This is a genomic window from Nocardioides daedukensis, from assembly GCF_013408415.1.
Taxonomy (GTDB): Bacteria; Actinomycetota; Actinomycetes; order Propionibacteriales; family Nocardioidaceae; genus Nocardioides; species Nocardioides daedukensis.
The window spans coordinates 3678149-3791531 of sequence record NZ_JACCAA010000001.1; the positions used below are offsets into that span (position 1 = coordinate 3678149).

Genomic DNA, 113383 nt, shown 5'->3' on the forward strand with positions numbered 1-113383 from the left:
TGCCGCTGACCGACGCCGAAGAACAAGCCGGCGATGACCTCGCGCCCGACGCAGACGACGCAGAATCAAACGACGCAGGTTCAGACAGCACAACCTGACGCCGACCCGGCAGTTGTTGACGCCCCCCGCGTCGTCGACCCGTCAGTTGTTGACGCCCTCGCGTCGTCGACCCGGCAGTTGTTGACGCCTGTCCGGGCCACCCGGAGGCAGTTGGCTGCGCGCGTTCGAGGCGGTTGTCCACAGGCCGGAGGTGACCCCCTTTCGCGGGCCCAGCCCACTGCCTACGGTCAGCGCATGCGTTCGAGAGGACAGTCCCCAGCACACGCCGAGGCAGTGTCGCGTCGGCTCGCACTCCTGAGCGCCGAACTGCAGGGCTATCGCGGCGCCCAGGCCAACGAGACCCCGACGAGGACACCCGGATCGGTCGACCCCGAGATCTCGGAGGAGGACGTCGATGACGACGGCGCGTGGGCGATGGGCGAGCTGGTGCCGTTCCCTCAGGAAGAGGCGCACACACGGATCCGTCGTACCGCCGAGCAACTGCCCGCCGAGACCCCCGCTGCAGTGGAGCACCGATTCGAGCTGCCGAGGGCGACTCCACCGGAGGAGAGCACTGGGGAGTCCACTGGGAACACCACGGGGCTGGCACCTCCGCCGCCGATCCCGCCGGCAGGTAGACACGCGGCCAGGCGCGGTGGCTGGTTGGATGCCTCGGCCTTCCGAGGCAGGGTCTCGCTCAACTCCTCACACGTCGCCGTGCTGGCCGTGATCGCCGCTGTCGCGATGGCGGTGACCACGTGGTGGGTGCTGCGAGATGACCCCGGGACACCGATCAAGACCACCAACGACGCACCCGCACTGGTCAGCGGTGCACCGGGTGAACCTGCTGCGTCCGGTGTGGTGGGACCCGACGGCGCCGCGGCGACGCCCGTCACCGAGCTGGTGGTCGACGTCTCGGGGAAGGTACGCCGACCCGGCATCGTGATTCTGCCTCCGGGCTCCCGCGTCGTGGATGCCATCAAGGCAGCCGGGGGCATCCGCAAGGGTGCCGACCTGACCGGGTTGAACCAGGCTCGCGCGTTGGTCGACGGGGAACAGGTGGTCGTGGGTGTCCCGCCGCCACCCGGCCAAGCCGCGTCGGCCGCACCCGCCCCCGGGCAACCGGGGTCCGGTGATCTGGTCAACCTCAACACCGCCACCGCGTCACAACTCGAGGAGCTCCCCGGCGTGGGCCCGGTGACCGCCCAGGCGATCGTGGGCTGGCGGGAGAGCAACGGCGGCTTCCGAGCGGTGGACCAACTCCTGGAGGTGGACGGAATCGGTGAGAAGACCCTCGCCCAGCTCGCTCCGCACGTCACTGTCTGATGCCGGCGCTCGACCTTCGGCTCCCGTCGGTCGAGATCCGGGACCTGCGGATGGCTGCCGCCGGAGCTGCGGCCTGGCTCGGCGGTCTCGGGGGACTGCTGGCACCCCGGGCAGCGTTGCTGGCGGGCGTGGTGGCCGGACTGCTGGCGCTGCTGGTTGCCGGTCGGCCGGGCCTGCGTCGCGCGATTGCAGCCTGGCTGCTCGTGGCGCTGGCTGTCGGCACCAGCGCTGTCCTGCGCGACATGTCGGTCGGGGGCGGGCCGGTCGCCACGCTCGCCCCGATGCGCTCCGCGGTCGACGCGCGGATCACCATCACCTCCGACCCTCGCGAGGTGTCCGGCCAGTTCTCGACCTCAGTGGTGATGCGAGCAGTGGTCACCCACCTGTCCGCGCACGGCACGTCGTACGCCGTTCACACCCCCGTGCTGGTGATCGCCGACGAGACCTGGAGCGGGACGAGGCTGGGGAGCAGCCTGCACCTGCGTGGCCGGCTCGCGAGTGCCGACGGTCATGACGTCGCGGCGGTGTTCACGCCGCTCAGCCCGCCGGTCAGGGTCGAGAAGCCCTCCGTCCTGTGGCGCGGATCGGGAGCGGTGCGTGCATCGATCCGTGGTGCGGTCAGCCACCGCCCGATGCCGGAGCGAGCCTTGGTGCCCGCTCTGGTCGACGGGGACGACACCTCCATGCCCGACGAGGTCGCCGAGGAGTTCCGGACCACGGGTCTCACCCACCTGTTGGCGGTGTCAGGCACCAATCTGACCCTGGTCGTCGGGTTCCTGTTGATCGTGGGGCGCTGGTGCGGCGTGCGCGGGCGGTGGCAGTACGTGCTCGGCGCACTCGGGATCATCGGCTTCATCCTCCTCGCGCGCACCGAGCCCAGTGTCGTCCGCGCCGCCGCGATGGGCACGGTCGCGTTGATCGGGATGGGCTCGAACGGGACCGGGCGGGGCATCCGGTGCCTCGGCGTGGCCGTCGTCGGCCTGCTGGTCTGGGATCCGTGGCTGTGTACGACGGTCGGGTTCGCGCTGTCCGTCCTGGCCACCTCCGGCATCCTGCTCCTCGGACCCGGGTGGTCACGAGCCCTGGCGAACTGGATGCCGATGCCGGTTGCCCAGGCGATCGCCGTACCGACCGCAGCGCAGTTGGCGTGCACGCCGATCGTGGCGGCGATCTCGGGGCAGGTGAGCCTGGTGGCGGTCGTCGCCAACCTCCTGGCTGCACCGCTGGTGGCGCCGGCCACCGTCCTCGGCCTCCTCGGCGGATTGATCGGCCTGGTCTGGATGCCGGCAGGACGACTGTGCGGTTGGGTCGCCTGTTGGTGCGCCTGGGGGATCATCACCGTCGCGGACCGCTGTGCCCGCTTGTCCCTGCCGGCGATCGACTGGGGGACGACCGTGGTTCCGGTCGCCCTGCTCACCGTGCTCTGTGTCGGGCTCGCGGTGACCCTCGGCCCGGTCTTCGCCCGCCGCTGGTCGGGCTTCTCGTGCTGTGTGGTGATGGTCCTGGTCGTGGTGGTGCCACTTCCCAGTCCGGGCTGGCCGCCTCGGGGTTGGGTGATGGCCGTCTGCGATGTCGGTCAAGGAGACGCAGTGGTTCTCAACGCCGGCGAGGGGCGAGGGGTCCTTGTCGATGCCGGCCCGGATCCTGCTCTCGTGGACAAGTGTCTGGCCCGTCTCGACGTGGAGGCCCTGCCGCTGATCGTGCTGACCCACTTCCACGCCGACCACGTCGACGGACTGCCCGGTGCGTTGGCTGGTCGCGACAGTGGGGAAGTGTTGGTCAGCGCCCTGCCTGAGCCGCCGCAGCGCTACCGGTCCGTCCTCGAGGCGACCCGGGGGAGAGTGCGCGTGCCCGCCCTGGGCGAGGTACGCCGGGTGGGTCAGGTGACCTTGCAGGTGGTCGGTCCGACTCCGGGCGTCGTGTTCCGCGGCGACCCGAACAACTCCTCGATCGTGCTGGTGGCCGAGGTGCACGGCATCCGGATCCTGCTCACCGGTGACGAGGAGCCCGAGGCGCAGGAAGCATTCGTGAAGGCCTGGCCGGGGCTGCGGATCGACGTACTCAAGATCCCTCACCACGGCAGCCGGCACCAGGACATGCGCCACCTGCTCTCCCTCGACGCCTCGGTGGCAATCGCCTCGCTTGGCGCCGACAACGACTACGGCCATCCGGCTCCCTCGACGATGGATCCCCTGGCGGAGTCGGGAGCCGCGACGTTCCGCACCGACAGGGACGGGGACGTCCTCGTGCTCCGCGACGGAGAAGGTATGAAGGTGCGGACCCGGGACTGACCCCGGCACAAGTTCCCCGCGCCCTTGCTGTCCGAGGCCTGTGGCAGGCTTGCCCGCGATGGCAGGCAAGGGAGCAGTAGACGTGTTGGGCAAGGTCACCTTGGTGACCGGTCCCGAGGAGTTCCTCAACGAGCGCACGGTGGTCGAGTCGAAGGCCGCGGTGAAGGCGATCGACGGGGAGGCCGAGTTCTCCGAAGCACAAGGTGGAGACCTGTCCCTGGCCACGCTCGGTGAGCTCGCCGCGCCCTCGCTCTTCTCGAGCACCAGGTGCATCGTGGTGCGCCAGTTGGAGAACCTCCCCGACGAGTCGATCGAAGGCCTGCTCGGCTATTGCAAGGACCCTGTCGAGGACGTGGCACTGATCCTCGTCCACAGCGGTGGCCAGAAGGGCTCGGGCGTGCTCAACAAGCTCCGCAAGCTCGCCCCGGTCACCGAGCACAAGTCGGCCGCGATCAAGGCCTCCGAGTTCCCGCGCTTCGTCAGTTCCGAGGTACGCCGGCACGGGTCGCGCGTTGATGACGAGGCAGCAGACTTCCTCGTGCAAGCGATCGGGCAGGACCTGCGCTCGCTGTCCGCAGCGGCACACCAGCTGGTCAATGACTTCCCGGGCGAATCGCTGAACACCGAGAAGGTCAAGCGCTACTTCGGCGGTCGTGCCGAGGCGAAGTCGTTCGCCGTGGCAGACAGCGCCTTCTTCGGCCGGCGGGCCAAGGCCATGGAGGAATTGCGCTGGGCCCTCGACGGCGGGACCGCGCCCGTGCTGATCACCTCGGCGTTCGCCGGGGGAGTGCGTGGCCTGGCCCGCTACGTCTCGGCCCCGCGGGGGATGCGAGAAGCAGACCTGGCGCGCGAAGTCGGCGTGCCGCCCTGGAAGCTGCGCACCCTGCGTGACCAGTCGCGTGCATGGAGCCCGACCGGGCTGGCCGAGGCGATCCGAGCGATCGCCCAGGCCGACGCGGACATCAAGGGCGCCGCACACGATGCGGCGTACACCCTGGAGAAGCTGGTGCTGACCGTCGCAGGCCTGCGCGACCAGCGCTGAGCGCGAGCGGCTCGGTAGGAGTCACCGGGTACCCGGTGAGTCTGCCGCTTCCCGGGCAAGATCTTGCCCGGGAAGTACCGGAGTCACCCGGTACCCGGTGACTCCTGCGCCGGATGCGACGGGTGAGGTTTGTCAGCCGGAACACGCACGAAATGCAAGAAGGCGCCGACCCCGAGGGGGTCGACGCCTGCTGCGTGAGGACTACCTCAGAGGGAGGCAGCCTTCTTGGCGATCGACGACTTGCGGTTCGCCGCCTGGTTCTTGTGGATGACACCCTTGGAGGCTGCCTGGTCCAGCTTGCGGTTCGCTTCGCGACCAGCGGCGACGGCGGCGTCCTTGTCGCCGGCCTCGGCGAGCTCACGGAACTTGCGCACAGCGGACTTCAGGCCGGTCTTGACGGCCTTGTTGCGCTCGTGCGCCGCCTCGTTCTGGCGGTTGCGCTTGATCTGGGACTTGATGTTCGCCACGTTGCTGCGCTTTCACTTGGTTCGGACTGGATTGGAGGTCTTCGGGTGGACGGTGGGTTGTCCACCGGGTGGGCCCGCGGGAATCTGCAGCCCTTGGCATGTCAGCGAAGAGGGCGCCAGACATGCAAGCGGAAACTCTATCAGCGCTCCCGGTGCACCCCAAATCCGTTCACTGACACCAGTGAACCCGCTGGTCGGACACTAAATCAAGGTGCGCCGACACGACCGGCTCGGGTTCACTGGCGCTATGCCCGAACTCGTGCCACCCACCACCCTCGTCATGGACTCGTTCCTCGAGGCAATGGACGAGTTCGTCGCCGAAGGCACCACTGACACGCAGACCGCCGGGTGGATCGAGCGGTTCGGCGACTCGTGGCAGACCCCGGCCGGATTCGAGGCGTTCGTGGCCGAGATCCGCGCACAGGAGGTGGACGAGATCGCCATCCCGGCGCACTGGGTGCTGACCTCGACCCGGTGGTGGATCGAGGGGGACACCTATCTCGGTCGGATCGCGCTGCGCCAGCGCCTGAACGAGAAGCTGGCCGATGTCGGCGGACACATCGGGTACGACGTACGCCCTTCGGCTCGGCGATGCGGGCACGCCAGTGGGATGCTTCGCGCCGTCCTTCCGCTCGCGCACAGCTTCGGGATCGACCCCGCCCTGGTCACCTGCGACGACGACAACGTCGCCTCGATCCGGGTGATCGAGGGTGCCGGGGGCGTCCTGGAGGACGTGCGCGGCATCAAGCGCCGATATTGGGTGCCGACGGCCTGACCCAGTCAGTTCGGTGCTTCGAGTCCTGCGTGGGAGAATGCGCCAACGACCCACGATCGACCCGCGATCGACGTACGACACGGTCAGTGAACTGTTCAAAAGCAAGTCCGAAAGGGCCACGTGAGCCTCAAGAACGCGCCGCAGCCTGGTCACACCGATCCCGCGATCATCAGGAACTTCTGCATCATCGCGCACATCGACCACGGCAAGTCGACCCTTGCCGACCGCATGCTGCAGTTGACCGGAGTCGTCGACGCCCGCGCTGCCCGAGCCCAATACCTCGACCGGATGGACATCGAGCGCGAGCGGGGCATCACGATCAAGTCGCAGGCCGTGCGGATGCCGTGGACGGTCACCGACGAGGCCGCGGTCGAGCACGACGTCGAGGCCGGCCCCGGGACCTACGTCCTGAACATGATCGACACCCCCGGCCACGTCGACTTCACCTACGAGGTCTCCCGCTCGCTTGAGGCGTGCGAAGCGGCGATCCTGCTCGTCGACGCCGCCCAGGGCATCGAGGCGCAGACCTTGGCCAACCTCTACCTCGCCATGGGCGCGGACCTCCAGATCATCCCGGTGCTGAACAAGATCGACCTGCCCAGCGCGAACGTCGAGAAGTACGCCGCCGAACTGGCCGGCCTGGTCGGCTGCGACCCCGCCGACGTGCTCAAGGTCAGCGCCAAGACCGGACTCGGTGTCGAGGCCCTGCTCAACGAGATCGTCAAGCAGGTCCCGCCGCCCATCGGCGCGGCCGACAAGCCGGCGCGGGCCCTGATCTTCGACTCGGTCTATGACACCTACCGCGGCGTGATCACCTATGTCCGGGTCATCGACGGCGAGCTCACCCACCGCGACCGGATCAAGATGATGTCGACCAACGCCACCCACGAGATGCTCGAGCTCGGCGTGATCAGCCCCGAGCAGGTCAAGGCCGGCAAGATCGGCGTCGGCGAGGTCGGCTACCTGATCACCGGGGTGAAGGACGTGCGCCAGTCGCGTGTCGGTGACACCGTCACCACCCAGCACAGCGGAGCCGTCGAGGCGCTCGGTGGCTACAAGCACCCGAACCCGATGGTCTATGCCGGGCTCTATCCCATCGACGGCGACCAGTTCGGCGACCTGCGCGAGGCCCTGGAGAAGCTCCAGCTCAACGACGCGGCACTGACCTATGAGCCGGAGACCTCCGGCGCCCTGGGCTTCGGCTTCCGGATCGGCTTCCTGGGCCTGCTGCACATGGAGATCACCCGGGACCGGCTCGAGCGCGAGTTCAACCTCGACCTCATCTCGACCGCGCCCAACGTGGTCTACGAGGTGACCATGGAGGACGGCTCGGAGCACGAGGTCACCAACCCGAGCGAGTTCCCCGAGGGCAAGATCTCCGAGGTGCGCGAGCCGATCGTCCGGGCCACGATCCTGAGCCCGTCCGACCACATCGGGGCGATCATGGAGCTGTGCCAGACCAAGCGCGGAGAGCTCAAGGGGATGGACTACCTCTCCGAGGACCGCGTCGAGATGCGTTACACGCTGCCGATGGGCGAGATCGTCTTCGACTTCTTCGACCAGCTGAAGTCGAAGACCAAGGGCTATGCCTCGCTCGACTACGAGCGCACCGGCGAGCAGGCGGCGGACCTGGTCAAGGTCGACATCCTGCTGCAGGGCGAGCCGGTCGATGCCTTCTCGGCGATCGTGCACCGGGAAGCGGCCTACTCCTATGGCCTGATGATGGCCGGCAAGCTCAAGGACCTGATCCCCAGGCAGCAGTTCGAGGTGCCGATCCAGGCCGCGATCGGGGCTCGGGTGATCGCCCGGGAGACGATCCGCGCGATCCGCAAGGACGTCCTGGCCAAGTGCTACGGCGGCGACATCTCCCGCAAGCGCAAGCTCCTGGAGAAGCAGAAGGAGGGCAAGAAGCGGATGAAGATGGTCGGCCGCGTCGAGGTCCCCCAAGAAGCATTCGTCGCCGCCCTCTCCACGACGCAGTCCGCCGAGAGCACGCCCAAGAAGTGAGGGTCGGCGCATGCCGGGAGTGAGCCTGCGCACCCGGGCGGTGTGCGCGTTCATGAAGCTCGCCATGCGCCGCTCCTTCCTCACCGAGGAGCTCGGCGAGCAGACGCTGCTCCAGCCGAAGACCTCCGCCAGCCCGCCCGCGTGGCTGGTCCGGCAGTACGCCGTCACTCGCCGCGAGGTGGGCGGCTTCGCGGTGTACCGCGTGCTGCCGCGCGCCGGCCGCGAGGTCAGTGGAACCACCGGACCCGTCGTCGTCTACCTGCACGGCGGCTCCTACGTGAAGCAGATCGCCAAGCAGCACTGGCGGCTGATCGCCGACCTGGTGGACGCGACCGGGTGCCCGGTCGACGCGCCGATCTATGGCCTCGCGCCGCAGCACGACCTCGGCGAGATGGTCGACTTCGTCCTGGCGGTTGTGCGCGGGCTCGACGGCGCGCAGGTGCGTCTGGCCGGGGACTCGGCCGGCGGCGGCCTCGCGCTGCTGGTCGCCCAACGACTCCGCGACGAGGGGGATTCGCCGGTCTCGTCGGTCACGGTGATGGCGCCCTGGCTGGACCTGGCGATGAACAACCCCGACATCGACCTGATCGAGCCGAACGACCCGTGGTTGGCCCGTCCGGCGATCCGCCCGATGGCCCGGGCAGTGGCCGGAGCCGTGCCCCTCGACGACCCGCGGGTCAGCCCGATCAGGGGCTCCTTGGCGGACCTGCCCCCGATCACCGTGATGGTCGGCACTCGCGACATGACCCTCGCCGACGTACGCCTGCTCCGAGCCCGCGTGCTGGCCGCAGGCGGCTCGATCGTCGTCCACGAGTCGCCCGGCTCACCGCACGTCCACCCACTGCTGCCCACTCCTGAAGGGCGCGCCGCGCGCCGGGTGTTCATCGACGCCGTGGTCGCAGGAGGCTGAGCGTGGCGCCGACAATCCCGCACGGCGTACTCCGGATGGCTGATCGCGGGCCGGACTGGGCGGCGTACGTCGAAGCCCTGCCTCGACGCATCAGTGAGCTGTGTGCCGAGTGGCAGCTCACCGAGGACGGTGCGCCGATGCATGGGTACTGCGCTCTGGTGCTACCGGTGCGCACGGCCGGTCGGCGCCCGGCGGTGCTCAAGGTGGCCTTCCCCGACGACGAGTCCGAGCACGAGCACCTGGCCCTCCAGCACTGGCACGGCACCGGGGCGGTCCAGCTGCTGCGGGCCGATCCGCACCGTCGCGCGATGCTCCTGGAGCGGCTGCACCGCGAGGACCTCACCGAGCTGTGGGACCTGGAGGCGTGCGAGGTCGTGGCCGGCCTCTATCGACAGCTCCATCTGCCGGCGCCGCCTCAGCTCTCCACGCTCTCCTCGCAGGTCGCCAGGTGGACCGCTCAGCTGGGCGAGCTGCCGCGCAACGCGCCGGTGCCGAGGCGTCTGGTGGAGCAGGCGGTTGCGCTCGGCCGGACGTTCGCCGTCGACCCGGACACGGACGGCACCCTGGTGCACACGGACCTGCACTACGCCAACGTGCTCGGCGCGGATCGCCAACCCTGGTTGGCGATCGACCCGAAGCCGCTCAGCGGCGACCCGCACTACGAGCTGGCGCCGATGCTGTGGAATCGCTTCGACGAGCTCGCCGGGGACGTGCGTGACGGGTTGCGTCGTCGCTTCCACACGATCATCGACGCGGCCGATCTCGACGAGGACCGGGCACGTGACTGGTTGGTGGTCCGGATGGTGCACAACGCGTCCTGGACCATCCGCGAGGCCGTGGTCGCAGACCGGGTGCTGACGGAGCAGGAACGCGCCTGGCTGACCACCTGCGTGACCGTCGCCAAGGCCGTCCAGGACTAGGCATCCGAGACCAGGCCTCAGCGCCGGGAGAACCAGCCCTTCTTCTTGCGGGGCTCCTGCGGCGCACCGGCGGAGTCGCCGGCAGGCACCAGATCGAGGATCGCAACGCCCTCGTCGACGAGGTCTTCGCCGGGAACGGCGCGGTACGTCGTGGCGCCCAGGACGATCTCGGCACCGGGCTCGAGTCGACGCTCCTGACGCAAGCAGGTCGCGACGGCCTCGGTGAGCATGGTGAACAGCTCCGCCGGCTCGCCGGGAACCCGGATCTGCAGCTCGTGGGTCCCGAGCACCCGGAGGCCTCGGGTGAAGGCGACGGCGTCGGGGGAGTCGCCACCGACCCGTAGCGCGTGGACACGGAACCAGGTGCGCTCGATCTGGTCCTCATAGAGGTCGTGCATGAACATCGCCTCGGTGGTGACCAAGGACTGCTCGGGCAACCAGATCGCATCGGCGCTGGTGTCCTCGAGGATGGTGCCGCAGATCTGGGAGAGCAGGGTGAGTGCGGGGCGGATGTCCCCCTCGACCACGGCAACCGAGGCGAATGCCTGCCCGTCGACGATGGACGACTCGACGCGGTCGCGCAGGGGGCTGGTGGCCAGGTCGCCGAACAGGGTCCGGTTCTGCATGGGAGTGTCCCAGAACCCGACCTGCAGTGCGGTGCCGTTGACCGTGATCACGTGGAGCTCCCCGTTGGGCAGGTCGGCAAGTGCGGCAGCGAGCGATTCCGCGACCGGGCTGAATGCGGCAGCGGCGCTGGTCGGGGCCGGCTGCCCGGGACCGAAGAAGAGGACGGCGCTGGGCAGGTGGAGCTCGGTCTCGTGTGTCATGGCGCACCCCTACCGCTGCGTGGAGTCGTCGAAACCTCCGGGAATCCGGCTGACAGTGCCCGGTGGATCTGGAAGGGTGGCTGCGTGACTGCTTCCGTGCTCCAGATCAGCGTCGGCCTACCTCGTGACGAGGCCTGGGCGGGCAACCTGAAGCGCACGGCCATCGACAAGCGAGCGGTCACCGATCCCGTCCGGGTACGCCGTACAGGCATCGACGGTGACCACGTCGCCGACACCGTGCACCACGGCGGGCCGGACAAGGCGGTCTATGCCTTCGCCCGCGAGGACCTGGACCGGTGGGAGGCCGAGCTCGGAGCGGTGATCCGCAACGGCCAGTTCGGCGAGAACCTCACCACCACCGGGATCGACGTGAATGCCGCGCTGGTGGGCGAGCGCTGGCGGATCGGCGAGGTGCTCCTGGAGGTGGCCGACGTGCGGATCCCGTGCAGCGTCTTCAAGAACTGGATGGGTCTAGGCGGCTATGACGACACGGCTTGGGTGAAGCGGTTCGCCCTGGACCAACGACCGGGGCCCTACTTCAGGGTGCTCGAGGAGGGGCTCTTCCGGGTGGGCGACGAGATCCGCGTGGAACACCGCCCCGACCATGCCATCACCGTCACGCACCTGTTCCGGGCGCTGACCACTGAGCGCCATCTCCAGCCCGCCCTGCTTCAGATCGACGGCTTGGCCGAGTCGCTGAGGACCAGGATCCAAGCCGGAAAGATGGGCTGAATCGCCCATTTTCTTGGACTGTCTGGCGAGATCGCGTGTACTGACGAGTAAGAGTGATCTAGGTTACTGGCATGCCGATCAATTACGACGCATCATTCATCGACACGATGCCCAAGAACGTTGCCGTCCAGTTCCTGGAGCGCGTCAACAAGTCAGGGCCCAAGGAGGCCTTCCGATTCCCGATCGGGGAGAACTGGGAGTCGGTGACCTGGAACCAGGTCGGTGACCGCGCCAGCGCCCTTGCCGCCGGCCTGATGGCCCTCGGCATCGAGCCCGAGCAGCGCGTCGGCATCGCCTCGACCACCCGCTACGAGTGGATCCTGGCCGACCTGGCAGTCACCCTCGCCGGTGCTGCGACGACCACCGTCTATCCGACCACCAACGCCGGCGACACGGCGTACATCCTGGGCGACTCCGAGTCGCGAGTGGTCTTCGCCGAGGACGACGGCCAGATCGCCAAGCTGGTCGAGCACCGCAACGAGCTTCCGCACCTGATGAAGATCGTCACCTTCGAGGGCAAGACCGATGGTGACTGGATCATCAGCCTGGACGACCTGGAGAAACTCGGCGCCGACTACCTGGCGCAGAACGCGAACGCCGTGGTGGAGCACGCCGAGGCGATCCGCGCCGACCAGCTCGCCACCCTGATCTACACCTCCGGCACCACCGGCCGCCCCAAGGGCGTGCGGCTGCTGCACCGGGCGTGGGTCTTCGAGGGAGAGGCGATCGCGAGCCAGAAGATCCTCGGGGAGGACGACCTCAACTTCTTGTGGCTGCCGATGGCGCACTCGTTCGGCAAGGTCCTGCTGTCCGCCCAAATGGCGTGTGGCTACGCCACCGCGATCGACGGCCGGATCGACAAGATCATCGACAACCTGGCCATCGTGAAGCCCACCTTCATGGGTGCCGCGCCCCGCATCTTCGAGAAGGCCTACAGCCGGATCGTCACCATGCAGGCGGCCGAGGGCGGCGTGAAGGAGAAGCTCTTCAACAAGGCCTTCGCCGTGGGCCTTGAGGTCGAGAAGCGCAAGCGTGAGGGCCAGTCGATCCCGCTCGGCCTCAAGCTGCAGCACGGACTCTTCGACAAGCTGGTCTTCAGCAAGGTGCGCGACCGCTTCGGTGGACGGGTCCGCTTCTTCATCTCGGGCTCCGCAGCCCTCAACCGCGAGATCGCCGAGTGGTTCAACGCTGCCGGCATCCTGATCCTCGAGGGCTACGGAATGACCGAGAACGCGGCCGGTGCCGCCGTGGGTCACCCCGACCACTTCAAGATCGGCAGCGTCGGTACGCCGTTCCCGGGCACCGAGCTCAAGATCGCCGAGGACGGTGAGGTCCTGGTGCGCGGCCCGCACGTCATGGAGGGCTATCACAACCTGCCCGAGCAGACCGCCGAGGCGCTGCAGGACGGCTGGCTGCACACCGGTGACATCGGTGAGCTCGATGCCGACGGCTTCCTCAGGATCACCGACCGCAAGAAGGACCTGTTCAAGACCTCCGGCGGCAAGTACATCGCGCCCTCGGCGATCGAGTCGCAGTTCAAGGCGATCTGCCCCTACGTCAGCCAGTTCCTCGTGGTCGGCGCCGAGCGCAACTACTGCGTCGCGCTGATCAGCCTCGACCCGGACCAGGTCACTGGCTGGGCAGAGGAGAACGGTATGGCCGGGAAGTCCTACACCGAGGTGGTCAACTCGCAGGGCGTCAAGGACATGATCGCGGGCTATGTCGACGAGCTGAACGGTCGACTCAACCGCTGGGAGACGATCAAGAAGCACGTCATCCTCGACAACGACCTCAGCATCGAGTCCGGCGAGCTGACCCCGTCGCTCAAGGTGAAGCGCAAGGTCGTCGAGGAGAACAACAAGTCGGTCATCGACTCGCTCTACACCTGATCTGGCCCCTGGGGACCTGAGCCCGCGAGGCTCGCGGTTTCCACAGCAGCAGATCACCCTCGAACGGGTGTCGACGCCAATGGCGTCGGCACCCGTTCGTGCTTCTCGGAACGTACGTCGCGACCCTCGACGTGCCCGGGTGACCCACCGGCTGGTTGGATGGCGCCATGCCCTCCGCACTCCCTCCCGGTGATCCGGCCCCAGCCGACGGGTCGTTGCCGGAGTCGGCGTTCGAGGGCATCGCTGAGCGCAAGTTCGGCGTATATGTGCACGTGCCGTTCTGCACGGTCCGGTGCGGCTACTGCGACTTCAACACCTACACCGCCACCGAGCTCGGTGAGGGCGTGACCCGAGCGACGTACGCCGAATCGGCGATCGCCGAGATCCGTCGCGCGCGAGCGGTGCTCGGTGACGTGGACCGCCGGGTCGACACCGTGTTCTTCGGAGGCGGAACGCCGACCCTCCTGCCGCCGGCGGACGTCTCGGCGATCCTGGCGGCGATCTCGGCCGAGTTCGGCCTGAGTGACGATGCCGAGGTGACCACCGAGGCGAACCCGGACAGCGTGGCGCTGTGGGACCTGGAGGCGCTGCGCGAGGGTGGCTTCAACCGGCTGTCCTTCGGGATGCAGTCGGCGGTGCCGCACGTGCTCCAGGTCCTCGACCGCACGCACGACCCGTTGCGGGTGCCGGCGGTGGTGGACTGGGCCCGCGAGGCGGGGTTCGAGCAGGTCAGCCTGGACCTGATCTATGGCACGCCGGGGGAGTCGATGCACGACTGGCAGACGTCCCTGGACGCCGCGCTGGCCTGCAACCCGGACCACGTGTCGGCGTACGCGCTGATCGTCGAGGACGGCACCGCGCTGGCCAGGCAGGTGCGCCGCGGCGAGGTCCCGATGACCGACGACGACGACCTGGCCGACAAATACCTGGCCGCCGATGCGGCGATGTCCGCAGCCGGTCTCGGCTGGTACGAGGTCTCCAACTGGGCCACCTCACGCGAGCAGCGCTGCGAGCACAACATGCTCTATTGGCAGGGCGACGACTGGTGGGGCGTCGGACCCGGAGCGCACTCGCACGTCGGTGGCACCCGGTGGTGGAACGTGAAGCACCCGGCTGCCTATGCGGGACGGCTGGCCCAGGGAGTGAGCCCGGCCCTGGCGCGTGAGGTCCTCGACGACGAGACCCGTCGGGTCGAACGGATCCTGCTCGAGGTGCGACTGCGCGATGGCCTGCCGCTGGACGTCCTCGACGGGGCAGCCCGCGGGATGCTGGCCGATCTCGTGGACCGAGGACTGGTCACGCTCGCGGACGACCGGATGGTCCTGACCACCCCGGGGCGACTGCTCGCCGACGCCGTGGTGCGCGACCTGGTCTGAGCGCGAACCTGCAGTTGTTGCGCGCCGAACCTGCAGTTGTGGTGCGCCGAACCGACAGTTGTGGTGCGTTCAACCTGCAGTTGTTGACGCAAGAAGTGCCGGTTCAAGCCGCAACAACTGCAGGTTCGTCAGTTGGTGACGAAGTCGATGAGCTCCTCGACCCGGCCGAGCAGCGCCGGATCGAGGTCCTGGAACCCGCGCACGCCGCCGAGGATGTGCTTCCAGGCCCGCGCGATGTCGGTCTGGTTGCGGTGCGGCCAGCCCAGCTGCTGGCAGACGCCGTGCTTCCACTCGATGTTGCGCGGGACGTCGGGCCACCTCTCGATGCCAAGCCGCGCAGGCTTGACCGCGGCCCAGATGTCGATGAACGGGTGGCCGACGATCAGCACGTGCTTGCCGACGGCCGAGTGCGCGATCGAGCTGGCGATGCGGCTCTCCTTGGACCCCTTGACCAGGTGGTCGACGAGCACGCCGACCTTGCGGTCGGGTCCGGGCTTGAAGTCGCGCAGGTGGTCGGAGAGGTCATCGACGCCGCCGAGGTATTCCACGACCACGCCCTCGATCCGCAGGTCGTCACCCCAGACCTTCTCGACGAGCTCGGCGTCGTGGCGGCCCTCGACGAAGATCCGGCTCGCCCGCGCAACCCGGGCCTTGGCGTCGTGCACGGCAATCGATCCCGACGCGGTGCGGGTGGGCTTCGCCGGAGTCTTCAGGCGGGTGGGCCGGGTGAGGATGACAGGCTTGCCCTCGAGCAGGAATCCCGGTCCGAGCGGGAAGGTACGTCGTTGGTTGCGGCGGTCCTCCAAGGTCACCGTGTCGATGTCCCGGTCGACGGCGACGACCTCGCCGCACCAGTCGGTGCTGACCTCCTCGAGCACCAGGCCGAGGTCGGCCTCCATCTCCACGGCGCGACCGTTCTTGGGGGCGGTCCAGTCGGTGCGGAGGACGTCGGATCCGTAGCGATCACGAGAAGCGGGGGAAGTCACCGGGCCAACGCTAGGAGGGCACCGGCCGGCTCACGTTCAGGCACGCCGACGGGGTGGTCGGGACCACCCGAACCGGTTGTTCGAAGCACCATCGCGATATATCGTCAATGTATCGCTTGAACAAACCGTGAAGGAGTCGGTCATGAACGGATGGCAAGGGCAGTGGCCCGGCGGCAACAATCCCTGGGGAAGCTGGAGCGGTGGACGAGGCCGCCCCGGTCCGCCCCCGTGGGTCAACGACCTGGTCCGAAGCTTCGGCGGCCCACCCAGTGGCGGGCCCCGACGCGGACCCAAGGCCCGACGTGGCGACGTACGTGCCGCCATCCTTTCCGTCCTCGCCGAGGAGGCGATGAACGGCTACCAGGTGATTCAGCAGATCGCCGAGCGCAGCGAAGGAGCCTGGAAGCCGAGCCCCGGCTCGGTCTACCCGACGATCCAGCAGCTCGAGGACGAGGGTCTGGTCGAGGGTCGCGACACCCAAGGACGCCGCCTGCTGCACCTCACCAATTCCGGGCAGGCGTACGTCGACTCGCACGCCGACGAGCTCGCAGCGACCTGGCGGGCGTTCCGTGAGACCGACGAGGAACGCGCCGCGGCCGGTGGGATCGGCGATCTGATGCCTGTCGTCGGCCAGGTGATGGGAGCCGTGTGGCAGGTGGTCACCGTCGGCACCGAGCAGCAGCGGGCCGAGGCCGCCGAGATCCTCGGTGAGACTCGACGACGTCTCTACGGACTGCTCGCCGAGGGCGACCCGAAGTGAGTCGTTGACCCCGCGCGGTCAGTTCAGATGAGCGGCAATCGCTTGGCGGTCCGAGGCAGGTGCGCATAGCCACGGCGTACGGCCTGATCCAGCAGGTGCTCGGGCCAGGGCCACTCACCCTCGGCCAGGGCCTGGCCCACCGGGATCCCGCGTCCGGCCAGGTCCCGGATGGTCTCCGCGACGACGCCGATCTGCCCGCGCTGCTCGTGCACGAAGTCGGAGTCGGAGACGCCGCCGTGGCCGGGGACCACGACCGTGTCGTCGGTCATCAGCGAGATCGCCAGGTCGAGCGCGGTGGGCCACTCCATCGGCCAGCAGTCCGGGCCGTAGGCCGGCGGGCCGGACTCCTCGACCAGATCGCCCAGTACGACGACGTCGGCGTCGGGCAGACGCACGATGACGTCGCCGTCGGTGTGGCCGCGCCCGGGGTGCAGGAGCTCGACCTGACGGTCCCCGAGGTCGATGACCTGCGCCGAGGAGAAGGTCCGGTCCGGCAGGAGCACCGGTGAGGCGTCGATCTCGGCCGCACGCTCCCGCCCACCCTCACTCCCGACGAACGCCGTCCTGGTGTCGCGGAAGGTGGCAAGCGCTGCGGCGGTCGCCTCGTGCGCGTGGATCGGGGTGCCCTCGAAGACCGCGTTGCCCAGGACGTGGTCGAAGTGCGCATGGGTGTTGACCACGCCGACGACCTGACCTGCCCCGAGGGCGCGGATCGAGTCGAGCATGGTGGCCATTGCCGCCGTCGAGGCGAGCGTGTCGACCACGACGAGCCCGCGCTCGCCGCCGATCACGGTGAGGTTCACGTCGATCAACTCATTACGTGCGACCCAGGTGCGGTCGGCGATCTCGGTCAGGACGGCGGGGGAGTCGGGCACGTGCTCAGGCTAGTGGGCGCAAGAACTGCAGGTTCAACGCGCAACAACTGCCGGGTCGACGCGCAACAAGTGCAGGTTCGGCGCGGGCATCGACAGGCGAGTAGGATTGGCACTCGCGACAACGGAGTGCCAGAGTCCAGGCTGGCGCACAACGACGGAAGGAGTCCGGAATGGTCGAGGACCGACGACTGGCCGTGCTCCGGGCGATCGTGGAGGACTACGTCTCCACCGAGGAGCCCGTCGGCTCGCGTGCCCTGGTCGAGCGGCACCAGCTCGGAGTCTCACCGGCCACGGTGCGCAACGACATGGCCGTCCTCGAGGACGAGGGACTGATCCACCAGCCACACACCAGTGCCGGCCGGGTCCCGACCGACAAGGGCTACCGACTCTTCGTGGACCGGCTCACCAAGGTGAAGCCGATGAGCGCCACCGAGCAGCGCGCGATCTCCAACTTCCTCCAAGGCGCGGTCGACCTCGACGACGTCGTCCAGCGCAGCGTTCGCCTGCTCGCCCAGCTCACCCGGCAAGTGGCGGTCGTGCAATATCCCACCCTCTCGCGCAGCACGGTGCGGCACATCGAGATCGTCGCCATGGCCGCGAACCGCCTGCTCGTGGTGCTGATCCTGAGCACCGGCAGGGTCGAGCAGCGACTCGTCGAGTGCGAGCGCGAGCTCACCGAGGACGAGCTCGTGAAGCTGCGGTCCTCGGTCAACCACGCCGCAACCGGCGAGATCATCGCCGAGGCGATCCGGGCCCTGGGCCGCGTCGGTGAGGAGACCGAGCCCGATCTCCGCGAGACAGCGCAGGCCGTTGCCGCCTCACTCGTCGAAGCGATGTCCGACCACCGCTCCGATGAGCGCGTGGCAGTCGGTGGCACCGCCAACCTGGCCCGGTTCGGCGAGGGCTTCGACACCGTCCGGCCACTGCTGGAGGCCTTGGAGGAGCACGTCATCCTGCTCAAGCTCCTCGGCGAGGTCGGCTCGGCAGGCGCCGTGACCGTCCGGATCGGCCACGAGGGCCCCTACCAAGAACTTGCCGCCACCAGCGTGGTGGCCACCGGCTACGGCCCCGAGGACCAGGCCATCGCCTCCCTCGGCATCGTCGGGCCGACCCGCATGGACTACCCCGGAACCATGGCAAGCGTGCGGGCCGTGGCCCGCTACGTGTCCCGGATCCTCGACGAGGCATGACCTCGCCCCACGAACGACCCAACCATCCAGAGCCCAGCGACAAGAAGGACTCATGAGCGACCTGTACGAACTCCTCGGTGTGCCCCGCGACGCGGAGGCGGATGCGATCAAGAAGGCCTACCGCAAGCTGGCCCGACAGCTGCACCCCGACGTCAACCCGGACCCGGAGACGCAGGAGCGCTTCAAAGAGGTCTCGATGGCCTACGAGGTGCTCAGTGACCCGCAGAAGCGTGCCGCCTATGACCGCGGCGGTGACCCCTTCGGCGGAGGAATGGGCGGCGCCGGCGGGTTCGGCCAAGGCGCCGGCTTCTCCTTCACCGACATCATGGACGCCTTCTTCGGCGGCCAGGGCGGTGGCGCAGGCGGCGGTGGCCGTGGCCCCCGTCCCCGCGTACGCCGCGGCCAGGACGCCCTGATCCGGCTCGAGGTCGAGCTGGCGGAGGCTGCCTTCGGCGTCACCCACGAGCTCAAGGTCGACACCGCGATCGTGTGCGACGCCTGCACCGGCAGCGGCGCTGCTCCCGGCAGCAAGCCGGTCACCTGCGAGACCTGTCGCGGCGCCGGTGAGGTCGCCCAGGTGCAGCGCTCGTTCCTCGGTGAGATCCGCACCCTGCGCCCGTGCGCTGCCTGCCGTGGGTTCGGCACGACCATCCCCGAGCCCTGCCGCGAGTGCTCGGGCGAGGGACGGGTGCGCTCGCGCCGCAACCTGACCGTCAAGATCCCCGCCGGCGTGGACGAGGGAACCCGCGTCCAGCTCAGCGGCCAGGGCGAGGTCGGCCCCGGTGGCGGTCCGGCCGGCGACCTGTTCGTCGAGATCCACGTGGCCCCGCACAAGACCTTCACCCGGCACGGCAACGACCTGCACTGCACGGTCTCGGTGCCGATGACGGCAGCCGCGCTGGGCACCACCCTGACCTTGCCGACCCTCGAGGGCGACCTCGTGGAGGACGGCACGGACTCCGACGTCGAGATCAGCTTCACCCTCGAGGTGAAGCCGGGCACCCAGTCGGGCACCGAGCAGGTCCTGCGTGCTCGCGGCGTGCCCGGCCTGCGCAACACCGGCCGCGGCGACCTGATCGTCACCACCGTGGTGGAGACTCCCGGTCGCCTCGACGCCCGCCAGGAGGAGCTGCTGCGCGAGCTGGCCGAGATCCGTGGCGAGCAGACACCCGACGGCAGCGTCCAGCCGACCCACAAGTCGGTCTTCGGGCGGTTGCGGGACGCCTTCCACTGATGTCGCTCCCGGTCCACCTGGTCCCGTCCCTGGCCAACGTCGCCGCAGGCTCGAGCGTCGAGATCACCGGTGACGAGGCCCATCACGCGGTGGCGGTGCGCCGGCTGAAGGTCGGCGAACGGGTGGTCCTCACCGACGGCGCCGGGAGCTCCGCGCCGGGTGAGGTGGTCTCGACCGGCAAGCGGGTCTTCACCGTGCGCATCGACGAGCTGGCGTACGCCGTACCCGCGACGCCCCACGTCACCGTGGTGCAGGCGCTGCCCAAGGGAGACCGGGGTGAGCTCGCCGTCGAGGTGCTGACCGAGATCGGGGTGCAGGTGATCGTGCCGTGGGCCGCGGCCCGCTCGGTGGCGGTCTGGCGCGGTGAGCGCGCGGCGAAGTCGCACGCGAAGTGGGCGTCCACGGCACGTGAGGCCGCCAAGCAGGCCAGGCGGAGTTGGTTTCCCGAGGTGAGTCCGCTGGCCGACACCGCCACCGTGCTCGACCTGCTCGCCGGTGTCGACCTGGCGCTGGTGCTGCACGAGGGTGCACAGACCCCGATGCGTTCGGTGGCCGTGCCCGAGTCGGGCCGCATCGCCCTGGTCGTCGGCCCCGAGGGCGGCGTGAGTGATGAGGAGCTGGATCTCTTCGACGCGGCAGGTGTGCGCGCGGTCCGACTGGGCACAGAGGTGCTGCGCACCTCCACCGCAGGCGTCGCCGCGGTGTCCGCGCTGTTGGCGCGCACCACTCGCTGGGGTTGAGCAACAGATCCGGGCGATCCCCGATGTGTGAACCGCCGCAGATCTGGAACGCTGGGGGTATGACGCAGATCAAGCGGCGGGTGCTCGGAGCAGTGCGTGGGGTGCTGCTCCGGATCCTTCCGAGCCCGGACATCGATCTCTCCCGGCTCGACCGGATCCCCGAGTCCCTGGGTTGGCCGCTGCGGCGCGACGGGTTCGACCCACAGCCCAGGCTCGCCGAGATCCGCGAGCAGGAGCCGGTCCACCACCTGACCTCGATGATGGGGATGAGCGTCTGGTTGGTCACCGGCGTCGACGAGGGCCGCACCGTCCTGCAGGACCCGTCCTACAGCACCGACATCCGTCCCTACGTCGGCAGCAAAGGTGCCGCGGACGGTGACATCGGCGGCCTCGGCTTCACCGACCCGCCGGACCACACCCGGCTGCGCAGGTTGATCACCCCCGAGTTCACGATGCGCCGGCTTGCCCGGATGCGCCCGATGGTCGAGCGGATCGTCGAGCAGCAGCTCGACGAGATCGCCGCCGCGGGCGAGGTCGTCGACCTGGTGCCGACCTTCGGCTTCCCGGTGCCGTTCCTGGTCATCTGCGAGCTGCTCGGCCTCCCGGACCACGACCGGCAGACGTTCATGGAGCTGGGCACCGCCCGCTTCGACGTCTCCCAGGGCGGCGTCGGATCCCTCGGTGCCATCTCCGAGTCGCGCGAGTTCCTCAAGGAGGCCACCCGCCGACAGCGCGCCGAGCCCGGCCCCGGCCTGATCGGCCAGATCATCCGCGAGCACGGCGACGAGATCAACGACTACGACCTGGCCGGCCTGGCCGACGGAGTCTTCAACGGCGGCATGGAGACCAGCGCCTCCATGCTCGCCATGGGCACCGCAGTCCTGCTCAACGACCGCAAGTCATGGGACCGGCTCCGCACCGAGCCGGAGCTGGTGGACCCCGTCGTCGAGGAGCTGCTCCGCTATCTCTCGGTGGTCCAGGTCGCCTTCCCGCGCTTCGCCCGCGAGGACGTGATGGTGGGCGACAAGCAGGTCCACAAGGGCGACGTCGTGCTGGTCTCGATCCCCGGCGTCAACCGCGATGGCGCGTTCGGCGACCGGCCCGAGGACTTCAACCCCGAGCGCGAGTCGTCCCGGTCGCACCTGGCCTTCGGCCACGGCCTGCACCGCTGTGTCGGCGCGGAGCTCGCCCGGATGGAGCTGCGGATCGCGTTCCCGGCGTTGTCGAAACGCTTCCCGGACATGCAGCTGGCCGTCGAGGACCCCGCGGATCACGGCTTCCGGGAGAGCTCGATCGTGTACGGCGTCGAGTCGGTGCCGGTGCGCCCCGGCCGGGAGGCCCGCGGCGGAATGCCCGCAGCAGGCGTCGGGTTCACTCGACCTTGATCGTGCGGGTGTCCTCGTCGGGGCCGCTGCCCTCGGTGCCGCCGGTGGGATCGTCGTTGTGGGCGCGGAACGTGTAGGTGCCCGGAGCCAGCGAGGACACGTCCACCTCGACCTTCCACGCGAACAACTTCTCCTGGGCCCAGCCGTCAGCGGTGCCGAAGCCGTCCGCGACGACCTTGCCGTCGGAGTCGACGACCTGCCAGCCGACCCACGCCTCGAAGCCGTTGTTGACCCCGGTGGCGGTGAACACGTCGTCGACGGTGATCCCCTCCCGCGGTGCGGTGATGTTCATCAGGGACAGGGTGTCGAGCACCGGTGCATTCGTCAGCGGCCCGGGGGCCGGGACGCCGAGCACCATGTCGGCAGGTTCGCCGTCGATCAGGACCCGGACCGGGTGGCGCCCCGCACCCACCGCGGCCTGGGCGGTGTAGACGAGGGACTGGACGGCCATCTCGGCGTCCTCGGGATCGAGCCCGCTGGGTCGCTCGCTCAGGGAGGTCTCGCCGCTCCTCAGCCGGACCGTGATCACCTCCTCGGAGATGTCACCGGCCTCGACCTCATCCACGCCAGTCCCGGACGGCCAGGGCTGGTCATAGTCGGGATCCATCGGCTGCCCGGCAACGGCCTCCTGGAGCGATCCTCGGAGCTTGGTGGTCGCACTCGTGCTGTTGATCTTGTGGAACTCGCGGAACAGTCGGGGCCCGCGCGCGGTGTCACCGACGTAGTAGACGGGGATCGCGCTGGTCACCGGAGCGCCGGTGTCGGTGCCGTCCGGGGTCGGGTCACTCGGTGACGGAGTGCTCGGGGAGGGGCCGGTGGACGAGCCATCGGTCGCCTGCACCGTCGGGCTGTTCGCCGGGTCCGGCCCCGAGGCGTCCTTCGCGGCAGGATTGCCCAGCACGGCCACCGCGGTGATCGTGGCCGCCGTGGCGACGACTGCCCCGGCCACGCCGTAGAGCCAGGGACGTCGACTGCTGAGCGACGTCACCTTGGTTGCGTTGCGGATCGCGTCCAGCCGGTCATCGGGTTCGACGTCGCTGACGGCATCGGCCATCAGTGAGCGAATCTGCTCGTGGCGGAGGGGTCCCTGCCCGCCGTCGGGGGTCTTGTGGGAGCTCATCGTTCCTCCTCCATGAATGTCGAGAGCTGCCTGCGCAGCGCTTCTGCGCCACGCGACGCGTGGCTCTTGACCGCACCCCGGCTGATGCCGATGGCTTCTGCGATCTGTGCTTCCGAGAGATCGAGGTAGTAACGCAGCACCATCACCTCGCGCTGGCGTGCCGACAACCCGGCCAGGGCATCGAGCACGGCCGTACGTCGTTCGCCGGCCAGGACACCGTGATCGGCACCCGGTTCGGTGATCCGGGTGCTGTCGGCCGCGGACGCGCCGGCCTCGCGCTCGATGTGGCGCTCGACGACCTTGCGGTGCCGGAGCACGGACCGGGAGCGATTGACCACCGCTTGGCGGAGATAGGCCAGGGCCTTGTCCGGCTCACGCAACCTGCGCCACCGTCCGTGCATGGCGACGAAGGCGTCCTGGACGACCTCCTCGGCCGTGCCCTGGTCACGGACCAGGAGCACCGAGAGCCGGACCAGCGAGCGCCAGTGGGCGGCGTACAGCTCCTCGACGGCTGCGTCCGCGTCGAGGCCACGCGCAGGGGCGTTCATCGCGCCTGCCGTCTGCTCGTCCACCACATGGGTCCTCACGCTAGTTGCACGCCGTGGGTCGGGTGGTGGTTTACACGCCGCGGGTGCGAGGTGGCGAGGGTGTCGTGACGCAGACGGCCGACCTATGCTCGGAACATGACTGCACCCACCCCTCCGGATGACTGCATCTTCTGCAAGATCGTGGCCGGGGAGATCCCGGCAACGATCGTCCACGCCAGCGACGACGCGGTGGCGTTCCGGGACCTCAATCCGCAGGCGCCCACCCACGTGCTGGTCATCCCGCGCAGCCACTATCCCGACGCCGCCTCCCTGGCCGCCCACGAGCCGGGCGCGCTGGCCGACCTGTTCGCCACCGCCAGCCAGGTGGCCGATCAGGAAGGGCTCGAAGGCGGCTACCGCGCCGTGTTCAACACCGGTGCGGCCGCACAGCAGACCGTCTTCCACGCACACCTGCACGTCCTGGGTGGCCGCGAGCTCACCTGGCCGCCCGGCTGAGTCGGGCCCCGGGCCGACAAACTCGGTGTGACCGGTGCCCGCCCGCGCCGTAGCATGGAGGCCTCATGACTGACTCTCCTTCCAGCTCCGGCTCGCGCACGCCGACCACGCGTCACACGGTGGTCGTGCCCGCGAGCATCAACATGGTCAGCCTGCTCGGGCCCAACGACGAACACCTCAACCGGATCGAGCAGGCCTTCGACGCCGACGTCCACGTGCGCGGCAACCAGATCACCTTTCATGGTGAGCCGGCCGAGATCGCGCTGGCCGAACGGCTCCTCGAAGAGCTGGTCACCCTGATCCGCACCGGCCAGGGGATCAGCGACGAGACCGTCGAGCGGATCGTCGGCATGCTTCGCACCGAGACCTCAGAGCGGCCCGCGGACGTGCTCTCGCTCAACATCCTCAGCAACCGCGGCCGCACCATCCGGCCCAAGACGCTGAACCAGAAGCGGTACGTCGACTCGATCGACAACCACACGATCACCTTCGGGATCGGTCCCGCCGGCACCGGCAAGACCTACCTGGCGATGGCCAAGGCCGTCCAGGCGCTGCAGGCCAAGGACGTCAGCCGGATCATCCTCACCCGCCCGGCGGTCGAGGCCGGCGAGCGGCTGGGCTACCTGCCCGGCACGCTGACCGAGAAGATCGACCCCTACCTGCGCCCGCTCTATGACGCGCTGCACGACATGCTGGACCCCGAGCTGATCCCCAAGCTGCTGGCCGCCGGGACGATCGAGGTCGCGCCACTGGCCTTCATGCGTGGGCGCTCGCTCAACGACGCGTTCATCATCCTCGACGAGGCCCAGAACACCTCTCCCGAGCAGATGAAGATGTTCCTGACCCGGCTCGGCTTCGGGTCCAAGATCGTGGTCACCGGTGACACCACGCAGGTCGACCTCCCCTCGGGCATCAAGTCCGGGCTCAGGGTGGTGGAGGGCATCCTCGACGACGTCCAGGACATCTCGTTCAACCGCCTGACCGCACACGACGTCGTACGCCACCGGCTGGTCGGCAAGATCGTGGCCGCCTATGACACCTATGACGCCAAGGGAGAGCGCCGGTGAGCATCGAGGTCCTCAACGAGTCCGGTCGCGAGCTCGACATGGCATCGCTGTCCGCGCTGAGCCGCTTCGTGATGGACGAGATGCGGGTGCACCCACTGGCCGAGCTCTGCATCAAGGCCGTCGACGAGGCGACCATCGCCGAGCTCAACGAGCGGTGGATGGACAAGCAGGGCCCCACCGACGTGCTCGCCTTCCCGATGGACGAGCTGCGTCCGGGCCTGGTCAACGAGGAGCCCGAGGAGGGAGTCCTGGGCGACCTCGTGCTCTGCCCCGACATCGCCGCGAAGCAGGCCGAGACCGCCGGGCACACCGCCGAGGCGGAGATCGAGCTGCTCACCGTGCACGGGATCCTGCACCTGCTCGGCTATGACCACGCCGAGCCGGACGAGCACAAGGAGATGTTCGGTCTCCAGGACCAGCTGCTCGCCGCGTGGCGGGCCCGGTGACTGGATCAGACCTGTGGCTGCTGGGCCCAGCGGCAGTGCTGGTCGTCCTGGCGGGGGTCTTCTCCGCCGTCGATGCCGCGCTGTCGTCCTTCTCCCGCGCCCGCGCCGAGGAGATCGTGGCCGAGGGCAAGGCGGGCAGCAAGAGGTTGCTGGCGATCCTCGACGACTCGCCGCGCTACCTCAACACCGCCCTGCTGCTGCGCCTGCTCTGCGAGGTCTCGGCGATCGTCCTGGTCGCGCGCCTGGTCAGTGAGAACCTCGACGGCTGGTGGCTGACGGTCGGGCTCTCGATCGGCATCATGCTGCTGGTCTCGTTCGTGGTGATCGGTGTCGGTCCCCGCACGATGGGCCGCCAGCACTCCGTGACCCTGCTGCTGATGGTCTCCGGCCCGCTCCAGGTGATCACGAAGTTCCTCGGGCCGATCCCGCAGATGCTGATCGTCCTCGGCAACGCGCTCACGCCCGGCAAGGGCTTCACCGACGGGCCGTTCTCCACCGAGACCGAGCTGCGTGAGCTGGTCGACATGGCCGAGGCGTCCAGCGTCATCGAGGACATCGAGCGCAAGATGATCCACTCCGTCTTCGAGCTCGGCGACACCACGGTGCGCGAGGTGATGGTGCCGCGCAACGACGTGCTCTACGTGGACCGGCACAAGAACCTGCGGCAGGCCCTGTCCCTGTTCCTGCGCAGTGGCTATTCGCGGATGCCGGTGGTGGGGGAGAACCTCGACGACATCGTGGGCTTCGCCTATCTCAAGGACGTCACCAAGCGCGTCTTCGACAACGCCGACGCCGAGACCACCGAGCGCATCGACCAGTGGATGCGACCGGTCCACTGGGTGCCGGACAGCAAGCCGGCAGACGACGTACTCTCCGAGATGCAGGCACGCCGCCAGCACATCGCCGTCGTGGTCGACGAATATGGCGGCACCGCCGGCATCGTCACCATCGAGGACGTGCTGGAGGAGATCGTCGGCGAGATCACCGACGAGTACGACGACGGCGAGATCGCCATCGAGGTCCTCGAGGACGGCACCACCCGGGTCTCCTCGCGCTACCCGGTCGACGACCTCGACGAGCTCTTCCCCGGACTGGTCTTCGTCGAGGAGGACGTGGACAGCGTCGGTGGCCTGCTGGCCAAGGAGCTCGGTCGGGTGCCGATCCCCGGCTCGTCGGTGGAGGTGCACGGGCTCCGGTTCGTCGCCGAGGAGCCCACCGGCCGTCGCAACCGGATCTCCACGGTGCTGATCAGCGCCGTGGAGCCACCCGCACGCCACGACCAGCCGACTGACTACGCTGATCCGCATGCCTGAAGCAGCCCTGTCCGCCGAGGACGCCAAGCTCGTCACCCTCGCCCGCTCCACCCGTGCGCGCACCCAAGCCTCGCAGGGCGCGGCCGTGCGCGACGAGAACGGCCGGACGTATGCCGCGGCCTCGATCGCGCTGGACTCGTTGCAGATCTCCGCGGTCGGGGTCTGCATCGCGATGGCGATCTCGTCGGGATCCACCGGCCTGGAAGCGGTCGTCGTGCTCGACGAGGCCGGTCGCACCACCCTCGACGAGCAGGACCGGGCTGCGATCATCGAGTTCGCCGGTTCCGGAGTGGTGGCCCATCTCGGCGACCCCCGGGGGCAGATCCTCTCCTCGGGCCAGAGCTGAATCGCGGGTCGGAGCTGAGCTCCTCGCGAGGAGCGAGTTCGTTCAATCTGCGGGTCCGCACTGAGTCGCCGGTCACAATTCGGTAGGTTGACGTGCGGCGGGGTGGAGGCCACCCTGCTCGTGCGCAGATGAACCCACCTGGGCAGCAATCGAATTCATTCGGGAGACCAGATGACCGAGACAACCAGCACACATGAGCGAAACCACGTGCGAGACGCGTGGGAGCTCATCGAGGTGATGGAGAGGATCGGTGCGTCGAAGTCCGCCGAGCTGTTCGCCCCCCGCTGGGAAGCGAGCCGGGTCAAGGGCGAGGAGTTCTATGCACCGGTCGCTTCCGGTGAGTGGTTCTCCACCGAGAACCGTGACATGTATGAGTCCCCGACGAACCGGACCCGGTTCGCGCGCACCGTGGACTTCCTGCGCCCGGGCGAACGGATCATGGAGATCGGCATCGGCAAGGGCTTCCTCGCCCTGATGGCGCTCAAGGCAGGCGAGATCGGCGCCTACCGCGGCATCGAGCTGGTGCCGTCCAACGTCACCGCCACGAACAAGACCCTGGCTGCCAACGGCTATGCCGAGCGCGCCACCGCGGAGGTCGGCAACCTCTATGACCTGACCCGCGAGATGGTCGCCGAGCACAAGACCGACCTGCTGATCTGCTGCGAGGTCCTCGAGCACGTCCCCGACCCCGAGGCAGCGCTCAAGGTCCTGGCCGACGCGCTGCCTGAGGGCACCGACCTGTTGGTCTCGGTCCCGCTGCGCGGGCGGCTGGAGGGGATCTGGGGCCACGTCGCCCAGTTCGGGGTGGCCCGAGTGCGCGAGATGGCCCGATCGGCCGGCCTCACCGTGCACCACGTCGAGCCCCTCGCCAACACCTGGGTCTTCATGCTGGCCTCCCGCAGCGCGACCAGCGAGCGGGCCGAACTCGTCGCCGCGGCAACGCCCGACGTCACCGCCGACCTGGTCACGCCGCCGGACTGGTCGCTCAGCGTCGACAACGTCGAGCCGGAGGCGATGGAGTCGAAGTGGCGCAAGAACCTCTCCTCGCACTCGGTCACCCAGGCCGAGCGAGGCGTCCGCCTGAGCGCCACGGCCAGCGCGAAGAGCGATGGCAGCCACTATGCGGGCATCGCGTTCGCCTGCAAGGACGTGCGCGGCATCCGGCTCGAGATCGATCCGGTCGACATCGAGCAGGTCGAGGCGTTCTATGCGGACTTCTATGCCGGCGCCGAGCGGGTCGGTCGCTGGAAGTGGATCCCCTCCGAGAAGCGGCCGAAGCAGAAGAAGCCGACCTTCATGTTGCAGCCCCACAACGTCGGCACCTACTTCAAGCGCCAGAAGGTCAAGGACCTGAGCACCGCGGACCGCTTCGAGCTGTTCGCCCAGCTGCCTCACGGGGGCAAGGTCACCATCGAGGTGCCGCGGATCGGTTGGTTCCGCTGACGCGGAAACCTCTGGAAGTTGGTCGGCCCAACGAGATAGCGTGGTCGGGTGACCACCTCGACGAGTCGAGACGATTCATGGGCACGCCACCTCAACGCTGTCGAGCGCCTGCGCGCTTCTGATGCAGCGATTCCGCGCGGTGCCCCGGTGCGGCTTGCGAAGAAGACCTCGAACCTCTTCCGCCCACGCGTGGCCACGCCAGGCCGGTGGAGCGCCGGGGGACCTGACGTCTCCGGACTCGACGTCTCCGGGCTCGACCGGGTCATCGCCCTGGACGTCACCGGGCGCACTGCCGACGTGCAGGGGATGTGCACCTATGAGGAGCTGGTCGCCACGACCTTGGGCCACGGCCTGATCCCACTGGTGGTTCCGCAGCTGCGCACGATCACCCTCGGCGGAGCCGTCACCGGGCTCGGCATCGAGTCCACCAGCTTTCGCAACGGGCTGCCGCACGAGTCGGTGCTCGAGATGGACATCCTCACCGGCGCCGGCGAGGTGCTCACGGCCACCGCCGACAACGAGCATGCCGACCTGTTCCGCACGTTCCCCAACTCCTACGGGTCGTTGGGCTATGCGACCCGGTTGCGGATCGAGCTCGAGCCGGTCGAGCCCTACGTCGCCCTGCGCCACGTCCGCTTCGACGACGCCCACCTGCTGACGGCGGCGATCGAGCAGATCGCCCTCACCGGGCAGTGGGAGGGCGAGCGCGTCGACGGGCTCGACGGTGTCGCGTTCGATCCCTCAGAGCTCTACCTGACCCTGGCCCGGTGGACGTCTGCAGAGGCCACCGGGGCGAGTGATCGAGCACCGACGACCTCGGAATACGTCGACGAGATCTACTTCCAGTCGATCCGCCGCAAGCCCGCCGATCTGCTGCGCACCGAGGACTACCTGTGGCGCTGGGACACCGACTGGTTCTGGTGCTCGGGTGCCTTCGGGCTGCACGACGCGAGGGTGCGGCGGCTCTGGCCGCGGTCCAAGCGACGCTCGGACGTCTATCACCGCCTGGTCGGCCTCGAGCGTCGTCTCGGGATCGTCGACCGGCTGGACCGGTGGCGGGGCAAGCCGCTTCGCGAACGCGTGATCCAGGACATCGAGGTGCCGCTGGAGAACCTCCCCGCCTTCCTCGACTGGTTCGACGAGAGCGTCGCGATGCGCCCGGTGTGGCTGTGCCCGCTGCGCCTGCGCGGCGACCGCACCTGGCCGACGTACCCGCTGCGCACCGCGACCACCTATGTGAACGTCGGCTTCTGGGGGACCGTGCCCGTCGGCGACGCCGCGCCCGACGCGCCCGTCAACCGGGCGATCGAGGCCAAGGTGCACGAGCTCGGCGGCCACAAGTCGCTCTATTCCGAGGCGTTCTACGACCGAGCGGACTTCGACGTGCTCTATGACGGCGCGAACCTGGCCGCGCTCAAACGGCGCTATGACCCCGACGACCGGCTCACCTCTCTCTACGACAAGGCGGTACGACGACGATGAGCAGCCTCACCCAGTCCGATCCGGTCACCATCGCAGAGGCGATCGAGTCCCTCCTCAAGGACGGCGTCCCGGTCAGGTTCACGGCGTACGACGGCAGCTCGGCCGGTCCGGTCGACGCTGCGATCGGCCTGCACCTGAAGAACGAGCGCGGGCTGTCCTACATCATGACCGCCCCCGGAGACCTGGGCATGGCGCGGGCCTATGTGAGCGGCGACCTTGAGCTGAGCGGGTGCCACCCGGGCAATCCGCACCCGGCGATGTCGCTGCTGATGAGCCACCTGCGGTTCCGTCGGCCCAGCCTCAGCGAGGGGCTGCGACTGGTCAGGGGATTGGGGATCAGCAAGCTCGTCCCGCCTCCGGTCCCCGTCCAGGAGCACCTGCCGCGCTGGCGCCGGGCCGTCGAGGGACTGCGCCACTCAAGGCCTCGTGACGCCGACGTGATCTCGCACCACTACGACGTCTCCAACCGGTTCTATGAGCTGGTGCTCGGTCCGTCAATGACCTACACGTGCGCGCTGTACGAGAGTCCGTCGGCAACCCTGGAGGAGGCCCAGGCGGCGAAATATGAGCTGGTCGCCCGCAAGCTCGGACTCGAACCGGGCCAGCGCCTGCTCGACGTCGGCTGCGGGTGGGGCGGCATGGTCCGGCACGCCGCGAGGGAACACGGCGTACGGGCGCTCGGCGTCACCCTCTCGCTGGAGCAGGCGCAGTGGGCCAAGGAGGCGATCGATCGCGAGGGGCTCTCGGACCTGGCCGAGGTGCGCCACCTCGACTACCGCGACGTGCAGGACGGCGACTTCGACGCGGTCAGCTCGATCGGCCTGACCGAGCACATCGGGGTGCGCAACTACCCGGCATACTTCGGCTTCCTGCGCGACCGGCTCCGCCCCGGCGGTCGGCTGCTCAACCACTGCATCACCCGCTCCCACAACCGCCCGACCGACACCGGCGCGTTCATCGACCGCTATGTCTTCCCGGACGGCGAGCTGACCGGTTCCGGCACCATCGTCAGCGCTGCCCAGGACGCCGGTCTCGAGGTGCAGCACACCGAGAACATCCGGCGGCACTATGCGCGCACGCTGGCCGGCTGGAGCGACAACCTGGTCGAGCACTGGGACGAGTGCGTGGCCGAGGTCGGCGAGGGCACGGCGCGGGTGTGGGGGATCTACATGGCGGGTTCGCGCCTCGCGTTCGAGCGCGACGAGATCGAGCTGCACCACGTGCTGGCCACCCGGAACAGTGAGATGGGCGACCCGTCGTATCCGATGCGTCATGAGTTCTGAGTCAGCCACCGGACAGGGGCCGGTCGTGGAGCCCCGGTCGTGGCGGCCACCCGTCGCGAATGCCCTAGCCTTGGCGGGTGAGCACCCGAGCAGAGCACTACCCCGCCGTGGTGCAACAGCGTGAGCAGATCTCCAGCCACCTCGTCCGACTGACCCTGGGCGGCGACGGCCTCGCCGACTTCGCGAGCACGGGGATCCCTGATGAGTGGGTCGGCCTGATCGTGCCCGGCCAGTTCCAGAGCCGCTACTACACGGTCAGGTCGTGGGACGGCGCGCAGATGGTCCTCGACGTGGTCGTGCACGAGACCGGCCTGGTCACCCAGTGGGCCAGCGGCGACTGTGTCGGCGACACCGTCACGATCACCGAGCCGAAGGGCTCCTTCACCCTTCCCGAGGACGCCCGCTGGGTCTACCTGGTCGGGGACCTGACCGCGCTGCCGGCGATGGCCCGGATCGTCGAGACCCTCGGTCCCGACATCCCGGTCAAGGTCTGGGCCGAGGTGGGCGAGCAGGTGCCCGGCTACTTCGACGAGGGCTTCGTGAGCCGCGGCGACCTGTCCTGGATCCCGCACCAGGCCGAGCACGGCAGTGGCCTGGCCACCTGGGTGGAGTCGCTGCCCTGGCCCGAGGAGCCCGGCTACTTCTGGATGGCCGGCGAGTCCGCCCAGATGCGGGCGATCCGCAAGCACCTGATGCGCGAGCTCAAGCTGCCGCCCACTACCTATGACGTGATGGGCTATTGGCGCGGGGTGGCCAAGCGACAGCCCCGTAGTGTCGACCCGGGGCCGATCTATCGGGCCGGCAAGGCAGCAGGAAAGACCGATGAACAGATCTGGGCCGACTACGACGCAGCACGGGAGAACGAGTGAACAGCGACAAGGGTGAATCGGACCGCGACTTCGACGTGAGTGGCGTCGCCGCGTCCGGGCCGCTGCACGGTCAGCGCGAGGACGGCTTCCGCAGCGGGTTCGTCTCGTTCGTGGGCCGGCCGAACGCCGGGAAGTCCACCCTGACCAACGCCCTGGTCGGCAGCAAGGTCGTGATCACCTCCTCGCGACCCCAGACCACCCGCACCGTGGTGCGCGGCATCGTCCACCGAGACGACGCCCAGCTGATCCTCGTCGACACACCCGGACTGCACCGCCCGCGCACGCTGCTCGGCGAGCGGCTCAACGACCTGGTCAAGACCACCTGGGCCGAGGTCGACGTCGTCGCGGTCTGCTTCCCGGCCAACGAGAAGATCGGGCCCGGCGACCGGTTCATCGTCAACGAGCTCGCCAAGGTACGTCGTACGATCAAGGTCGCGGTGGCGACCAAGACCGACCTGGCCACGCCTGAGCAGATCGGCGAGCACCTGCTCGCGATCCAGGCCCTGGGCGCCGAGACCGGCACCGAGTGGGCCGAGATCGTTCCCGTCTCCGCGGTCGCCGGCGACCAGGTCCAGCTGCTGGCCGACATCTTCGTCGGGATGCTTCCCGAGGGTCCGCCGCTCTATCCGGACGGCGACCTGAGCGATGCCCCCGAGGAGGCGATCGCCGCGGAGCTGATCCGCGAGGCCGCCCTCGAGGGTGTGCGCGACGAGCTGCCGCACTCGATCGCGGTCGTGGTCGAGGAGATGTCGCTGCGCGAGGACCGGGACCCGGACAAGCCGCTGCTCGACATCCACGCGTCGGTCTATGTCGAGCGGGACTCGCAGAAGGGGATCGTGATCGGCCACAAGGGGTCGCGGTTGCGCCAGGTCGGCACCGATGCCCGCAAGCAAATCGAGGCGATGCTCGGGACGCCGGTCTTCCTGGACCTGCGGGTCAAGGTCGCCAAGGAGTGGCAGCGCGATCCACGACAGCTGCGCAAGCTGGGCTTCTGACTCAGTCGGGGATCCAGCAGGTGCCGTGCTGGATGCCCTGTTCCCACTGCTCCTTGGTCGGCCACTCATAGCCCCAGCTGAACTTCAGCTTGTCCTCGGCCCGGGCCCGCGCTGACGACTTGCAGCTCGACTCACCGGCTCGGGCGGCGCGCTCTCCGGGCCAGGCATCCGACTTGGTGGACTTCACGGTCCGGGTGCCGATCGCGCGCCAGCTGTGCTTGGCCGAGCAGACCACCCGGCTGAACGACGAGGATCCCGGCTTGCCGGTGCTGCACAGCCCGTAGCGGCTGCGGCCGGCCTGGGTGGCCAGCACTCCGCGCAGGCTCTGCTTGGTCGGCTGCAGCTTCTCCTTGCCGGCCAGCACGACGGCGTCGCAGCGATACCAGTTGTGCCCGGCATCCGACTCCGCGACGGTGGGCCCGAACCAGACCGCGCGGATCATGCTCAGTCGCAGGGTCGCCGGCGAGGCGCCCAGATAGGCGGGAAGTGCTTGCGGGCAGGCCTGGGCTGCCTGGGCCCGTGCGCGCTCGGAGTCCACCGCGACCAGGTGCCCGTCGAGGACCGACTCCAGCTCGGCCACCCGGAAGGTCTGGGAGGTGTGGCTGGTCGCGCAGGGCACCGAGGAGGCGTCGACCGTGGGGGCAAGCCCCTCGGCATAGGTCAGGTCATAACAGCGCCCCGCACGCGGCGGGTCCGGTGCCACGGCAGGAGTGGGCTTGGCCGTGGCGGTGGGGGTGGGCTCGGGCTTCTCGGACTCGGTGCTGCCACCGGTGCAGCCCGCGAGGAGTGCGCCGAGGACGAATACACTGACGATCGCGGTCCGTGCCTGGCGCGGGCCGCTGCGCGGCAGCAGGCGGCCCGAGATCATTCCGGAGTCCTGGCCCAGCAGATCGAACGACGGTTCCCGGCCTTCCACTCTGCCTCGTGGAACCAGGTGTAGGCGTAGTCGTAGTCCACCGGATAGTTCATCCAGGCGCCGACGGAGTCCGAGCAGAACTCGCGGGTGCGCACCTCGGCCATCCGGTCGCCGGGATATTTGTCCTCGTCCTTGCCGATCTTGATCGTGGTCACCGCGCGCCACTCGTGCTTCTGCGAGCACGGGACCTTGACCGACCCGGCGACGCTCGCGCCCTGGGCGCAGACCATCCACTTGTCCTGCGGCTTGCCGCTGCCGAGCAGGCCCTTGGCCGTGGCGGGCAGATTGACGTAGGCCTTTGCCTGGTCACCGCCCCCGACGACGTCGCAGCGGTACCAGCGGGCGCCGTCCTTCCATGCCTTCTCCGAGGGGCGGAACCAGGCCCAGCTCACGATGCTGCGCATCACCAGGGACTCGTCGGCGCCGAGGAACTTCTCGAACCTCGTCGCGCAGGTCTTGTAGGCCCACAGCCCGAGCTTCTCGCTCTTGTAGCCGGTGGCGGCGATGCTCTCGGGGATGGTGCCGATGGCGAACGTCTCGGCCGTGTGCGGCTTGTCGCAGTCGAGGGTCCTGGTGGCGTTGTTGGTCTTGCCGACGTCGTTGGGGGTGAGCACCCGGCAGGCGCCGAGCTCGGGCGGCTCGACGGCGTCGACCTGCGCAGGGTCGACTCGACTGTTCTTGTCGTCGTCGCTGCAGGCGCTCAGGCCGCTCATCAGCAGAGCGGCGGTGACCGCGACGATCAGGTGGCGTCCGGATGGCACAGTCAGCAAGGTCCTCACGTGGTCAGCAGTGCGGCGATCGTACCGCCCAGCTCGTAGGCGGCAGAGGTGTGTGAGTCCTCGACGTCGCCGAGCACCTCGAGTACGTCGTACCCCTGGCGCCACCCGAGTGCGCCGACGATGGACTGGACCGACCTGACGGCACCGGTGGTGTCGTAGCGACCGTGCACCCACAGGCCGTAGGGCCGCTTGGTCGTCGCGCCCGCCGAGTCGTCCGCCGCGTCGCTGGCCGAGCCGCTGGGGTCGAGGGCTCCGCCGACCTGGAGGAAGGTGGAGTCGAAGAAGTGCTTGAGCGCCCCGGACATGTAGCCGAAGTTGGCCGGGGTGCCGAGCAGGTAGCCGTCGGCAGCGAGCACGTCGTCGGCCGTCGCCTCCAGGGCAGCGCGCTCGACGACCTCGACTCCTTCGATGCTCTCGTCGCCGGCACCGGCGATCACGGCCTCGGTGAGGGCTTGCATCGATCGGGTGGGGGAGTGGTGGACGACAAGCAGGGTGCTCATGACTCCAGCCTGCCACGGTGCGCTAAGGTGGAATGGTCATGAACTTTCGCAGCCTCCTCCTTCGCTGCCGCAACGAGGCCTGAAGCCGGCCCCCTCGTTGCGGAGTGCGTGCTGCCGTCCGGCACCCGATTCCCCTGCAGCGAGGACACCATGACCATCAAGAACACTGATCTGGGAAACACCAGCAATCACCAGAAGTCGAGCGGCATGCCTGTTGGCCGCTACACGCCGTTCGTGCCGGTCGACGTGCCGGACCGTACCTGGCCGGCGAAGAAGATCACGGCAGCGCCGCGGTGGCTCTCCACCGACCTGCGTGACGGCAACCAGGCACTGATCGACCCGATGACCCCGGCCCGCAAGCTCACCATGTTCGAGCTGCTGGTGAAGATGGGCTACAAGGAGATCGAGGTCGGTTTCCCGAGCGCGAGCGCGTTCGACTTCGACTTCGTCCGCAAGCTGGTCGAGGAAGACCGGATCCCCGACGACGTACAGATCTCGGTGCTCACCCAGGCCCGCGAGGACCTGATCGAGCGCACGGTCCAGTCGCTGGTCGGCGCTGACCGGGCGACGATCCACCTCTACAACGCGACCGCGCCGCTGTTCCAGCGCGTGGTCTTCGGGGTGACGCCCGACGAGTGCCGCAACATCGCCACCCGCGGCACCGAGATGGTGATGAAGTATGCCGAGGAGCTGCTGGGCGACTGCGCTTTCGGCTACCAGTACAGCCCCGAGATCTTCACCCAGTCGAACACCGACTTCGCACTCGACGTCTGCGAGGCGGTCTCCGACGTGTGGCAGCCGGAGCCGGGCCGGGAGATCATCCTCAACCTGCCGGCAACCGTGGAGATGTCCACGCCGAACACCTATGCCGACCAGATCGAATACTTCTCCCGTGGCCTGACCCGGCGTGAGGTCAGCGCGATCAGCCTGCACCCGCACAACGACCGCGGCACCGCAGTCGCAGCCACCGAGCTGGGCCTGATGGCCGGTGCCGATCGGGTCGAGGGCTGCCTGTTCGGCCACGGTGAGCGGACCGGCAACGTCGACCTGGTGACCCTGGGGATGAACCTGTTCAGCCAGGGCATCGACCCCCAGATCAGCTTCAGCGACATCGACGAGGTACGCCGCACGGTCGAGTACTGCACCAACCTGCCGGTGCACCCCCGGCACCCCTACGCCGGTGATCTCGTCTACACCGCGTTCTCCGGCTCGCACCAGGACGCGATCAAGAAGGGCCTCGAGGACCTCGAGCGCCAGGCTGCCGAGCGCGGCATCTCGGTGCGCGACATCGAGTGGGAAGCGCCCTACCTGCCGATCGACCCGAAGGACGTCGGGCGCACCTACGAGGCCGTGATCCGGGTGAACAGCCAGTCCGGCAAGGGCGGAGTGGCCTACATCCTGAAGGCCGAGCACAAGCTGGACCTGCCCCGTCGGGCGCAGATCGAGTTCAGTCGGGTCGTCCAGGAGCGCACCGACGTCGAGGGTGGCGAGATGTCGCCCGACGTGATCTGGGACGTGTTCCGCTCGGAGTACCTCGACCGGAAGACGCCGCTGGAGCTCAACTCCGTGCACACCTCCTCGGCGGCCGGTGAGAGGGACCAGCTCAGCGTCAACGTCCATGTCGACGGCGAGCTGCGCGCGCTCGACGGCAGCGGCAACGGCCCGATCGCTGCGTTCGTCGACGCGATCAACCGACTCGTCGCCGATGAGCAGGCGGCGGGCAACCCGGTCTACGAGACCCGCGGTGACGTGCGGGTCCTGGACTATGCCGAGCACGCGCTCTCGGCGGGTGGCGACGCGATCGCCGCCGCCTACGTCGAGTGCGCTGTGGGTGACCAGGTGCTGTGGGGTGTCGGCCTGGACGCCAACATCGTCACCGCCTCGCTCAAGGCCGTGATCTCCGCGATCAACCGGGCCTGATCAGTCGGGCAGCACCATCTCGTCCACCAGCAGGTCGGACCCCTCGCGCAGGGGTCCGGCCTTGCCGTTGGCGACGAACCCGAACCGCTCGTACGTCGTACGCGCGGCGTCGTTGCCACGGGTCACGTCGAGCATCACCCGCCGGCCGCGTTCGCGCGTCCTGGCCACGATGTCCTCGAGCACGAGCCGGGCGAGCCCGCGTTGGCGGTAGGCCGGGTCGGTCCACATGGCCACGATGTGGGTCCGCTCCTGGTCCATGTCGAAGCTGCCTCCCATCGCGGCCGGGACCTGGTCGACGTAGACGATCGTGGAGTCCTCGGCACGCTGGCGCCAGGTCTCCTCGCTGAAGGCCTCCTCGCGCGCCAAGGTGGACCCGAACGCGTCGGGGGAGTCGGCCAGCGACCGCAACCGCAACTCACGCCAGTCCTGCCAGTCGTCTGCGCTCAGGCGGCGTACCTCGATGCTCACGACTGCCACGTCCTTCCGGGGTGCTGCTCGGCCTCGTACTTGCCGCGCACGGCCGCACGCATCTGGTCGATGTTCTCGCGCAGCGCATCCGAGACCAGCTCGTCGGTGCGCGGGTCGTTGAGGACCTCGAAGAGCAACCGGAACACGGTGTCGCTGACCAGGCGCACCACGTCATCGTGGAACGGCAGGAACTTCAACCGCCCCATCTGCTGGTCCCGCTTGATCAGGTCGAGGACCAGGGCGTCGAGCTCGCTGCGGTTCTCGTTCAGGGCACGCGCGATGTTGGCCGTGTAGTGACCGGTCTGGAGCACTGCGGTCACCTCGTCCATCACCGCGATCGTGACCGGGCGCTTGATCGCCTCGACGAGGGTGTCCGTGCCCTGCTTGAGGATCGCCGCGGTGACCCGGTCGCCGAAGGCGCGGTCGGCGGCACGGCCCAGTCTGGCCAGGACGATGACGATCCGCAGCAGCCGGAACGACCTGAAGGCCGGGTGCGAGACCGGGATCATCCCCAGCACCTCGTACCAGTAGCGCACCGGGAACCGCCAGCCCAGGCCGGAGCGACCCCAGCGCCACAGGAACTCGACCGCGAACAACGCACAGATCGCGTAGTCGGCGAGGATCACCTTGCGCTGGGTGGCCTCCGGGACGTCCCAGAAGGTGATCCAGGCAAGCAGGACGACGGAGATCAGGGCAATCACGAGCATCGCCCAGTCCGCGAACCCGACCGGCGGCTTGGACGGATAGCTGGCCAGCGGCGGCTGCTTCGCCGACCTGCGGCGGGCCATGGCGTGCGAGGACATGCGGACAAGAGTGTCAGGTTCGCTGCCGATAGGCTCGCCGCCATGCGAACCGCACGGAGAATCACCTCAGCCCTTGCCGCCACGGCATTCCTGTTCACCGCCGCAGCCTGCTCGGACTCCGGTGACTCCTCGGACGGCGACGCGGCACCCGGCAAGGAGTGCACCGCAGACGACATCGAGGTCACCGGCGGCTTCGGTGAGAAGCCGACCGTGACGCTGCCCGACGACTGCACGCCACCGACCTCCGTGGTGACCAAGGACCTGGTCGCCGGATCCGGGCCCGAGGCCAAGGAGGGCGACACGGTCCTGACCGACTACCTGCTCGTCACTTGGTCGAACAAGCAGGTGTTGGACAACTCGTTCGATCGCGGCCAGCCGTTCCCGGTCACCCCGTTGGGCCAGGCACCGGTGATCGACGGCTGGAACGAGGGCCTGGTCGGCATCCAGAAGGACGCCCGACGCCTGATCATCATCCCGCCGGAGAAGGGCTACGGCCCCGGCGGCAACGGCGTCGAGCCGAACGAGACCCTCGTCTTCGTCGTGGACGCGCTCGAGATCAGCTGATCCCGGCTGGTTCAACTGATCCCCAGCGGCGGGTCGCGCGATAGATTGCCGGCCATGGCACGCACACCCCTGGTCTCGGAGCGCATCGGGCAGTTCTTCATGGGAGAGGACCGGCTCGAGTACACCGAGTTCGGTTCGGGGGACCGGTGGGTGGTCCTGATCCACGGGCAGCTCATGGTGCGCCGGATGTGCCAGCCACTGGCGCGCGCGCTGGCCGCCGAGGGCAACCACGTGATCACCCTCGACCTGCTCGGGCACGGTCGTTCGGATCGCCCGGACGACCCGATGGTCTATTCGATCCCGGCCTTCGGCGAGCAGGTGCTCGCGCTGCTCGACCACCTCGGTGTCGACACCGCGATCGTCGGGGGAGTCTCCCTGGGCGCCAACGTCGCGCTCGAGGTCGCCGACGCTGCACCTGAGCGGGTGCAGGGACTCCTGGTCGAGATGCCGGTGCTGGACAACGCGGTCGAGGCGGCCGTGGGGGCCTACGGACCGATGATGCTCGCGGCGCGCCACCTGCCGCTCTCGGTGCGGGCAGTGCGCGCGGTGACTCGTCCGGTGCCCCGCGGGCTGGTGCCGTTCTGGGCCGGGATCGGCCTGGACATCTGTGACCAGAGACCAGGCTCGATGGCCGCCATCCTGCACGGGATCGTCTTCGGGCGCCTGGCCCCGCCGTCGAGCCGACGGCGAGCACTCGACGTACCGACGATGGTGGTCGGTCATCGCTCGGACCCGATCCATCCCGCCGCCGACGCCGCGATGCTCGCCGCAGAGGTGCCGGGCGCGCAGTTCGTGCAGGCGCGCAGCATCCTGGAGTGGCGGCTCACGCCCGAGCGACTGGACGGGCTCGCGGCCGACTTCGTCGCCCGGTGCTGGCAGACACGGTCCGGGAGTGCCGCCAACCGCGCCTGACCCGGCACAATGGGGGCATGCCCCTGTATCGAGCCGAAGCCGTGGTGCTGCGCACCCACAAGCTCGGTGAGGCGGACCGGATCATCAGCCTGCTCACCCGTGAGCACGGTCTGGTCCGTGCCGTGGCCAAGGGCGTACGGCGCACCACCTCGCGGTGGGGCTCACGTCTCGAGCCCTTCACCCACGTCGACCTGCAGCTGGCCGAGGGCCGCAACCTCGACGTGATCACCCAGGCCGAGACGATCGACCCGTTCTCCTCGCGCCTCGGCATGGACTACGAGCGCTACACGGCGGGCACCGCGATGCTCGAGACGGCCGAGCGTCTCATCATCGAGGAGCGGCAGCCGGCCCTGCAGCAGTTCCTCCTGCTGGTCGGTGGCCTGCGCGCGCTGACCAGTCCCGAGCGCCGGGCCGGTCAGGTGCTCGACTCCTACTTCCTCCGGTCGCTCTCGGTGGCCGGCTATGCGCCGTCGTTCGACGCGTGCGCCCGGTGCGATGCACCGGGACCGCATCGTTGGTTCAACCCGTCGGCCGGTGGCGTGCTGTGCAGCACCTGCCGTCTGCCGGGATCGGCGAACCCCTCTGGCGAGACGATCACCGTGCTGGGTGGCCTGCTGGCAGGGGACTGGCCCCTGGTCGAGCGCAGCGAGCCGCGCCACCTCAAGGAGGCGAGCGGCCTGGTCTCCGCCTATCTGCAGTGGCACCTGGAGCGGAACCTGCGCTCCTTGGCCTACGTCGAGCGCTGAGCCGGACCGGGTCCGGCCTCCTCCGTCACTCGACGGTGATCTCGTTGAGCACCCAGTGATCGACGGTGTCGTTGAACCGGGTGATCGCGTCGAGGAACGACGTACGCTCCTCCTCGGACCACTCGGTGAGCATGGCGTCGAGCATCCGGCGTCGGTGATCGCGTGCCTCGACCACGGCCTTCGTGCCGACCTCGGTCAGGCTGAGCACCGAGGCCCGACGGTCCGTCTCGTCGACGGTCTTCTCGGCCAGCCCGAGGCGTACGACGGCCTGCGCCTGGCGGGTGATCGTCGACGGATCGAGGCGGAAGGTGGTCGCGATCGCGCCGAGTCGCTGTGGCCCCTCGTCCGCGAGGAGGCACAGGATGCCATAGCTGGAGCGCTCCAGTTCCACCTCGCCGCTGGCGGTCCGGACATGGATTGCCTGGGTGCGACGGAGCATCTTGAAGAGCTGCTGCTCGATCAGGTCGTTCGCGTTAACCACGAGGGCAGCATAGAGCCCTGAACGCCGTTCGGGTGCACCATCCACGAGAATCTCGACACCGAGTCCTAGGGTGTCACCGTGAGCCGATCGATTCGACCGCCCCGCCCGCATCCCTCCGGAGCTCGTCCGCCGGCCATCCCCCGGGAGCTGGTGCCGCGCCATGTCGCGGTGGTGATGGACGGGAACGGTCGTTGGGCCAAGGAGCGTGGGCTGCCCCGGACCGCTGGCCACGAGCAGGGGGAGTCGTCGCTGTTCGACGTGGTGGAGGGCGCGATCGAGATCGGCGTGAAGGCGATCAGTGCCTATGCCTTCTCCACGGAGAACTGGTCGCGCTCGCCCGACGAGGTGCGGTTCCTGATGGGGTTCAACCGGGACGTGATCCGCCGTCGCCGCGACGAGATGCACGAGCTCGGGGTGCGTGTCCGCTGGGCCGGCCGAACACCCCGGCTGTGGAAGTCGGTGATCCGGGAGCTCCAGGTCGCCGAGGAGCTGACCAAGGACAACACGGTCTGCACGCTGACGATGTGTGTGAACTACGGCGGTCGTGCAGAGGTGGCCGACGCCGCCCGCTCGATCGCCGAGGCCGTCGCCGCCGGTCGCCTGGACCCGAAGAAGGTCGACGAGAAGACCTTTGCCAAGCACCTCTATGTGCCCGAGCTCGCCGATGCGGACCTGATCTGGCGTACGTCCGGGGAGCAGCGGTTGTCGAACTTCATGCTGTGGCAGGCGGCGTACAGCGAGTTCGTCTTCTCCGACGTGCTCTGGCCCGACGTCGACCGACGGCACCTGTGGGAGGCCGTCGACACCTATGCGCGCCGCGATCGGCGGTACGGCTCCGCCTGACCGCCGAGACGCCGAGCCGGCAGTTGTTGACGCCGCGTTGCGCCGAGCCGGCAGTTGTTGACGCCGCGTGTACGTCGAGTCGGCAGTTGTTGACGGGGTGAATTCAAGGCGTGACTGCAACAGCACCTGATCTTGGAGGTGCTGGATGGCTGATCCGCGGGGTCAGTTGCGTCGTGAGATACGACGTTTTTGGGGAGCGCTCGGCTCGGGCAGTGATCTTGGGGAGGCTGCTGGTGAGGCCGGCGTGGCGGTGCGTACGGCTTACCGCTGGATGCGTGAGTGTGGCGGCGTGCGTGCCATCAGAGTCGAAGAACCCTCGGCGTATCGGGTCGGTTTTGAAGACCGTGAGCGGATCGCGTTCGGCCTGGCCGCGGGCTGGAGTTTCACAGCGATCGGCCGCGAACTGTGCCGCCCGACATCGACCGTGACGCGAGAGGTCCGCCTCAACATGCGACACCGACGCTCACGCCGGGTCGGGTACGACGGTTCCCTGCGAGGAATCGATTGGATCCATGATTGGGAGTACCTGCCCAGCCGTGCACAGTTGAGGGCTGAGAATGCCGCCAACCGCAAGCAGCAGACCAAGCTGACGGCGAACCCCCGCCTGGCCGAGGAGATTCAGAGCAGGCTTGATCGGGAGGACAGCCCCGAGCAGATCGCTCATCGGCTGAGGATCGACTTTCCTGACGAGGAGGAGATGCGGGTGTCGCACGAGACGATCTACAAGGAGCTCTACGTCCAAGGTCGTGGCGCGCTACGTCGTGACCTGCACCAGAAGTTGCGCACCGGCCGCGCCGTGCGCAGACCACGCAGCACCGTGGGGGCACGCCAGGAGCGTGGCCGGATCGCGGGCATGGTCAACATCAGCGAACGACCCGAGGAAGTCGAGGGTCGCGCTGTTCCAGGGCACTGGGAAGGCGACCTGATCTGTGGCAGCAACAACGCCTCGGCCATCGGCACGCTCGTCGAGCGTGCCACTCGCTACGTGATGCTGCTGCACCTTCCCACCGCCCACGGCGCCGATGCAGTGCAGGACGCCATGGTCGAGGCGATGAGCCGACTGCCCCAGCAACTGCGCCGCACACTGACCTGGGACCAGGGCAAAGAGATGTCCAACCACGTCCAGATCACCGCAGCCACCGACCTCGACATCTACTTCTGTGACCCTCACTCACCTTGGCAACGCGGCACCAACGAGAACACCAACGGCCTGCTGCGCCAGTACTTCCCCAAAGGCACCGACTTATCCGGTTACACCGCCGACTACCTCGAGTTCGTCGCCACCCGCCTCAACACCCGCCCCCGCAAAACCCTCGACTGGCGAACACCAGCAGAAGCCCTAGACGAACTACTCTCAAACCCACCACAACCTGCTGTTGCAGTCACGGCTTGAACTCAAGCGGGTCACAGATGCCGAGTCCGGCGATCAAAACTCTGCCGAGCCTCCGCGACCGCACTGCGCAGCGCCCAGTCAGCATCCTTGCGGTGACCGAGCACGTCTTCCCTGCGAAACTCCTCGATCTGCCATCCAGCCTGTTCCCGCATCCGGGTGCGCCGGTGCCTGTCGTGGGCGGCATCGCTCGCCGAGTGCCATTCCTCGCCGTCGTACTCGGCGGCGAAGCGGATCTCCTCCAGGCCCATGTCGAGATAGAAGATCTCCCTGCCGTCCTCGACGTACGGGATCTGCAGGCGCGGCTTGGGCAGTCCGCCGTCGTACCAGAGCAGCCGCAGGCCTGATTCGCCGGGCGAGGCGGCCAGACCGTCGGCGAGTGGAGCAAGGAAGCGGAGTTGCCGTACGCCGCGTTGCTTGGCGAAGCGCTCGACCTCGCCGAGCAACTGGTTGTTGGTGAACACGTCCAGGCCCAGCAACGAGTCGAGTGCCGCGAGCGCTTGCGCCCTGGGGAGGAGACGGCCGAGGTCCAGCGCGGTGCGCAACGGTGAGGTCGCCAGCAGTCCGCCGACCTCGACCAGGTCGCGCGCAACCACGTCGCGCTCGCCGCTGCTGGCGAGGTCGCGCCGACAGCGATTGCCGGGCAGGTGGAACAGGGAGACGTTCGGCACGGCAAGGTGGTCGTTCGGCGCGAGGATCATGTTGGCGCCGTGCAGCCAGCCGGCGGTCCGGTCGGCGACGAAACAACCTTCGGGCATCACCTTGGCCAGCGTGGCCACCCGTAGATCGAGCGTGTCGGGCAGACGGGCGTCAACGAACACTCCGCGCAACGGCCTGCGTAACTGACCGTGCTCGACCAACCTGCGCAGGTGCCGGTCGGTCAGCCCGTTAGCGAGTGCCTCGCGGCGTGTGAAGGGAAGGTCACTGGGGACGGGGAGCCACTGCGCGAGCGGTTGATCGAGATGAAGTCGCATGCCCGCACCGAACCGTGGCCGGACTCGTCGAGCAACGGCCGATGCCGTCGGCTGTGGATGGGAGCGTGAATCCGGTGTCAACAACTGCCGGGTCGGCGGGGTGGGGTGTCAACAACTGCCGGGTCGGCGGGGGATCAGGAGCAGTTCTGGCAGGTACCGAAGATTTCCAGGGTGTGGCTGATGTCGGAGAACCCGTGCTCGGTGGCGACGGCATCGGTCCAGCGCTCGACCGCCGGCCCCTCCACCTCCACGGTGCGACCGCACGAACGGCATACCAGGTGGTGGTGGTGCGACTCGGAGCACCGGCGATAGGCAGCCTCGCCGTCCTCGGTGCGGAGTACGTCGACCTCCCCGGCCTCGGCGAGCCGCTGCAGGTTGCGGTAGACCGTGGCCAGCCCGACCTTCTCCCCGGAGTCAACGAGCAGTGCGTGGATCTCCTGCGCACTCCGGAAGTCGTCGTGGCCCTCGAGCACCCGCGCGACGGCCAGTCGCTGTCGCGTCGGGCGGGCCCCACCCATCGCGGCGGGGGAGCCGTGCTGCTTCTCAGTGTTCGTCATAGTGCACTCCATGCGGCGCGTGTCGGTGCCCGTCGTGAACGTAGTCGACGTGGTCCCCGTGCGGCACAGCCGGATGCCCACAGTCCTCGCCGTGCTCGTGCGGGTGCTCCTCGATCTCGTCGTGGGCCAGAGGCTCCAGCTCGTCGAACGGCATCAACCGCCGACGTCGCCGACGCAGCAGCACACCCAGCGGCCAGGTCAACACGAAGCAGGCCAGCGCCAGCAGCACGATCGTCGGCCCGGCCGGTACGTCGGCGGCGAGGGCGGAGAACATCAGCCCGCCGAACGAGGCGCCGACACCCAGCAACATCGCGGCCAGGAGCGTCGTACGGAAGCTGCGGGTCACCTGCTGTGCCGTGGCTACCGGAACGATCATCAGCGCCGAGACCAGCAGCAGCCCGACGGTGCGCATCGCCACGGTCACCGTCACTGCGGCCATCACTGCGACCAGCACGTTGTAGAAGCGGATGTTGAGTCCCGCGACCTGCGCGAACTCCTGGTCCTGGGCGACGGCGAACAGCTGCGGGGCCAGGCCGACGCCGACCACGATCACCGCCGCGGCCAGGAACATCGTCACCCAGACGTCACCGGGGGAGATCGTGGTGATCGAGCCGAAGAGGAACTCCTGCAACCTCGCTGCGCTCTGCCCGGCGATGCCGGTGATCAGTACGCCGCCTGCGATGCCGCCATAGAAGAGCAACGCCAGCGCGACGTCGCCGTTCGCGTGTCCCTGCTCGCGAATCACCTCGATGACCACCGCGCCGATGATGGCGACCGCCACAGCGGTCCAGGTGGGCGAGGTGCCGGTCAACAGCCCCAGCGCCACACCGGTGACCGCAACGTGTCCGATGCCGTCACCCATCAGCGCGAGCCGGCGCTGCACCAGGTAGGTGCCCACGACGGGAGCGGCCAAGCCAGTGAAGAAGGCGGCGATCATCGCCCGGATCATGAAGTCGTAGCTCAGGATCTCCATCAGTGCGTCCCCTCGCTGCGGTCGTGGTCCAGCGGCGAGACGACGTGCGGCACGTGGTCCCTCGGCTCGGTGGCGTGATGATGGTGGTGGTCGTGGCCGGTCCCGAAGAGCGGTCCGTGGACCTCGTGGTCCGCCAGCGGTGCGCCGTCATAGGCGATCCGGCCGTCGCGCATCACGATCGCGCGGTCGACGAGCTTCGCCATCGGGCCGAGCTCGTGGGCGACCAGGACCACCGTGGAACCCCGGTCCTTCAACACCTGGAGTGCTTCGGCCAGCGCCTGCTGGTTGGGCAGGTCCACCCCGGCGGTGGGTTCGTCGAGGAAGAACAGCTCGGGGTCACCGGCCAGCGCGCGGGCGATCAGGACCCGCTGCTGCTGACCGCCGGAGAGCGTGGTGATGCCGTCCTTGGCCCGATCCGCCAGTCCGACCACCTCGAGAGCGTCGTTGATCGCCTTGCGATCGGCAGGGAAGAGGGGACGCAGCCAACGCCGACGAGTGAGCCGGCCCGACGCGACCATCTCCCACACCGATACCGGCACCCCACCGCCGGCCGTGGAGCGCTGCGGCACGAAGCCGATCCGCTGCCAGTCGCCGAAGTGGTGGAGGTCCTTGTCGAAGAGACGCACCTCGCCGCCGGAGACCTTGCGCAGCCCGGTCATCGCCCGGATCAGGGTGGACTTCCCGGAGCCGTTCGCCCCCATCAACGCGACGAACTCACCGCGCTCGATGTGGAGATTGATGTGACGCAGGATCGGGCGTCCACCGATCGCGACCGAACCGTCCTCGATCTCGAGAACGGTTCGACTCGTTGGGGCATGCGTCGCCCGGGAGGTGCGGCTCAACACTCGTTCGCCTGCTTGAGGGACTCGAGGTTCTTGGTCATGAGTGAAAGGTAGTTCTCCTTCGACGTGCTGTCCCCAAGGCCCTCGATCGGATCGAGCACCGAGGCATTGATCTTCAGGTCGCCGGCCAAGGACTCTGCGGCCTTCTTGCTGTCCAGCGTCTCGGAGAAGACGGTGGTCAGGCCCTTCTCGCGGATCAGCTCCTGGAGACGCGCGCGCTCCGTGGCGGTGGGCTCCGCGCCGGGGGAGAGGCCGGTGATCGACTCGAACTTCAGGCCATAGCGGGACAGGTAGCCGAACGCGTCGTGGTTGACCACCACGGTGGTGCGCTCGCAGTTCGCCAGACCATCGGCGTACTCCTTGTCGAGCGCCTCCAGCTCTGTGCGGAAGTCCGCGGCATTCGCGGTGAAGTCAGCCTCGTGGTCGGGGTCGATCTCGGCGAGCGACTTGGCGATCTCGTCGGAGAAGTCGGCCATCTTCAGCGGGTCGAGCCAGAAGTGCGGGTCGTCCTCGCCGTGGTCATGGTCGTGGCCCTCATCCTCGTGGCCCTCGTCCTCGTGTCCCGCGTCCTCTTCCTCGGAATGGCCGCGCAGCTCGACTACTTCGGAGGCGTTCAGCATGTCCCCGTTCGCGTTCTGTTCCACGGCCTTGTCGACTGCGGGCTGGAAGCCCTTCTGGAAGATGACGAGGCGGGCATCTGCGACCTGACCGGTCTGCTTGACGCTCAATTCCAGGTCGTGGGGCTCGGTTCCGGGACCGGTCAGGTTGACCACGTCGAAGTGGCTGCCTGCCACGCGCTCGGCTGCATATTCCAGCGGGTAGAACGCCGTGGTGATGCGCGTCTGATTGACGTCCCCACCGTCCCCCGACAGTGCCCCGCATCCGGCAAGGAAGAGCGAGGCGCTGACGAGTGCAGGTACGACGTAGCGCGTGACAGGCAAGTTCATGAGAAAGATTCTCAAACAGAATGAGAACCATTGTCAACCCGACGTCGAGTCGGCAGTTGTTGACGCCCGCGAGGCCTGCCCAGGCGTCAACAACTGCCGGGTCGGCGAAGCAACGCGTCAACAACTGCCGGGTCGGCGAGGTGGGGCGTCAACAAGTGCCGGGTCGCGACTAGGGTTGCGAGCGTGCTGGTGGTGAACAGGTTCCGCGTCCCCGAGACCGACGCCGTCGCGTTCCGCGACGAGATCACTCGGGCGCACGCACTGCTCGCAGACCAGAAGGGGTACGTCGACGGCGGCGTCGGGCGCAACGTCGACGAGCCGGACCTGTGGGTGCTGATGACCCGGTGGGGCAACGTTGGTGCCTATCGCCGCGCGCTCTCGGCGTACGACGTCAAGCTCGGCGCGGTCCCGCTGCTGAGCAAGGCCGTCGATGAGCCCGGTGCCTACGAAGACGTCGAACCCGGCACCGACCTGAATATTGCCGAGACTCGCTGGTTAGGCTGAGAGCACCAGACCGGCAGCCAGCCGGCCGATCTCAAGGAGCTTTTCGTGGCCAAGCCGCCCCCCTCGCCCGTCGACAACGTCGTCTCCCTCGCCAAGCGCCGGGGCTTCGTCTACCCGTGCGGCGAGATCTACGGTGGCACCCGCTCCGCCTGGGACTACGGCCCGCTCGGTGTCGAGCTCAAGGAGAACATCAAGCGCCAGTGGTGGAAGGCGATGGTGCAGGGTCGCGAGGACGTCGTCGGCCTCGACTCCAGCATCATCCTGCCCCGCGAGACCTGGGTAGCCAGTGGTCACGTCGACACCTTCAACGACCCGCTGACCGAGTGCCAGTCGTGCCACAAGCGGTTCCGCGCCGACCACCTCCAGGAGGCCTACGCGGAGAAGAAGGGCATCGAGAACCCGGACGACGTCGACCTCAAGGACGTCGCGTGCTCGAACTGCGGCACCCGCGGCGCGTGGACCGAGCCGCGTGAGTTCTCCGGCATGCTCAAGACCCACCTCGGTGTCACCGAGGACGGCTCGGGCCTGCACTACCTGCGCCCGGAGACCGCCCAGGGCATCTTCCTCAACTTCGCCAACGTGGTCACCAGCAGCCGCCGCAAGCCGCCGTTCGGCATCGCCCAGATCGGCAAGAGCTTCCGCAACGAGATCACGCCCGGCAACTTCATCTTCCGCACCCGCGAGTTCGAGCAGATGGAGATGGAGTTCTTCGTCAAGCCCGGCGAGGACGAGGAGTGGCACAAGTACTGGATCGAGGAGCGCACCAACTGGTACGTCGACCTCGGCATCAACCGCGACAACCTGCGCCACTTCGTGCACCCGCTGGAGAAGCTGAGCCACTACTCCAAGGGCACCACCGACATCGAGTACCGCTTCCGGTTCGCGGGCTCGGAGTGGGGCGAGCTCGAGGGCATCGCCAACCGCACCGACTTCGACCTGACCACGCACTCCAAGCACTCGGGCCAGGACCTGTCCTACTTCGACCAGGCCAACAACGAGCGCTACACGCCCTACGTCATCGAGCCGGCAGCCGGGCTGAGCCGCAGCCTGATGACCTTCCTGGTCGACGCGTTCCACGAGGACGAGGCGCCCAACACCAAGGGCGGCGTCGACAAGCGCACGGTGCTGCGCCTCGACCCGCGCCTGGCGCCGGTCAAGGTCGCCGTACTGCCGCTGAGCCGCAACACGGACCTGTCGCCGAAGGCGAAGGCGCTCTCGGCCGAGCTGCGTCGCAACTGGAACGTCGAGTTCGACGACTCCGGCGCAATCGGTCGCCGCTACCGCCGCCAGGACGAGATCGGTACGCCGTACTGCGTCACCGTGGACTTCGACACCCTCGAGGACAACGCGGTGACCGTGCGCGAGCGTGACTCGATGTCGCAGGAGCGGATCAGCCTGGACGGGATCTCGAAGTACTTCGCCGAGCGTCTGCTCGGGGCCTGAGCCTTCGCCGCTGGCCGACTGTTTGGGAGTTTCAGCGACGGGAGCGGCGCGCTGGCGTGCACAATGACGCCATGAGTGCCGCTCCCCGTCTGCGTCTGATCCCCTTCGTCGTCTCCACCGCCCTTGTCCTGACCGGGGCGTTGGCCGGGTGCAGTGGTGACGACAAGGACAAGGCGGACGGAAAGAAGTCGCCCTCTGCCGCGCCCACCGTCGTCGACGGCTTCACCGTGCCGGGCCTTGACCTGGCGTTCGGTGAGAAGGCGACCTTCAAGTGGCAACAGGGTCCCGTCCTCGCGAAGAAGTTCGCCGAGGTCGAGGCAACCGTCGAGGAGGTCCGCAAGGCACAGGTGAAGGAGTTCGCCGGCTATCAACTGACCGAGGCGATGATGGCCTCGACGCCGTACTTCGTCACCGTTGACGTGAAGAACGTCGGTGAGAGCGACCTGCGCGGCAAGACGCTGCCGATCTATCTGGACAACGACGGCTCGACGCTCTATCCCGCGGTCGAGATCCCGCACTTCAAGAAGTGTGCACCAAGTGCCCTGCCGCAGAAGTTCGGACCCGGCGCCACGGCGAAGCTCTGCCTGGTCTTCCTCGCACCCGAGGGCACCACCTTGCGCAGCATCGCTCTGCTCCACAACGACAAGGAGCAGATCGACTGGACCGGCAAGGTCGTCGACCCGGTCGCGGAGAAGAAGAAGCGCGCCGCGGAGAAGAAAGCGGAGAAGAAGGCCAAGAAGGAGCAGCAGAAGAAGGACAAGAAGGCCAGCGGCTCCCCGAGCCCCTCGGCCTCGAAGACGGACTGAAGCACTGATTTGGGCGCACCCCGCACCCCGTCGGACAATGTGCGCATGGCCCTGCAGCTCGGAAACCTCCGCGTCGAGACCCCCGTGGTCCTCGCGCCGATGGCGGGCATCACGAACGCGGCCTATCGACGACTCTGCCTGGAGCAGATGGGGGATCAGGGCGCGGACGGCCTCTTCGTCTGCGAGATGATCACCTCCCGCGGCCTGGTCGAGGGGGACGCGATGACCATGTCGATGCTCACCTTCGACGAGGCCGAGACAGTCCGCAGCGTCCAGCTCTACGGCACCGACCCGGCCTTCGTCGGCAAGGCCACCGAGATCCTCTGCAACGACTACGGCGTCGCCCACGTCGACCTCAACTTCGGCTGCCCGGTCCCCAAGGTGACCCGCAAGGGCGGCGGCGGTGCGCTGCCGTGGAAGCGGGGCCTGCTCGCCGAGATCCTGGACCGAGCGGTCAAGGCCGCCGAGCCGTACGGCGTACCGGTGACGATGAAGACCCGCAAGGGCATCGACGACGACCACCTGACCTTCCTCGACGCCGGTCGGATCGCGCAGGACTCCGGCGTCGCCGCGATCGCACTGCACGGACGCACCGTCCAGCAGGCCTATTCCGGCGTCGCCGACTGGGACTCGATTGCCGAGCTCGTCCAGCACGTCGACATCCCGGTGCTGGGCAACGGGGACATCTGGGAGGCCGCCGACGCGCTGCGGATGGTCGAGGAGACCGGTGTCGCAGGCGTGGTCGTCGGCCGTGGCTGCCTGGGCCGCCCCTGGCTCTTCCGCGACCTGGCTGCGGCCTTCGCCGGCGAGACCGTGGCCACGCTGCCCAGCCTGGGCGAGGTGGCCGCGATGATGCGCCGCCACGCCGAGCTGCTGTCGCGGCACATGGGCGAGGAGCGCGGCTGCAAGGAGTTCCGCAAGCACGTGTCGTGGTACCTCAAGGGCTTCCGTGCCGGCGGACCGCTGCGCCACTCCCTTGCCCTGGTCGACTCACTGGCCACGCTCGACACACTGTTGGCCGAGCTGGACCCGGCCGAGCCGTTCCCGGCCGCCGAGCTGGGTACGCCGCGCGGGCGCCAGGGTGCGCCGCGCAAGCACGTCGTACTCCCCGAGGGTTGGCTGGACGACTCCGACGGTGCCGGCGCTGCGATCGAAGAGGACATCGCGGCCGCATCCGGGGGGTGATCCGGGTGAGTCCGGCCACAGCGCCCCGCTGAGATGCGCCCGGAATGTCCCATTCAGCACGACCTGATGCTGAATGTTCAATCTTCATGTGTTTCACTCGGTGACTGTGCCAGCCGCGATCCGGTCGGCACCTGACCATGTCTTCGACAGCAAAGGATCAGCGCTGTGGCGAACTCCAGCCACAAGCGGGACACCAATGCCCGCCCCACCCCGTTCCTCTCCAGGCGCAACGCCATCAAGATCGCTGCCCCGATCGCAGCCTTCGCGACCGTTGCCGCAGTGAGTGTCGGTGTCGCCACATCCTCCCCGGAACTGAAGGACGTCGTCGCGAACGACCAGTCCTTCACCGCCTCGATCGACCACGGCATCCCGGAGACGACACCCCAGCGCAAGAAGCCGGTCTCCCGGTCGTCCTCGCGACGCCCGAAGGTCGAGGTCAAGCTCGACGGTGCGACCTACGCAGCCCGCGCCGAAGCAGCCCAGACCCGCAAGGCCGTGGCCGGCGCGGACGACAAGCAGTGGGCGCTGGAAGACCTGAACCTCTGGGACGGTCCGACCGAGAAGGCGAAGAACGTCGGCCTCCTCAAGAAGGGCAAGGCCGTGGTGGCGACCGGTCGTGAGCGCAACGGACGCGCCGAGATCGTGGTCGAGGACGAGTCACGCTGGGTGACTGCCGAGTTCCTCGCGGACAAGAAGCCGGTCGCGAAGAAGAAGACCGCAACCGACGACGCCGAGGCAGCCAGCGGCACCGGTGGCAGCTGCACCAACGGCTCGTCCGTGCCCAGCGGGGTGGCACCCGGCGTGGTCAAGGTCCACCAGGCCGTGTGCGCCCGGTTCCCCGAGATCTCCACCTATGGCACCTTCCGCGGCGACGGCGAGCACTCCGAGGGTCGCGCGGTCGACATCATGATCAGCGGAGACGCGGGATGGCAGGTCGCGGAATATGTCCGGGCTAACGCCAGCGCGCTCGGTGTCGAATATGCGATCTACTCCCAGAAGATCTGGTCGGTCGACCGCGGCGGCGAGGGCTGGCGCTCGATGGAGGACCGTGGGTCCGCCACCGCCAACCACTTCGACCACGTGCACGTGACGGTCTACTGAGACCGGACATGACTCGGCCAGGGCCGGGGACCGGGCGAAACCGCCTCGTCCCCGGCCCTGGCTCGTTGTGCAGAAACTTTTCCGCCGGAGGTTGATCCGAGGCCGGGGGACCGGGTTGTGTGAAGATCGTGTTCTCCCGGACCGTTCTCGCGCGGTCCACCGACCTCTCGGATGGTTCGCGTGAAGCGGATCCTCGCAAGTCTTGCCGCAGCCACCACCCTCGTGCTCGTAGCCGGGTGCGGGAACGACTCCGGCGGTGAGCCGGCGCCGAAGTCGAGCGAGTCGAGCCCGATGGCAGAAGAACCACAGGGGCCGCTGAGCCTCTGCGAGGAGATCGACGGGCAGGCCGTTGCCGAGCTGTTCGGGCGCGGAGGCGCGTTCGGCGTCACGACCGGGACCTATTCGATGGGCCTGCCGTCCTTCGACTCGTGCACCTTCATGGTGGGGGAGTCCAAGGGCGCCGGCATCGGTATGACCTACTCCTGGAGCATCGAGACGGTCGACGAGGCGCGCTGGGCGGCGATTCGCAAGCACCAGCAGGAAACGAACGGTCGCTACACGAAGATCGAGGACCTCGCCGTGGGCGAGGACGGCTTCACCTACCTCAACACCGCCGTCGCAAAGGTGGGGGACCGCGCGATCATGGTCAACTTCCCCTCTCACGGCGCCGACCCCGCCGCGCTGGCGAAGGCACTGGAGCTGGCCGCGCCGGTGGTGCCGAAGCTGGTCCCACCCGCGCCGGAGCGGACGCTCGACGCGTGCAGTGCCGCGGACGCTGAAGCGGACGCCGTGCTCGGCGGCGAGGCGACCATTCGCCGCGGGCGTGAAGGCGACTACGGCCTCAGCTGTGGCTGGGCCACACCCGACGTGGCGGTGAGCGTGTCCGCGACGGGGATCAAAGATGCCGAGCAAACGATGCGTGACGACATGGAGATGTTCGGAGGTGAGGAAGTCCCCGACCTGGGCACCTTTGCCTACTACACCGGTGGCGTGGACGGATTGTCCCTGTCCTTCCTCGCCGCGCCCGACCTCAAGGTCGCCGTGTCCGTTCCGGCCGGCATGAAGGCGGGCAAGGCTGACCTGATCGCGCTGGCCACGAAGTTGGCCCCGAACTACACCTGACCGATCACTCCCCGGCCCCTCAGCGGGCCCGCGACGTGAGACTCGCTCTGTCGGCTCCGGCCCGGCTGGCCGCCTCGGATAACCTCATGGCAACCATGAGTGATCTCTACACGGAGCACGACCGCGAGCGGATCGTGCCCGAGCCTCCCAAGCGCGTCGACGCACCCGTGCGCACCGCTTTCGAGCGGGACCGCGCCCGGGTGGTCCATGCTGCCGCCTCGCGCAGACTGGCCGCCAAGACCCAGGTGGTCGGTCCGCAGAGCGACGACTTCGTGCGCAACCGGCTGACCCACTCGCTCGAGGTCGCCCAGATCGCCAGGGACCTGGCCCGGGCACTGGGCTGCCACCCGGACATCACCGAGACGGCCGCCCTGGCCCACGACCTGGGCCACCCGCCGTTCGGCCACAACGGCGAGCAGGTGCTCGACCGGGTCAGCCAGGCCTGCGGCGGCTTCGAGGGCAACGCACAGACCCTGCGACTGCTCGCCCGCCTGGAGTCGAAGACGTTCGACGAGGCCGGAGACTCGGTCGGCCTCAACCTGACCCGGGCCACCCTCGACGCGTGCACGAAATATCCCTGGCAGCGCGACGCACCGGGCACCAAGTTCGGCGTCTATGACGACGACCTGCCGGTCTTCGAATGGATGCGCAGCGGGGTCGAGGGACGCCGACGCTGCGTCGAGGCCCAGGTGATGGACCTCGCCGACGACGTCGCCTACTCGGTCCACGACATCGAGGACGGGGTCGTCGCCGACCGGATCGACCTGGGCATCCTGGCCGAGGACCAGGAGCGCCGGGCGGTCTGGGCGACGATCCGCTCCTGGTACCTCCCCGACGCCACGGACACCGAGCTCGACGAGGCACTCTCGCGGATGCAGGCGATGGGGAGCTGGCCGGTGGCGGCGTACGACGGCAGCCGTCGCTCCCTGGCCGCGCTGAAGAACATGACCAGCGACCTGATCGGCCGCTTCTGCGGGTCCGTCCAGGCAGCGATGGTGGAGTCGTACTCGACGGATGCGTTCGTGCGTTACAACGCCGACCTGGTCGTGCCCAGGACGACCAGCGACGAGATCGCGGTGCTCAAGGGCGTGGCCGCGCACTACGTGATGCTCTCCGACGAGCGCCGCGAGGTGATGGCGGTGCAGCGCGAGATCATCGAGGAGCTGGTCGAGGCGCTCAGCGCCCGGCCCGAGCACCTTGACGCCGCCTTCGCCGCCGACCACGCCGCCGCCCCCGACGACGCGGCCAGGCTGCGGGTCGTGATCGACCAGATCGCCTCCCTCACCGACTCCTCGGCGCTGACCTGGCACCGGCGGCTCACCCTGGCCACCGGCAACGGGCGGGCCAAGTGAGTCCCACGCGCTCGGCCGGCCTCTACGTCGCCCTCCTGGCCGCGCTCGGCATCGCGCTGATCGCGGCGACTGCGGCGATCAGCAAGCAGGGCGGGCCGTTCCAGGATCCCGTCGTGGCCACCAGCCAACCGCAGTACGACGCCCCGCCCACCGCCGGGCGGGTGCGCGCCGGGACACCGGGGACCGACGGCATCCGCGCGAGCCTCGTCGACCCGGCCTGGGTGCGCAAGGTCGCCACCAGCACCGGGTTGCCCGAAGCCGCAGTGCGTGCCTACGGCCACGCCACGCTGCGGCTGGGGGAGGAGCAACCCGGGTGCCGCCTGGGATGGACCACCCTGGCCGGCATCGGGAGCATCGAGTCGGGCCACGGCACCATCGGCGGACGGCGCCTGGGCAGCGACGGCCGCTCCAGCAGCCCGATCCTGGGGCCCGCCCTCGACGGACGCCCCGGCTTCGCCGCGATCCGATCGACGCCCGAGTCGACGACCTGGCACGGCGACGCCACCTGGGACCACGCGGTCGGGCCGCTCCAGTTCATCCCCTCCACCTGGTCGAAGTGGGCCGCCGACGGTGACGGGGACGGGTCCAGCGACCCCAACGACATCGATGACGCCGCCTATGCGGCCGGCCGCTATCTGTGCGCGGACGGGCACCGTCTCGACTCCGACGACTGGGGCCGGGCGATCTTCAGCTACAACCACTCCGACGACTACGTCCGCGCCGTCCACAGCGCCGCAGTGACCTACGCTGCGCGAGTCGGCAGCGGGTCGTAGACTCCGCCACGTGGCCGGACGGATCAGGGACGAGGACATCGCGGAGGTCCGCGAGAAGGCGCGCATCGACGACGTCGTCTCCTCCTATGTGACCCTGCGCAACGCCGGCAGCGGCTCGATGAAGGGCCTGTGCCCGTTCCACGACGAGAAGTCGCCGTCCTTCCACGTCACCCCGGCCCGCGGCTACTTCCACTGCTTCGGGTGCCAGGAGGGCGGCGACGTCCTGACCTTCCTGATGAAGATCGACGGCATCTCCTTCGCCGAGTCCGTCGAGCGCCTGGCCGACAAGTACGGCGTACAGCTGCGGCGTGAGGACGGCGACGTTCCGCAGAAGCCGCGTGGTCCGCAGCGCAGCCGGCTGGTCGACGCGCACAAGTACGCCCAGGAGTACTACGCCGACGCGCTGGGCGGGCCCGACGCCGTCGTGGCCCGTCAGTTCCTCGACGCCCGTGGTTTCGACCGTGACGCGGCCGCCACCTTCGGGGTCGGTTTCTCCCCGCGCGGTGGCGAGGACCTGCTCGGCCACCTGAAGCAGAAGGGGTTCAGCGAGGACGAGCTGGTGATCGCCGGCCTGGTCGGACGGGGCCGCGGCCTCTATGACCGCTTCCGCGGGCGCCTGATGTGGCCGATCCGGGACGCGTCCGGTGACACCATCGGCTTCGGTGCGCGCCGGATCTTCGACGACGACCGGATCGACGCGAAATATCTCAACACCTCCGAGACACCGATCTACAAGAAGTCGCACGTGCTCTACGGCATCGACCTTGCCCGCAAGGAGATCCGGGACAGCGGACGAGCGGTGATCGTCGAGGGCTATACCGACGTGATGGCCTGCCACCTGGCCGGCGTCGGCAGCGCCGTGGCCACCTGCGGCACCGCGTTCGGCGACGACCACGCGCGCGTGCTGCGCCGCTTCCTCGTCGACGACGACCGGATGCGCGGCGAGGTGATCTTCACCTTCGACGGTGATGCCGCCGGCCAGAACGCAGCGATGAAGGTGTTCCGCAGCGACCAGAACTTCTCCTCCCAGACCTACGTCGCGGTCGCACCGGACGGCATGGACCCCTGCGACCTACGGCTCAAGAGCGGCGACGACGCGGTCCGCGAGCTCGTCGACGGCCGAGTCCCGCTCTATCGCTTCGTGCTCGAGAACATCGTCGGTCGCTATGACCTGGACCGCGCGGACTCGCGCGTCGACGCGCTGCGCGAGGCAGCAGCCCTGGTGGCCAGCGTCCGCGACAAGTCGAAGGTCGAGGCCTTCACCCGCGAGGTGGCCACGTCCATCGGCGTCGACCCCGACGACGCCCGACGCGAGGTCCGCCGCGCCCTCTCCCGGCCGGCCAGGCCCACCACGAGCAGTGCCCCACAGCGTCCCGGTGCGGAGCAGGGATCGGGTGGGAACCAGACGCTGGGTGAGGAGCGACCCGCGGCGCCCCCGCTTCCCAACCTTCGCGACCCCCGGTTCGCGCTCGAGCGCGAGACGCTCAAGCTGGTCCTGCACCACCCCGAGGTCGTGGTCCGCTCGGCCAAGGACGTGCGGCCCGAGGACTTCACCCACCCCACCTACCGCGGGGTCTGGGAGATCATCGCCGCCTCCGGTGGGCCCGAGTCGGCAGGCACCGGATGGGCCGTCAGGCTGCGCGACTCCGCCGTCGACCCGGCCGTCTCCTCGGCGCTCAGCGCGCTCAGCGTTGAGCCGCTGCTCGCGCACAAGGAGCCGGACACCGCCTATGTGCACGCACACGTCTACCGGCTCCAGGAGCTCACCGTGCTGCGACGCATCGCGGATCTGAAGAGCCGGCTGCAGCGCACCAGTCCGACCGAGCAGGCAACCGAGCACCAACGACTCTTCGGCGAGCTGGTGACCCTGGAGCAGCAGCGTCGTACCCTGCGCGAGAAGGCGATGGGGCCCCAAGGATGAGATGGCAACGTCACACACTGCCCGTCGAGGTCCGCGTCGTGCCGTTGGCTGCGGGGGAGAAGGCCCTGGCCGGATGCGTGGCAGAGTCGGGTGCCGTCGTCGTGGGCACCCGGGATGCGTTCTACGTCTCGTCCGGTGACGGCCTGGTTCGGATCCCGTGGGAACAGGTCGAGAAGGCCGACTGGGACAACGACAAGGGCCAGCTGAGCGTCGTCGAGGTTGGCACCTGGGGTGCGGCCCGGCCGGTCCACGAGCTCACCCTTGCCGAGCCCGGCCGGCTGCTCGAACTGGTTCGCGAGCGGGTCACAGCCAGTGTCGTGTTGCAACGTCACGTCCCGATCCGCGGTCGCCGCGGCGTGAAGGTGATCGCTCGCCGTGCGCCGGGTGGCAACCGTGCGCTGACGTGGGTCTATGAGTTCGACGAGGGCGTGGATCCCGACGATCCGGAGGTACGTCGTCTCGCCGACCTCGGTCTGGCCAAGGCGCTCGAGGAGACCGGACTGCGCTGAGCACCGGGCTGATTTCGCAAGCCTGCGACGTCCTTGCTATTCTTCCCAGGCTGCCTAGCGATCCCCTGTAGCTCAACTGGCAGAGCATTCGGCTGTTAACCGGAGGGTTGTTGGTTCGAGTCCAACCGGGGGAGCACTCAGAAACGGCCCGTGACCTGTGGAAACGCAGATCGCGGGCCGTTTTTCTTGTCCGTGCATCGGCTATGTATCGGTGCCCAAGGCCCCGCTGAGGGGTGTCCGAGTGGTCGGCGCGCCTGGGTGTCGAATCCGAGGCGCACTCGCGACGCGGCCACTCATTGATGAGGTTGCTGCTTGTCGGGTACGCCCGGTGCTCGACCGATCAACAAGGCCTCACCGCCCAACGCAACGCCATGATCAGCCTCGGCGTAGACGGGGATGGGTCTGGCCGATGCTCCGTCGGACGCGCATCAAGGCTGAGACTTCGTTGTCCACACTCGAGCCGCGAGCCGCTGGGATGGCTGTCAGGCCATGGGGAGCCGGTCCACCAGCAGTTCCACCCTCGACGCGGTGTCCTCCGCTGGCAGCCGTCCGCCTCGGGTCAGGGTGGCCAGCCCGTGCAGGGACGCCCAGAACAGCTCGGTGAACAGTTCCGGGTGGACGCCGTCGCCGGCGACTCCGTCCAGGCTTTCCAGCAGGGCGGCGAAGGCGTCCTTGAGGGGTTGTGGGGTGTCTTCGTCGGCGAAGATCAGGCCCCCGTCGAGCTGGAACATGGCGTCGTAGACGGCCGGGTTGCGTGCGGCGAAGTCGAGGTAGGTGCGGGCCAGGGCGGTGACCCGCTCTCGGGGACTATTTGCGCTGGAAGTTGCGGCACGCACTGCGGCGGCCATCTCGGCGGCGCCCTGGAGGGCGACGGCGCCGATGATTTCTCGTTTGCCGCGGTAGTGGCTGTAGAGGACGGGCTGGCTGTATTCGATGCGCTCTGCCAAGCGGCGGGTGGTGACTGCGTTCCAGCCCTGCTCCTCAGCGAGCTCGCGGGCCGTCGCCACGATGAGACGTTCGCGGTCAGCCCGCTCTCGCTCCTTGCGGTCCTGTATCGACATACCCAGAGTCTAGCAGCGCTAGACAGGCGAGCAGGAGAAATGCTAGCGTCGCCTCATTACCTAGCAGCGCTAGATGGAAAGGGTCGCCGTGTTTGATGCACTCGAGGTCGTCACGACCGTGGTTGTGGGAGTGATGGTGGGGGTTGAGTTCTCCGTCGCCTTCGTCATCAACCCGATCCTCGACGCACTACCCGAGGACAGTGGCCAACTCGGCCGCGCACATGGAGGCCGGATGCTAGGCGCCGTGATGCCGGTGTGGTACCTGACCTCACTGGTCCTCGTCGCGGTGTGGGCGGGCGTTGAATGGCCTCAGGAGGGCACTGGCCTAGTCGTGACCGCCGCGGCGCTGCTGATCCTCAGTGTGGTCATGTCAATCCTGCTGCTCGTCCCGATCAACAACCGGGGCAAGACGTGGGCCCCTGACACCCGGCCCACAGACTGGCACGAGCAGGTGAACCGCTGGGATCACCTGCACTACGTCCGGGTGGCTGTCATCATCGGCGCCTTCGTCCTGCTGGTCGCCGCCCTCGCTTGACCCAGCGTGGCGACATCGCGCCGCTTTGGCTCTGGTCGTAGCCGTCGCGATGGGTACGTGCTTCCGCCTGTGCCCCTCCGCCCAGTCCTTGATTCCCGCATGACCTTCTGGAGCGAGCGACCGAGGTCGGTCAATTCATAAGTGGCAGCCCCGGGGCGCGGGCCGTCCCCACCGAGGGCGGCGAGCACCAGGGCCACCCACTTGTCGGAGATTCTCCAGGAGTTTGCCCGGTAGTGCTGCTCGACAGCGATGGCAAACCCACCCCACATGACCCCCAAGAAGGAGCAGATGACAATGAAGCAGATGATGTCCCGGCGGGCCGTGGTCCGCGTGCCGTCCGGGCCCGCGTCGATCGAGACCATCGACGTCCCAGTGGTCGAGCCGGGGCCGGGTGAGCTCCGCGTCAAGATCGGTGCCGCGGCGATCAACCCGGTCGACCTGGGAGTGGCCGGAGGCCTCTTCCATCAGCTCGCACTGGTAGACCAGCCGGATTACACCGGGCTCGGCTGGGACTTCGCCGGCACTGTTGAGGCCACCGGCCCCGGCGTTGAACTGCCAGGCGGCACCCGTGTCGCCGGGTTCATCGACGGTTTCGATCGCGACCACGGATCCCACGCTGAGCATCTCCTCGTCCCGGCCGCGAATGTCGCCGTGGTACCGGATGGCCTGGACCTGGTCGAGGCAGCGACGGTACCGCTCAACGCCACCGCCGCAGCCCAGCTCGTGGACCTCCTGGGTGCGCCACCGAACGACGCTCGGCGACTGCTCGTGACCGGCGCAGCCGGCGCGGTGGGCGCCTACGTCGCGGCACTCGCCAAAGACCGCAGCTGGCAGGTGACCGGGATGGCCCGAGCAGCCGACGAGCAGTTCGTCCGGGGCCTCGGCGTCGACTTCACCACCGATCTCGGACAGGCTTGGGATGCCGTCGCCGACGCCGGAGCCCTGCAGGAGGACGCCTTCCGGGCGGTGCGCGAGGGTGGCCGATTCATCGGCATGCAGCCTGCCGCGCGGCTTCCCGAGGAGCGCGGCATCGCCGTCGAGGTCGTGTTCGCACGACCCGACGGTGCACTGCTCGCCCGACTACTCGCGCGGGTGGCGACGGGGGAACTGCCGGCTCGCGTCCACGCCGTCGCGCCGCTCGACGAAGTCGCCTGTGCGTACCAGGCGATGGCTCAGGGCAGCATCCGCGGCCGAATCGTGCTGGTCCCGTGACGGCGCGCGGCGTCGCAGCGAGAGTCGGGGCCATGACCCAGGGCGCTTCCGATATCCGGTCGATCTCCCTGGGGGCCAGCGGATCGAAGATCGAGGTGCTTGCCGGTCCTGCGGAGACCGGCGGGATCGTGAGCATCTACCGCTGGCACATGGCGCCCTCGAGCACAGGGCCATCACCGCACTTCCACAGGACCTTCGCCGAAACGTTCCTCATCGAGGAGGGTGAGGTCGAGTACTACGACGCAGGAGTCTGGCGAAGTCTGCGCCGTGGCGATCTCGCGCATGCCGCGCAGGGCGCGACGCACGGGCTCCGCAAGGTGAACGACCAGCCGGCCACAATCCTGATGATCCTCACCCCCGGCGTGCCTCGCGAGGAGTACTTCGCCCAAATCGCCATCGCGGATCGGCGGGACGTCGCGCGCCTGCATGAGATCCACGACAACCATTTCGTCGACGACGATTCCCTCAACGGAAAGGACAGCTGATGCTCACCACCGGCGCCACCGTGATCGCCGGCCTGCTCGGCGTGGCCCTGATACTCATGGGCGTGCGGGCCTTCACCACTCCTCAAGGTGCCGCCGGCTTCGGCATCCCCACGACCCAGGCCGACGACCCCAGCATCTGGCCCTGGCTGCGCGTCAAAGGACTGCGCGAGATCGGGTGCGGGTTCTTCATCTTCGTCCTGATGCTCGTCGCGACGCCGTCAGTGCTGGGTTGGTACGTGCTGACCCTCGCAGCAATACCCGCCGGCGATGCGGTGATCGTGCTTCGCAGTGGCGGGCCGAAGGCCGTTGCCTACGGCGTCCACAGCGCAACCGCAGCCGTGATGGTGGCGACCAGCGTCGGCCTCCTGGTCTGACTCCGCCGCCGGTTCGATCTGACCTGGTCGGACGAAACCCACCGCCACTTCGGCAGTAACAGCCTCCCGCGGGCGGTTCCCTGACACCTCAGCCGGTCTGGCCTTCCTCGCGACTCTCGGCGACCCGGTGGGGGACCCTCAGCAGCCGGATCCCGGTGACGAGGACGAGCCCGCCGACGAGGTTTCCGAACGTCGACCAGCCCAAGGACCCGAGCAGGTCGAGGTGGTCGTAGTCGGCCTCGCCGGTGAACAGGCCGGCGAACATCAGGATGGAGTCGAGCACCGCGTGGAACAACTGTGCACCCACCAGGACGAATGCCATCAGCACCGTCGGCACCACCCGGACGCCGATGTTCTCGGTCGAGTGCTGCATCCGGGTCATCAGCGTGATCACGGCACCCGCGAGCACCGCGAGGCAGAACGAGCGCCAGGACACCCCGAGGTCGGCGTAGTGGGCGCCGGACTCCACCGCCATCGCGTGCACGCTCGGTAGCGCCACGACGATCACCCCGGCCATCACGGCGCCCCCTGCAAGGTTGGCGGCCAGGGTGACCCCCCAGAGCCTCAGCAGTTGCGCGAGGGTCCCGACCTTGGCAGCGACCGAGATCACCGGCACCAAGAAGTTCTCTGTGAACAGCTCGCTCTTGGCCATCAGCAGGGCCACGAAACCGATGGTGAACGCGAGCGAGGCGAGGAGATGGTTGTCGGTCTCCGCCAACACCACGAGATAGCTCAGAACTCCCACACCGACATCGATGCCGCCCAGCAGGCCGGTCGCGAGCAGGGGGAGTAGGGGACGACTGAGACGCTCGTGGCCCTCCTCGACGAGGCGGTCGTAGGCCTTTTCCTCCTCGGACTCCTCACGAGAGCCCTTGGGTGCAGCCAGGTCGCCTTCATCACCGGACGGCCGGCTCATGATCAGGCGGCCAGTCGTCGGGCGTCGGGATCGAGGTTGAAGATGATCTTCTCGACCGTCATCAGGCGCTCGCGGTCCGATTCGTCGACGCGGATCGCGTCGAAGCCCAGCTCCCCGGAGACATCCTCGGGATGCCAGCCGCCACGGACCAGCTCGGTGGTGGCCTCGTCGAGGAGGGTCCTGGTCGTCATCGCGTAGTCCATGACGGTTCGATACCCGATTCGGGTTCGGTGATTCGCGAACCGCCGGGCGCTGTGCGGCCGCAATGGGGGTGACCGGATAACGTCAGGCACATGTCTTCCTCTCCCGTCGCCGTTGCCGAGATCGTCCGCTCAGGAGTCGTGGAGGGCCACCACTACGGTTCGATCGTCGCTCTGGACAAGGACGGCGAGGTGGACTGGTCGGTCGGCATGGTCGACGAACCCGTCTTCCCTCGCTCCTGCAACAAGCCGATCCAGGCGCTGGGCATGCTCCGCGCCGGCCTTGACCTGCCGCCGGACCTGCTGGCGCTGGCCTGCGCCTCGCACTCGGGGGAGTCGTTCCACGTCGAGGGCGTACGCCGCATCCTGGCCGGTGCCGGACTGGACGAGTCGGCCCTGCAGACCCCACCGGACTATCCCCTCGACGACCAGGTGCGCGAGGAGATCATCAGGTCCGGTGGCGGCAAGGAGCCGATCACGATGAACTGCTCCGGCAAGCACGCCGCGATGCTCGCCACCTGCGTGGTGAACGGCTGGGACACCGCGACCTACCTGGCACCCGACCACCCGCTCCAGGTCGGCCTGGCGGGAACGTTCGCCGAGCTCACCGGCGAGGAGGTCGCATACGTGGCCACGGACGGTTGCGGCGCGCCGCTGCTCTCTGCCTCACTGGTCGGGCTGGCCCGCGCCTTCCGAACGCTCGCCGTCGCGACCGAGGGCGACGAGGCCAGGATCGCGGAGGCGATCCGCACCCACCCCGAGAACGTCTCCGGCACCCGGCGTGACGAGCTGGCGCTGCTCAAGGCGATCCCGGCCTCGATCGGCAAGGCGGGGGCCGAGTCCTGCTATGCCGTGGCGCTCCCGGACGGTCGTGCCTTTGCCCTCAAGTGCGACGACGGTGCCGCGCGGGTGCGCCCGGTGCTGATGGCCGAGGCGCTGCGTCGCTCCGGCATCGACGCCGAAGACGGCGTGGATGGGGCCGCCGTGCTGCGCACGGGCGAGTTCCCACTGCTCGGCGGCGGCCAGCCGGTGGGCAGCATCCGCGCCTCGTTCTGACCCCAGTTCCCACCAGAGTTCCGACCCGACCGGCCCCGACCACTTGGGAGCTCCATGGACATCCGGAAGCAGGCATCACCACGACGCCGGCTGCGGGTGACCGTTGCCACGGCGGCGGTGGGGGCAGTGCTGCTGGCGATCTCCCTGCGCATCGAGCCCGGCAGCGGCTGGTTCTATCCCTCGACCCTCGCCCTGGCGATGGTGTGGGCGGTCGGTGCGTGGCTCTCCGGGCCCCTGCACCTGGGCCGGGTCGGGTCCGAGCGCCCGGTGCTGCCGGCGCTCATCGTCGGCGCCACTCTGGCCTCGGTCTTCGTGGTCGGCGGGCTCGTCGTCCGCGAGATCGGGTTCCTGGCCGACCGGGTCGCCGACGTACTGGCCTATGCCGCCGCGGGTTCAGGGCTGCTCCTGCTGGTCGTCACCGTGGTCAACGGGGTCGCGGAGGAGATGTTCTTCCGTGGCGCCCTGTATGACGTGGTGCCCCACCACCGTGTGCTGATCACCGCGGTGGCCTATGCCATGGTCACCCTGGTCACCGGCAACCTGATGCTGGCCTTCGCCGCACTGCTGCTCGGCCTGGTCGTGGGTCGCCAGCGGGAGGTCTCCGGAGGACTGCTCGCACCGGCGATCACGCACGTCACCTGGTCGGTGGCGATGCTCTATGCCCTGCCGGCCCTCTTCTGAGGCCGGTTCTCGGGCCAGCCCTCACTCGTCCTCGGCGAGCGCCCTGCGGATCGCCTGCTCATAGGTGAGCGGCTCCCCGGGCACCACGTCTCGGATCGAGTGGTCGGTGACCACCACCTCCGTGCCCATCGAGTCGATCAGGTTCCTCCCGGTCATCACGTTGACGTCGGTCACCAGCGCGAGCCAGTAGGACGAAAGCCTCGGGGTGAGGAACGGGACCGGGACGATCGGGAGTGGCCGCCCCTGCACCCGGGCGAGGATGCGGAGCATGTCGAGATAGGTCAGCTCGTCGGGTCCGCCGACTTCGAAGACCCGCCCGATCGCGTCCTCGTGGTCGACCACGCCGGCCAGATAACGGACCACGTCGTCGATCGCGATGGGCTGGGTCCGGGTGGTGACCCAGCGGGGCACCACCATCGCCGGCAGCCGCTTGACCAGCTGCCGGGTCAGCTCCCAGGAGATGCCGCCCTCGCCGATCACGATCGCGGCGCGCAGCGCAGTGACCGGCACGCCGGCCTGGCCGAGCAGGCTCTCGACCTCCCGTCGTGAGCGCAGGTGGGCGGAGAGGTCCTCGTCCTCGGCGCCCAGGCCGCCCAGGTAGACGATCTGCCGTACGCCGTTGCGTGCGGCCGCCTCACCGAAGCTGCGTGCGGCAGCGGCGTCACGTTCCTCGAAGTCGGCCCGGTCCAGGGAGTGCACCAGATAGATGGCGACGTCCACGCCCTCGAGTGCCGTCTCCAACGAATCCGGGTCGGTGACGTCTGCGAACACCGGGTCGCCCGGCCCGGCGTAGTCCTCCGGCTTCCGGGTCATCGCGCGGACCACGTGGCCCGCCTCGACGAGAACTGGGGCGAGGCGCTGCCCCACGAATCCGGAGGCTCCGGTGAGCAGGACTGTGGCGGGGGCGTCAGGCATGGGACCAGCATGCCCGACGGCCCCAGCACTGGCCATGCCTCGACGACCCGCACTCGGTGCGCGAGCAGTGCGCCGATCCGGCACACTGCAGGCGTGTCCCTTCCCGCCAGCTCGCCCATCGCCCGGCTGCTCGCCGAGCCGCCAGCGCTGCCGGTCGTCGCCGGGCTGCCCGCGCTGGCCGTCGCGATGGCTGAGCGCGGGGTCGCCGTCCTGCACGCTCCGCCCGGGACCGGCAAGACGACGCTCGCCCCGCCCGCGGTCGCGCACGACGTCTCCGGGCGGGTGGTGGTCACCCAGCCGAGCCGGCTCGCCGTACGTGCTGCCGCGCGCCGGCTGGCCGGTCTGCTGGGGGAGCCGGTGGGAGGGCTCGTCGGGTATGCCGTGCGCGGTGAGCGGCGCGCCTCACCGGCGACGCGGATCGAGTTCGTCACCGCCGGCTTGCTGCTGCGCCGTGTCCAGGCTGACCCAGCGCTCACCGGCACCGACGTCGTCGTGCTCGATGAGGTGCACGAGCGACACCTGGACGCGGACCTGCTGCTGGCTCTGCTCCTCGACATCCGCGCCAACCTGCGCGACGACCTGCGCGTGGTCGCGATGTCCGCCACGGTGGAGGCGGATCGGTTCGCCAGACTCATCGGAGGCGACGAGCCGGCGCCGGTGATCGGCGTACCCGGCGCGCTCCATCCGGTCACCGAGCTGTGGCGCCCGTTGCCGCCCGGGCAGCGGCGCACCGACGCGCGCGGGATCACCCCCGCCTTCCATGACCACCTCGCGGCGACGGTGCGTGAGGCACTGGCCACGCACGAGGGCGACGTGCTCGTCTTCGTGCCCGGGGTGGCGGAGGTGGAGGGGTGCGTACGTCGTCTCGCCGGCGCAGCGTCGGCGCAGGGAGTGGCCGTCCACGCCCTGCACGGCAGGCTGTCGGGCGCCGAGCAGGATCGGGCACTGACCGAGGGACCGGGCCGACGAGTGGTGGTCTCCACGGCCGTGGCCGAGTCGTCCCTGACGGTGCCCGGGGTGCGGATCGTCGTGGACGCCGGGTTCTCCCGCGAGCCGCGCACCGACCATCGCCGGGGGCTGGCCGGGTTGGTCACGGTCGCGGTCAGCAGGGCCGGGGCCGAGCAACGCGCAGGGCGCGCGGGCCGCTTGGGGCCGGGCGTCGTACTGCGGTGCTGGTCCGAGGCCGAGCACGCCCACCTGGCGGCGCACCCCGAGCCGGAGATCGTCACCGCCGACCTCACCTCGTTCGCCCTCGAGGCCGCCCGCTGGGGCAGTGGCCGACTGGCTCTGCTCGACCAACCGCCAGTGCCTGCGCTGGCCGCCGCCCGCCAGACGTTGACCGGGATCGGCGCCCTCGACGTCGCCGGTCGGATCACCGAGCGCGGTCGACAGATCGCCCGGGTGCCCACCGACCCGCGATTGGCGCGAGCCCTGGTCGACGGCGCCGACGTGGTCGGTTCGCGACGCGCTGCGGAAGTGGTGGCGCTGCTCGCCGAGGACGTGCGGGCACCGGGAGCCGACCTGGTTGCTGCGTTGCGGGCGATGCGCGGCGGTCGCGGTTCGGGCTCGTGGCGCACACAGGTGAAGCGGCTCGAGGCCCTGGCCGGACCCGGTGGCCCGGGTAGCCCGGGTAGTCCTGCGACCGGCCTCACCGATGATGTCGCCGTCGGATTGATCGTGGCGCTGGCCCACCCGGATCGGATCGCGCGCCGACGCCGTAGCTCCGGGAGCTATCTGCTGGCCTCGGGGACCGGGGCCGCCCTGGACCCGCGGGATCCGGGCCCGCTCGCCGGCCTGGAGTGGCTCGCGGTCGCCGACGCCGACCGGCGCCAGGGCAGCCGCGAGGCGATCATCCGCTCCGCCGCACCGCTCACCGAGGACCTGGCCCTGGAGGCCGCCGCCTCGCTGTGGACCGAGCAGGACCGGGTGGGCTGGGAGTCGGGACGGGTCGTGGCCGAGCGGAGCACCACGCTGGGAGCGATCGAGCTGGCCAGTGCTCCGATCCCTGACCCTCCGGTCGAGCTCGTCGTCGCCGCGATCCGCGACGGACTCGCCAAGGAGGGTCTGGACGTCCTGCGCTGGACCGAGTCGGCAACGGCCCTGCGCAGACGGCTCGACTTCCTGCACCGCACACTCGGTGACCCGTGGCCGGACGTGGGGGACTCGGCACTGACCGAGGACGTCGAGACGTGGCTGGGATCCGACCTGGCCCGGGTGCGCGGAGCCAAGGACCTGGCTCGAATCGACGTGACCGGTGCCCTGCGGCGACTCCTGCCCTGGCCCGAGGCCGGCCGGCTCGACGAGCTCGCACCGGAGCGGGTCGAGGTGCCCACCGGGTCCAAGGTGCGGATCGACTACTCCGGAGACCAACCGGTCCTGGCGGTGCGGCTCCAGGAGGTCTTCGGTTGGACCAGCGTGCCCCGACTGGCCGATGGGCGGGTGCCACTGCTGCTGCACCTGCTGTCGCCGGCCCAGCGACCGGCGGCGGTCACCGCCGACCTGGACTCGTTCTGGGACAACGGCTACCCGGGTGTGCGCTCGGACCTGCGCGGGAGATATCCCAAGCACCCGTGGCCAGAGGACCCGCGGAGCGCGCCACCGACTCGGCGTTCCAAACGGGCCGGAGATCGAGAGTAGGGCGGGTGGGGCTCGAACCCACGACCCAAGGATTATGAGTCCTCTGCTCTAACCGACTGAGCTACCGCCCCTCAAGCGGAGGACAGCCTATCTGCGCGCGTCCCGTCGCCTCCGGGCACCCGGCCGTGCGGCGGACGGGAGGTCAGCCGATGAACTCGACCGCGTAGGTCGGGCCCACGGGTTGCTCGGCGCGCTGGAGACCCTCGCGATAGTTCACGGTGACGCGCCCGATCTCGACCTTGGCCGCGCTCGAGGACTCGACGCTGAGCATCAACTGGTCCGTGCCCAGGCGCAGGTCATTGCCCTCGGCCTCGACCACGTCGGTGCAGAACCGGGTCGGATCGGTGGTCTCCGCGATCGAGCCGCCCTTGCAGATCCACGCCTTCGCCGTCACCCCGGGTGCGGAGGCCTTCGGGATCTCCACGTCCTTGACGGTGAGCTCGCGCCCGGCCTGGGAGCCGTTGGTGACACCCAGGTAGACGGATCGTCCGGCCTTGGTGGTCGCCGACTCCGTGCGGTCCGGGGTCGCCAGTGCCTGCGGGTGGCCGAGCCACCACAACCCGATCGCCACCAGGGCGAAGGCGACAGGAAGCCACAGCCAACGCAGCCAGCGATGGGGGGCAACCTCAAGGGCACGGGGTAGCAGCCCCGCGTTCGAACTCATGCGGGACACATTAGGCGCGCTTGGCCCGGTTTGTCCCCGGGATGACGAGGTGTCTCGCACCAACTGCGTAACGTCTGGGGTGGCTCAGCGGTTGACCCGGTCACCCGCACCTTCTGGTGCGGCCGACACCGTGCCCGCAGCACCGAGGAGAACACCGACGATGACCATGCCCGAGCGCCCGCTCCTCGAGGGAACCGTGGCCGTGCGGGAGGGTCGTCGGCTCGGTTTCGCCGAGTACGGCGCCCGCGACGGCGCCACCGTGATCTGGATGCACGGCACACCCGGCGCACGTCGCCAGATCCCGGTGGAGGCCAGGGCGTACGCCGTGGCCAACGGCGTACGGATCATCGGCCTGGACCGTCCCGGGATCGGGTCTTCCACGCCGCATCTCTATGACTGCATCGCCGACTGGGTGGGGGACCTGGAGGTCCTTGCGAACACGCTCGGCATCGAGACGATGAGCGTGGTCGGGTTGTCCGGGGGAGGTCCCTACGCGTTGGCGGCAGGCGCGTGCCTGCCGGAGCGGGTCAAGGCGGTCGGGGTGCTCGGCGGGGTGGCGCCGACGGTCGGACCCGAGGCGGCCAGTGGCGGGATCATCCAGCTCGCCGTACGTCTGGCCCCGGTGGTGACCCCGTTGCGGATCCCGCTCGGTGTCGCGCTGACCCAGCTGATCCGGTTGGTGCGTCCGCTGGCCGGTCCGGGCCTGGACCTCTATGCGGCGGTGCAACCTGACGGCGACAAGCACCTGCTGGGCCGTCCGGAGTTCAAGGCGATGTTCCTCGACGACCTGCTGCACGGATCGCGCTTCCAGACCTCGGCCCCGCTCAACGACGTCGTGCTCTTCGCCCGGGACTGGGGTTTCCGGGTGGCCGACATCGCGGTGCCCGTCCGGTGGTGGCACGGCGACGCGGACCACATAATTCCCTTCGCCCACGGCGAGCACACGGCCTCGCTGATCCGCGACGCCGAGCTGCACACGATCTCGGGGGAGAGCCACCTCGGCGGCCTCGGCATCGCGGAGGAGGTGCTCGGGACGCTCAGCTCGTTGCTCGAGCGCACGCCGGTGCGCCGAGCGCGCTGAGACAACACCGATTCACTGGCATTCTCGGGCAACATGGGTCACAATGACTCCATAACTACACACCTGTCACTCGTGTGACTTCATCTCTGCAAGTCGATACCGCTGGGGAAGGCGTATCTCGACGCCTTGAGATGAGGAGGTCACAGTGACCACGACTGCTAAGCGCACCGGCAACCCAGTGACGAGGGGAATTCTCTTCGTCCACTCCGCGCCGTCCGCACTGTGCCCTCACATCGAGTGGGCAGTGGGCGGCGTCCTTGGCGTTGCCGTGAACCTTGAGTGGACCCCGCAGCCTGCGCAATCGGGGACCTACCGGGCCGAGCTCTCCTGGACCGGAGACGCCGGCTCGGCTGCTGCTGTGACCTCAGCCCTGCGCGGATGGAACCACCTCCGCTTCGAGATCACCGAGGAGCAGACCGTCTCCACGGAGGGGTCTCGCTACTCCTTCACGCCCGAGCTGGGCGTCTTCCACGCCGTCACCGGCATGCACGGCGACATCATGATCCCCGAGGACCGGCTCAAGGCCGCCGTCGTCAAGGCCGCGCTCGGCGAGACCACGGTGCTCAACGAGATCGACAAGCTCCTCGGCAAGCCGTGGGACGACGAGCTCGAGACCTTCCGTCACGCCGGGGACGGTGCCCCCGTGCGCTGGCTGCACCAGGTCGTCTGAGGCAGCAGCGGTGCGGATCAGCGGTCCGCGCCGAGGCAAGGAGCACACTGTGCTCATGTCGCTGACCCGTAGCGCAGCCCTCATCGTGTCGGTCTGCCTCGTGCTGGCCGGATGCAGCCCTGCCACCGATCGAGACGGTGGCACGCAGGATGCTGCGCCCTCCTCCAGCACGACGCCGAGCACGTCGCCGGGCACGAGTGACGGCGTACCGTCCGTGGCCGCGACCCCGACGAGTGCGCCGCACCCGGTCTCCCTTCCGGCACTGATGGACAAGGAGATCCGCGGCGAGGGCCTGAAGCGGGTGGCCGAGGTCGGCACCACCGAGGCCTACGCCCAGCACCGGGTGAGCTATCGCAGCGGGGACCTGACGATCTCGGGCTTGATGAACGTGCCGCGTGGCAAGGGACCGTTCCCCGCCGTGGTGCTGGCACACGGCTACATCGACCCGGACGTCTATGCGAACGGCCAGGGCCTGCGCCGCGAGCAAGACCTCTTGGCGCGTGAGGGTTTCGTGACCCTGCACGTGGACTACCGCGGGCACGCGCAGTCGGATCCGTCCACGGAGTTCGAGCAGTCGTCGCGGCTCGGTTACACCGAGGACGTGATCAGCGCGGTGCTTGCCCTGCGCGCCTGGGACGGGCCCGTCGACGATGACCGGGTGGCGCTGCTCGGCCGCTCGATGGGCGGCGGGGTGGTCTACAACGCGCTGACCGTCTCCCCGGGGTTGGTCGATGCGGCGGTCGTCTTCGCTCCGGTGAGCTCGGACATGGTCGACAACTTCGAACGGTGGGGCCGCCCGAACGCGCCGTTGGCCCGGCGGATCATCTCCGAGTACGGCGAGCCGGCGGACGAGCCGGAGTTCTGGTCAGGCCTCTCCGCACGCACCTATTTCGACCGCGTGAGTGAGCCGGTGATGATCCACCACGGCACCGCCGATGACTCCTGCCCGATCGCCTGGAGCGAGGAGACCGTCGCTGCCCTCGAGGCGCAGGGGAAGGACGTGACCTACCACGTCTACCAGGACGAGCAGCACGCCTTCGGTCCCCAGTGGCCGCTCTCGATGGAACGCACCGTGGCGTTCCTGCGCAAGAACCTGGCCTGAGCCACGCCGCGGATCACCAGGCCGAGCGGATCACCAGGGGAAGAACGGTGGCATCTGCGAGGCCTTGCTTGTGAACTCCGGGTCGCGCTTCTCGAGGAACGACGCGACGCCCTCCTTGCCATCGGCGATGGAGGTGTAGAACATCGACAGCGAGTCCACCTGGTGCGCCACGATCGGATCCGGCGCGGCGCTGTTGCGATAGATCATCTGCCGCGCGAGTGCGACGCCGACCGGCGAGCGGTTCACCGTGAACTTCCGGGCCAGTGCGTACGCCGCCTCGAGCAGCTCCTCGGGCGGGTGCACCGAGCGCACGAGTCCACCCTCGAGTGCCTCGTCCGCACTCAGGATGTCCGCGGAGTAGATCCACTCCAGGGCCCGGGAGATCCCGACGATGCGGGGGAGGAACCAGGTGGACGCAGCCTCGGGGGTGACCCCGATCTTGCCGAAGACGAAGCCGATGCGGGCCTTCTCGGAGGCGAGGCGGATGTCCATCGCGCAGGTCATCGTGGCGCCGATGCCGACCGCGGCACCGTTGATCGCGCCGATTACCGGCTTCTTGCAGTTGAAGATGGCCAGAGTGACCCGGCCGCCGGTGTCGCGCACCCCGGCGTGGATCTCCGGGGCATCGAGCCGCTGCTGCATGTCCTCGAGCGTGGGGGACTGGGACTCGTCGAGCCCGAAGACATTGCCCTCGGCGCTCAGGTCCATCCCCGCGCAGAAGGCTCTGCCGGAACCCGTGACCACGACGGCTCGGACGTCGTCGTCCTCACTGGCCCGGTTGAAGGCCGCCTCGAGCTCGTCGGCCATCTCGACGGTGAACGAGTTCATCGCCTCGGGCCGGTTCAGGGTGATGGTCGCGATGTTGTCGGCGTTCACGTCCCACGCGATCGTCTGATAGCTCATGACAGCAGGCTAGCGGGCGCCTGCTGACACACTGCCTGGTCTCAGAGCGGGATGTTCCCGTGGTCGCCGCGGACGTCGGCGGCACCGGCGATCGCACGGGCCAGCGCGCTCCGGGTGGAGTCGGGCTGGACGATCTCGTCGACCACACCGATGTCGACGGCCTTCTCCACACCTCCGGCGATCCGCTCGTGCTCGACGGCCAGCTCGGCCTCGACCTGGGGACGGATCTCGGGGGAGAGGTCGACCAGCTTGCGACGGTGCAGGATCCGGATCGCCGCGACCGCGCCCATCACGGCAACCTCGGCGCCGGGCCAGGCGAAGACCCGGGTGGCACCCAACGAGCGCGAGTTCATCGCGATGTAGGCACCGCCATACGTCTTGCGGGTGACCAGGGTGACCCGGGGGACCACGGCCTCGCCGAACGCGTGAAGCAGCTTGGCGCCACGGCGTACGACGCCGTCCCACTCCTGGCCGACGCCGGGCAGGTAGCCGGGAACGTCGACCACGACGACCAGCGGGACACCGAACGCGTCGCACATCCGCACGAAGCGGGAGGCCTTCTCTGCCGACGCTGAGTCCAGGCAGCCGCCGAGGCGCAGCGGGTTGTTGGCAACCACGCCGACGGTTCGACCGCCCATCCGGCCCAGCGTGGTGACGATGTTGGGGGCCCACTTGGCGTGCAGCTCCTGGCCGGTGCTGGTGCCGTCCTGGTTGCGGTCGAGCAGCTCCTCGACCAGCGGGTGCACGTCATAGGCGCGCTTCTTGGACTCCGGGAGGGCGCCGGCCAGGTCACGGTCCTCGACGGCGTCGACGTCGAGGGTGCCCTGGTTGCCGAGCAGCGAGGCGACCGAGCGTGCGCGCGAGAGCGCCTCGGCCTCGGTCTGGGTGAGGATGTGGACGACGCCCGAACGGCGCCCGTGGGGCTCCGGTCCGCCGAGGCGGAGCATGTCGACGTCCTCGCCGGTGACCGAGCGGACCACGTCCGGGCCGGTGACGAAGATGCGTCCCTCCGGGCCGAGGATCACGACGTCGGTCAGGGCCGGGCCATAGGCGGCTCCGCCCGCGGCCGGGCCGAGCACGACGGAGATCTGCGGGATCCGGCCCGAGGCCTGGGTCATGATGTGGAAGATCTCGCCCACGGCGTGCAGGGAGAGAACGCCCTCGGCCAGGCGAGCGCCGCCGGAGTGCCAGAGCCCGACGATCGGGACCTCGTCCTGCATCGCACGGCGGTAGGCGACCAGCACGGCCTTGCAGCCCAGGTCGCCCATCGCCCCGCCCATCACGGTCGGGTCGGAGCAGAAGGCCACCACCGGTGATCCGTCCACCAGGCCGCGAGCCGCCAGCATGCCGGAGTCGTCGTTCTCGGTGAGCAGCTCCAGGGAGCCGGCGTCATAGAAGGCGGTCAGCCGGTGCAGGGGGTGACGGAGGTCGTCCTCGCGTGCAGGCTTGGCGGGCTTGGTGGCGATGGTGTCGGCGGCAGGAGACTTGGCGTTCATCAGATGCTCCCGAAGGCGACGGCCACGTTGGCGCCACCGAAGCCGAAGGAGTTGTTCAGGGCGACGATGTCCCCGGCCGGCAGGTCGCGGGCCTTGTCGGGGATGTCGAGGTCGACGTCCGGGTCCTTGTCGTCGAGGTTGATCGTCGGTGGGCTGACCCGGTCGCGCAGTGCGAGCACGCAGGCGACGGCCTCCAAGGCACCGGCGCCACCGAGCAGGTGGCCGGTCATCGACTTGGTCGAGGTGACCACGACGTTGTCGACGTGGGCGCCGAGCACGGTGTGCAGCATCAGCCCCTCGGCGATGTCACCGCGCGGGGTGGAGGTGGCATGCGCGTTGACGTGGAAGACCCGGTTCGGGTCGACGTCTCCCGACGCGAGAGCCAGCTGGATGGCGCGGGTGCCGCCGCGGCCCTCGGGATCGGGCTGTGCGATGTCATGGGCGTCGTTGGTGATCCCGGAGCCGAGCACCTCGGCATAGATCCTGGCGCCGCGGGCACGGGCGTGCTCCTCGGACTCGAGCACCAGGATGCCGGCGCCCTCGCCGAGGACGAAGCCGTCGCGGCCGGTGTCCCACGGACGCGAGACGCTGGCGGGGTCGCGCCCGTCGTCACCGCTGGCGGTCTTGGACAGCGCCATCATGTTGGCGAAGGCAGCCATCGGCAGCGGGTGGATCGCGGCCTCGGTGCCGCCGACGACGACGACGTCGGCGCGACCGAGACGGATCTGGTCCAGGCCCATCGAGATGGCCTCGTTGCCCGATGCGCAGGCGGAGGTGGGGGCGTTGACCGCACCCCGGGCGCCGATGTGCAGGCTGACGTTGGCGGCCGGTGCGTTGGGCATCAGCATCGGGACCGCGAGCGGAGAGACCCGGCGCGGGCCCTTCTCCTTGAGCGCGTCGTAGTTGGAGAGCAGCGTGGTGACACCGCCGATCCCCGAGGCAACGGCGACGCCGAGCCGGGTCTTGTCGATCTCTGCGTCCTCGAGTCCCGCATCCGCCCACGCCTGCAGTGCCGCGACCATGGCGAACTGCGTGCTGCGGTCCCACCGACGGGCCTTGACCCGTTCCAGCACCTCGGAGGGCTCGACGGCCACACGGCCACCGATCTTCACCGGCAGGTCGGCGACCCACTCGTCCTCGAGCCTGCGGATTCCGGACTCACCGGCCAGCAGGGCGCGCCAGGTGCTGGCGACGTCACCGCCGAGCGGGTTGGTGGTTCCGAGGCCGGTGACGACCACGCGCTTGAGAGACATGGGGATTCCTTGTGGGTCGCGGTGAGGGGGATGCGGGTCTCGAGGGCAATCAGGCCGCTGGGTTCAGGCCTGGGCCTTCTCTATGAAGGAGACGGCGTCGCCGACGGTCTTCAGGTTCTTGACCTGGTCGTCGGGGATCGAGACGCCGAACTTCTCCTCGGCGGCCACGACGACCTCGACCATGGAGAGCGAGTCGACGTCGAGGTCATCCACGAACGACTTGTCGAGCTGGACGTCCTCGGCGGGGATGCCGGCGACCTCGTTGACGATCTCGGCGAGGTCGGTGCGGATCTCTTCGGTGGTGGCCATGCGTGTTTCTCCTTGGGTGGGTTGTGCGCTGTGATGGATGGTGCTGCTTCGGTGTGGTGCGAACCTAGGGAACGGTGACGACCTGGGCGGCGTACGCCAGGCCGGCACCGAACGCGATCAGCAGGGCGGTGTCGCCGCTGCGCGCCTCGCCGTCGGCGATCATCCGCTCGAGGGCAAGGGGAATGGAGGCCGCCGAGGTGTTTCCCTGCTCGGCGATGTCGCGCGCGATGCGCACGCTCGAGGGCAGCTTCATGGTCCGCGCCATCGCATCGGTGATGCGCATGTTGGCCTGGTGCGGGATGAAGACGTCGAGGTCGTCCACGGTGATGCCGGCCCGGTCGAGGGCCTGCTGGGCGACCTTGGCCATCTCGAAGGCGGCCCATCGGAACACCGAGCTGCCCTCCATGGTCATGTGCGGCATCGGCGGCACCTCGCCGGTCTCGGCCGCGGTCCTCAGCACCGTGCCCCAGTCGATGTTCTGCCGGATGTAGTCGTAGTGCTCGCCGTCCGAGCCCCACACCACCGGGCCGATGGCGGGAGTGTCGCTCGGGCCCACCACCACAGCGCCGGCCCCGTCGGCGAAGATGAAGGCCGTTCCGCGGTCGGTGGGGCTGGTCAGGTCGGTGAGCTTCTCGACCCCGATGACCAGGACGTGTCCGGCCGAGCCGCCGCGGATCATGTCGGAGGCCAGGGTCACGCCGTGGCAGAAGCCGGCGCAGGCGGCGGAGATGTCGAAGGCGGCGGCCTTGTTGGTGCCCAGGTCGTGCGCGACCAGGGTGGCCACGGCCGGAAGCTGCATCAGGTGGCTGACGGTGGCGACGATGACGCAGTCGATCTGCTCGGCCTCGACGCCCGCGGCCTCGAGTGCCTGGGCGGCAGCGGCCACCGACATCGAACGGACGGTCTCATCGGGGCCGGCAAAGCGGCGCGAGACGATCCCGGAACGCTGCTGGATCCACTCATCGCTGGAGTCGATCGCCTCGACCAGCTCGGAGTTGGGGACCACCCGCTCGGGACGGTAGGCACCGACGCCGAGCAGTCGCGCATAGGGGCTGCTCGGGGCCGGGATGGTCAGTGCGGCCATCAGGCGGCGCCCTTCGGGTGGAGTCGGAGCAACGGTTGGCCGGGCGAGACCAGGTCGCCGTCCTCGACCAGCCACTCGACGACGGTGCCGCCGTGGGCCGCGCGTACGTCGGTGTGGTCACGCAGGCTGGACACCTGGCCGATCGTGCAGGCCGCGTCGAGCTCCTCGGCGTGCGCCGCGTCCTTGTCCAGGTGGAACGTGCCCTTGGCGGGGGAGACGACCACGCGCCAGGTGGGGGTGGTCTCGATCTGGGACTGCTCGCCGTGGCGCTGGCAGAAGGCACGCGCATCGTCGAGCTGGTCCGGGGTCTTCAGGGCGAAGGTCTCGACACCCTTGAGCTGCCGCTTGATGATCCCGGTCAGCGTGCCCGCGGGCGGCATCTCCAGGACGCCGGTGACGCCGAGGTCGCGCATCGTCTCCATGCACAGGTCCCAACGGACCGGACGCGCGATCTGGCCGACGATCCGCGAGACCACCTCGCGACCGTCGTGCAGGACCTGCCCGTCGGCGTTCGAGATCACCACGGCGCGGGGGTCGTGGGTGGAGACCGACTTGGCGAGCGAGGCCAGGTGGCTCACCGCGGGGGCCATGTGCTCGGTGTGGAAGGCGCCGGCCACCGAGAGCGGCATCAGGCGCGCCTTCGCGGGGGCATCGGCAGCGAATGCCTCGAGCTGCTCGACGGTGCCGGCCGCGACGATCTGTCCGGGGCCGTTGTCGTTGGCCGGGGTCAGGCCGTGCTTCGCGATCGCGGCGAGCACCTCGTCCCGGTCGCCACCGAGGACGGCCGTCATCGAGGTGGGGCGCACCGCAGCGGCCTCGGCCATGGCGTTGCCGCGCTCGCGGACCAGGACCATCGCCTGCTCGGCGGTGATGGCGCGAGCACCGACGGCCGCGGTCAGCTCGCCGACGCTGTGGCCGGCCACGGCGCCGATCTTGCCGAAGGCCTCCGCAGGGTGCGGGAAGAGCTCGAGTGCCGCGACCAGCCCGGCCGCAACCAGCAGGGGCTGGGCGATGCGGGTGTCGCGGATCGTCTCCGCGTCCGCCTCGGTGCCGTAGTGCACCAGGTCGATCCCGGCGACGGCCGAGAGCCATTCGAATCGAGAGCGAAAGACCGGGTCCTCGAGCCAGGGGATGAGGAAACCGGGGGTCTGGGCACCTTGGCCTGGAGCAACAATGACGAGCACATGTCCACTGTGCCTTGTCCGAACACGCCATCGTGGTGACGCCACGAACGAAGTTCAGGCCCGATTCTTTGTCGGGTTCCAACAAAAAGTGGTTACTGGTCAGTGAGCGCGTCGAGCCGGCCGCAGGTGAGCGCGAAGCCCAGCGTCTGGGCATCTCGTGGCTCGGTGGGAGTCAGGCCGGTCAGCTCACCCACCTGGCGCAGGCGGTAGCGGATCGTGTTGGGGTGCACGAACATCGCCCGGGCGGTTGCCTCCACGGACCGGCCATGGCCGAACCACGCCTCCAGGGTCTCGAGCAGGCCGCGTCGCCCGGCCAGCGGCGTGTAGGCCTGCTCGACCAGGTGCCGCCTCGCCTCCGCGTCTCCGGCAAGGATCCGCTCGGGCAGCAGGTCGCCGGCCGCAACCGGCACGGGTGCTGCCGGCCAGGCTCCCGCGACGCGGTGGCCGGAGAGTGCGGCGGCCGCCGAGCGGTGCGCGCTGAGCAGGTCGTCGGTGGGCGGGCCGAAGACCACCGCACCCTCGCCGAAGTGCTTCACAAGCGACGCCGCTGCCCGGGCCGGTTCGGTGACTCCGCCGAGGATGACCACCATCTGGTCGCCCTGGGCGGCACACAGCGCGTCCATCCCCGCCGACCGCGCGGTACGGCGTACGTCGTCGAAGGCGGTGACCGTGGATCCACCAGCCATCGGGCCGAGGACCACCACGACGTCGCCGCGATTGCTCCAGCCCAGTGCATTGGCGCGGGACAGCACGGTCTTGTCGCCGTCGGAGCGGATCACCGTGTCGACGACCAGGGCCTCGAGCCGCGCATCCCAGGCACCGCGGCTCTCGGCGGCACGGGCATAGACCTCGGCGGTGGCGAAGGCGAGCTCGCGGCCGTAGCGCAGCAGGCCCTCGTGGACCAGGGGCGCCAGCTCAGCGTCGAGCAGGTCGTCGAGGTTCTCCTCGACCACGTCGATGGTGAGGCGAACCAGGGCCACGGTCTGCTCCAGCGTGATCACGCCGGTCAGCGCTCGGGGCGCAGCGCCGAACACCTGCGAGGCGATGGCGGTGTCGGTCTCGGTGGAGAGCTGCCAGGAGTCGCCGTGCTCACCGAACCAGCGGACGAACTCCGAGATACCCGCCTGCACGATCATCCCGACCCAGGACCGGTCCTCGGCGGAGAGATCGCGGAACCAGGCCTTCTGCGTGTCCATCCCGGCCATCGCGGCAGTGCCGAGCTGGCCCGCGGCACGCTGCAGGGCCAGCGCGGATCGCTCGCGCGGCGAGGGGGAGTCGGGCTGGGGCACTCTTCGAGATTAGTGCCCCAGCGCCGAGCTGGGCCGGTGGGTGTGGATCTGCCGGCCGCGACCCTCAGGCGTCGCCGCCCTCCTGGACCCGGCCGGCGACTGCGGTCGGGTCGTCGATGCGATATTTCTCGAACGCCTTGACCACGACCTCGCGGGTTACCTGGCCGTCGTCGGCCAGGGCCTGCAGGGCCTGTACGACGACCGACTCGGCGTCGATGTGGAAGAAGCGGCGGGCAGCGGGACGGGTGTCGGCGAAGCCGAAGCCGTCGGCCCCGAGCACGCGGTAGTCGGCCGGCACCCAGCGAGCGATCTGTAGGGGCACGGCGCGCATGAAGTCGGAGACTGCGATCACCGGACCGTCGTGACCGGTGAGCTTCTCCGAGACCCAAGCGGTGCGGCCCTCCTCGGCGGGGTGGAGCAGGTTCCACTCCTCCGAGTCGACGGCCTCGCGAGCGAGCTCGTTCCACGAGGTCACCGACCAGGTGTCGGCCGTGACGCCCCACTCCTCCTTGAGCATCCGGGCCGCTTCGTTGATCCACGGATAGGCCACGCCCGAGGCGAGCAGCTGGACCCGTGGGCCGTCGCCGTCACCGGTGGACACCTTGTGCAGGCCCTTGAGCAGGCCCTCCACGTCCACGTCGTCGGGCTCTGCGGGCTGGCTGACCGGCTCGTTGTAGACGGTCAGGTAGAAGATGACGTTCTCGCCCTCGGGGTGCTCCTCGGAACCGGCGTACATCCGGTCCAGGCCCGACTTCATGATGTGCGAGACCTCGTAGGCGAACGCCGGGTCGTAGTGCACGACCGCGGGGTTGGTCGCGGCCAGCAGCGGCGAGTGGCCGTCCGCGTGCTGCAGGCCCTCACCGGTCAGGGTGGTCCGGCCCGCCGTCGCGCCGATCAGGAAGCCGCGCGCCATCTGGTCGGCCATCGCCCAGATCGAGTCGCCGGTGCGCTGGAAGCCGAACATCGAGTAGAAGATGTAGAACGGGATCATGTGCTCGCCATGCGTGGTGTACGCCGAGCCCGCAGCCGTCGCGGAGGCCATCGCGCCGGCCTCCGAGATGCCCTCGTGCAGCATCTGGCCCTTCTCGGACTCCTTGTAGGCCAGCAGGAGCTTGCGGTCGACCGACTCATATTGCTGGCCGCCCGGGTTGTAGACCTTCGCGGTCGGGAACATCGCGTCCATACCGAAGGTGCGATATTCGTCCGGAGCGATCGGCACGATCCGCTGACCGATGCCCTCGTCCTTCATCCAGTCCTTGAGCAGCCGCACGGTCGCCATCGTGGTGGCGATCTTGTTCTTGCCCGAGCCCTGCTTGAGCTCGGAGTAGACCTTGTCGGCGGGCAGCTTGGGCAGCGTGGAGCGGTTGACCCGGCGCGGCAGCGAGCCGCCCAGGGCCTTGCGGCGCTCCATCATGTATTCGATCTCGGGGGACTTCTCGCCGGGGTGGAAGAACGGCGCGGTGCCGGTCTTCTCGTAGGCCAGGTCCAGGTCGCGGTCCGAGATCGGCAGGTAGAGCCGGTCGCGGAACTTCTTCAGGTCGTCCTGGGTCAGCTTCTTCATCTGGTGCGTGGCGTTCTTGCCCTCAAGGGCGTCGATCGTCCAGCCCTTGATGGTGTGGGCGAGGATCACGGTCGGCTGGCCGACGGTCTTGGTCGCCGAGTCGAAGGCGGCGAAGACCTTGCGGTAGTCGTGACCACCGCGCGGCAGCTTCTGGATCTGCTGGTCGGTCATGTGCTCGACCATCTTGCGCAGTCGCGGGTCGACGCCGAAGAAGTTGTCCCGGACATAGCCGCCGGTCTCGCGCGAGTAGGTCTGGAACGAGCCGTCCGGGGTGGAGTTCATCTGGTTGACCAGGACACCGTCCACGTCCTTGGCGAGCAGGGCGTCCCACTCGCGGCCCCAGATGACCTTGACCACGTTCCAGCCGGCTCCGCGGAAGATCGACTCCAGCTCCTGGATGATCTTGCCGTTGCCACGCACCGGGCCGTCGAGCTGCTGCAGGTTGCAGTTGATGACGAAGGTGAGGTTGTCGAGCTCCTCACGCGCAGCAAGGCCGATCGCGCCGAGGGACTCGGGCTCGCCCATCTCGCCGTCGCCGAGGAAGGCCCACACGCGCTGGTCGGAGGTGTCCTTGATGCCGCGGTTGGCCATGTAGCGGTTGAACCGGGCCTGGTAGATCGCGTTGAGGGCGGTGAGCCCCATCGAGACGGTCGGGAACTCCCAGAACTCGGGCATCAGCCGCGGGTGCGGGTAGGAGGGCAGGCCGGCGCCGACGCCGTGCTGGACCTCCTGGCGGAAGCGGTAGAGCTTCTCCTCGGGCAGGCGCCCCTCGAGGTAGGCACGGGCATAGATGCCGGGGGAGGCGTGGCCCTGGATGAAGACCTGGTCGCCGCCACCGGGGTGGTCCTTGCCGCGGAAGAAGTGGTTGAAGCCGACCTCGTAGAGGCTGGCGGCCGACTGGTAGGTGGCGATGTGGCCACCGACCTCGAGACCCTTGCGGTTCGCGCCGGAGACCATCACGGCCGCGTTCCAGCGGATGAAGGCGCGAATGCGGCGCTCTGCCTCCTCATCGCCCGGGAACCAGGGCTCACGCTCCGGCGGCACCGTGTTGATGTAGTCGGTGCTTCTCAGGGCAGGTACGCCGACCTGCTTCTGGCGGGCCCTCTCGAGCAGCCGCAGCATCAGATAACGGGCGCGATCCCGGCCACGCCCCTCGATCATCGCGTCGAAGGATTCGATCCAGTCCCGGGTCTCCTCCGGGTCGATGTCTGGCAACTGGGTCGGCAATCCCTCATGGATGACGGGGGATGTTGCAGGGGATGTGGGGGACGGGGTGGTGTCGGTCACGATTGCCATCGTTGCACGCCCGCGCGCGGGAGAAAATCTACCCATGAGTACGTCCACTGAGACGGTCCAGAGCGGTCCAGATGGCGGCTGCTGAGGACGAAGGGTTGCGCACACGCCCGAACTCCGGTGGACTACGGGCACCAATTTGTAGATCGAGATCGTCCGATGAGGTCGAGATCGTCCGTTCGCGTGTCTGGAGGAGTCAGTTGAGTTCGACCACGGGTGGCGACAGCGCCCCCACTGCCGGAGCAGCCGTTCGATTGGGCTTTACACCGGGAATGGTGATCCAGGAACTCGGCTGGGACGAAGACACCGATGACGGTCTGCGCCTCGAGATCGAGGACGCCATCGACGCCGACATGGTCGACGGCGACCACGGCAACGTCGTGGACGCAGTGCTGCTCTGGTGGCGCGACGACGACGGAGACCTGGTCGACGCACTCGTCGACGCCCTGACCGACCTCGTCGGCGGCGGCGTCATCTGGCTGTTCACCCCCAAGGTGGGTCGCCCCAACGCCGTGGACGCGGCGGACATCTCCGAGGCCGCCCCGATTGCGGGCCTGTCGCAGACGACGACCGCGTCGGTCAGCAGCGAATGGGCCGCCACCCGCCTGGTCGCCCCCAAGTCGGCCCACTGACCACTGATCCACCGCCTGCACCAGTCTCCGGCCCGACTGGGCAGGAGTCGACCACCCACGCCATCCGGCGCTCCCGAAGGGATCCAGCATGGGCAAGACGCGCGAGAGACTCGCCAGTGGCGCGACGTCGGCCAAGGTGCTGCTCGGCGCCGGAATCGTGGAGCCGTTCGGTCCACGCAAGCTCGTCGGCCTCGCCGGCACCGTCCTCAAGTGGGGGACCGGACCGGCCGGCGGGTTCACCACGCTGGCGGTGCGCTACCCGGATCGCCCCGGCCTGATCGACGAGCTCGGCACGCTCACCTTCGGGGAGCTCGAGCAGCGCAGCAACGCGCTGGCCGACTCGTTGCGCAGGCAGGGCATCCGCGAGGGTGACTCGGTGGCGGTGATGGCCCGCAACCACCGTGGGTTCGTCGACGCCACGCTGGCCATCGCCAAGCTCGGTGCCGACATCCTCTACCTCAACACCGCCTTCGCCGGCCCACAGCTGGTCGACGTACTCGCACGGGAGAAGCCGAAGGCCGTCATCCATGACGAGGAGTTCACCGACCTGCTGGCCGGTGCTGCGGTCGAGAACCGGATCCTGGCCTGGGTCGACAGCTCCGATCCCGCCGTGGCGAGCCTCGAGTCGCTGATCGCCTCGGGCAGCCCGGCCGCACTGACCCCGCCGAAGCGGCACGCGAAGGTGGTGATCCTGACCTCGGGGACCACCGGGACGCCCAAGGGCGCCCCACGCAAGGAGGCCGGCATCCCGGCCGCGGTCTCGCTACTCTCCCGGATGCCGCTCAAGGCCCGCTGGCGCACCCACATCGCGGCGCCGCTCTTCCACACCTGGGGCTTCGCGCACCTGATGCTCGGGATGCTGCTCGGCTCGACCGCGGTGCTCACCCGTCGCTTCGAGCCGGAGACCGCACTGGCCACCGCCACCTCGACCGGCTGCAAGGCCATCGTGGTGATCCCGGTGATGCTGCAACGGATCCTGCAGCTGCCCCAGGACACGATCGAGAAATATGACCTGTCCGCTGTCGAGGTCGTCGCGGCCTCGGGCTCCGCGCTGCCCGGTGACCTGGCCCTGAAGTGGATGGACACCTTCGGCGACAACCTCTACAACATCTATGGCTCCACCGAGGTCGCCTATGCCTCGATCGCCACACCGGAGGACCTGCGGGCCGCCCCGGACAGTGCCGGGAAGCCGCCGCACGCCACCGTCGTACGCATCTTCGACGAGTCGGGCAACGAGGTCCCGCAGGGCACGTCGGGCCGGATCTTCGTCGGCAACGGGCTCCTGTTCGAGGGCTACACCGGCGGTGGCAACAAGGAGCTCATCGACGGACTGATGTCCTCGGGCGACGTCGGCCGCTTCGACGAGTTCGGCCGGCTCTACGTCGAGGGACGCGACGACGAGATGATCGTCTCCGGTGGCGAGAACGTCTTCCCCAAGGAGGTCGAGGACTGCCTGGCGCGCCACGACGGCGTGGTCGAGGTGGCTGCGATCGGCATCGACGACGACGACTTCGGCACACGCCTGCGGGCCTTCGTGGTCACCTCCCGCGACGTGGACGAGGAGGAGCTCAAGGCGTGGGTGCGCAAGAACCTGGCCCGCTTCAAGGTCCCCAAGGAGTTTGTCTTCCTCGACGAGCTCCCGCGCAACGCCACCGGCAAGGTGCTCAAGCGCGAGCTCACCGAGTGGCAGCGGGACTGACACCGCCGACCCGTCAGTTGTTGACGCCTGCTCGCCGAGCGACCCCCGCCGACCCGTCAGTTGTTGACGCCTGCTCGCCGAGCGACCCCCGCCGACCCGTCAGTTGTTGACGCCTGCTCGCCGGGCGGCGCGCGTCGACCCGTCAGTTGTTGACGCCCCCTCGCCGGGCGGCACGCGCCGAGTCGTCAGTTGTTGACGCCCCCTCGCCGACCCGTCAGTTGTTGACGGCCCGGCTGATGGCCTTGCAGCCGTCGATCGCGGAGCCCGGGGCTCCTACCCGACCTTCGCGTAGCAGGAGATCCGGCGCTCGCCGTCGCTCCAGGCTCGCTCCGAGGGCCAGGTGGCCCACCACTGAGCGGTGCCCGCCACCTTGGTGCACCGGGACTTCGCCCAGCCCATGAAGGCCTTGTCGGAGGGGAACTTGCTGGTGTCCTTCATCCGGAAATAGCCGGTCCACTCATATTGGTGCTTCTCCGCGCAGGTCACGTGGACGGGCTCCGGCTCGCCGTCGCCGTTGGTGTCCTTGCCGTCGCGGATGCAGCGCTTGTAGGCCTTCGGCAGCGCTCCGATGAAGAAGTTGTATCCCCGGTCAGCCGTGCGGGGCAGGGGCTTGAGCTTCTCCCGGCTCTGGGCGATGGCATCGCAACGGAACCAGCGTGCGCCCGCCTTCTTCTGCGCCGACGTCGGCTCGAACCAGATCCAGGTGACGATCGAGGAGTAGAGCTCGGTCGTGTTCAGCCCGGTGCCGGTGGGCAGCGCTCCCTCGCACTTGGACCTGATCAGCTCGAAGTCGTCGGTCTGCTGCCCTTCGGGCACGGTCTCGACCAGGAAGGTCCGCGAGGTGTGCGCACGGTCGCAGTCGGGCAGGGCGGCCCGGGTGCTGGTCGTGGCCAAGGTGTCGCTCTTCTGCAACGCATAGCAGGCCCCGAGGGAGGGTGCGCCCGCGAGCGGATCGAGCTCTGGTGCGGTGCCGCCGGTGGCCTTCGCGCCGGCGCGGGCCCCGAGCGGCTCGGGGTCTTCGGAGTCCTGAGCGCAACCCGACAGCACCAGCAGCCCGCAGACGACTGCCAGCACGGTAGTGCGAAGATGGCGTCTCGCAACCCGTTCCAGCACGCGCGCAATCCTAGGACAGAGCCATGACTGATCTGCACGTCGGCGACGTGGCCCCGGACTTCACCCTCCGGGACCAGTTCGGCCAGGACGTGACCCTGTCGTCGTTCATCGGGTCCAAGGCAGTCGTGATCTTCTTCTATCCGTTCGCCTTCTCGGGGGTCTGCACCGGCGAGTTGACCGGCATCGCGGACCGGCTCGACGAGTTCCTGACCTTCGACAGCGAGGTCCTGGCGATCTCGTGCGACCCGATCTATTCAGTGCGCTCGTTCGCCGACTCGGACAACCTCAACTTCTCCCTGCTCTCCGACTTCTGGCCGCACGGGGAGGTGTCGCGCGCGTTCGAGGTCTTCGACGAGAAGAAGGGCTGCCCGCGCCGTTCCTCCTACGTGATCGGCAAGGACGGCCGGATCACCTGGGCAGTGCACAACGCGATGGCTGACGGCAGGGACCTCGACGAGCACCTGCGCGAGTTGCAGGCTGCAGCAGAAGGCTGAGATCTCTCGGCCCACCCCCGTTCCTGCATGTTCTTGCAATGTTTGCCAAAACCGTGACAAGTGGGGGGCGAAGGCCCGAGACTGTTCGACGTACAGCCGCTGGGGACCCGAGACCCCGGCGGCTGTACTTCTTTTGAAGCACCCGGCGGGAGTACGCCGGTCGGATTCGGGACCCGGATCCGGCTCGCGTAGTGTGCTCCCAGCCTGATGCGCGTCGGTAGCTCAGCGGTAGAGCACTCGGTTTACACCCGAGCGGTCGGCGGTTCGAAACCGTCCCGACGCACCCGTTCCACATCCCCTGTCTCTCCCTGCCGCTCGCCGCACGGAGACGACCGCCCGTCGAGAGACGTGACGTCGCTGCTCCCCAGCCCCGCCGCGAGTTGGCTATCTTGGGCGGACCAGCCGTTGTGAGGGAGTGCACATGCTCGTCCAGTTCCAGATCGCCGACTTCATCGACCGCGCCGCGGGCGTCTATGGCGACCGCATCGGTGTGGTCGACGAGCCAGACCAGCCGGCCCCCTCGCACGGTGAGGTGACCTATCGCGAGATCGCCGCGCGCGCCAAGCGCCAGGCCGCGAAGCTGGACGAGCTCGGGATCGGCTTCGGTGAGCGGGTCGCGGTGGTGTCCCACAACAGCGCCCGCCTGCTGACCTCGTTCTTCGGTGTGGCCGGTCACGGCCGCGTGCTGGTCCCGGTGAACTTCCGGCTCCGGCCGGACGAGGTGTCCTACATCGTCGAGCACTCCGGTGCCCGAATGCTGCTGGTCGACCCGGAGATCGCCGACGAGCTCGCCGACGTCACGGCCGAGTTCAAGTATGTGATCGGCAACGACGACGACATCTATGCCGCCGAGGGCGTCGAGCCCAAGCCCTGGACCCCGGACGAGAACGCCACCGCCACGATCAACTACACATCCGGTACGACGGCCCGCCCCAAGGGCGTCCAGATCACCCACCGCAACATCTGGGTCAACGCAGTCACCTTCGGCCTCCATGCCGGTGTCACCGACCGCGACGTCTATCTGCACACGCTGCCGATGTTCCACGCCAACGGCTGGGGTATGCCGTTCGCGATGGCCGGCCTGGGCGTTCCCCAGGTGGTGATCCGCAAGATCGACGGCGCCGAGATCCTGCGCCGCGTCGAGGAGCACGGTGTCACCGTGATGTGTGCAGCTCCGGCCGTGGTCGCCGCGGTCTTGGAGGCCGCAGCCGACTGGGAGGGCGAGATCCCCGGTCGCGACAAGGTCCGGATCATCGTGGCCGGTGCGCCCCCGCCCACGAAGACCGTGGCGCGGGTCGAGCAGGAGCTCGGCTGGGAGTTCATCCAGATCTATGGCCTCACCGAGACCTCTCCGCTGCTGACCATCAACCGCACGCGTGCGGAGTGGGACGACCTCGACCCCGAGGCACGGGCCAGCAAGCTGGTGCGCGCCGGGGCGCCCGCGGTCGGCGTACGGCTGTCCACCGATGCAGCCGGCGAGGTGCTGGCCCGGTCCAACGTGGTCCTCGAGGGCTACTGGCAGAACCCGGACGAGACCGAGCGCTGCCTGGCCGATGACTGGTTCCACACCGGCGACGGTGGCGTGATCGGCGACGACGGCTACCTCACCATCCAGGACCGCAAGAAGGACGTCATCATCACCGGCGGTGAGAACGTCTCCTCGATCGAGGTCGAGGACGTGCTCTTCTCGCACCCGGCCGTCCAGGAGGTCGCCGTGATCGGCGTGCCCAGCGAGAAGTGGGGAGAAACCATCAAGGCGCTGGTCGTGCTGGCCCCCGACGAGCATGCGACCGAGGCCGACCTGATCGCCTGGTGCAAGGACCGGGCCGCCGGCTACAAGGCACCGACCTCGATCGAGTTCCGCGACGAGCTGGCTCGCACCGCGACCGGGAAGCTGCAGAAGTTCAAGCTCCGGGCGCCCTACTGGGAAGCCCAGGGCAAACAGATCAACTGAGCACACCACCACAGCGGACGTGAGCCCCTGTGAGAGGCGATGAGAGCCCTCTCATCTGGGGCTCACGGTCGTTTCACCACCGACCGCCAGAGTTCTTCACGTCAGCAACCGGGCCCCAAGGGCCAGCAACGAGAAGGACTGAGAGCTCATGAAGAAGATTGCTTCCCTGGCCAGCCTCGCCGTCGCCGGTGTCGTCTCCGTCGGCCTGTTCACGATGCAGGTGCCGCTGTCGGCCTCGGCCGACGAGGATGCCGCCAAGCGTGAGGAGACCACCAGCGAGCTCGTCCTCGAGGACGACCTCGACGAGGACGACAGCACGGACAAGGACCGGTCGCGACCGGCCGATGGCGCTGTCGGCGCGGACGTGTCACGCGACGTCTCCCGTGCCGAGACGTCGAAGGACGACACGTCCCGGGCCGACAAGTCGCGCCCCGACAACTCGCGGCAGGACAACTCGCGCGAGAACAGCAACGACTCGGTGCAGCGGTCGACCGCGCCCGCGCAGTCCACCGCCCCGGTCAAGAAGCAGATCGTCCAGAAGAAGAGCAGCCCGAGGCAGACGAGCTCCCAGGTCAGCAGGGACTGGAGTGCCCAGTCGCGCGACGCCCAGTCGAGTGATGCCCAGTCCCGTGACACCCAGTCGCGTGACACCCAGTCGCGCGACGCCCAGTCCCGCGACTCGCGCGACTGACCTCGTCGGTCGACAGAGCGAGCAGCATCCACCGGACCATCAGGAGGCAGGGCATGGCAGGGACACACGGGCGAGTCCGCAAGGACAGCTGGGGCTTCACCGAGGGTGACCAGATCACCCCGGAGCTGACCGTGCTCACCCTGCTCGGGGGAGGCGCGGCCTATGAGGCGCTGCTCGCCTTCGACGAGATCACCTGCGGTCCGGTGGTGGTGAAGGTCCTGCGTCCCGACCAGGTGCACGACGAGGCCTCGTTGCGCGGCCTGCGCCGCGAGATCGCCGCGCTCGACGAGGTGAACCATCCAGTGGTGGTCCGCGGGCTCCGGCACGACGCCGACGGCCCGCGGCCCCACGTCGTGCTCGAGCACATCGACGGGCCGCGGCTCTCCTCACTGATCCGCCGCTACGGTCCGCTGCCCGAGGCGCAGTACCTCCCGCTCGCCATCGACCTCGCGGCGGCGGTGCACTACCTGGGCCACGTGGGGCAGGTGCACCTCGACATCAAGCCCAGCAACATCATCATGGGCGCACCTGCCCGCCTGATCGACCTGTCCCTGATGCGCACCACCGAGGTCGCTGCGGCCCTGGACAAGCCGATCGGCACGGATGCCTACATGGCTCCCGAACAGTGCCTGCCGGGTGAGTACGCCGTACCGGGGCCGGCCAGTGACGTGTGGGGAATCGGCGCCACGCTGTTCCACGCGGTCAGCGGCTACCTGCCCTTCGACCAGGGAAACCCCGGCGCGGACATGCCCCTCGAGATCTGGCCGCAGCTCGGGCCGACGATCTATGACGTGCCCGGCTTCGTGCCCGACGAGGTCGGCACGGTGATCCATGCCTGTCTCGAGTCCGACCCGGACGACAGGCCGGCACCGAGGGAGATCATGGACGCCCTCCAGCCGCTCCTCGAGCGGATGCCGCGGGGCCGCCTGGCCGGCTTCAAGGTGCGTGCGTGAACTCCGCTCCGCCCGCCGACAGAGCGTGAATTCACGACGGGTCGGCGCACGCGGGCTCAGGCGTTGAAGCGGTAGCCCATCCCGCGCACGGTTGAGATCGTCGAGGCGCCGAGCTTCTTGCGCAGGTAGCCGACGTAGACGTCCACGACGTTGGAGGCCGGGTCGAAGTCATAGCCCCAGACGTGGTCGAGCAGCTGTTCGCGCGAGAGCACCTGCCCGGGGTTGAGCAGGAAGATCTCGAGCAGCGTGAACTCCCGAGCCGACAGCTCCACCTCGCTGCCGTTCGCGAACGCCGTACGGGTACGCAGGTCCAGCCGGACCCCGCCGGCCTCGAGTACGTCGTCTCGTGCCGCAGGCTTCTCATTGGCCTGGCGAAGCCGGAGCCGGACGCGGGCGAGGAGCTCGGCGAACCGGAACGGCTTGGACATGTAGTCGTCCGCCCCGCCCTCCAGTGCGCTAACGGTGTCAGTGACCGAGTCGCGGGCGGTGAGCACGATGACAGGAACCCTCGAGCCCTGGTTGCGCATCTGGTCGAGGACCTCGAACCCGTCCATCCCGGGCAACCCGATGTCGAGCACCACCAGGTCGAAGTCGTCGGTCAGGACCAGGTCGAGACCAGCGGGGCCGTCGTCTGCGATGACGCTCTGGTGCCCCTCGGCTCGGAGCCCCTTGGCGACGAACGACGCGATCCGTGCCTCGTCCTCGATGATCAGGATGCGGGCCATGACTCCTCTTCCTCGGTGACGGTGTCTGCCGCGAAGGGCAGGGTGAGAACGAAGGTGGCGCCGGTCGGCTCCGCATCCTCCACGTGGACGGTTCCGCCATGGGCGCTGGCAATGGCGCGCACGATCGAGAGCCCGAGACCGAAGCCCTCGTCGCCGGGCAGGACGGCGCTGCGGCTGAATCGCTCGAAGATCCGCTCCCGGTCGCCAGGTTCCACGCCGTGCCCCGCGTCGCGCACCCACAACCGGACGGTGCTGGACGACGTACCGTCCGAGTGGTCCACAGACGCACCGACGGCGATGACGTCACCGGGGTGGGTGTGCTTGACCGCGTTGTCGGCGAGCTGGAGCAGGGCCTGGGTGATGCGCTGCTCGTCGAGGTGGAGGAGTACGCCGTCCGTGGTGGCGTCGACCTGCCACTCACGCACCCCCAGGCCGCGGGCCTTGGTGACCACCGAGGAGACGAGCGCATCGAGGTCGACCGGGCCGGGTGTGATGAAGTCCGGCCGATTGCTCTTGGTCAGCAGGATCAGGTCGTTGACCAGGCGCGCCATCCGATCGATCTCGTCGAGGAGCATGTCGCGGGTCTCCGCGACCTCGGCGGGGTTGTCCTCGTCGAGCACCTCGAGGTGGCCGCGCAGGATGGTCAGCGGGGTCCTCAGCTCGTGCCCGGCACTGTCGAGGAACTGGCGCTGCGTGGTGAACGACTCCTCGAGCCGGGCGAGCATCTCGTTGACGGTCCGGGTCAACGCGCTGATGTCGTCGTTGCCGGTCTCCGGCAGGCGCCGCGACAGGTCGGTGACGCTGATCTCGCGGGCGGTCTCGCTCATCTGGCGCAAGGGGGCCAGCAGGCGACCTGCCTGCCACCCGGCGAGCATCGTGATCACGCCGAGGGAGAGCAGGGAGAAGATCGCATAGGTGCGCATCAGGTTGGTCAGGTCGGCATGCATGTCGTCGAGGAAGGTGACCACCACGAGCGCACCGCGACTGGACTGGCCGTGCACCGGTTGCACCGTGATCAGCAGCTCGCCGACGCTGGAGTCAGCCCGGAACTCGGCTCCGTCCTCGACGTGACGAGCGACGAGTGCGGCGAGCTCGTCGCTGCCGCCGAAACCCCGGTGATCCGATGCCGAGACGAATGCTGCCTTGTCGTCGACCCAGGCCACGAAGAGCTCGTTGTCGCTGGGCACGTTCCGCTCGAGGAAGACCCGCATCAGGTCCCGGATGCTGGCGAAGTCCCGGGCCGTGTTCGGGTCCTTGCCCTGTTCCTGCAGTGTGCGGAACTCGGCGATCTCCTGCTCTGCCTGGGCCGTGGCCGCACGGTCGAGGCGTGCCGACTCGATGCCATACATGATCGCCCCCGCGCTGCTCAGCGCCAGTGCGACCAGGACCGCCACGGTCACCACGATCCGGACACGCACAGAGACGCCCGGCCTTCGCCGGGCGTCTGGTGTCAGAGTCGGATCGGTCGTCGGGATCAACTCCGGATGCTCACTCGAATGGACGGGCTGGGAGAGTCACGCCCCACCATCATCACCCGTTCAGTCATCGTCGTCCTCCTCGGCATCGTCGTCGTCCCATTCCCGGTCGTCCGACTCCCGGTCGTCATCATCGTCGTCCCTCGGCTCGGGCCGGGGCGTGACGACCTTGGGCGCCTCCTGGGTCTTCGGGGCGGGCTTGGGGGTCGCCTTCCGGGTGACCCGCGGCTCCGTCCTCGTACCCTCACCGCGATCAGTGGCGGTGTCGTCGCCGTGGGCGGGAGTTTTCGGCGTGGCGGACTCGGAGGGCTTGGCGTCGTCGGTGGTCTCCGCGTCGGGTGATGCGGCGTCGGTGGGCTCGGTGAAGGTGATCGGGGACCGATCACTCGTCGGGCCGTTCGCGGCGACGAGCGCGCCGGCGATGTAGGCCAGCATCGGCATCGCGACACAGAGCGCCAGGATCGCCTTGAAGGAGTTGCCCATGGACACAGCGTGGGTCTCGCGCGTGGGGGAGTGATGAGACACAGATGAGAGCACTCTCATCTGTGAGTGGGCTCCCCGCTAGCCTGACGCCATGACGACGTTGGCAGAAGTGGTCGAGTTGCTGCACGGGTGGTTCCCACCCTCCACCGCCGAGGGCTGGGACGCCGTCGGCCTGGTGCACGGAGACCCCACAGCAACGGTGAAGAAGGTCCTGTTCGCCGTCGATCCCACCGAGGAGGTGGCCCAGGAGGCCGCCGACTGGGGCGCCGACCTGCTCGTCGTACACCACCCGCTGTTCCTCAAGCCCGTGCACGGCTTCACGACGACGACGGCGAAGGGCCGCACCCTGGCCACCCTGGCCAAGGCCGGGTGCGCACTGCTCACCGCGCACACCAACGCCGACCAGGCCGCCGGGGGCGTCTCGGAGTCACTCGCACTGGCGCTCGGGATGACCGACCTCGAGCCGATCATCGCCACCGCAACCGCCCCGATGGACAAGATCGTGGTCTTCGCGCCGCACGACGCTGCGGCGCCGGTCCGGGCGGCGATCGCGGACGCCGGTGCCGGGGCGATCGGCAACTACGACCACTGCACGTTCTCCAGCGAGGGTCAGGGCCGGTTCCGTCCCCTCGAGGGAGCCGACCCCACGATCGGCACCATCGGGGACGTGGCCGTCGTCGACGAGCATCGGATCGAGGCGATCCTTCCGCGCAGCCTGCGTCGCCAGGTGGTCGCGGCGATGCTCGCCAGCCATCCCTACGAGCAGCCGGCCTACGACATCATCGAGCTCGCGGACCCCGGGGTCGGCACGGTCGGCACCGGCCGGATCGGCCTCGTCGAGCCGACCACGCTGCGCGACTTCGCGCAGGTCGTGGCAGAGGCCCTTCCCGCCACCGAGCAGGGCGTCCGGGTCAGCGGGGACCCGGAGCGCGTCGTACGCCGTGTCGCGCTGTGTGGCGGCGCGGGCGACTTCCTGCTCGATCGGCTCGCCGGCAGCGACGCGGACGTCTACCTGACCAGTGATCTGCGGCACCATCCGGCGGCCGAGTTCGTCGAGAAGGGCGGTCCGGCACTGATCGACGTGGCGCACTGGGCCGCGGAGTCGACCTGGCTCCCGGTGGTCTCGGCGCGGCTGCACGAGGCACTGGGGGATACGGTGGAGCCCCGCGTGAGCACCGTTCGCACGGACCCATGGACATTCCGCATCTGAGGAGCCGACGCTGAAAGCCGACCCGACCGCCCAACGCAAGCTGCTTGACCTGGCCGAGGTGGACTCCCGCATCGCGCAGGGACGCCACCAGTTGCGCGCCCTGCCCCAGATCGGCGAGATCGCCGCGCTCGAGTCGAGCCGTCGGGATCTCGACAACAGGGCCCGTGACGCGAAGATCCGCGTCGACGACCTGGCCAAGGAGCAGAAGCGCGCCGAACGCGACGTCGAGCAGGTCAAGACGCGTCGCGAGCGGGACCGGGGCCGGATGGAGCAGGGGCTGATCACCAACCCCAAGGATCTCCAGAACATGTCCCACGAGCTGGAGTCGCTCGAGCGCCGGATCACCTCGCTCGAGGACACCGAGCTGGAGATCATGGAGCGCCTCGAGGAGGCACAGGCCGAACTCACCCGTGCTCAGGACGAGCAGCAGCACATCGAGAGCCGTTTGGGCGAGCTCGCCGCAGCGCGCGACGAGGCCGCCGCTGCGATCAGCAAGGACCTCGAGGCGGCGACGTCCGAACGGGTCACTGCGCTCGAGGGGATCCCCGAAAACCTGCTCGCACTCTATGAGCGGATCCGGGAGAAGCAGAGCGTCGGCGCGGCCGAGCTGCGTGCCCGCCAGTGCGGCGGCTGCCAGCTGCGCCTCAACCCGGCCGACCTGGCCGTGATCGCCAAGGCGCCGATCGACGAGGTCGTGCGCTGCGAGGAGTGCTCGCGGATCCTGGTCCGGACCGCGGAGTCCGGCCTGTGAGCTCGGGTCCTTCCGGGACGGGTGCTGGGGGCCAACCTCTGGAGGACCCGCGTCCCGATTCGCTGATCGAGGCGATCGAGGACCCGACCGAGGCGCCGCTCGCCGACGAGTCAGTCGCGCAGCCGGCTCCGGCCCGCGGCTGGTCCCCGGCCGGCCCGCCCCCGACCACCCTGGTCCTGATCCGCCACGGGGTCACCCCGCACACCGTGGACAAGCGGTTCTCCGGCGGCCTGGCCAGCGCGAACCCCGGCCTCTCCGACCTCGGCCGCGAGCAGGTGCGTGCCACTGCGGAGTGGTTGCAGAACATGCACCTCGACGCCGTGATCGCCTCGCCGGTACGTCGTACCCTCGAGTCCGCCGAGATCATCGCCGAGGTGCTCGGTCACGACCTCGAGACCGAGGCCGGCTTCGCCGAGATGGAGTTCGGCGACTGGGACGGAATGACCTTCGGTGAGGTGGCCGAGAAGCACCAGGCCGACCTTGACGCATGGCTCGGTTCGGTCGACGTCGCACCGCCCGGTGGCGAGTCGATGCGCGCCGTGCAGGCTCGCGTCCTGGCGGGGCTCGACCGGACCCTGGCCGCACACACCGGCCGGACCATCGCGGTGGTCAGCCACGTCACCCCGATCAAGACCCTGGTCTCGCACGCGGTCCAGGCTCCGTTGGACTCGCTGTTCCGGATGGAGCTCACCCCGGCCTCGGTCAGCGTGGTGTCGTTCCACGAGAACAGCGGACGCAACGGCGACGAGCGGGTCGGCTCGCTGCGGCTCTTCAACGCCCGTCCCGGCGACGAGATCCTGCCGCCGGCACGCTTCTGAGGGTGTCGCCGGTCGTTCAGACCTCGTCGACGATGACGTCGAGCTGGGTGCCCTTCTTGGTGGCCTCGCCCTGCTCGACCTTCCAGCCGAGGTCGCGCAGCTGGTCGGCAAAACGCGCCGGCGTCCGCGGCTTCCCGCCGTCCTCCAGCAGCTGACGCACGATGCGGCCCTTGGTGGCCTTGTTGAAGTGGCTGACCACCTTGCGGGTGCCGTTGTGCTCGTGCAGGACGCGGACCGTGGCCACCCGGGGCGCGAGCTCGGGCTCGGGGCGCCAGAACGCGGCGTACATCCCGGACCTGAGGTCGACCAGCAGACCGTCGCCGACCATCTCGTGGGCAGCGGCGGGCAGGTGCTCGCGCCAGAACCCGGCCACCGAGCCGAGGCCGGGCAGGGTGGCGTCCCCGGAGAGCCGGTAGGACGGGATGTGGTCGCTCGGGCGGACGAAGCCGAACAGCGACGAGGTGATCGCGACGCGGGCGGTGGCCCGGCGCTTGGCCGCGGTGGAGAGGGTGGCGAAGCCGAGCGCGTCGAAGAGTACGCCGGTGTAGACGTGGTCGGCGCGCGCCGTCGGGGCAGTCTCGAGGCGAGCGTTCAACGCGACCAGGTCCAGCTGGGTGGCGCCGAGGCCGAGCACCTGGACGGCCTGTTCGACCCGGTCCTCGTCGGTGGCCGGGGTCCCCGGCTCGCCTCCGTTGCTGCACAGCTCGACCAGCGAGCCGATCACGGTGGCGCGGGCGTCGGTGAGGCCGGGAGCGCCCAGGCTGGAGAGGTCCAAGGACTTGCCGCGCGTGGGCGCGGCCTTGCCCTCGCTGGGCGGAAGGAGGATCAGCACCGGGTCAGGGTAGGGGAGATCTGCGGCGCGCGCCGTGGCCCCGGTCACCGCTGGGCCCGACATGGATAGTGTGATGGGCATGGCCAGCAGAGTGATCAGAGTCAGGTCCGTTGCCGACGGTGTCGCCGCCGAGAGCCTGCGCGCGGGCATTGTCGCGATCTGGGAGGAGCTCGGCGTGACGCCGGAGTTCCCCAAGGACGTCGAGGAGGCTGCCGCAAAGGCAGCCGGGTCTCCTAGGTTGCCGGAGCTCGACCGCACCGACATTCCGTTCGTCACCATCGATCCCGAGGGTGCGATGGACCTCGACCAGGCGATGCACATCGAGCGCAACGGTGACGGCTACCGGGTCCTCTATGCGATCGCCGACCTGGCCGCCTTCATCACCCCCGGCGACCCGGTCGACCTTGAGGCGAACCGCCGCGGCGAGACGCTCTACGGCGCCGACTCGAAGATCCCGCTGCACCCGAAGGTGATCTCGGAGGACGCGGGATCGCTCCTGCCCGACCAGGTCCGACCTGCGCTGCTGTGGACCATCGAGGTGGACGCCGAGGGCGAGGGCACCGAAGTCACCGTCGAACGGGCGCTGGTCAAGTCCCGCGCCAAGCTGACCTATGTCGACGTACAGGCGCAGCTCGACGACGGCTCGGCCGACGAGGTCTTCGGTCTGCTCAAGGAGGTCGGCGAGCTCCGGCTCGCCCGCGAGGCCGCCCGCGGCGGCATCTCGCTGCCGTTGCCGGAGCAGGAGATCGTGATCGAGGAGGACACCTGGCGCCTCGAGTTCCGCCAGCAGCTGCCCGTCGAGCAGTGGAACGCGCAGATCTCGCTGCTCACCGGGATGGCCGCCGCCTCGCTGATGGTGCACGCCCGGGTGGGACTGCTCCGCACCCTCCCGCCGGCCGACCCCCGCGACGTACGCCGCCTGCACCGTGAGGCGAAGGCCCTGGGCATCGACTGGCCGGCCGAGCTGGAATACCCCGACTTCATCCGCTCGCTCGACCCGGCGCTGCCCACCCACGCAGCGATGGTGGTCGCCTGCACCCGGCTCCTGCGCGGAAGTGGCTACGTCGGCTTCAACGACGAGCTTCCCGCGCAGCCCAACCACTCCGCGATCGCGTCCGAATATGCCCACGTCACCGCGCCCCTGCGGCGGCTGGTCGACCGCTATGCCGGCGAGGTCTGCGTGGCGCTGTGCGCCGATGAGGACGTGCCCGGTTGGGTGCTCGAGAAGCTCGAGGTCGTCCCGGAGACGATGAGCGAGACCTCGCGCAAGGCGAACGCCTACGAGAACGCGGTGGTCAACCTGCTCGAGGCCGCCGTCCTGGCGCCGCGGGTGGGGGAGAAGTTCGAGGCCGTGGTGATCGAGGTCGACGAGAAGGACGAGCGCCGCGGTGACATCACCATCGCCGAGCCGGCCATCGAGGCCCGCGTGACGTCGGAGCGTCCACTGCCGCTGGGTGAGAAGGTCCGGGTCACGCTCGCGGAGGCGGATGTCGCGACCCGGAAGATCGCCTTCACCCTCTGACCCCGCCGACCCGGCAGTTGTTGACGCCCCGGTGCGCCGAGCCGGCACTTGTTGACGCCTCAGCACGTCGAGTCGGCAGTTGTTGACGCCTCAATGCCCCGAGTCGGCAGTTGTTGACACTTGCCTGCGGTCAACAACTGCCGACTCGACGTCGATTGGGGTCGTCCCCCGCGGTCAACAACTGCCGACTCGGCGAGTGTTGACGTCGTCGTACGGCATCACACCGTCAACAACTGACGGGTCGGCGAGGGGTGGATCAGGTGAGGTCGTCGTACGACGTCGCGCCGGTCTCGGCCAGACGTCGCTCGACCCGCAGCACGGCAGTCTCGTGCTCGGGGTCACCGGACATCGCCGAGGCCAACCGCAGGTGCGGGAGGGCGTCGGCGAGGCGGGACTGGCGCTCCAGGGCGCGGCCCAGGGTGTGCCGGGCCCACACGTCGGAGGGGTCCTCCTCGACGATCACGCGCAGGTCCTCCTCGGCCTTGGCGAGCTGAACCCGCAGGAAGTAGGCCCAGGCCCGCAGCGAGAGCAGTGAGATGGCGCGCGGCTCGGCCTCGAGCGCGGGGTCGAGCACCTCCAGTGCCTGCACCGGGGCGCGCTTCTCGAGCAGCTCGTAGGCGATCCGGTAGGCGTCGGACGGGTGATCCTTCTGGCCGGGAAACACGATCGGCGACATCACGAAGTCGTCGTTGGTCATGGCTGCACCCCTCTCGATGCGTTGGTGGCGAGTTGCCTTGTCTTCACAACATCGCCGTATCCGGCTTCATTCCACTAGTCTGTGCGGGCGGATGAGCTGGCCGGGCGGCCGCGTCACCTCAATTGAGGTGCCGAGGAAGGTCCGGGCTCCGAAGGGCAGGGTGGTGGCCAACAGCCACCCGGGGTGACCCGCGGGACAGTGCCACAGAGAACAGACCGCCCCGACCTCTCCGGAGGGCGGGGTAAGGGTGAAACGGTGGTGTAAGAGACCACCAGCGTGCCGGGTGACCGGTGCGGCTAGGTAAACCCCACCCGGAGCAAGATCAAGAAGCCGACTCCCTCCGGGGAGACGGTGCGCACGTGCTTGAGGACGGCCCGTCCGAGCGTGCGGGTAGATCGCTTGAGACTGCTGGCAACAGCAGGTCCAGATGGATGGTCGCCAACCGGCTGGTCGCAAGGCCACCGGCGAACAGAACCCGGCCTATGAGCCAGCTCATCCGCACCCCACCAGCCCCGAACCTCAGACCCCGTGCGGGGAGAACTCAGGGGTTGGTCAGCACCTCAGCACCATCGTTGGTCACCAGCAGCGTGTGCTCGAACTGCGCGCTGCGCCGACGGTCCTTGGTGACCACGGTCCAGTTGTCCTCCCACATGTCCCACTCGTGCGTGCCCAGGTTGAGCATCGGCTCGATGGTGAAGGTCATCCCCGGACGGATCTCGTCGTCATAGTTCGGGTCGTCGTAGTGCGGCACCACCAGACCGGAGTGGAAGTGCGTGCCGATGCCGTGTCCGGTGAACTCGCGCACGACGCCGTAGCCGAAGCGGGCGGCGTACGCCTCGATCACCCGACCGATGATGTTGATCCGCCGGCCCGGCTTGACCGCCTTGATGCCGCGCTCGAGCGCCGTCCGGGTGCGCTCGACGAGCAGGCGGGTCTCCTCGTCGGGCTCGCCGGCGAAGAAGGTGGCGTTGGTGTCGCCGTGCACGCCGTTGATGTACGCCGTGATGTCGATGTTCACGATGTCGCCGTCCTGCACCACCGTGCTGTCCGGGATCCCGTGGCAGACGACCTCGTTGATGCTCGAGCACAGTGACTTGGGGAACCCGCGATAGCCCAGGGTGGACGGATAGGCGCCGTGGTCGCAGAGGAACTCGTGCCCGATCCGGTCGAGCTCGTCGGTGGTGACGCCGGGTACGACGTGGCGGCCGACCTCCTCACGCGCCTGGGCCCCGAGCCGGCACGCGATCCGCATCTTCTCGATCGTCTCGGCGTCCTTGACCTCGTTGCCGGTGAACGGCGACGGCGCGGTCTTGTCGACGTACTCCGGGCGGACGATCGACGCGGGGACGGGGCGGCGCGGAGAAATCACTCCGGGGACTACTGCGGACATGCCGGCGAGTGTAGTTTCGAGGACATGAGCGACGAATACTGGTTCTGCCTCAAGCACCACACCGTCGAGGGAGAGGAAGGCTGCCGCAACGCGGACCGGCTCGGCCCCTATGCCTCACAGGCCGAGGCCTCGCGCGCGTTGGAGAAGGTCGAGGAGAACAACGAGGCCTGGGACAACGACCCGAAGTGGAACGACGACGCACTGGAGGACTGAGGTTGCGGTGAGCCGATAGGTTCACCCCCGTGAGAGTCCGCGAGAAGGTTTCCCCGTGGCCGTTCGTCGGCATGGGCGCGTTGGCATGTGCGTTCTTCCTGTACGCCGCCGCGTGGACGTTCGCGCCGTGGTGGGTGGTCGTCCTCAACCTCGTCGTCTGGCTGGTGGCGTTCGTCGTCGCCACTCGCTGGTGGACGCCTCGACCCATGGCCGTCGCTGTGCTGGGCGGCGGGGTGATCGCATGGTGGTTCGTGGTCTATCTCGGCGGTGGGCTTTACCTCTGGTGACCACGAACCGGCAGTTCTGGGCGACCACAACTGCCGGTTCGCGCATCCACAACTGCAGGTTCGCGGCACCAGAACTGCAGGTTCGCGGCACCACAACTGCAGGTTCGTGGGTCAGAAGGTGTGCTCGGGGCCCGGGAACGTGCTGCCCTGCACGTCGGCCACATAGTCCTTGGCAGCCGAGAGCAGTACGCCGTGCACGTCGGCGTACTGCTTGACGAACTTGGCCATCCGACCCGTGCGCAGGCCGAAGGCGTCCTGCCAGACCAGCACCTGACCGTCGGTCTGGTTGCCGGCGCCGATGCCGATCGTGACGATGTCGAGCTCGCGGGAGATCTCACCGGCGACGTCACCGGGGACCATCTCCATGACCACGGCGAAGGCACCCGCCTCCTGGACCGCGCGCGCGTCTGCCTTGACCCGATCGGCGGCCTCGCCACGACCCTGGACGCGATAGCCACCCAGGGTGTGCTCGCTCTGCGGGGTGAAGCCGATGTGTGCCACCACGGGGATGCCGCCCTGGACGAGCTTGGTGATCACCGGCGCCATCTCGGCGCCGCCCTCGAGCTTGACGCAGTGCGCGCCGGCCTCCTTCATGAACCGGACCGCGGTCAGATAGCCCTGCTCGGGAGAGGCCTGGTAGGAGCCGAACGGCAGGTCCGCCACCACCATCGCGCGCCTGGCGGAATTGGCCACGGCGCGGGTCAGCGGGATGAGCTCGTCGACCGTGATCGGGAGCGAGGTCTCGTTGCCGAGCACGTTGTTCGAGGCGCTGTCACCGACCAGGAGCATGTCCACGCCGGCCTCGTCGAAGGTCTGCGCGGTGTACATGTCGTAGGCGGTCAGCATGGTTACTTTCTCGCCACGCTGCTTCATCTCGCGCAGGTGGTGGGTGCGGACCCGCTTGACCGGTGCGGGGCTGGCCTGGCCGCCTGCCGCGCTCGAGTCCTTCGCGCCACCGCCGTACGGCGCGGCAACTTCTGCGTTCTTCTCGCTCATGGGTCGAACTCCCTCATCGCTCTCGAGGCTCTTGGCTGAGTCCCCGGACCGGGATCAAGGCTAGTCCCGAAAGCGTGGGTCGCACTGTGGCTCCGCTCACGTGGGTACCTAGACTCCATGACTGTGGACTTCTACTCGGCCTATGCCCATGGCTTCGCCCGCGTCGCCGCCTGCACCATCCCGATCGCCCTTGCCGACCCGCGGGCCAACGCCGCGACGGTCCTGGCAGAGGCCCGCGCCTGCCACGACGAGGGTGTGGCGGTCGCCGTCTTCCCCGAGCTGTGCCTGACCGGCTACTCGGTCGACGACCTGTTCCTGCAGGACGTCCTGCTCGAGACGGTGCAGGAAGCGCTCGGCGAGATCGTCGAGGCCAGCCTCGACCTGCTGCCGGTCCTGGTGGTCGGAGCGCCCGTCGTACACGGCACCCGGGTGCTCAACTGTGCAGTGGTGATCCACCGCGGGAGCATCCTCGGCGTCAGCCCGAAGTCCTACCTGCCGACCTATCGCGAGTTCTACGAGCGCCGCTGGTTCGCCCCCGGAGACGACCGACGCGACCAGTGGATCACCCTCGGCGGCGAAGAGGTTCCGTTCGGCCCCGACCTGATCTTCAGCGCCCTGGACATCCCCGGCCTCGACCTGCACGTCGAGGTCTGCGAGGACATGTGGGTGCCGATCCCGCCGAGTGCCGAGGCCGCCCTGGCCGGCGCGACCGTGCTGGCCAACCTCTCCGGCTCGCCGATCACCGTCGCCCGCGCGGAGGACCGGCGGATGCTGGTCCGCTCGGCCAGCGCCCGGTGCGCCGCGGCCTATCTCTATGCCGCCGCGGGGGAGGGGGAGTCGACCACCGACCTGAGCTGGGACGGCCAGACGATGATCTATGAGCTCGGCGACCTGCTCGCCGAGACCGAGCGGTTCCCGGCCGGTGCCAGGCACAGCATCGTCGACATCGACCTCGACCGGATCTCCCAGGAACGGCTGCGGCAGGGCACGTTCGACGACAACCGGCGCACCCACGATGCCCGGGCCAGCGACTTCCGCGCGGTCGAGTTCGTGCTCGAGGCCCCGAGCGGTGACATCGGCCTGCGCCGACACCTCGACCGGTTCCCGTTCGTCCCCGATGACCCGGAGCGGTTGGCCCAGGACTGCTACGAGGCCTACAACATCCAGGTCTCCGGGCTCGAGCAGCGTCTGCGCGCCATCGGCGGAGACTCTTGGCAGCCCAAGGTCGTGATCGGACTCTCCGGCGGCCTCGACTCCACCCACGCCTTGATCGTGGCGGCCAAGGCGATGGACCGGCTCGGCCGTCCGCGCAGCGACATCCAGGGCATCACCATGCCGGGCTTCGCGACCGGTGAGAAGACCAAGTCCTATGCCACCCGGCTGGCCAACTCCCTGGGGATCAGCTTCGAGGAGATCGACATCCGCCCGGCCGCGACCCAGATGCTCGCCGACCTCGACCACCCGTTCGCCGAGGGCGAGAAGGTCTATGACGTCACCTTCGAGAACGTCCAGGCAGGCCTGCGCACCGACTACCTGTTCCGGTTGGCCAACCACCGCGGCGGGATCGTGCTCGGCACCGGCGACCTGTCCGAGCTGGCGCTGGGCTGGTGCACCTATGGCGTGGGCGACCAGATGTCGCACTACAACGTGAACCCCGGCGTGCCCAAGACCCTGGTGCAGCACCTGATCCGCTGGGTCATCGAGAGCGACCAGTTCGGCGCGGACGACGCCAGCGGCGAGACCAATGCCGTGCTCCGCGAGATCCTCGAGCAGGAGATCACTCCCGAGCTGATCCCGACCGAGGAGGGCGAGAAGCCCCAGGCCACCGAGGACTCGGTCGGCCCCTATTCGCTCCAGGACTTCACGCTCTACCACGTGATCCGTCGCGGCTTCAGGCCCTCCAAGATCGCCTTCCTGGCCTGGCACGCGTGGCGTGACACCGAGGTCGGCGAATGGCCTCCCGGCTTCCCCGAGGCGCGGCGTACGTCGTACGAGCTCGCCGAGGTCAGGCAGTGGCTCGAGGTCTTCATCAAGCGGTTCTTCGCCTCGCAGTTCAAGCGCTCCGCGCTGCCCAACGGGCCCAAGGTCAGCCCCGGCGGCACGATGTCTCCGCGTGGTGACTGGCGGATGCCCTCGGACGCCGCCCCGACGGCATGGCTGGCCGAGCTGGAGAACGTGCCGCGCGAGTGACGGCTGTGACCACCCGGGGCGTCGCAACACGCGCGTAACAACCGATGGTCCATAGTTGGGCCCATGGGTAAGCAGGAAGACTTCGTGCTGCGCGCACTCGAAGAACGCGACGTCCGCTTCGTTCGCCTCTGGTTCACCGACGTGCTCGGTTTCCTGAAGTCGGTGGCGGTCGCGCCGGCCGAGCTCGAGGGGGCCTTCACCGAGGGGATCGGCTTCGACGGTTCCGCGATCGAGGGGTTCGCCCGGGTCTACGAGGCCGACATGCTGGCCAAGCCGGACCCGTCCACCTTCCAGATCCTGCCGTGGCGCGGCGACGGCCCGTCGACGGCCCGGATGTTCTGCGACATCGTGATGCCCGACGGCAGCCCCTCCTATGCCGACCCCCGCTTCGTGCTCAAGCGGACCCTGGGCGCGGCAGCCGACAAGGGCTTCACCTTCTACACGCACCCCGAGATCGAGTTCTACCTCTTCAAGGACACGCCCGAGGCCGGCTCCGACCCGGTGCCCGTGGACCGCAGCGGCTACTTCGACCACACCGCCCAGTCGCACGGCTCCGACTTCCGCCGCGAGGCGATCACGATGCTCGAGGCGATGGGCATCTCGGTCGAGTTCAGCCACCACGAGGGCGGCCCCGGCCAGCAGGAGATCGACCTGCGCTACGCCGACGCACTGAGCACGGCGGACAACATCATGACCTTCCGCACCGTGGTGCGCGAGGTGGCCCTGAGCCAGGGTATCTGGGCGACCTTCATGCCCAAGCCCTTCACCACCCACCCCGGCTCCGGGATGCACACCCACGTGTCCCTCTTCGAGGGCGACCGCAACGCCTTCTTCGAAGCCGGCTCCGAATATCAGCTCAGCCGCACCGGTCGCCAGTTCATCGCCGGCATCCTCACCCACGCGGCCGAGATCACCTGCGTGACCAACCAGTGGGTCAACTCCTACAAGCGGCTGATCGGCGGCGGCGAGGCCCCGTCATACATCTGCTGGGGCCACAACAACCGCTCCGCTATGGTGCGGGTCCCGATGTACAAGCCGAACAAGGGCCAGTCCACCCGGATCGAGCTGCGCACGATCGACGCCGCCTGCAACCCCTACCTGGCGTTCGCGGTCATCCTCGCGGCCGGGATGAAGGGCATCGAGGAGGAGTACGAGCTCCCGCGCGAGACCGAGGACGACGTCTGGTCGCTCACCGAGCGCGAGCGCAAGATGCTCGGCATCCAGCCGCTGCCCAAGACGCTCTATGAGTCGATTCAGGTTGCGGAGAACTCCGAGCTGCTGGCCGAGACCCTGGGCGAGCACGTCTACGACTACTTCCTGCGCAACAAGCGTGCGGAGTGGGAGTCCTATCGCGGACAGGTCTCCGCATGGGAGCGCGACCAGATGCTGCCGGTGATCTGAGCCCGACGTGAGCCTTGCGACCATCCTGGTCATCGAGCACGAGGCCACCTGCCCACCTGCCCTGGTCGGCACCTGGCTCGGCGAGGCCGGTTGCGCGCTCGACGTGGTGCGCCCCTACCTGGGCGAGCAGATCCCCGCGATCGAGGCGTACGCCGGGTTGCTGGTGCTGGGCGGGACGATGGGCGCAGGCGACGATCACCGTGTCGAATGGCTCGAGCCGGTTCGTGAGCTGGTCCGCGAAGCTGAGGCGAGCGGCGTGCCCACGCTGGGGATCTGCCTGGGCCACCAGCTGATCGCCACTGCCCTGGGCGGCACCGTGGGGGTCAACCCCAACGGTCAACAGCTCGGAGTGCTCGAGATCGGCTGGACGGCTCAAGCGCCGGGGTCGTTCCTCGGCACAACGTTGCCCGCACGCGGCATCCAGTGGAACAACGACATCGTCACCTCACTGCCTCCCGGCGCCGAGGTGCTGGCGCAGACCCCTGCCGGTGAGCCGCAGGTGGTCAGGTTCGCACCCACCATCTGGGGCGTCCAGCTCCATCCCGAGGCCGACGAGCACGTCGTCGCGGTGTGGGCCGAGGGCGACCAGGAGGCACACACCGAGCGCGGCATCGACCAGCGCGCCTTCCTCGATCACATCGCCGCTGCCCGCGCCGAGCTCGACGACGCCTGGCGTCCGGTGCTGGTCGCCTTCGCTGACCTGGCACGCGGGCGGATGGCAGCAACGGGCGCCGAGGCGCAAGCACGATGACCTCGCGCCCGATCGCCAGGGGCGAGTTCATCCGTCAGGGCTTCCTGGACGGGGAGACCGCGGCGGAGAACCTGCAGCGCATCGGTTCGAGCGGCCCGGAGCTGATCGCGCTCATCGCCAGGACGGCCGACCCCGATGACGCACTGCGCGGGCTCGCCGACCTCGCCGACGAGGTCGAGGACCGCGAGGCATTCCTCACCGAGCTGGCCGAGGACGAGGGCACCGCCATGCGGCTGCTCAGCGTCCTGGGTGCCAGCGAAGCGCTCAGCGATCACCTGCTGCGCCACCCGGAGCACTGGCGCGAGCTGACCGATCCCACGCTGGGCAACACCAGACCCGCCGCGTACGCCGTACGTGCGGACCTGCTGCGCGCAGTCGGCGCCGATCCGCTCGCACACTGCCCGGTCGCAGCCATGCTGGACATCGAGGCGGTGGACGCACTGCGGGTGGAATATCGCCGGATCCTGCTGCGCCTGGCCTCGCGCGACCTGGCCCACGGCGTCGGGATCGACGACGTCGCCGCGGAGATCTCCGACCTGGCCGCCGGAACCCTCGAAGCAGCCCTCGCGATCGCGCGGGCCAGGGTCGGGGAGTCGGCCGCGAACGCGCGCCTCGCGGTGATCGCGATGGGCAAGTGCGGCGGCCACGAGCTCAACTACATCAGTGATGTCGACGTGATCTTCGTGCACGCCGCAGCGGGGGAGGCGAGCGACAACGAGGCGACCCGCGCCGCCACCCAGCTCGCCTCGCAGCTGATGCAGATCTGCTCCGACCACACCGGTGAGGGGACCATCTGGCCGGTCGACGCCAACCTCCGGCCCGAGGGCAAGACCGGGCCGCTGGTGCGGACGCTCGCCAGTCACGAGGGCTACTACGGTCGCTGGGCGAAGACGTGGGAGTTCCAAGCGCTGCTCAAGGCTCGGCCGGTGGCCGGCGACATGGAGCTCGGTGCCGACTACATGAAGATGATCGCGCCACTGGTCTGGTCAGCGGCCAGCCGCGACGGCTTCGTCGAGGACGTCCAGGCGATGCGCCGCCGGGTGCTCGAGCACATCCCCTCCGACCAGGCAGAGCGCCAGCTCAAGCTCGGCTCGGGCGGACTGCGCGACGTCGAGTTCGCCGTACAGCTGCTGCAGATGGTGCACGGCCGGGTCGACGAGCGCCTCCGCGCGTCCACCACGTTGAGCGCTCTTGCCGACCTGACCCGCGGTGGCTACATCGGCCGCGAGGACGGCCAGGCGATGCACGAGGCCTATGCCTTCCTGCGCACCCTCGAGCACCGGATCCAGCTCTACCAGCTCCGCCGCACCCACGTGCTGCCCGACGACGAGCACGAGCTGCGCCGGCTGGGCCGCTCGATCGGGCTGCTGCGCGACCCGGTCCGCGAGCTGGACAAGTGGTGGAAGCACCACCGCCGCGAAGTCCGTCGGCTGCACGAGAAGCTCTTCTATCGCCCCCTGCTCAGCGCCGTCGCCAAGATCCCCGGCGAGGAAGCCCGGCTCTCCACCGACGCGGCAAAGCAGCGGATGTCGGCGCTGGGCTACATGGACCCGTCGGCGGCGCTGCGGCACCTGGAATACCTCACCACCGGCGTCTCCCGGACGGCATCGATCCAGAAGCAGCTGTTGCCGGCGATGCTCGAGTGGTTCGCCGATGCCCCCGATCCGGATGCGGGCCTGTTCGGGTTCCGGCGGATCAGCGAGACCCTCGGCTCCACCCACTGGTATCTCTCGATGCTCCGCGACGAGGGCGAGGTCGCCCAGACGATGGCCCGGGTGCTGGCCACCTCGCGCTATGCCACCGACCTGCTCGAGCGTGAGCCCACCGGGGTGCGGATCCTCGGCGCCGACCTGACCCCGCTCGGGTCCGAGGCGTTGACCAAGGAGATGCTCGCCTCGGCCGGCCGCCAGGATGCCCCCGACGCGAAGGCGCTGGCGATCCGGGCGATCCGGCGTCGTGAGCTGCTCCGGGTGGCCACCGGTGAGCTCACCGGCGACCTGGACGTTGTCCGCGTCGGCGAGGGCCTGACCAACCTCACCGACGCCACCTTGGAGGCCACCCTCTCGGTGGCGCACACGTCGGTGTGTGCGCAACGAAAGATCGGCGAGCCGCTGAGCCGGATCGCGATCGTGGCGATGGGGCGCTACGGCGGGTTCGAGCTGTCCTACGGCAGCGACGCCGACGTGATGTTCGTGCACGCCCCGCAGGAAGGGGTGGAGCCGCAGAAGGCCGCCACCTATGCCCAGGCCGTGGCCAACGAGCTGCGCCGGATGCTGGCGCTGCCGGCCTCCGACCCGCCGCTCGAGGTGGACGCCGACCTGCGCCCCGAGGGCAAGCAGGGACCCTTGGTGCGCACCCTGGAGTCCTACGCCGGCTACTACGCGAAGTGGTCGAGCGTGTGGGAGTTCCAGGCACTGCTGCGCGCCGATGCCGTGGTGGGCGACCCGGCGCTGCGGGAGAAGTTCACGGCGCTGATCAACCCGCTCCGGTTCCCCGAGGAGGGGATCTCGGCCGGCGACGTGATCGAGGTACGTCGGATCAAGGCGCGGGTGGATGACGAACGACTGCCGCGTGGTGCCGACCCGAACACCCATCTCAAGCTCGGTCGTGGTGGCCTGGCCGACATCGAGTGGACCGTGCAGCTGCTGCAGATGCAGCACGCCGGCATCCACGAGTCGCTGCAGACGCCGCGCACCCTCAACGCGCTGCGTGCCGCCCGGGACGCGGAGCTGCTCTCGGCCGAGGACGCCGACTCGCTGACCGAGGCCTGGCGCCTGGTCTCGTCGATGCGCAACGCGATCACCTTGGTCCGCGGCAAACCCTCGGACCAGGTCCCGCGCGACAGCCGCGAGCGCGCAGCGGTGGCCTCGGTGCTCGGCTATGCCGCAGGGGAGTCGGACGCGATGGTCAACGACTACATGCGCACCACCAGGCACGCGCACGCGGTGGTCGAGCGAGTCTTCTGGTCCTGAGCGCGCGGGAGTGCGCTGTGCGCGCCCGTGAGAGACTGCGCGGGTGGACACGAGAGCGACGCCGGGGCTGCGGCTGCTCCGTGCAGCAGTGCTCGCCTTCGTTGCTTTGAGCACCGGTGCCGTCGCGCACGTGACTGCCGAGGGTCGTCTGCCCTCCCTCCCCGCCATGGTGATGCTCCTGGTCGGATGCACCGCGGTGATGGCGATGTTCCTCGCGCGACCCGCGACCCGGACCAGGACCGTGGCGCTGACTGTGGGCGGCCAGGTCGCCGTGCACATGCTGCTCTCGCTCACCGCCGGTCACAGCGGCGACGCAGCGGTCGCCAGCACCCCGAGTCCGGTGCCGACCCCGATCGATCCGGCGGCCAGCGGCAGCGTGATGGACGCCTACAACGCCTCCCGGCCACAGGTCGAGGCGGACTTCGCCGTCCCGCACGCGCTCACCCACCTGATCAGCGACCTGACCTCCGGAGCCCACGCGCCGATGATGGTGCTCCACCTCGCGGCCGCCGTCCTGGTCGGGCTCTGGCTCGCCGGGGGCGAACGTGCCCTGTGGACCCTGGTCGCGCTCGCCGCCACCGTGCTCATCCCGGTGCTGCGCCTGGCCGCGCTGCCACTCCAGTCCCCGCCCTCGGTGCCGACACGCGCCCGGGAGCAGTCCGCTCCGCGTCACCTGGTCACGCTGGCGCCTTGCGTCGTACGCCGTGGCCCGCCGGTTCTCCTCCCGGCCTGATCCATTTCCCTCGCCGCCCCGACGGCGGGCACCAGCGTCGCTGACGCCTGCCCGAGCGCCGGGAGCCTGCGGCGTACTCCCGTGTCCCGAGGAGAGACATGACCCTGCTCGACAAGCCTTCACCTGCCGCCCCGATGCCGGCAGCTTCGAACCGAACACCCAGTGCCGGCTGGTTCCGCGCCTTCTGGCGTTGGCACTTCTATGCAAGTTTCGCGGTGGTGCCGATCCTGCTGGTGCTCTCGGTCACCGGCCTGATCTATCTGCTCCGCTTCCAGATCGAACCGTTGCTCAATGCGGACGTGATGACGGTGGAGCAACCCGCTGACATGGACTTCACCCAGCCCTATTCCGTGCAGCTGGCCGCCGTGGAGCGGGCATATCCCGACGCGACCATCGTGTCGATGACCGAGCCACTCGAGGAGGGCCGGAGCACCAGCTTCTCCATCCTCACCGCGGACGGGGAACCCCGTGACGTCTATGTGAATCCCTGGGGCGGTGAGGTGCTGGGCGACCTCAACCCGGACACCACGCTGAGTGGCACGGCCGTGCGCCTGCATGCGGACCTGATGTCCGGGGTCTTCGGGGACCGACTGATCGAGCTGGCGATCTGCTGGGCGATCGTGATGGCGCTGACCGGCTACTACCTGTTCTGGAGGATGCGTGGCGCGCGGAAGCGGAAGCCGAAGGCGCTCCGCTCCACGCACGGTCGGATCGGCGCCTTCGTCGGGATCGGGCTGCTCCTGCTGATCGTCTCCGGCCTGCCGTGGACGGGGGTGTGGGGCGAGAAGGTCCAAGGCCTGGCCACGGATCGCGACAGCTCGATGTGGAGCACCGACCCGGGCGCAGTCTCCAACCCGACCTCGACCCTGGACGAGTCATTGCCGCACTCGCACGCGGTGCCGTGGGCCCAGGGCAAGAAGGAGGTGCCCAGGTCCGGCGGCGGACCCGGCACCGAGGGGCATGAGGGCCGCAGTGTCGCCAGCATCGACACGGCCTTCGCCGTCGCCGAGAACCAGGGCCTGCGGCACCCGATGACCGTTGCCCTGCCGAACACCGACGACGGCGTCTACTCGGTGATCGGCTATGCCTTCGATGCCCCGTCGGACGAGAAGACCGTCCATGTCGGGCGCTTCGGTGGCGAGGTGGTCTCGACCTACGGCTATGCCGACTATCCGGGTCTGGCCAAGGTCGTCGCCCAGGGCATCGGGATCCATGAGGGACGCAGCCTGGGGCTGTTCAGCTTCTGGTTCGCGGTGCTGATGTGCCTGGCGGTCATGGCCTCGTGCGTCACCGGACCGCTGATGTGGTGGCGGCGCCGACCGGACCGATCGCTGGGTGCGCCCCGGGGTCGGATGCCGGTGGCCAGCAGCCCGTTCCTGCTCGTCGCGCTCGTCGCGCTGGGCCTGTTCCTGCCGCTCTTCGGTATCTCCGTGCTGATCATCCTGATCCTCGACCAGCTCGTCGTACGCCGCGTCCCGGCGCTGGCTCGCTTCTTCAACGCCGGCTGAGGCCGGATCCACTTCTCGACAACGAAGGACCTCTGACATGTTGAACACCCACCGCACTCTTGCCCGCGCAGCGTTGATCCCCGTCGTGGGCGCGAGCATCTTCCTCGGCGCCGGCTCGGCCTCGGCCCACGTCAGCGTGAGCGCCAGCTCCACCGCCGCCGGCTCGTCCTCGATCCTCACCTTCTCGCTCGGCCATGGCTGCGAGGGTTCGGCGACCACCCGGATCGCGATCCAGGTGCCCGAGGAAATCGTCTCGGTCACCCCGCAACGCCAGCCCTTCTATTCGGTGGAGAAGAAGATGGAGCAGCTGGCCGAGCCGATCACGGATGCACACGGCAACGAGGTCAGCGAGCGCGTCGCCCAGATCGTCTACACGGCACGGACGCCGCTGCCCGACGGTCAGCGCGACACCTTCGACCTCTCAGTCACCTTGCCCGACAAGGAGGGGGCGACGCTCGCGTTCCCCACGATCCAGACCTGTGAGAAGGGTGAGACCGCCTGGACCGAACTGGCGGCCGAGGGCACCGACGGGCACGACCTCGAGACTCCGGCTCCGGCGTTGACCCTGACGGCCGCGCAAGATGCAGAGGGGCATGACCACGGAGAAGGCCACGCTGACGGCCGTGGGAGCGAGGGCGCTCAGGTCGCCGAGGCCGGTACCGGCGGGGGCGAGGAGAGCGGCGCCAACAACACCTTGGCCATCTCCGCGTTGGTCGCCGGCCTGCTCGGCCTGCTGGCCGGCGGTGTGGCCCTGGCTCGCACCCGCAAGTGAGCGCGGCAGTTCGCCGGGTCCGGGCGGCTCTCGCCTGGTTCGCACCGTTGGCCCGTCTCGCGGCACTCACCCGGCTCGCACCGTTGGTCGCCGCGGCGATGGTCCTGTTCGCCGTCACGGGGGCAGTCGTACTCAGCACTGCCGGATCGGCATCCGCCCATGCCCAACTCGTCTCCAGCACCCCCGGTGAGGGAGCAGTGGTCGAGACCGCGCCGACGGCGATCACCCTGGAGTTCAACGAGCGGATCGAGGCCCGTGCCGACGGCACCAGGATCTTCACCGGCGGCGGCACCGAGATCCCGGCGACGGTGAAGTCGGCGGATCGGACCGCGAGGATCACTCCCGCCCAGGGTCTGCCTGACGGGACCGTGGTGCTCAGCTGGGCCGTGGTCTCCGCGGACGGCCACGCCATCAATGGTTCGATCACCTTCGCGGTCGGTGCGCCTACCCCCGGCAACGTGGCCAACGACGCCTTCGAGGAGCCGGTCACGACCGGGATCGGGCCGGTCCGTTGGGTCCTCACGGGCATCGCCGTGTTCTCGGTCGTCGCCCTCGTGGTTGGGATCGGGCTCAACCGCCCACGCCTGGTGGAGGCCAGCTTTCGCCTCGGCGTGAGCGCCACCGTGCTCGTTGTCCTGTTCGCGGCCTTGGACCGCAACGCCCGAGGCTGGGACGGGCTGCGTGACTGGGGCGAGTGGGTTGACGGCTGGCTGAGCTGGCAAGGCTTGATCGTGGCCCTGGGCGTCCTCGTGGCGGCAAGTGCGGTGGCATCGATGCGGTCGACCCGGCGGCTCCCGGCGCTGCTGGCCGGGGTGCTGCTGGTCGTGCTGGTCCCGACGGCCTGGGCAACTGCCGGACCGACGCCGTCGCCGTCGATCGCACAGCCGGCCGGCGACCCGGTGGCCGAGGTCGATGTTGCCGGGCACACCGTCCGCGTTGAGTTCGCCAGTGTCAGCGTCGGCACCACCGAGGTCACCCTGAGCCTGCTCGAGGACGGCGACCCGGTGGCGGCGTACGCCGTCCCGCGACTGGCCCTGCGCACCGACGGCCTGGCCCTCGGTGATGTCCCGCTCGAGGAGACGGAGGCGGAGGGGGAGGGGGTGTATCGCGGGCGGGTCACCGTCCCGCAGCCGGGGGAGTGGACGGTCGAGGTCAGCGTGCGGATCGATGAGTTCGCCAACCCGGTGGTGGAGCTGCCGTTCCGGTTCGGGTCGCGAGCACCGGCGACATCGGGAGGTCACTGACCGCGGACATGATTCGCAACGTTCCTGCCGCGGCCCGGTCGCGTCCCTGTCGCATCCCGGGTCGCAGCCCTGTCTTTGGCACCGGATCCCCACTAGCGTGGCGAGCATGACCGACGACTCGCAGACCACAGATCGCACCAAGTCCAAGGGCACCGAGCTGCTGCGCCTGCACCAGGACACGACCCTGCTGACGGTGGTGAACGTGTGGGACGTGATCAGCGCGAAGGTCGTGGCCGACACGCCGGGCACGACCGCGCTGGCCACGGCGAGCCACTCGATCGCGGCCTCCAGGGGCTACGAGGACGGCGAGAACATCCCGGTCGACGAGATGATCGCGGAGGTCGCCCGGATCGCCGCCGCCGTGGATCTCCCGGTCTCCGCGGACCTCGAGGGAGGGTACGGCGACC

At 69.0% G+C, this 113383-nt stretch carries 111 protein-coding genes, 3 tRNA genes and 1 other RNA gene (2 of these 115 cut by a window edge); 76 read left to right on the forward strand and 39 right to left on the reverse strand.

Annotation, left to right across the window (positions count from 1 at the left end; all coding sequences use genetic code 11):
• The 4 genes from BJ980_RS17960 to holA form a co-directional block, all read left to right on the forward strand.
• Nucleotides 1-98, forward strand: partial view of a DegV family protein gene (locus BJ980_RS17960; RefSeq protein ID WP_179503557.1) — the 3' portion only. It extends 865 nt beyond the left edge of the window; the window shows 98 of its 963 coding nt (coding positions 866-963); the start codon falls outside the window, past its left edge; it ends in the stop codon at nucleotides 96-98.
• 196 nt (nucleotides 99-294) lie between these two features.
• Nucleotides 295-1365 (forward strand): ComEA family DNA-binding protein, encoded by a 1071-nt coding sequence (locus BJ980_RS17965; RefSeq protein WP_218855570.1) that lies wholly within the window; start codon nucleotides 295-297, stop codon nucleotides 1363-1365.
• Nucleotides 1365-3656 (forward strand): ComEC/Rec2 family competence protein, encoded by a 2292-nt coding sequence (locus BJ980_RS17970; RefSeq protein ID WP_179503558.1) that lies wholly within the window; start codon nucleotides 1365-1367, stop codon nucleotides 3654-3656. The genes BJ980_RS17965 and BJ980_RS17970 overlap by 1 nt, the downstream gene beginning before the upstream one ends.
• Before the next feature lie 58 nt (nucleotides 3657-3714).
• Entirely contained in the window at nucleotides 3715-4698 is a 984-nt protein-coding gene (gene holA, locus BJ980_RS17975; RefSeq protein WP_179503559.1) for a DNA polymerase III subunit delta, read from the forward strand.
• 206 nt (nucleotides 4699-4904) lie between these two features.
• Here the strand turns inward: holA and rpsT are convergent, their stop codons facing one another.
• Nucleotides 4905-5165 (reverse strand): 30S ribosomal protein S20, encoded by a 261-nt coding sequence (gene rpsT, locus BJ980_RS17980; RefSeq protein WP_179503560.1) that lies wholly within the window; start codon nucleotides 5163-5165, stop codon nucleotides 4905-4907.
• Nucleotides 5166-5412: 247 nt separating this feature from the next.
• Here rpsT and BJ980_RS17985 point away from each other — a divergent pair, with 247 nt between their 5' ends.
• The 4 genes from BJ980_RS17985 (at nucleotide 5413) to BJ980_RS18000 (ending at nucleotide 9777) form a co-directional block, all read left to right on the forward strand.
• Nucleotides 5413-5940, forward strand: a complete 528-nt coding sequence (locus BJ980_RS17985; protein WP_179503561.1) for a GNAT family N-acetyltransferase — start codon at nucleotides 5413-5415, stop codon at nucleotides 5938-5940.
• A gap of 120 nt (nucleotides 5941-6060) precedes the next feature.
• Entirely contained in the window at nucleotides 6061-7947 is a 1887-nt protein-coding gene (gene lepA, locus BJ980_RS17990) for a translation elongation factor 4 (RefSeq protein WP_179503562.1), read from the forward strand.
• A gap of 10 nt (nucleotides 7948-7957) precedes the next feature.
• Nucleotides 7958-8857, forward strand: coding sequence for an alpha/beta hydrolase fold domain-containing protein (locus BJ980_RS17995; protein WP_179503563.1), 900 nt, complete (start codon nucleotides 7958-7960; stop codon nucleotides 8855-8857).
• 2 nt (nucleotides 8858-8859) lie between these two features.
• Nucleotides 8860-9777 carry an aminoglycoside phosphotransferase family protein gene (locus tag BJ980_RS18000; RefSeq protein ID WP_343047875.1) on the forward strand — a complete coding sequence of 306 codons (918 nt, stop codon included), beginning with the start codon at nucleotides 8860-8862 and terminating at the stop codon, nucleotides 9775-9777.
• Between the two features lie 17 nt (nucleotides 9778-9794).
• On the opposite strand, the gene BJ980_RS18005 is transcribed toward BJ980_RS18000, so the two are convergent.
• The gene (locus tag BJ980_RS18005) at nucleotides 9795-10604 is read right to left on the reverse strand and encodes a hypothetical protein (protein WP_179503564.1); all 810 of its coding nucleotides are present in this window, start codon (nucleotides 10602-10604) and stop codon (nucleotides 9795-9797) included.
• An 84-nt stretch (nucleotides 10605-10688) separates the two neighbouring features.
• Between BJ980_RS18005 and BJ980_RS18010 the strand changes: the two genes are divergently transcribed.
• From BJ980_RS18010 to hemW, 3 genes are all read left to right on the forward strand, one after another.
• Nucleotides 10689-11336: an MOSC domain-containing protein gene (locus tag BJ980_RS18010; RefSeq protein WP_179503565.1), complete on the forward strand. Its 648-nt coding sequence runs from the start codon at nucleotides 10689-10691 to the stop codon at nucleotides 11334-11336.
• 71 nt (nucleotides 11337-11407) lie between these two features.
• Nucleotides 11408-13225 (forward strand): AMP-dependent synthetase/ligase, encoded by a 1818-nt coding sequence (locus BJ980_RS18015; protein WP_179503566.1) that lies wholly within the window; start codon nucleotides 11408-11410, stop codon nucleotides 13223-13225.
• A gap of 167 nt (nucleotides 13226-13392) precedes the next feature.
• Nucleotides 13393-14601, forward strand: a complete 1209-nt coding sequence (gene hemW, locus BJ980_RS18020; RefSeq protein ID WP_179503567.1) for a radical SAM family heme chaperone HemW — start codon at nucleotides 13393-13395, stop codon at nucleotides 14599-14601.
• 128 nt (nucleotides 14602-14729) lie between these two features.
• On the opposite strand, the gene BJ980_RS18025 is transcribed toward hemW, so the two are convergent.
• Complete coding sequence (locus BJ980_RS18025; protein ID WP_179503568.1) at nucleotides 14730-15587, reverse strand: DUF3097 family protein; 858 nt, start codon at nucleotides 15585-15587, stop codon at nucleotides 14730-14732.
• A gap of 142 nt (nucleotides 15588-15729) precedes the next feature.
• Between BJ980_RS18025 and BJ980_RS18030 the strand changes: the two genes are divergently transcribed.
• Complete coding sequence (locus BJ980_RS18030) at nucleotides 15730-16347, forward strand: PadR family transcriptional regulator (RefSeq protein WP_179503569.1); 618 nt, start codon at nucleotides 15730-15732, stop codon at nucleotides 16345-16347.
• A gap of 23 nt (nucleotides 16348-16370) precedes the next feature.
• Here the strand turns inward: BJ980_RS18030 and BJ980_RS18035 are convergent, their stop codons facing one another.
• Nucleotides 16371-17222, reverse strand: a complete 852-nt coding sequence (locus BJ980_RS18035; RefSeq protein ID WP_343047876.1) for an MBL fold metallo-hydrolase — start codon at nucleotides 17220-17222, stop codon at nucleotides 16371-16373.
• 170 nt (nucleotides 17223-17392) lie between these two features.
• Here BJ980_RS18035 and hrcA point away from each other — a divergent pair, with 170 nt between their 5' ends.
• From hrcA to BJ980_RS18055, 4 genes are read left to right on the forward strand one after another with little or no spacing between them, the layout of a single operon-like run.
• Nucleotides 17393-18412, forward strand: coding sequence for a heat-inducible transcriptional repressor HrcA (gene hrcA, locus BJ980_RS18040; RefSeq protein ID WP_179503570.1), 1020 nt, complete (start codon nucleotides 17393-17395; stop codon nucleotides 18410-18412).
• Between the two features lie 52 nt (nucleotides 18413-18464).
• The gene (dnaJ, locus tag BJ980_RS18045) at nucleotides 18465-19646 is read left to right on the forward strand and encodes a molecular chaperone DnaJ (RefSeq protein ID WP_179503571.1); all 1182 of its coding nucleotides are present in this window, start codon (nucleotides 18465-18467) and stop codon (nucleotides 19644-19646) included.
• Complete coding sequence (locus tag BJ980_RS18050) at nucleotides 19646-20386, forward strand: 16S rRNA (uracil(1498)-N(3))-methyltransferase (RefSeq protein ID WP_179503572.1); 741 nt, start codon at nucleotides 19646-19648, stop codon at nucleotides 20384-20386. The genes dnaJ and BJ980_RS18050 overlap by 1 nt, the downstream gene beginning before the upstream one ends.
• A 59-nt stretch (nucleotides 20387-20445) precedes the next feature.
• Nucleotides 20446-21771, forward strand: a complete 1326-nt coding sequence (locus BJ980_RS18055; RefSeq protein WP_179503573.1) for a cytochrome P450 — start codon at nucleotides 20446-20448, stop codon at nucleotides 21769-21771.
• On the opposite strand, the gene BJ980_RS18060 is transcribed toward BJ980_RS18055, so the two are convergent.
• Together BJ980_RS18060 and BJ980_RS18065 are read right to left on the reverse strand one after the other, a co-directional pair.
• A complete protein-coding gene (locus tag BJ980_RS18060; RefSeq protein ID WP_179503574.1) occupies nucleotides 21758-22891 on the reverse strand; it encodes a Gmad2 immunoglobulin-like domain-containing protein in 1134 nt (377 codons plus the stop codon). The two genes, BJ980_RS18055 and BJ980_RS18060, sit on opposite strands and share 14 nt — an antisense overlap.
• A complete protein-coding gene (locus BJ980_RS18065) occupies nucleotides 22888-23463 on the reverse strand; it encodes a SigE family RNA polymerase sigma factor (protein ID WP_343047877.1) in 576 nt (191 codons plus the stop codon). Before BJ980_RS18065 ends, BJ980_RS18060 begins: the two co-directional genes overlap by 4 nt.
• Before the next feature lie 111 nt (nucleotides 23464-23574).
• On the opposite strand from BJ980_RS18065, the gene BJ980_RS18070 reads away from it, so the two are divergent.
• The 10 genes from BJ980_RS18070 to era all read left to right on the forward strand — a co-directional run bounded on the left by BJ980_RS18070 (nucleotide 23575) and on the right by era (nucleotide 33178).
• Entirely contained in the window at nucleotides 23575-23934 is a 360-nt protein-coding gene (locus tag BJ980_RS18070) for a histidine triad nucleotide-binding protein (protein WP_179503575.1), read from the forward strand.
• Between the two features lie 65 nt (nucleotides 23935-23999).
• On the forward strand, nucleotides 24000-25001 hold the full coding sequence (locus BJ980_RS18075; protein WP_179503576.1) for a PhoH family protein: 1002 nt from the start codon (nucleotides 24000-24002) through the stop codon (nucleotides 24999-25001).
• Complete coding sequence (ybeY, locus tag BJ980_RS18080; protein ID WP_179503577.1) at nucleotides 24998-25447, forward strand: rRNA maturation RNase YbeY; 450 nt, start codon at nucleotides 24998-25000, stop codon at nucleotides 25445-25447. Before BJ980_RS18075 ends, ybeY begins: the two co-directional genes overlap by 4 nt.
• Complete coding sequence (locus BJ980_RS18085; protein ID WP_179503578.1) at nucleotides 25444-26760, forward strand: CNNM domain-containing protein; 1317 nt, start codon at nucleotides 25444-25446, stop codon at nucleotides 26758-26760. Before ybeY ends, BJ980_RS18085 begins: the two co-directional genes overlap by 4 nt.
• Nucleotides 26753-27106, forward strand: a complete 354-nt coding sequence (locus BJ980_RS18090) for a cytidine/deoxycytidylate deaminase family protein (protein WP_179503579.1) — start codon at nucleotides 26753-26755, stop codon at nucleotides 27104-27106. The genes BJ980_RS18085 and BJ980_RS18090 overlap by 8 nt, the downstream gene beginning before the upstream one ends.
• Before the next feature lie 171 nt (nucleotides 27107-27277).
• On the forward strand, nucleotides 27278-28549 hold the full coding sequence (locus BJ980_RS18095; protein ID WP_179503580.1) for a class I SAM-dependent methyltransferase: 1272 nt from the start codon (nucleotides 27278-27280) through the stop codon (nucleotides 28547-28549).
• 48 nt (nucleotides 28550-28597) lie between these two features.
• The gene (locus BJ980_RS18100; RefSeq protein WP_179503581.1) at nucleotides 28598-30031 is read left to right on the forward strand and encodes an FAD-binding protein; all 1434 of its coding nucleotides are present in this window, start codon (nucleotides 28598-28600) and stop codon (nucleotides 30029-30031) included.
• Complete coding sequence (locus BJ980_RS18105; protein WP_179503582.1) at nucleotides 30028-31314, forward strand: SAM-dependent methyltransferase; 1287 nt, start codon at nucleotides 30028-30030, stop codon at nucleotides 31312-31314. Before BJ980_RS18100 ends, BJ980_RS18105 begins: the two co-directional genes overlap by 4 nt.
• Nucleotides 31315-31391: 77 nt before the next feature.
• Nucleotides 31392-32183 carry an SIP domain-containing protein gene (locus BJ980_RS18110; protein ID WP_179503583.1) on the forward strand — a complete coding sequence of 264 codons (792 nt, stop codon included), beginning with the start codon at nucleotides 31392-31394 and terminating at the stop codon, nucleotides 32181-32183.
• The gene (gene era, locus BJ980_RS18115; protein WP_425490344.1) at nucleotides 32180-33178 is read left to right on the forward strand and encodes a GTPase Era; all 999 of its coding nucleotides are present in this window, start codon (nucleotides 32180-32182) and stop codon (nucleotides 33176-33178) included. Before BJ980_RS18110 ends, era begins: the two co-directional genes overlap by 4 nt.
• A 1-nt stretch (nucleotide 33179) precedes the next feature.
• Here era and BJ980_RS18120 read toward each other — a convergent pair whose 3' ends face one another.
• From BJ980_RS18120 to BJ980_RS18130, 3 genes are read right to left on the reverse strand one after another with little or no spacing between them, the layout of a single operon-like run.
• A complete protein-coding gene (locus tag BJ980_RS18120) occupies nucleotides 33180-34046 on the reverse strand; it encodes a septum formation family protein (RefSeq protein WP_179503584.1) in 867 nt (288 codons plus the stop codon).
• A complete protein-coding gene (locus tag BJ980_RS18125) occupies nucleotides 34043-34855 on the reverse strand; it encodes a septum formation family protein (protein ID WP_343047878.1) in 813 nt (270 codons plus the stop codon). Before BJ980_RS18125 ends, BJ980_RS18120 begins: the two co-directional genes overlap by 4 nt.
• Before the next feature lie 14 nt (nucleotides 34856-34869).
• Entirely contained in the window at nucleotides 34870-35373 is a 504-nt protein-coding gene (locus tag BJ980_RS18130; RefSeq protein ID WP_179503585.1) for a flavodoxin family protein, read from the reverse strand.
• A 150-nt stretch (nucleotides 35374-35523) separates the two neighbouring features.
• On the opposite strand from BJ980_RS18130, the gene leuA reads away from it, so the two are divergent.
• A complete protein-coding gene (leuA, locus tag BJ980_RS18135) occupies nucleotides 35524-37293 on the forward strand; it encodes a 2-isopropylmalate synthase (RefSeq protein ID WP_179503586.1) in 1770 nt (589 codons plus the stop codon).
• Here leuA and BJ980_RS18140 read toward each other — a convergent pair whose 3' ends face one another.
• Both BJ980_RS18140 and BJ980_RS18145 read right to left on the reverse strand, forming a co-directional pair.
• Nucleotides 37294-37761: a GNAT family N-acetyltransferase gene (locus BJ980_RS18140; RefSeq protein ID WP_179503587.1), complete on the reverse strand. Its 468-nt coding sequence runs from the start codon at nucleotides 37759-37761 to the stop codon at nucleotides 37294-37296.
• Nucleotides 37758-38564 carry an ion transporter gene (locus tag BJ980_RS18145; RefSeq protein ID WP_179503588.1) on the reverse strand — a complete coding sequence of 269 codons (807 nt, stop codon included), beginning with the start codon at nucleotides 38562-38564 and terminating at the stop codon, nucleotides 37758-37760. Before BJ980_RS18145 ends, BJ980_RS18140 begins: the two co-directional genes overlap by 4 nt.
• Nucleotides 38565-38606: 42 nt before the next feature.
• Between BJ980_RS18145 and BJ980_RS18150 the strand changes: the two genes are divergently transcribed.
• Genes BJ980_RS18150 through recO form a run of 3 tightly spaced genes read left to right on the forward strand, consistent with a single transcriptional unit; the run spans nucleotide 38607 to nucleotide 40786 of the window.
• Nucleotides 38607-39128 carry an FKBP-type peptidyl-prolyl cis-trans isomerase gene (locus BJ980_RS18150; protein WP_179503589.1) on the forward strand — a complete coding sequence of 174 codons (522 nt, stop codon included), beginning with the start codon at nucleotides 38607-38609 and terminating at the stop codon, nucleotides 39126-39128.
• A 54-nt stretch (nucleotides 39129-39182) separates the two neighbouring features.
• Nucleotides 39183-40040 (forward strand): alpha/beta fold hydrolase, encoded by an 858-nt coding sequence (locus BJ980_RS18155; protein ID WP_246280003.1) that lies wholly within the window; start codon nucleotides 39183-39185, stop codon nucleotides 40038-40040.
• 17 nt (nucleotides 40041-40057) lie between these two features.
• On the forward strand, nucleotides 40058-40786 hold the full coding sequence (recO, locus tag BJ980_RS18160) for a DNA repair protein RecO (RefSeq protein ID WP_179503590.1): 729 nt from the start codon (nucleotides 40058-40060) through the stop codon (nucleotides 40784-40786).
• Nucleotides 40787-40811: 25 nt separating this feature from the next.
• On the opposite strand, the gene BJ980_RS18165 is transcribed toward recO, so the two are convergent.
• Complete coding sequence (locus BJ980_RS18165) at nucleotides 40812-41267, reverse strand: MarR family transcriptional regulator (RefSeq protein WP_179503591.1); 456 nt, start codon at nucleotides 41265-41267, stop codon at nucleotides 40812-40814.
• Between the two features lie 78 nt (nucleotides 41268-41345).
• Here BJ980_RS18165 and BJ980_RS18170 point away from each other — a divergent pair, with 78 nt between their 5' ends.
• Nucleotides 41346-42110 (forward strand): isoprenyl transferase, encoded by a 765-nt coding sequence (locus BJ980_RS18170; protein ID WP_179503592.1) that lies wholly within the window; start codon nucleotides 41346-41348, stop codon nucleotides 42108-42110.
• 145 nt (nucleotides 42111-42255) lie between these two features.
• Nucleotides 42256-43503 (forward strand): IS30 family transposase, encoded by a 1248-nt coding sequence (locus BJ980_RS18175; protein WP_425490345.1) that lies wholly within the window; start codon nucleotides 42256-42258, stop codon nucleotides 43501-43503.
• An 11-nt stretch (nucleotides 43504-43514) separates the two neighbouring features.
• Here BJ980_RS18175 and BJ980_RS18180 read toward each other — a convergent pair whose 3' ends face one another.
• The 5 genes from BJ980_RS18180 to BJ980_RS18200 form a co-directional block, all read right to left on the reverse strand.
• Nucleotides 43515-44474: a type IV toxin-antitoxin system AbiEi family antitoxin domain-containing protein gene (locus tag BJ980_RS18180; protein WP_179503593.1), complete on the reverse strand. Its 960-nt coding sequence runs from the start codon at nucleotides 44472-44474 to the stop codon at nucleotides 43515-43517.
• Between the two features lie 134 nt (nucleotides 44475-44608).
• A complete protein-coding gene (locus tag BJ980_RS18185; RefSeq protein ID WP_179503594.1) occupies nucleotides 44609-45031 on the reverse strand; it encodes a Fur family transcriptional regulator in 423 nt (140 codons plus the stop codon).
• Entirely contained in the window at nucleotides 45018-46004 is a 987-nt protein-coding gene (locus BJ980_RS18190) for a metal ABC transporter permease (protein ID WP_179503595.1), read from the reverse strand. Before BJ980_RS18190 ends, BJ980_RS18185 begins: the two co-directional genes overlap by 14 nt.
• Nucleotides 46004-46846 (reverse strand): metal ABC transporter ATP-binding protein, encoded by an 843-nt coding sequence (locus tag BJ980_RS18195; protein WP_179503596.1) that lies wholly within the window; start codon nucleotides 46844-46846, stop codon nucleotides 46004-46006. The genes BJ980_RS18190 and BJ980_RS18195 overlap by 1 nt, the downstream gene beginning before the upstream one ends.
• Nucleotides 46843-47793 (reverse strand): metal ABC transporter substrate-binding protein, encoded by a 951-nt coding sequence (locus BJ980_RS18200; RefSeq protein WP_179503597.1) that lies wholly within the window; start codon nucleotides 47791-47793, stop codon nucleotides 46843-46845. The genes BJ980_RS18195 and BJ980_RS18200 overlap by 4 nt, the downstream gene beginning before the upstream one ends.
• A 183-nt stretch (nucleotides 47794-47976) precedes the next feature.
• Between BJ980_RS18200 and BJ980_RS18205 the strand changes: the two genes are divergently transcribed.
• The 11 genes from BJ980_RS18205 (at nucleotide 47977) to BJ980_RS18255 (ending at nucleotide 58643) form a co-directional block, all read left to right on the forward strand.
• A complete protein-coding gene (locus tag BJ980_RS18205; RefSeq protein WP_179503598.1) occupies nucleotides 47977-48297 on the forward strand; it encodes an antibiotic biosynthesis monooxygenase in 321 nt (106 codons plus the stop codon).
• Between the two features lie 45 nt (nucleotides 48298-48342).
• Nucleotides 48343-49740, forward strand: coding sequence for a glycine--tRNA ligase (locus BJ980_RS18210; protein ID WP_179503599.1), 1398 nt, complete (start codon nucleotides 48343-48345; stop codon nucleotides 49738-49740).
• A 71-nt stretch (nucleotides 49741-49811) separates the two neighbouring features.
• On the forward strand, nucleotides 49812-50546 hold the full coding sequence (locus tag BJ980_RS18215; protein ID WP_179503600.1) for a hypothetical protein: 735 nt from the start codon (nucleotides 49812-49814) through the stop codon (nucleotides 50544-50546).
• Between the two features lie 45 nt (nucleotides 50547-50591).
• Nucleotides 50592-51731, forward strand: coding sequence for a tRNA dihydrouridine synthase DusB (gene dusB, locus BJ980_RS18220; RefSeq protein WP_179503601.1), 1140 nt, complete (start codon nucleotides 50592-50594; stop codon nucleotides 51729-51731).
• 165 nt (nucleotides 51732-51896) lie between these two features.
• Nucleotides 51897-52832 (forward strand): VldE C-terminal domain-containing protein, encoded by a 936-nt coding sequence (locus BJ980_RS18225; protein WP_179503602.1) that lies wholly within the window; start codon nucleotides 51897-51899, stop codon nucleotides 52830-52832.
• Nucleotides 52833-53012: 180 nt separating this feature from the next.
• Entirely contained in the window at nucleotides 53013-53954 is a 942-nt protein-coding gene (locus tag BJ980_RS18230; protein ID WP_179503603.1) for an LptM family lipoprotein, read from the forward strand.
• 95 nt (nucleotides 53955-54049) lie between these two features.
• Nucleotides 54050-55306 (forward strand): deoxyguanosinetriphosphate triphosphohydrolase, encoded by a 1257-nt coding sequence (locus BJ980_RS18235; protein WP_179503604.1) that lies wholly within the window; start codon nucleotides 54050-54052, stop codon nucleotides 55304-55306.
• Nucleotides 55303-56079, forward strand: coding sequence for a lytic transglycosylase domain-containing protein (locus tag BJ980_RS18240; protein WP_343047882.1), 777 nt, complete (start codon nucleotides 55303-55305; stop codon nucleotides 56077-56079). The genes BJ980_RS18235 and BJ980_RS18240 overlap by 4 nt, the downstream gene beginning before the upstream one ends.
• A 10-nt stretch (nucleotides 56080-56089) precedes the next feature.
• Complete coding sequence (dnaG, locus tag BJ980_RS18245; protein ID WP_179503605.1) at nucleotides 56090-58000, forward strand: DNA primase; 1911 nt, start codon at nucleotides 56090-56092, stop codon at nucleotides 57998-58000.
• Complete coding sequence (locus tag BJ980_RS18250) at nucleotides 57997-58509, forward strand: hypothetical protein (protein ID WP_218855571.1); 513 nt, start codon at nucleotides 57997-57999, stop codon at nucleotides 58507-58509. Before dnaG ends, BJ980_RS18250 begins: the two co-directional genes overlap by 4 nt.
• A gap of 61 nt (nucleotides 58510-58570) precedes the next feature.
• Nucleotides 58571-58643, forward strand: a tRNA-Asn gene (locus BJ980_RS18255).
• A gap of 348 nt (nucleotides 58644-58991) precedes the next feature.
• Here BJ980_RS18255 and BJ980_RS18260 read toward each other — a convergent pair.
• A complete protein-coding gene (locus tag BJ980_RS18260; RefSeq protein WP_179503606.1) occupies nucleotides 58992-59570 on the reverse strand; it encodes a TetR/AcrR family transcriptional regulator in 579 nt (192 codons plus the stop codon).
• 88 nt (nucleotides 59571-59658) lie between these two features.
• On the opposite strand from BJ980_RS18260, the gene BJ980_RS18265 reads away from it, so the two are divergent.
• From BJ980_RS18265 to BJ980_RS18280, 4 genes are all read left to right on the forward strand, one after another.
• Nucleotides 59659-60105 carry an anthrone oxygenase family protein gene (locus BJ980_RS18265; protein ID WP_179503607.1) on the forward strand — a complete coding sequence of 149 codons (447 nt, stop codon included), beginning with the start codon at nucleotides 59659-59661 and terminating at the stop codon, nucleotides 60103-60105.
• A 267-nt stretch (nucleotides 60106-60372) separates the two neighbouring features.
• Complete coding sequence (locus BJ980_RS18270; RefSeq protein ID WP_246280004.1) at nucleotides 60373-61317, forward strand: NADP-dependent oxidoreductase; 945 nt, start codon at nucleotides 60373-60375, stop codon at nucleotides 61315-61317.
• 32 nt (nucleotides 61318-61349) lie between these two features.
• Nucleotides 61350-61802, forward strand: a complete 453-nt coding sequence (locus tag BJ980_RS18275; RefSeq protein WP_179503608.1) for a cupin domain-containing protein — start codon at nucleotides 61350-61352, stop codon at nucleotides 61800-61802.
• Nucleotides 61802-62176, forward strand: coding sequence for a DUF4267 domain-containing protein (locus BJ980_RS18280; RefSeq protein WP_179503609.1), 375 nt, complete (start codon nucleotides 61802-61804; stop codon nucleotides 62174-62176). Before BJ980_RS18275 ends, BJ980_RS18280 begins: the two co-directional genes overlap by 1 nt.
• An 88-nt stretch (nucleotides 62177-62264) precedes the next feature.
• Here BJ980_RS18280 and BJ980_RS18285 read toward each other — a convergent pair whose 3' ends face one another.
• Nucleotides 62265-63092 (reverse strand): formate/nitrite transporter family protein, encoded by an 828-nt coding sequence (locus BJ980_RS18285; protein ID WP_179503610.1) that lies wholly within the window; start codon nucleotides 63090-63092, stop codon nucleotides 62265-62267.
• Nucleotides 63093-63094: 2 nt separating this feature from the next.
• Entirely contained in the window at nucleotides 63095-63283 is a 189-nt protein-coding gene (locus BJ980_RS18290) for a hypothetical protein (protein WP_179503611.1), read from the reverse strand.
• A 102-nt stretch (nucleotides 63284-63385) separates the two neighbouring features.
• Here BJ980_RS18290 and BJ980_RS18295 point away from each other — a divergent pair, with 102 nt between their 5' ends.
• Complete coding sequence (locus BJ980_RS18295; RefSeq protein WP_179503612.1) at nucleotides 63386-64348, forward strand: asparaginase; 963 nt, start codon at nucleotides 63386-63388, stop codon at nucleotides 64346-64348.
• A gap of 54 nt (nucleotides 64349-64402) precedes the next feature.
• On the forward strand, nucleotides 64403-65029 hold the full coding sequence (locus BJ980_RS18300) for a CPBP family glutamic-type intramembrane protease (RefSeq protein ID WP_179503613.1): 627 nt from the start codon (nucleotides 64403-64405) through the stop codon (nucleotides 65027-65029).
• Nucleotides 65030-65050: 21 nt separating this feature from the next.
• Here the strand turns inward: BJ980_RS18300 and BJ980_RS18305 are convergent, their stop codons facing one another.
• Nucleotides 65051-65944, reverse strand: coding sequence for an NAD(P)H-binding protein (locus tag BJ980_RS18305; RefSeq protein WP_246280005.1), 894 nt, complete (start codon nucleotides 65942-65944; stop codon nucleotides 65051-65053).
• Nucleotides 65945-66037: 93 nt separating this feature from the next.
• On the opposite strand from BJ980_RS18305, the gene hrpB reads away from it, so the two are divergent.
• A complete protein-coding gene (hrpB, locus tag BJ980_RS18310; RefSeq protein ID WP_343047884.1) occupies nucleotides 66038-68581 on the forward strand; it encodes an ATP-dependent helicase HrpB in 2544 nt (847 codons plus the stop codon).
• On the opposite strand, the gene BJ980_RS18315 is transcribed toward hrpB, so the two are convergent.
• Together BJ980_RS18315 and BJ980_RS18320 are read right to left on the reverse strand one after the other, a co-directional pair.
• Nucleotides 68579-68652: transfer RNA gene (locus BJ980_RS18315), tRNA-Ile, on the reverse strand. The genes hrpB and BJ980_RS18315 overlap by 3 nt on opposite strands.
• A 71-nt stretch (nucleotides 68653-68723) precedes the next feature.
• The gene (locus BJ980_RS18320; RefSeq protein WP_179503616.1) at nucleotides 68724-69245 is read right to left on the reverse strand and encodes a hypothetical protein; all 522 of its coding nucleotides are present in this window, start codon (nucleotides 69243-69245) and stop codon (nucleotides 68724-68726) included.
• A 160-nt stretch (nucleotides 69246-69405) separates the two neighbouring features.
• Here BJ980_RS18320 and BJ980_RS18325 point away from each other — a divergent pair, with 160 nt between their 5' ends.
• The 3 genes from BJ980_RS18325 (at nucleotide 69406) to BJ980_RS18335 (ending at nucleotide 72098) form a co-directional block, all read left to right on the forward strand.
• Entirely contained in the window at nucleotides 69406-70326 is a 921-nt protein-coding gene (locus BJ980_RS18325) for an alpha/beta fold hydrolase (protein WP_179503617.1), read from the forward strand.
• A gap of 145 nt (nucleotides 70327-70471) precedes the next feature.
• Complete coding sequence (locus BJ980_RS18330) at nucleotides 70472-70996, forward strand: DUF3145 domain-containing protein (RefSeq protein WP_425490346.1); 525 nt, start codon at nucleotides 70472-70474, stop codon at nucleotides 70994-70996.
• A 55-nt stretch (nucleotides 70997-71051) separates the two neighbouring features.
• Nucleotides 71052-72098: an alpha/beta hydrolase family protein gene (locus BJ980_RS18335; RefSeq protein ID WP_179503618.1), complete on the forward strand. Its 1047-nt coding sequence runs from the start codon at nucleotides 71052-71054 to the stop codon at nucleotides 72096-72098.
• A 30-nt stretch (nucleotides 72099-72128) separates the two neighbouring features.
• Here the strand turns inward: BJ980_RS18335 and BJ980_RS18340 are convergent, their stop codons facing one another.
• The 8 genes from BJ980_RS18340 to aceE form a co-directional block, all read right to left on the reverse strand.
• The gene (locus BJ980_RS18340) at nucleotides 72129-73001 is read right to left on the reverse strand and encodes a crotonase/enoyl-CoA hydratase family protein (RefSeq protein WP_179503619.1); all 873 of its coding nucleotides are present in this window, start codon (nucleotides 72999-73001) and stop codon (nucleotides 72129-72131) included.
• A 41-nt stretch (nucleotides 73002-73042) separates the two neighbouring features.
• Nucleotides 73043-74497, reverse strand: a complete 1455-nt coding sequence (locus BJ980_RS18345; protein ID WP_179503620.1) for an acyl-CoA carboxylase subunit beta — start codon at nucleotides 74495-74497, stop codon at nucleotides 73043-73045.
• The gene (gene fabF / locus BJ980_RS18350; RefSeq protein ID WP_179503621.1) at nucleotides 74497-75750 is read right to left on the reverse strand and encodes a beta-ketoacyl-ACP synthase II; all 1254 of its coding nucleotides are present in this window, start codon (nucleotides 75748-75750) and stop codon (nucleotides 74497-74499) included. Before fabF ends, BJ980_RS18345 begins: the two co-directional genes overlap by 1 nt.
• Nucleotides 75751-75813: 63 nt before the next feature.
• On the reverse strand, nucleotides 75814-76059 hold the full coding sequence (locus BJ980_RS18355) for an acyl carrier protein (RefSeq protein ID WP_179503622.1): 246 nt from the start codon (nucleotides 76057-76059) through the stop codon (nucleotides 75814-75816).
• Between the two features lie 64 nt (nucleotides 76060-76123).
• Entirely contained in the window at nucleotides 76124-77143 is a 1020-nt protein-coding gene (locus BJ980_RS18360; RefSeq protein WP_179503623.1) for a beta-ketoacyl-ACP synthase III, read from the reverse strand.
• The gene (locus BJ980_RS18365) at nucleotides 77143-78327 is read right to left on the reverse strand and encodes an acyltransferase domain-containing protein (RefSeq protein WP_179503624.1); all 1185 of its coding nucleotides are present in this window, start codon (nucleotides 78325-78327) and stop codon (nucleotides 77143-77145) included. The genes BJ980_RS18360 and BJ980_RS18365 overlap by 1 nt, the downstream gene beginning before the upstream one ends.
• A gap of 92 nt (nucleotides 78328-78419) precedes the next feature.
• The gene (locus BJ980_RS18370) at nucleotides 78420-79616 is read right to left on the reverse strand and encodes a PucR family transcriptional regulator (RefSeq protein ID WP_343047885.1); all 1197 of its coding nucleotides are present in this window, start codon (nucleotides 79614-79616) and stop codon (nucleotides 78420-78422) included.
• Nucleotides 79617-79680: 64 nt separating this feature from the next.
• Nucleotides 79681-82473 carry a pyruvate dehydrogenase (acetyl-transferring), homodimeric type gene (gene aceE / locus BJ980_RS18375; protein ID WP_179503625.1) on the reverse strand — a complete coding sequence of 931 codons (2793 nt, stop codon included), beginning with the start codon at nucleotides 82471-82473 and terminating at the stop codon, nucleotides 79681-79683.
• A gap of 197 nt (nucleotides 82474-82670) precedes the next feature.
• Between aceE and BJ980_RS19145 the strand changes: the two genes are divergently transcribed.
• Together BJ980_RS19145 and BJ980_RS18385 are read left to right on the forward strand one after the other, a co-directional pair.
• The gene (locus BJ980_RS19145) at nucleotides 82671-83102 is read left to right on the forward strand and encodes a DUF3052 domain-containing protein (RefSeq protein WP_425490347.1); all 432 of its coding nucleotides are present in this window, start codon (nucleotides 82671-82673) and stop codon (nucleotides 83100-83102) included.
• Nucleotides 83103-83190: 88 nt separating this feature from the next.
• Nucleotides 83191-84801 (forward strand): AMP-binding protein, encoded by a 1611-nt coding sequence (locus BJ980_RS18385; RefSeq protein ID WP_179503627.1) that lies wholly within the window; start codon nucleotides 83191-83193, stop codon nucleotides 84799-84801.
• A 273-nt stretch (nucleotides 84802-85074) separates the two neighbouring features.
• Here BJ980_RS18385 and BJ980_RS18390 read toward each other — a convergent pair whose 3' ends face one another.
• Nucleotides 85075-85875, reverse strand: coding sequence for a septum formation family protein (locus BJ980_RS18390; RefSeq protein WP_179503628.1), 801 nt, complete (start codon nucleotides 85873-85875; stop codon nucleotides 85075-85077).
• Nucleotides 85876-85937: 62 nt separating this feature from the next.
• On the opposite strand from BJ980_RS18390, the gene BJ980_RS18395 reads away from it, so the two are divergent.
• The 5 genes from BJ980_RS18395 to BJ980_RS18415 all read left to right on the forward strand — a co-directional run bounded on the left by BJ980_RS18395 (nucleotide 85938) and on the right by BJ980_RS18415 (nucleotide 90006).
• Nucleotides 85938-86408, forward strand: coding sequence for a peroxiredoxin (locus BJ980_RS18395; RefSeq protein ID WP_179503629.1), 471 nt, complete (start codon nucleotides 85938-85940; stop codon nucleotides 86406-86408).
• 211 nt (nucleotides 86409-86619) lie between these two features.
• Nucleotides 86620-86691: transfer RNA gene (locus tag BJ980_RS18400), tRNA-Val, on the forward strand.
• A gap of 138 nt (nucleotides 86692-86829) precedes the next feature.
• Nucleotides 86830-88362, forward strand: a complete 1533-nt coding sequence (locus tag BJ980_RS18405) for an AMP-binding protein (RefSeq protein WP_179503630.1) — start codon at nucleotides 86830-86832, stop codon at nucleotides 88360-88362.
• A 148-nt stretch (nucleotides 88363-88510) separates the two neighbouring features.
• Complete coding sequence (locus BJ980_RS18410) at nucleotides 88511-89053, forward strand: hypothetical protein (RefSeq protein WP_179503631.1); 543 nt, start codon at nucleotides 88511-88513, stop codon at nucleotides 89051-89053.
• A 53-nt stretch (nucleotides 89054-89106) separates the two neighbouring features.
• Nucleotides 89107-90006, forward strand: a complete 900-nt coding sequence (locus BJ980_RS18415) for a serine/threonine-protein kinase (protein WP_179503632.1) — start codon at nucleotides 89107-89109, stop codon at nucleotides 90004-90006.
• Nucleotides 90007-90062: 56 nt separating this feature from the next.
• On the opposite strand, the gene BJ980_RS18420 is transcribed toward BJ980_RS18415, so the two are convergent.
• The 3 genes from BJ980_RS18420 to BJ980_RS18430 all read right to left on the reverse strand — a co-directional run bounded on the left by BJ980_RS18420 (nucleotide 90063) and on the right by BJ980_RS18430 (nucleotide 92689).
• A complete protein-coding gene (locus BJ980_RS18420) occupies nucleotides 90063-90731 on the reverse strand; it encodes a response regulator transcription factor (protein WP_179503633.1) in 669 nt (222 codons plus the stop codon).
• Nucleotides 90716-92125, reverse strand: coding sequence for a sensor histidine kinase (locus BJ980_RS18425; RefSeq protein WP_343047886.1), 1410 nt, complete (start codon nucleotides 92123-92125; stop codon nucleotides 90716-90718). The genes BJ980_RS18420 and BJ980_RS18425 overlap by 16 nt, the downstream gene beginning before the upstream one ends.
• A gap of 144 nt (nucleotides 92126-92269) precedes the next feature.
• Nucleotides 92270-92689: a hypothetical protein gene (locus tag BJ980_RS18430; protein ID WP_179503635.1), complete on the reverse strand. Its 420-nt coding sequence runs from the start codon at nucleotides 92687-92689 to the stop codon at nucleotides 92270-92272.
• 91 nt (nucleotides 92690-92780) lie between these two features.
• Here BJ980_RS18430 and BJ980_RS18435 point away from each other — a divergent pair, with 91 nt between their 5' ends.
• From BJ980_RS18435 to BJ980_RS18445, 3 genes are read left to right on the forward strand one after another with little or no spacing between them, the layout of a single operon-like run.
• Nucleotides 92781-93899, forward strand: coding sequence for a Nif3-like dinuclear metal center hexameric protein (locus tag BJ980_RS18435; RefSeq protein ID WP_179503636.1), 1119 nt, complete (start codon nucleotides 92781-92783; stop codon nucleotides 93897-93899).
• Between the two features lie 58 nt (nucleotides 93900-93957).
• On the forward strand, nucleotides 93958-94650 hold the full coding sequence (locus BJ980_RS18440; protein WP_343047887.1) for a zinc ribbon domain-containing protein: 693 nt from the start codon (nucleotides 93958-93960) through the stop codon (nucleotides 94648-94650).
• Nucleotides 94647-95468: a histidine phosphatase family protein gene (locus BJ980_RS18445; protein WP_179500400.1), complete on the forward strand. Its 822-nt coding sequence runs from the start codon at nucleotides 94647-94649 to the stop codon at nucleotides 95466-95468. Before BJ980_RS18440 ends, BJ980_RS18445 begins: the two co-directional genes overlap by 4 nt.
• A gap of 16 nt (nucleotides 95469-95484) precedes the next feature.
• Here BJ980_RS18445 and yaaA read toward each other — a convergent pair whose 3' ends face one another.
• Nucleotides 95485-96381: a peroxide stress protein YaaA gene (yaaA, locus tag BJ980_RS18450; protein ID WP_246280007.1), complete on the reverse strand. Its 897-nt coding sequence runs from the start codon at nucleotides 96379-96381 to the stop codon at nucleotides 95485-95487.
• Here yaaA and BJ980_RS18455 point away from each other — a divergent pair.
• Complete coding sequence (locus BJ980_RS18455) at nucleotides 96380-97822, forward strand: RNB domain-containing ribonuclease (RefSeq protein ID WP_246280008.1); 1443 nt, start codon at nucleotides 96380-96382, stop codon at nucleotides 97820-97822. The genes yaaA and BJ980_RS18455 overlap by 2 nt on opposite strands.
• A gap of 256 nt (nucleotides 97823-98078) precedes the next feature.
• Here the strand turns inward: BJ980_RS18455 and BJ980_RS18460 are convergent, their stop codons facing one another.
• Complete coding sequence (locus BJ980_RS18460) at nucleotides 98079-98519, reverse strand: tetratricopeptide repeat protein (protein WP_218855573.1); 441 nt, start codon at nucleotides 98517-98519, stop codon at nucleotides 98079-98081.
• Between the two features lie 92 nt (nucleotides 98520-98611).
• On the opposite strand from BJ980_RS18460, the gene rnpB reads away from it, so the two are divergent.
• Nucleotides 98612-99018, forward strand: an RNA gene (gene rnpB, locus BJ980_RS18465) — RNase P RNA component class A.
• A gap of 42 nt (nucleotides 99019-99060) precedes the next feature.
• Here rnpB and map read toward each other — a convergent pair.
• Complete coding sequence (map, locus tag BJ980_RS18470; protein ID WP_179503638.1) at nucleotides 99061-99909, reverse strand: type I methionyl aminopeptidase; 849 nt, start codon at nucleotides 99907-99909, stop codon at nucleotides 99061-99063.
• A 24-nt stretch (nucleotides 99910-99933) separates the two neighbouring features.
• Between map and BJ980_RS18475 the strand changes: the two genes are divergently transcribed.
• Complete coding sequence (locus tag BJ980_RS18475) at nucleotides 99934-100122, forward strand: hypothetical protein (protein WP_179503639.1); 189 nt, start codon at nucleotides 99934-99936, stop codon at nucleotides 100120-100122.
• A gap of 29 nt (nucleotides 100123-100151) precedes the next feature.
• Nucleotides 100152-100409, forward strand: coding sequence for a hypothetical protein (locus BJ980_RS18480; protein ID WP_179503640.1), 258 nt, complete (start codon nucleotides 100152-100154; stop codon nucleotides 100407-100409).
• Nucleotides 100410-100520: 111 nt separating this feature from the next.
• Here BJ980_RS18480 and panB read toward each other — a convergent pair whose 3' ends face one another.
• A complete protein-coding gene (panB, locus tag BJ980_RS18485) occupies nucleotides 100521-101405 on the reverse strand; it encodes a 3-methyl-2-oxobutanoate hydroxymethyltransferase (RefSeq protein WP_179503641.1) in 885 nt (294 codons plus the stop codon).
• 117 nt (nucleotides 101406-101522) lie between these two features.
• Between panB and BJ980_RS18490 the strand changes: the two genes are divergently transcribed.
• The 9 genes from BJ980_RS18490 to BJ980_RS18530 form a co-directional block, all read left to right on the forward strand.
• Nucleotides 101523-103595 (forward strand): NAD(+) synthase, encoded by a 2073-nt coding sequence (locus BJ980_RS18490; RefSeq protein ID WP_218855574.1) that lies wholly within the window; start codon nucleotides 101523-101525, stop codon nucleotides 103593-103595.
• A gap of 63 nt (nucleotides 103596-103658) precedes the next feature.
• Entirely contained in the window at nucleotides 103659-104996 is a 1338-nt protein-coding gene (locus tag BJ980_RS18495) for a glutamine synthetase family protein (protein ID WP_179503642.1), read from the forward strand.
• A gap of 7 nt (nucleotides 104997-105003) precedes the next feature.
• Complete coding sequence (locus BJ980_RS18500; protein ID WP_179503643.1) at nucleotides 105004-105747, forward strand: glutamine amidotransferase-related protein; 744 nt, start codon at nucleotides 105004-105006, stop codon at nucleotides 105745-105747.
• Nucleotides 105744-108719 (forward strand): bifunctional [glutamine synthetase] adenylyltransferase/[glutamine synthetase]-adenylyl-L-tyrosine phosphorylase, encoded by a 2976-nt coding sequence (locus BJ980_RS18505; protein ID WP_179503644.1) that lies wholly within the window; start codon nucleotides 105744-105746, stop codon nucleotides 108717-108719. Before BJ980_RS18500 ends, BJ980_RS18505 begins: the two co-directional genes overlap by 4 nt.
• Before the next feature lie 43 nt (nucleotides 108720-108762).
• Entirely contained in the window at nucleotides 108763-109452 is a 690-nt protein-coding gene (locus tag BJ980_RS18510; protein ID WP_179503645.1) for a hypothetical protein, read from the forward strand.
• A 98-nt stretch (nucleotides 109453-109550) separates the two neighbouring features.
• Nucleotides 109551-110960: a PepSY-associated TM helix domain-containing protein gene (locus tag BJ980_RS18515; RefSeq protein WP_179503646.1), complete on the forward strand. Its 1410-nt coding sequence runs from the start codon at nucleotides 109551-109553 to the stop codon at nucleotides 110958-110960.
• A gap of 37 nt (nucleotides 110961-110997) precedes the next feature.
• Nucleotides 110998-111732: a YcnI family protein gene (locus tag BJ980_RS18520; RefSeq protein ID WP_179503647.1), complete on the forward strand. Its 735-nt coding sequence runs from the start codon at nucleotides 110998-111000 to the stop codon at nucleotides 111730-111732.
• Entirely contained in the window at nucleotides 111729-112976 is a 1248-nt protein-coding gene (locus tag BJ980_RS18525) for a copper resistance protein CopC (RefSeq protein ID WP_179503648.1), read from the forward strand. Before BJ980_RS18520 ends, BJ980_RS18525 begins: the two co-directional genes overlap by 4 nt.
• A 106-nt stretch (nucleotides 112977-113082) precedes the next feature.
• Nucleotides 113083-113383, forward strand: partial view of an isocitrate lyase/PEP mutase family protein gene (locus tag BJ980_RS18530; protein WP_179503649.1) — the start only. It continues 515 nt past the right edge of the window; only the first 301 of its 816 coding nucleotides appear in the window; its start codon is at nucleotides 113083-113085; its stop codon lies off the right edge, out of view.

Coding starts and splice junctions, on each gene's coding strand:
- BJ980_RS17965 (WP_218855570.1), top strand. CDS start 295: ATGCGTTCGAGAGGACAGTCCCCAGCACACGCCGAGGCAGTGTCGCGT.
- BJ980_RS17970 (WP_179503558.1), top strand. CDS start 1,365: ATGCCGGCGCTCGACCTTCGGCTCCCGTCGGTCGAGATCCGGGACCTG.
- holA (WP_179503559.1), top strand. CDS start 3,715: ATGGCAGGCAAGGGAGCAGTAGACGTGTTGGGCAAGGTCACCTTGGTG.
- BJ980_RS17985 (WP_179503561.1), top strand. CDS start 5,413: ATGCCCGAACTCGTGCCACCCACCACCCTCGTCATGGACTCGTTCCTC.
- BJ980_RS17995 (WP_179503563.1), top strand. CDS start 7,958: ATGCCGGGAGTGAGCCTGCGCACCCGGGCGGTGTGCGCGTTCATGAAG.
- BJ980_RS18005 (WP_179503564.1), bottom strand. CDS start 10,604: ATGACACACGAGACCGAGCTCCACCTGCCCAGCGCCGTCCTCTTCTTC.
- BJ980_RS18015 (WP_179503566.1), top strand. CDS start 11,408: ATGCCGATCAATTACGACGCATCATTCATCGACACGATGCCCAAGAAC.
- hemW (WP_179503567.1), top strand. CDS start 13,393: ATGCCCTCCGCACTCCCTCCCGGTGATCCGGCCCCAGCCGACGGGTCG.
- BJ980_RS18030 (WP_179503569.1), top strand. CDS start 15,730: ATGAACGGATGGCAAGGGCAGTGGCCCGGCGGCAACAATCCCTGGGGA.
- hrcA (WP_179503570.1), top strand. CDS start 17,393: ATGGTCGAGGACCGACGACTGGCCGTGCTCCGGGCGATCGTGGAGGAC.
- dnaJ (WP_179503571.1), top strand. CDS start 18,465: ATGAGCGACCTGTACGAACTCCTCGGTGTGCCCCGCGACGCGGAGGCG.
- BJ980_RS18050 (WP_179503572.1), top strand. CDS start 19,646: ATGTCGCTCCCGGTCCACCTGGTCCCGTCCCTGGCCAACGTCGCCGCA.
- BJ980_RS18055 (WP_179503573.1), top strand. CDS start 20,446: ATGACGCAGATCAAGCGGCGGGTGCTCGGAGCAGTGCGTGGGGTGCTG.
- BJ980_RS18060 (WP_179503574.1), bottom strand. CDS start 22,891: ATGAGCTCCCACAAGACCCCCGACGGCGGGCAGGGACCCCTCCGCCAC.
- BJ980_RS18070 (WP_179503575.1), top strand. CDS start 23,575: ATGACTGCACCCACCCCTCCGGATGACTGCATCTTCTGCAAGATCGTG.
- BJ980_RS18075 (WP_179503576.1), top strand. CDS start 24,000: ATGACTGACTCTCCTTCCAGCTCCGGCTCGCGCACGCCGACCACGCGT.
- BJ980_RS18090 (WP_179503579.1), top strand. CDS start 26,753: ATGCCTGAAGCAGCCCTGTCCGCCGAGGACGCCAAGCTCGTCACCCTC.
- BJ980_RS18095 (WP_179503580.1), top strand. CDS start 27,278: ATGACCGAGACAACCAGCACACATGAGCGAAACCACGTGCGAGACGCG.
- BJ980_RS18105 (WP_179503582.1), top strand. CDS start 30,028: ATGAGCAGCCTCACCCAGTCCGATCCGGTCACCATCGCAGAGGCGATC.
- BJ980_RS18120 (WP_179503584.1), bottom strand. CDS start 34,046: ATGATCTCGGGCCGCCTGCTGCCGCGCAGCGGCCCGCGCCAGGCACGG.
- BJ980_RS18130 (WP_179503585.1), bottom strand. CDS start 35,373: ATGAGCACCCTGCTTGTCGTCCACCACTCCCCCACCCGATCGATGCAA.
- leuA (WP_179503586.1), top strand. CDS start 35,524: ATGACCATCAAGAACACTGATCTGGGAAACACCAGCAATCACCAGAAG.
- BJ980_RS18145 (WP_179503588.1), bottom strand. CDS start 38,564: ATGTCCTCGCACGCCATGGCCCGCCGCAGGTCGGCGAAGCAGCCGCCG.
- BJ980_RS18150 (WP_179503589.1), top strand. CDS start 38,607: ATGCGAACCGCACGGAGAATCACCTCAGCCCTTGCCGCCACGGCATTC.
- BJ980_RS18155 (WP_246280003.1), top strand. CDS start 39,183: ATGGCACGCACACCCCTGGTCTCGGAGCGCATCGGGCAGTTCTTCATG.
- recO (WP_179503590.1), top strand. CDS start 40,058: ATGCCCCTGTATCGAGCCGAAGCCGTGGTGCTGCGCACCCACAAGCTC.
- BJ980_RS18175 (WP_425490345.1), top strand. CDS start 42,256: ATGGCTGATCCGCGGGGTCAGTTGCGTCGTGAGATACGACGTTTTTGG.
- BJ980_RS18180 (WP_179503593.1), bottom strand. CDS start 44,474: ATGCGACTTCATCTCGATCAACCGCTCGCGCAGTGGCTCCCCGTCCCC.
- BJ980_RS18185 (WP_179503594.1), bottom strand. CDS start 45,031: ATGACGAACACTGAGAAGCAGCACGGCTCCCCCGCCGCGATGGGTGGG.
- BJ980_RS18190 (WP_179503595.1), bottom strand. CDS start 46,004: ATGGAGATCCTGAGCTACGACTTCATGATCCGGGCGATGATCGCCGCC.
- BJ980_RS18200 (WP_179503597.1), bottom strand. CDS start 47,793: ATGAACTTGCCTGTCACGCGCTACGTCGTACCTGCACTCGTCAGCGCC.
- BJ980_RS18215 (WP_179503600.1), top strand. CDS start 49,812: ATGAGTGCCGCTCCCCGTCTGCGTCTGATCCCCTTCGTCGTCTCCACC.
- dusB (WP_179503601.1), top strand. CDS start 50,592: ATGGCCCTGCAGCTCGGAAACCTCCGCGTCGAGACCCCCGTGGTCCTC.
- BJ980_RS18235 (WP_179503604.1), top strand. CDS start 54,050: ATGAGTGATCTCTACACGGAGCACGACCGCGAGCGGATCGTGCCCGAG.
- BJ980_RS18250 (WP_218855571.1), top strand. CDS start 57,997: ATGAGATGGCAACGTCACACACTGCCCGTCGAGGTCCGCGTCGTGCCG.
- BJ980_RS18260 (WP_179503606.1), bottom strand. CDS start 59,570: ATGTCGATACAGGACCGCAAGGAGCGAGAGCGGGCTGACCGCGAACGT.
- BJ980_RS18270 (WP_246280004.1), top strand. CDS start 60,373: ATGACCCCCAAGAAGGAGCAGATGACAATGAAGCAGATGATGTCCCGG.
- BJ980_RS18275 (WP_179503608.1), top strand. CDS start 61,350: ATGACCCAGGGCGCTTCCGATATCCGGTCGATCTCCCTGGGGGCCAGC.
- BJ980_RS18280 (WP_179503609.1), top strand. CDS start 61,802: ATGCTCACCACCGGCGCCACCGTGATCGCCGGCCTGCTCGGCGTGGCC.
- BJ980_RS18285 (WP_179503610.1), bottom strand. CDS start 63,092: ATGAGCCGGCCGTCCGGTGATGAAGGCGACCTGGCTGCACCCAAGGGC.
- BJ980_RS18290 (WP_179503611.1), bottom strand. CDS start 63,283: ATGACGACCAGGACCCTCCTCGACGAGGCCACCACCGAGCTGGTCCGT.
- BJ980_RS18295 (WP_179503612.1), top strand. CDS start 63,386: ATGTCTTCCTCTCCCGTCGCCGTTGCCGAGATCGTCCGCTCAGGAGTC.
- BJ980_RS18300 (WP_179503613.1), top strand. CDS start 64,403: ATGGACATCCGGAAGCAGGCATCACCACGACGCCGGCTGCGGGTGACC.
- BJ980_RS18305 (WP_246280005.1), bottom strand. CDS start 65,944: ATGCCTGACGCCCCCGCCACAGTCCTGCTCACCGGAGCCTCCGGATTC.
- BJ980_RS18320 (WP_179503616.1), bottom strand. CDS start 69,245: ATGAGTTCGAACGCGGGGCTGCTACCCCGTGCCCTTGAGGTTGCCCCC.
- BJ980_RS18325 (WP_179503617.1), top strand. CDS start 69,406: ATGACCATGCCCGAGCGCCCGCTCCTCGAGGGAACCGTGGCCGTGCGG.
- BJ980_RS18335 (WP_179503618.1), top strand. CDS start 71,052: ATGTCGCTGACCCGTAGCGCAGCCCTCATCGTGTCGGTCTGCCTCGTG.
- BJ980_RS18340 (WP_179503619.1), bottom strand. CDS start 73,001: ATGAGCTATCAGACGATCGCGTGGGACGTGAACGCCGACAACATCGCG.
- BJ980_RS18345 (WP_179503620.1), bottom strand. CDS start 74,497: ATGAACGCCAAGTCTCCTGCCGCCGACACCATCGCCACCAAGCCCGCC.
- fabF (WP_179503621.1), bottom strand. CDS start 75,750: ATGTCTCTCAAGCGCGTGGTCGTCACCGGCCTCGGAACCACCAACCCG.
- BJ980_RS18355 (WP_179503622.1), bottom strand. CDS start 76,059: ATGGCCACCACCGAAGAGATCCGCACCGACCTCGCCGAGATCGTCAAC.
- BJ980_RS18360 (WP_179503623.1), bottom strand. CDS start 77,143: ATGGCCGCACTGACCATCCCGGCCCCGAGCAGCCCCTATGCGCGACTG.
- aceE (WP_179503625.1), bottom strand. CDS start 82,473: ATGGCAATCGTGACCGACACCACCCCGTCCCCCACATCCCCTGCAACA.
- BJ980_RS18385 (WP_179503627.1), top strand. CDS start 83,191: ATGGGCAAGACGCGCGAGAGACTCGCCAGTGGCGCGACGTCGGCCAAG.
- BJ980_RS18395 (WP_179503629.1), top strand. CDS start 85,938: ATGACTGATCTGCACGTCGGCGACGTGGCCCCGGACTTCACCCTCCGG.
- BJ980_RS18405 (WP_179503630.1), top strand. CDS start 86,830: ATGCTCGTCCAGTTCCAGATCGCCGACTTCATCGACCGCGCCGCGGGC.
- BJ980_RS18410 (WP_179503631.1), top strand. CDS start 88,511: ATGAAGAAGATTGCTTCCCTGGCCAGCCTCGCCGTCGCCGGTGTCGTC.
- BJ980_RS18415 (WP_179503632.1), top strand. CDS start 89,107: ATGGCAGGGACACACGGGCGAGTCCGCAAGGACAGCTGGGGCTTCACC.
- BJ980_RS18420 (WP_179503633.1), bottom strand. CDS start 90,731: ATGGCCCGCATCCTGATCATCGAGGACGAGGCACGGATCGCGTCGTTC.
- BJ980_RS18430 (WP_179503635.1), bottom strand. CDS start 92,689: ATGGGCAACTCCTTCAAGGCGATCCTGGCGCTCTGTGTCGCGATGCCG.
- BJ980_RS18435 (WP_179503636.1), top strand. CDS start 92,781: ATGACGACGTTGGCAGAAGTGGTCGAGTTGCTGCACGGGTGGTTCCCA.
- BJ980_RS18455 (WP_246280008.1), top strand. CDS start 96,380: ATGGCCAGCAGAGTGATCAGAGTCAGGTCCGTTGCCGACGGTGTCGCC.
- yaaA (WP_246280007.1), bottom strand. CDS start 96,381: ATGCCCATCACACTATCCATGTCGGGCCCAGCGGTGACCGGGGCCACG.
- BJ980_RS18460 (WP_218855573.1), bottom strand. CDS start 98,519: ATGACCAACGACGACTTCGTGATGTCGCCGATCGTGTTTCCCGGCCAG.
- map (WP_179503638.1), bottom strand. CDS start 99,909: ATGTCCGCAGTAGTCCCCGGAGTGATTTCTCCGCGCCGCCCCGTCCCC.
- BJ980_RS18475 (WP_179503639.1), top strand. CDS start 99,934: ATGAGCGACGAATACTGGTTCTGCCTCAAGCACCACACCGTCGAGGGA.
- panB (WP_179503641.1), bottom strand. CDS start 101,405: ATGAGCGAGAAGAACGCAGAAGTTGCCGCGCCGTACGGCGGTGGCGCG.
- BJ980_RS18490 (WP_218855574.1), top strand. CDS start 101,523: ATGACTGTGGACTTCTACTCGGCCTATGCCCATGGCTTCGCCCGCGTC.
- BJ980_RS18495 (WP_179503642.1), top strand. CDS start 103,659: ATGGGTAAGCAGGAAGACTTCGTGCTGCGCGCACTCGAAGAACGCGAC.
- BJ980_RS18505 (WP_179503644.1), top strand. CDS start 105,744: ATGACCTCGCGCCCGATCGCCAGGGGCGAGTTCATCCGTCAGGGCTTC.
- BJ980_RS18515 (WP_179503646.1), top strand. CDS start 109,551: ATGACCCTGCTCGACAAGCCTTCACCTGCCGCCCCGATGCCGGCAGCT.
- BJ980_RS18520 (WP_179503647.1), top strand. CDS start 110,998: ATGTTGAACACCCACCGCACTCTTGCCCGCGCAGCGTTGATCCCCGTC.